Here is a 108,628-nt window from a genome sequence, read left to right as displayed (position 1 = left end):
AAACATTAAACCAACTTTTCAGTTGGTTTTTTTGTGTCTGAAGCTCAGTAAATCGCCACGCAAGCGTGTCGGCCGAGTGTCGGTCCAATCAAAGCCCGCCCACTGGTATCATCTCTTCTTTGTAGAAGTAGATACTGAAACCGACTTTTGAGTCGGTTTTTTTTGTGTCTGAAATCAGCGTCGTTCTGGGCTCTACCCCATTAACGGGGGATCAGTATTTATCCTGTTCTATTAATTTGGGGTAAATCAGACGAGTAAATTAACTTCAAACAAAAGCTTTTTCAGATCTTGTCTAGAATCAAAAACTAGAAGAAGAATGACCGTCTTTGTAGAGTCTTCAACTCGGTAAAGCACCACATTATGACTATCGACAAGAAGCTGCCTGTATTCGGTTAACCCTAATTCCAGGAGCCTGTCGCTATGAGGCGCAGAATACGGATTTACAGAGAGTTGAGACTTAACTTTTGATTTAATAGCTCGCTTGGCCTCGTTTGCAACATTGTGATTAAATTTTCTGGTTAAAAATGCATCCAGTTTTTTCAAACAAAGTTTAAAAACCGGTGTCACTTTTATGCTGTATTCAATCGTCGTCAAATGCTTCATCCAGATCAAATAGCCCGTTCTGTCGCGCACTGCGTTCTGACAAATTCATGAGTTTTAATAATGCTATAGTTTGTTGCTGTTCTTCGTAGTCATTCGCATCCTGAATAACATACTTTGGCTTGCCATTTTGCGTGACCAAAATGGGATTATCTAATTCCAGATGATTCGCATGTTCCTTCATGTAAGATACAGTTTGAGTTTTCATGACAATCTCTTTGGTCTAAATATAGACTTATTATAGTCCGATAGACGAAAAATGAAACGGATAGATTTCCGAGTGGAACCGCAATATTTTCATGATATACCTATACCGGAACATTTATTTAATCAATTCGGCTTCAAAATTGAAAACTCTGCATGTTATGCTTTTACATTAATTCAGCGATTCAAGACTACTTACTTGACAAAGTTTGATAAAGATTTCCCGAAACTAGAGATGCGGCTTGACGCATTTTTTGATGCCATTGATGACGAAGATTACAAACTTGCCCGACTCATTGTAAAAAAGGCGGTCAGGAAATTCCCCCGACATCCTGTTTGCTTCGCGCTTCACGCGTCATTATTACAATTTAACTTACTGATTTAAAATAATTATTTCAAACACTAACTTTCCAAAATCCGTTGCTAGCGATAGCGTGGCGGCCGAGTATCGGTCTTATCGACTTTTCTCTCCTGATGTGCCTTGCTAAAAAACAACCTTGTGGCCCCTTCTTCTCACTCTTTGTCCATACTTTCGAATTGATCTAACAGGTGCGTTAACCTGCGGCCGGATATTTCCTGATAAAGCCAAGCAATTAATTTATTTGTTCTATTTTCTGGCTTGAGTTTATAGACAAGCAGCACCGCCAGAGCTCCAAATATCACGCCAACAACTGAAAATCTAATTGCTGTGTTTGCCGACATTAATGAGAATAAATCAACGCCAAAAAACAGGTCGTAGCCCAGGAATACATAAGCCATGTAAAAAGGTGCAGATAGAATTAGTAGTTTAAAAACATTCAGACTGTGCGTTCTTACAGCAATTAGATCATTCAAGATTTCCTTCATTGGTTTCGAAAAGTCTATCTTACTTAACAGCGCGATTTGGCCGATACTCCCGGCTAGCCCTACTACTGCAAATACATTGAGCACAAATGCAGAAACCACCGGTGCGGTTAGACTCCAGGACGAAGCCATATAGGTTCCCAAAGAAAGAACGATGCAAAAAAATACAATGCCTTCGATGGCTCTCGTCAAAATGAGCTTATTCAACTCGCTTTTGTTACCTTCAGCCTGTATTTTTTGAAGTAGTTTTTTATTCAGGCTCATACTCTCATCTAACTTTTCGCTATGTGCCTGCCACATAGACTGCATCTGTTCTAAATTCATATTTTATCCCTTTTTTCTTAAGCCGATTTTGTCTTTAACTTCTGTTTAATTCGACTGATCTTGGTGGAGACATTTGAAATTGTGATTTTTAAATTAGCCGCAATTTCAGACTGGCTTACACCTTCTAGATACATCAACAATACCGCTTTATCTACGCCGCTCAGTTCGTTTATAAATGTGTATAACTCATTCAAACTCTGTTCATTTTCTCGTTCAGCTTCCATGTCATAACTCAGTAACTTGTCTTCTATTTCTGTATGCTTATAAGCAGTTGTCTTATCTTTCCTGTAAAACGATATCGCAACGTTAAGCGCCACTCGATACATCCAAGTTGTTATTTTGAAGCTATCATTGTAGGTATCTAAAGAACGCCAGATTTGAGCGAGAATTTCTTGGACTAAATCCTCTCGGTCAAACTCATTGCTGCAGTAGGAGCGAGCGACTTTAAACACTATTCCCTTGTGCCTTTCTATGATGTCTAAGTACATTCCATGCCTATCGACGCTCATTTCACTATTCTCAATGGATTGAATCTTTGCATAGCCTAAGTCTTTTTATCTTAATCACTTTATAGTTGGTCTAAAAGCATGCCTACCACTAGTGTCTGCTCCTACCCAAATAGAATGTAGTTGACTAATGATTCGCGGCCGAGAAATAAATCTCACAATATTTTTTAAATTAGAGAGAATAAGTTGTTTAACGTGTTGTGACTCTTTCAAGCTGCAAAGCTAACAGCAGTGAGAATAAATTGAAGTACCCCCGCAAACCGATTAAAGTCGCCCAACATTTCCTCTCCCAACTTCTTGAAAGGCCTTTTTGATGAACATCGAAAGAATGGAAACTAAGCAGCGCATGAGTCGTATTGTGAAACACAATGGCGTTATCTATTTATGCGGGCAGGTGTGTGCTGATGCCACACAAGACATTACTCACCAAACTCAGACTATGCTTGATAAAGTCGACAGCCTGCTTATTCAAGCGGGTAGCGATAGAAAACATATGCTTTCTGCCACTATTTATCTGAAAACTATGGATGATTTTGCCAAGATGAATGAGGTGTGGGACAACTGGGTACCAGAAGGTTACGCGCCAGCAAGAGCCTGCGTTACTGCCGATATGGCGCGCGAGGCGTTGCTTGTTGAAATCTCTGTTGTCGCTGCTGAAATAACTGACTAAAACAACCTGTTTAGAGAGTAAACCGTTGGCTCTGCTCTCTCTGTTCTCTCTTTTCTCTCTGCTCTCTCTTTTCAGGGCCCTATATCACTCAAGCAAAATAACCCTTTCCCGTCATAACTCTGAAATAAACCACCTGTAACGTAGGAGGCTCTCGGATAGAGTCTGCGAAGACTCAACCTCAAACACGCAAATTGCTTCGATACGAGTTTTCATGAAGAAACTGAAACGCTATCAATACGAACGATATGCCATTCTTTGCCAACTCGCCTACCCTGATGCTGACGCACAATATCAAAAAATATTAGACCCCTTTCACGAACGCCACCTTGTGGACAAGTACGGCAGAATGAGCGTAAGGATCCTGTGGGTAAAAAACAAAAAAGAAGTCATTATCGTTTTTCGTGGTTCGCTAGGATTCAAAGACTGGTTCGCCAATTTGTTTTTCATACCGTATAGATTACGACAGCTAAACAGAAGTTTTTTTGTACATTGGGGTTTTGCCAGATTGCTTGCTCAGCCAATGTATTCAAGTACGAAAACCTCAGAAGACGCACTACCGCTTAGAGAGCTACTGGTTAAAGTGTTAGACCCCCTTCGCGAGCAAGGCAAGCGATTTTCTTTTATAGGCCATTCATCTGGCGGCGCCGTCGCCGTGCTAATGGCCGACTATTTTGAGAGAAGGTTTGCGAAATCGGTAAAAAGAGTAGTCACTTTCGGGCAGCCGGCCGTCGGAACGCGGTCATGGTATAAACATTACCTATTACATCATAGAACGTATCGCATTTGCTGCGATCTTGACGTGATAACTTTCATGCCTCCCTTCCCTTTTTATTTTTGGCATGTGGGGAAAATGCTTTGGCTGCATGATGATAAAATTTATGAAAACACGCCTACTCACAGGCGATTTTTAATGTCTCTTAAAAGCTGGTTGTTGCGCCCTATCACGTATCACTATATGCGAAAATACATTCGGAATAAGTCGCTTTTTGATGAACATTAGAGCACCCATAACGCGTTTGAAAAAAGCGAGTATAAAGTTATCGCCAGCGCGTTTCCTCCTGTAAAAACCATATTACCTTTACCATCAGCGCTCTCCCCCATACGTCTTCAATACAGCTGCAATTGAGGGGTAAAAGAACGATCACTTTGGGTTACTCACGCGTAAACGTTTAACGGTCAGTAAATGAATATCCATTACTGCGCATCAACACATAGGCGAGAGAAATATGTCTTCACTGAAACTAGAGCGCGCAAAGGCCGCACTTAAGAACGCGTTTATCGGCGATGCCCTTGCCATGCCTGTGCACTGGTACTATAACCCTGCCGATATCTATAAAGCCTTTCCGTTAGGTATCGAACAATTTGAAGATGCCCCTTCGTTCCACCCTTCATCCATAATGTCGCTGCACTCTACACAACAAGGCGGACGTGCAAACAGGGCGTCTGGCAGTCAGCGGGAAATAGTGGGCGAGGTCATTCTCAAAGGGAAAAGACAGTTTTGGGGTAAAGACAACGTTCATTATCATCAGGGAATGAAAGCTGGAGAGAATACACTCAATGCACATTGTGCTCGCATTGTTTTAGCCTGTGCGCTCAAGGGTTATGAACCCGATGAATTTCTCTCGCGCTATATAGCCTTTATGCGCGCTGATGAGCCACAACATCCTGACACCTATGCGGAGTCTTACCACCGCGGCTTTTTTGCCAATCTTGAACGTGGTATTCCTGCAAACCAATGCGGTGCAGTAACCCACGATACCGCGTCAATTGGCGGGCTGGTGTCGGTAACGCCCCTTGCTATTGTTCAGATAGCTCAACAACAGCCACTTAAAGATATTCAAGCAATTTGTCGCCATCATCTTTCTCTGACCCATCCAGATGAATCACTTGCTATAGTTTGCGATCTCTACGTTGAACTGCTGAATAGGTTGATGCTCAGAGAGGATGAAGAACCTGCCGCTATTGTTGAAGATATTGCTCAGCGTTCTGGTAGGCTGAACTTGCCTAGTTTAATTTTAAAGAAAAAAAGCGATATTGAAGTAGTGGGCCGTACGTTTTCACCTGCATGCTATATCAGTGATGCGTGGCCAAGTATTTTATACTTTGCCTATCGCTATGTAGATAACTCTAAGCGCGCACTTATGGCCAATACGAACGTAGGTGGAGACAACGTGCACCGTGGCTTTGTATTAGGAGCTGTCATGGGTTTGATAGAGGGGCGAGAAATTAATGCGTGGTTTGAGCAGCTCGCCGATGCCGAATCGCTTAACTCTGCCATTGAAGGCCTTAGCTACATTAGTAATAAACATGCCCGCTTTCTTAACGGGCTTGCTATTTAGATAGGTGACTTATACAAAACACCTAAGTAAGTTCATTTGTATGAGCGTTCATGAGTGAGCAATAAAGGTCTATTCATGGTCCGTAAACAACTACAGGCTCACCCGCCTGCTCGTTTTTGCCGCCTCGAATATGGCGTTCATAATATGAATATCGGCCAGTCCTTCGCTGCCGGTCACTAGAGGCTCTCGGCCAGTTAATATGGCTAACGCATCGTTATCCATTTGAAGGGTTTGCTGCATGCCGCTAATAGGAAGTAGCGTCATTCTTGTGTTCAACCATCATCCCCATCATGTCAAAAAACAAATGAACCTAGAAGATCATGGGCTATAAAGACGAATCGGCACAAACCCATTACTGAAAACTTAAGGCGTTAATGCTTTGAGGATATTTTCACCTGCCATGCTTGCGCAATTATTGGTTCAAGATCGTTTAAATCTAAAGGTTTTACGAGGTGATGGTTAAATCCAACTTCTTTCGAGCGCTGAATGTGCGATGGCTGTCCCCATCCTGTTTGAGCCACAAATATTGCGTTGGCTAACGCGCTATTTTCACGAAGTAATTTACATAAATCGTAGCCATTCATTCCAGGCATGCCTATATCTAGCATGACTAAATCAGGTATAAATGTCTGCACAGCTTCTAATGCTGATGGTCCGTCCTCCACAACCTGTACAAGACAGCCTTTTGCCTCCAAGATCCAGCCCATAGTAATAGCCGCATCTTGGTTGTCATCAGCAATTAAAATCTTAAGCTTTTCAGAAGTAATACCCACAACATTGTTGCTCTTTTCCGGTTTACTTTCCGTTTTCTGTGCAGCTTCTAGTACAGGTAATGTGACCGAGAACGATGTGCCTTTTCCCACACCATCACTGTGCACGCGCACACTTCCGCTGTGCATTTCGGTAAGCTTTTTAACCAAGGTAAGACCTATGCCTAGGCCGCCCTGAGAGCGTTCAAGAGCACCATCAATTTGAGTAAACATATCAAAAACTGAGTCTAATTTATCGGTGGGAATACCTTCACCATTATCATTAACAACGATATTTACCCTGTTGTTCGACGTATTGATTTGAACATCAATTTTTCCACCGGCTGGCGTGTACTTAGCAGCATTATTGATTATATTTGAAAAAATCTGCGACAACCGGATGAGATCACCGTTAACCCAAATAGGAACGGAGACTTTTTCCACTGATAACGTATGCCGCTTTTCATCAATTAAAGGTTGAATCGTTTCTATCGCCGTGCCCAATATTTCACATAAATTCACGGGCTCCCGATGAATTCTAATTTTGCCTCGGGTGATGCGCGACACGTCCATAAGATCATCAACTAACCTTGTCATCTGGGTTACTTGGCGCTCAACCCGCCCGAAAGCCTCACTTTTTTGCGTCTGGCTATAATCTTGAGACTGTAAAATCTCTAACGCATTTCGAATGGGCGCCAATGGATTACGCAGCTCGTGGGCTAACGTAGCAAGGAATTCATCTTTTCTGCGGTCAGCTTCTTGAAGCGCTTCTACCGCATTGCGTTCGCGTGTCGTGTCAACCCCCACACCTGGAAAGCGCTCGGGTTCCCCTGCACTGTCATAAATTACCTGACCTCTAAAAGAAGCCCAGCGAATAGTGCCGTCTTTTTGTAAAATACGGTATTCCTGGTTATAGGGCGTGCCATTGTCGATGCTTTCTTGGATGGCTACTTTATTCGCATCTAAATCATCCGGATGGATATACTGACTGGGTACTTCAATCGCCACACCGTGCTCTGCTTCATCGCTGGTAAGATTAAATAGCTCCCCTAAACGTTCATCTGCTGTAAAGATATTTTGCTTAATATCCCAATCCCAAATACCAAAGCTATGCGAAGCCTCTAGCGCCAAGCGCCTTCGCGATTCTGCACGCTTTACCATTTCTTCGGCTTGCTTACGTTCTGTTATATCTCTTGTTGAACCTGCGATAGCTTCAACGTTTCCGTCTTCACCAATAACAGGAACGAAGATGTAATCGTATATGCGTCGACCGTTGGTACCGTCAAATGGAACGTCGCTACGAATAGATTGTTTAGTTTCAATGACCTGTCGAATCTCTCGCATGTGCATATCGGCATGCCAAGGTTCATAGCCTAATTCCAAGCAGTTTTTTCCAATAGCTTCATCCCACGTCATGCCCCACATTTGCAACAAGGCGTTGTTTGCGTACGTAAAGCGCCCCTCAAGATCGAAGATGTAAAGCAAATCTGGTGTGTTAGACAAGGCCGTTTCATACAATCTTCGCTGTTTATTGAATGATTCGACGTTTTTCAATAACGCCGATTCAGCCTCACGTCGAGCACGATTTTCGTTATTACGCTCGATAATAATTGCGGCAGTTTTCGAGAGCGCGTTAATCATATCGACATCATCAGGCAAGGGCGTAAAACGCTCATGATGGAATAAACAAAAAGTCCCTAAAACAGTGCGACTTTCAGCAGATAAAATGGGCCGGCACCAAAACCATTGCAGCCCTAACTCTTGAGTAGAGCGACAAAAATCATGAAATTCAGATTGCTCGCTGACATCGACACAGACCACATCACGAGTTTGACAGCATTTTCCCAAGGGCGATAAATCATCAATGGCTAAATTATCAAAATATTGACGTGTTTTGCTTGGCATTGAAGGCGCTGCAGCACAAACAAGCGACAGCTCATCCTCTGAAACTAATGAGATACCACAAACGCCCTGAAAGTCGATGGTCTTTTCCACGGCGCTGACCAAACATGCCAATATATCCTCTAAGTCTGCGCCGGATAACGCTAGCCTCATAGCATCTCGCTGTGAATTGGAAATAATCTGTAGTCTTCGTTTCATCGAAAAATCATGAAAAGAAAAACCTACAAAATCCTTCATAACAGGAAATATTGTGAGTTTGAACCAAGAATGATCTGCTCCCAAACGAATTTCTAATGGCGTGCTTTGTTCATGTTTAAGAACGTTTTCAAACTGCTGAATAATAAGGTCCGATTTTTCATCGGGAAACAAACTGAATACTGAATCATCGACATTATTTGACTCATGAAGACCACAGATAACACGTGCTTTATCGTTCACATAAGTGATAAGCCCTTTAATATCAGTTAGGATAACCGCATCGGTGATGTTTTCTACGAGAGCTTGGAATGGAGTGTCATTGGTGAAAGAAGATACAGCCTCAGACTTTGGCTCTGGCATAGCGCTCTCAAATTATAAGGAAAAAAATATACTAAAGTATAAAGTTCTCTATGGCTAACATTTTGACCACAATCACTTTACTACTGTGATAAAGGCCAACAGACTCACGAACTCAAATAAAGATAGTGTTTTTAACGCTAATGTATGCGTTGCTATTTACAGGTAAAAACGGGAGAAGTCGGCGAGGGAAACGTAAGTGCGTTAAGGGATGGTTGATCTAAATTAAGAACTGTATTGTTTGTGAACTTTAATGATGAAATTTTCGTAATATTAACACTCTAATTTCAAAGAAATATACGCAAAAATATTTCTCTGCAGAGGCTAAGACATGGATAACGCTGGCTCTACGCAAACTAAACGGAACAAGAAGTACTCTGGCTCTTTTCCCAAAATAGCCCAACAAACAAGGTTGCTCAATACGCTTGTTATTTTTGCTATTATCTACACACTTTATCTTGCCAAAACCTTACTTATTCCTCTTTGTTTCTCTGCATTTGTTGCATTATTACTTAGTCCTCTCGTGGCTTTTGCCAAGAAATTCTTTGTGCCACCAACCATTTCCGCAGCTATTCTCATTGCAATACTCGTCGCCCCTTTTACCTTTTTAGCTTTGGAACTAGCCGAGCCTGCCGAACGTTGGATGCAATCTCTCCCCAAGATAGCAACGGAAATAACTGAAGAAATTGAAGAAATTAGTAGCCATATAGATGGCTACACCACTGAGCCCCCAGTCGACACTAAACCTGCAGATAAAGAAGGGTCATTCTTTAGCTGGTTTAGCGAGGATGATCAGCCGCCTGAGCCCCCGCCAAAAGCTGATAATGCAAACTCGGTAACCGATAAAATTAAGCAGAATGGCATAGATATGGGCCTAACGCTTTTTAGCAATGCACCATTGATGGTCGCACAAATTCTCGCGTGCTTTGTGCTCATATTTTTCTTATTAGTGTTTGGGCCCAGTCTATTTCACGTTTTTATTAGAGACTTTCCTATTGTCACCGATAAAAGGCGCGCGTTAGTTCTGGTTGGTCAAATTCAACACGAGCTTTCCTCTTATATTGTTACCATCAGTATTATTAACACCTGCTTGGGTTTAGCTACAGCAGCAGTATTTTTCTACATTGGTATCGAAGATGCATTACTGTGGGGAGCATTAGTCGCTCTCATGAACTTTGTACCTTATTTAGGCGGCATCGCTAGCTGCCTTGTATTGTTAGTAGTAGGCCTTGTCCAGTTCGGACTTACGAGTAGTGCTTTCTTGCCGGCCGGCATTTTTCTAGCGTTGAACATTGTTGAGTCGCAATTAATCACACCCGCCGTTTTGGGTAGAAGTATGCAGCTAAATCCACTGATCATTATAATTTGGATAGCCATAACAGGCTGGCTATGGGGCGTGATCGGTGTATTGCTTGCTGTACCTATTCTAATGTGTGTGAAAATTATTTTGGAAAACCTAGGTGTCTTTAACCATTGGATAAGACTTATTGAATCTAAATAGACGCCAAACTCTGGAAAAAATCACAACTAACCATTTGTTTTATCGTTGATCATATCTGCAACTCTTATACTATCCTATACTACCTGGTCAGTGCTTTTACGACTACTATTGGCTATGACACTTTGACGTCCTTTGCCTCCTCAATAATTGGTTATGATAATAAAAACTATAATATTTGCTGTAGTGTTACTGCTGGTATTCACACGCTCAATGCTTGCTTTTGCCGAGCCAATCGTTGAGTCGCCACGATTTGAGCGTCTCTCTACAGAAAACGGACTCACACAAGATTTTATTAATGACATGCTCGTCGACAGTGATGGGCTCTTATGGATTGCCACTGCAACTGGCCTAAATCGTTATGATGGGCACGACAACAAGCACTTTACCGGGTTAGAGAATGAATTTGCCGATGACGGTATTTACTCACTTTATCAAGACAAAAATAATGATTTGTGGGTAAGTACGTATAGCCGCGGCGTATTTAGGGTCGACTATGACACAGGAAAAAGTAAACGCGAATTAAGCATTAAATACAAGAATCAACCCACTTGGCAGCAGTATGCGTCGCATTTCATAGAAGGCCCGGCGAACTCTATATTTATTGCATTCGATCACGTTATCGTTCAGTTTGACCTAGGTACCAATGAATGGACAACTATCTTCGAGTTATTAGCGCCTGAATTTGCACTCAACGACGACGCTATTATTCGAAGAATAAACTATCACGATGGCGTGTTAATTATAGCCACTTCGGTTGGTTTATATACTTACAATGAATCTACGCAGAAAATAAAGAAAGCTAGTTATTTAGCAGACAAAGAAACCAACAAGGATAAACTCAACGGTAAGCTTCTTCTCCCTGCCTCTAACGACGAGTTGTGGCTTGGCACAGTAGAAGGTCTATTTAAAATTTCCTTATCGTCATTGATAGCATTCGCAAAAGAAGACTTAAAGATTGCGCCCCTCGCGGAAGAAATCATTCCATCTCTTAATATTTGGAGCATGGCTCACCTAAGCGGAGCTGATTACTATATTGCCACTGACAAGGGGCTGTATACCTTTAACTTAGTGACGAAAAAATTAAAACACTTATTTCTTCCGTCTGATTCAAACTTACTCATAACTGATGACGACATCACGAACATCGCTTTTACCCCAGATAAACGCCTTTGGTTAGCTACTGATACATCTGGCGTTTTATTGTGGGACCCAAAAACATTAGCATTCCAGAATGTCTTTTCAGACGGTAAATATCATAATCAACTCAGCAATAACATAGTCTATGATTTTCATGTTCAAGACGAGGAAAATTTATGGGTGGGAACTCACAACGGACTTAATTGGTATAGCTTGAGTTCAGGCGATATGGAACAATTTCTCGTGACCAGCGATGCCAAAGCCGTTGAGTCTTCAGGGACCATTTATATTATCAGAGAAGGGAAAGGTAGCTGGGTATGGTTGGTGACGTCAGAAGGGTTGACCAAGTTTGACTTGAATACGAAACAGGTAATCCCTCTCGGTTTCGATGAGGAAACCAACACACTACTGAGCTCAGGAAAGGCTAACGATATACTTCATTTTACAGAAGATAAGTTCGTCGTTGTTACAGAGGATAAATTTTATCGACTTGATATTAAAAACAATAAGTCTACTCAGGATGAAGTATTAACTGCATCGCTTAACCCAAGCCAATTTTATACATTTTTACCTGAATTCAATAACGAAAAGTCTAGTGTGCTTATTTCCATGACAGGTGCGCTTTGGCGGTACAACTTCATTACCAGTAGCCTGACAAAGGTACATGAAGCAAGGAACGTCCAAGCGGAGTATGTAATCTCACCTACAGAAGCAATAATTGATGATTTTGGTACTTTATGGATAAGTTACCCTGGACACGGTTTATACGGCATTGATGCTACTACGTATGAACATAAACATTTTTTCGACTCGAGTAACTTGCTCCCTACAAATATCGTATTTAGTTTGATAAAAGATGACCACGGAATGATTTGGATGGGTAGTCATCAAGGACTACTTCAGTTGAATCCTAGTACGCTCAGGTTAAAACAGTTCACTATTAAAGAGGGGCTCACCACAAATGAGTTTACATGGGGAGGGCGCAAAGCACTCTTAAACCACAACTTAGTGTTCGGCTCGCAAAAAGGATTTACGCTTTTTGACCCCAGCGATTTCAATACCCAAACCGAAACTTTAAATGATGTATTTATTACAGACATTCGTTTGATATCGAAAGATCTTGAACTCGGTCTAGGCATACAAAATGACAAGAGCATCGTGCTTAGCCATGACGATATAGGTTTATCAATAAACTACTCTGACATGCAATACACCACCACCAAGTTCGGAAAGTATAAATATGAGCTTTCTGGCGCTGTAAATATTTCTTACCCCCCGACTAACTTGACAGAGGTGTCATTCCCCCAGCTAGACCCCGGAGAATATACTTTTTCTGTGGCGAGTTATGATCCAGCTAGCGACGTATCTGGACCAAAGACGCGTTTAAAAATAAAGGTTCAGTACCCCTTATTCGCCTCTCCTTTTGCGTATTTTTTATATGCATTTATCGCCCTGACGCTATCAATGCATATTATGTGGCGAAGGAAACTGAATCGAGAAAACTTACAAGCGGCTCATTTAGATGCGCTGGAAAATAAAAATAGGCTTACCATGGCGCTAAAGGCGAGTAACGCCAACATATGGGAATGGCAAGAAGACTCGAACCTAATTACTCAAGAGAGAATTGAAAGCGAGTTAGGGTATGAAAGAGGAACTGTAGAGCCTACCTTGAAGGCTCACTTATCTCTAATTCACCCACATGACATCACAGCTTTTACGTCTAAGTGGCAAGCCGTAACAAGGGGAGAAAGAAAAAACATAGATATCACCTATCGATTAAAGGCACGTGACGGACGATACATATGGTTTAGAGATGTAGGAGCTCTGGTACTAAGCGAAGTTCTATCCCAGCCTAAAAGGCTCGCAGGCACCTACTCAAATATTGACGAGTCGATAAATACACAGACCAAAGCCCAGCTGTTTGGTGAGGCGTTCGAACATACAAGGGATTGGGTCGTAATCTTTGACACTAATTTTAAGCCTGTAATTGCCAATAATGCATTTAAAGAAGCGCTGGATATTGCTAGTAGCGAAAACATTACAGACCAACTGGAAAGCATCTTCTCCGAGCAAAGGCGTGCACTGCACTGCACCATGAAAAGTATGCGTAAGCTTTTACCCGGCGAGCACTGGAGCGGAGAAGCTGAAATTTCAAGCATTTCTGGACGACGGTATGAGGTCAACATTGGCATTACCGCCGTTTGCAACTCGCAGGCGACAACAGAAATAAGCCGTTACCTTGTCATTCTCTCTGACATTACCAAGCAAAAGCACGCTCAAGATGCGCTAGTTCAATTGGCAAATTATGATAGTTTAACGGGCCTTCCCAACCGTACGCTTTTGTTAGACCGTGTTCAGCATGCTTTTGAGCAAGCGTCCCGCGATCAATCCTCGCTCTGCCTATTTTTTATTGACCTAGACAGATTTAAGCAAATTAACGACAGCCTCGGACATGAAGCAGGAGATACCTTATTACAGATAATTGGCAAGAGAATCGAAAAAATACTTCGAAAATCAGACACTGTTGCTCGCTTAGGGGGTGATGAATTTGTTGTGATGATAGAAAAAATTGAAGCTGAGAAAGATATTGCCCACTTAGCCAATCAAATGATTATTGAACTGGCGCGAAGCGTCACACTAAAAAACCAAATAGTCAGTGTATCGGCAAGTATTGGCATAGCGCTTTACCCCGATGACGCCAGCACGCCCACAGAACTTTTGAAAAATGCAGACATTGCAATGTATCACGCAAAAGAGTTGGGCAGTAATAATTTCCAATACTTCACTGAGCACATGAATGAGCGTGCGCAAACCAAATTAAAACTCGAAAATGCGGTAAAACAAGCTTGTTCGAATAATGAATTCGTAGGTTTTTATCAACCTATTGTTCATACGGCGTCTGGTGCCATTGCTGGGTTTGAGCTACTTATGCGTTGGCCTTCAAAAGATGGCATGACACCGCCAGATGTGTTTATTCCTGTTGCTGAAAGCATTGGAATAATAGAAGCCATGACGCTGCAAGTGCTGGAAAAAGCGTTACCTTTATTAAAGACCTCCGAGTGGATGTCACAGTCACTTTATCTATCGATTAACCTAAGTGCACTGCACATATCAAAACCGGCCAAAATCCAGGAAGTAGTAGAGCTACTAAACGAATACAATATAGCGTCACAAGTCGTAAGGTTTGAAATAACAGAGAGCGCACTTATGTCGGACTATGAAGGCGCGATGAACATTATTTCTTCTCTGAAAAATAAAGGCTTTGTAATAGCGTTGGACGATTTTGGTACAGGGTACTCCTCACTCAAATATCTGAAAGACTTTCCAATCGACATACTCAAAATTGATAAAAGCTTTGTTGATGATGTCGGAAAAGGAGAAGGAAACGAGGGGATCGTGCTCGCTATCCTGCGAATGGCTGAAAGCTTAAATATTTCATGTATCGCCGAAGGTATTGAAACCCAGCAACAAGTAGACTTCTTCAAAGCTCATGACTGCGAATTTTTGCAAGGCTACCATTTTTCGAAACCCATAGACGGTGATAGCCTTCGCGCCATGCTCATCAATACATCACCCCCTTAGACGAACTAAGTGTAATTCAAAATTGCTTGTACCGCTTTCAAGCGTTTTGACCGTGGCTTTGAACTCGGGCGATGTAAGTAAGGTTTCTATGTAAATAGCTTCATTCCATTCGATGATCACAATTTGTTGTGGCGCCACGGCATAAGGGTTGTGGTCGCTTAATACTATATCCTGGGTTGTAGATATCACTTTCCCACCCATGCTTTCAGCTTGTTTCACAAGGCTGTCGATAAAATTATAGTAGTCGTCGGGCGCTTTTGGGTTCACCCAAGCTAGTGAGATTGAGTACACTTTGTTCGTAGAAAATCTCAGCGTTGTTGGCTTATTCACTTCATAATCATAAAGTTTCAGCGCTTTCCACGCATCTCTTCTCAATGCCTTTATTTCGCTAAAAAGCGGTAATGCTTGAAATGATTTTTGCGCTTTTAGTGAAGACCACTGGCTCACTACAAAAACATTCGGGTGAAACGTTCCTATCAAGGTTTTATCAACAACAAGCACGCCATTTTGTGTGTACCCATACTCCTTCGCGGTTTGCGCACCTTTTTTAAAATACTCATCGCGCAGCGGCCGCTTTTCAGCTTCAGTTACCGGTGCAATAAGCTGCATCACAGCACCTGGATTAAAATGCACCGACAACATTTCATCTTTCGCATTTGCGAGAGCGGGCAATGTAAAAAGGGAAGTAACTAAAACGCCCAACATAAAGAACCTTAACACTCTGAATAAAATGGATTTATGCAACATACAGACTCTCTCGTTAATAATTGACTTTGTAGCTATACCGTTACGTTAGCAATTGATGCCCCTCAAAACACGGTTTGTTTTTTGCTCACAATGGTGCATTATCGTTCCATGAAAGATTGGAACGACTACGCATTAATTCTTGCACTACATAGGTCAAGTACCCTAAGAGCCACTGCTGTTGCGATGGGTACTACCCATACTACAGTGGCAAGACGCCTGGCTTTACTGGAAAAACAATATAGCGCCAGTATTTTCGAACGCATTCCTGGCGGGTATCGCGCAACACCTTTTGGAGAGCAACTTGTAGTCACAGCTATGCAAGTTGAAAAAGTTATTCGCGATTCAGAACGGCTTTATTGCGCTAGCAACGAGAAGCTTGCTGGCTCAATAACGCTTTCACTAGGCGAGCCCATGTCACAGTTTTTATTAGCCAAAGAGCTTGGTGAGTTCACTCGGCTTTACCCGTCTATTAATTTAAAAGTAAAAAGCTCAACACAATTCGCCGACTTAGACAAAGGCGAAGCGGATGTCGTAATACGCGGAGCACCTAAGTTACCCGAACACTTAATTGGAAGGCAGCTGTACCAGTTGGGCTTGTGCTTTTATGCACACAAAGATTACTGTAAAAGCACACCTCGTAATGACTGGCGTTGGATTGCGCCATTAGAGAATGAAGTTTGGCCACAATGGCTAGCGCAATCGCCCTATCCAGAAGTGCCTATTGGAATAGCAATAGACGACATTATTTCTCGTTACCACGCTATTTTAAACGGCGTTGGCATGGGAAGAACGGCCTGTTTCATGGGCGATCCACACCCCGACTTGGTGCGATTACCGGGAAGTACTCCCGTATTGCAATACGATATTTGGTTGCTCACTCACCCTGACTTGTATGAGCAACCCAAAGTGAAGTTACTGATGCAGTTTTTAACCGAGGCTTTAATGGCTAAAAAAGCGCTCGTTGAGGGCAGTAGTTAAAGGAAGTTTCAATGTGAAGTTTATTGTGGCAAGAAATTTGAAACAGCTATGGTCAACATTCAGTGAAACAACAAAATTTTGACACTATGCGCCTACCTACTAAGCAACTTATTAATAAAATCGAGAACTTATCACACGGTCTTACGCCAGATCAATTAGCAAGCTTCCTGGATATCATTGACGCAATGACAGCGCTTGTTGAAGAAGCCGGTGAATTTAAAGAAGAGAAAAAAGTTAAATCACCACCCGCTCCTGCTATATCTAGCGCGGTTCACTAATGATTTTCTGTGAGCGTTAAAACAACCTTTAGTTGATTAACAATGCCCATTGCAATACCTTAGCGCGCGTCTTAGTTAGAAAAAGAGAAACGCGTGCTATACCTTGTCGCAGTTACAGTCTTATGGGCATTTTCATTCTCACTTATTGGTGAGTTTTTAGCAGGTGCAGTTGATAGCTACTTCGCGGTATTAACGCGCGTCGCGCTCGCCTTTGCCGTTTTTCTTCCTTTTCTAAAGCCGTCACTTTTAAGTATTAAACAAAAAGCGATACTGGCAATGTTAGGAGCCGTTCAATTAGGGCTGATGTATATCTTTTTCTATCATTCCTTTTTGCATTTATCTGTTCCAGAAGTGTTGCTTTTTACTATTTTCACACCGCTTTATGTCGCTATTTTAAACGACGCCATGTTTAAGCGGTTCAACCCGTTTTATTTGCTATGTGCCCTTATTGCCACCGCTGGTGCAGCTATTATTCGGTTTAACGGTATTAGTGATAACTTTTGGTTAGGTTTTGCCATCGTACAGGGTGCTAACCTATGTTTCGCTTTCGGCCAGGTAGGCTATAAAAAGTTGACCTCAACGTTTCAAGCATCGGTATCTAACCACAATGTGTTTGCTTGGTTTTACTTAGGTGCACTAGCTGTCGCACTGCCCGCTTTCTTTTTCTTCGGTAATTATGACAAATTGCCGCAAGACGGCGAACAATGGGGTGTGTTGTTGTGGTTAGGCGTGGTGGCATCTGGGCTTGGCTATTATTTTTGGAATCAAGGCGCCCTGAAAGTGTCTGGGGGCACGTTAGCTATCATGAATAACGCCCTTATTCCGGCAGGGCTTGTGGTTAATTTGCTGCTTTGGCAAAAAGAGACTGATTTTTCCCGTCTGTTTCTTGGCGGTGCGATCATCGCCTTTGCTCTTTGGATGTCTCACCAGTACAGCAAGAAGCAGCAGTCATAAATCACGGCACAGCGCAAACTATAGAGGACTGTATTCGCTAACCATAGTGTAGTCTTTCCGGGGTCCTTTAACCTGCCACGTAGCGCACCATAATGGCCACGTTTCAAAACGATAGTGCACTACATAATGGTCGTCACCACAAAGGTGATGTGCGTTGGGGTTACTTGTGCTGAAGCTATGAAAATACCGCTTATCATCAAACAAAACATCAAAGACTCCACGCTGGGACTGTTGCCAAAAGTAGCGACGCTCGGCAGACATAACGTTTCCATTAGGCGAGGTTACTTCACCTTGCTCGTAATAATTCAGCGTAGGTTTCTCCCATCCTGAATCCCAACGCAAAGCAGCCTTTCCAATAAAAGAGAAAGTATCGCCGTTTTGCTGGATAATCTTTCGGTGCAAACGCCATTCTCCAGCTAAATCTTTAAGGTCCAAAAGGCCGCCTGAAGAGGTTAATTTAATTGGCTCTTCAGTTTCGGACGATTCTTGAAAGTCGGGCATCACACATACCTTGTATAAATAAAGCGTGAAGCGCTCAGCGATAGCTAATCGCTAACGCGAAGCACTTCACATCAAACTACCAAAAATAGGTCAAGGTCGCAGAATACTGTTCTCCACGACCTGGCGTACCGGGAATTTCTTCAAAGCGCTCATTCCATAAATTATCCACGGCCAATACTAGGTTTAACCCTTCAAACTGAGCCGGTGAATAGGTAAGGGTGGCATGCGAAAAGAACGCAGCGTCACTGCCGTTTCTAAGCGCATTGGTTTCCTGTTTTCTCCATTCGTTGTCAATGCGAACTTCAACCGTGTCAGTTGCAAACCACACCAATCCGAGGGTTACGCGATGTGGCGGATAGTTGAGCGCGTAAAAACTCGCATCCACACCATCAATTCCATAGTCTTCCGACTTATCTAAATAAGTATAGCTGGCAACCACATCAGCATTATCAAAGCGCTTAATCGCAATAAACTCAACACCTAGCGTCTCTATATCAACGGGGTTGGCGCTACGTGCTGAGGTTGAATCAAAACTATAAGTCCAATCGGTAAGTTCATTATCCCAGCGATAAAAAAGCGCAGTATCAAACTTCCACGATTGCTTATCAAACGAGGCGCCAATTTCTAGGTTTTTACTCACCTCTCGCTTAAGCTGGTTATTGCTTCTGAACAAGCCGCTTGTGGTGCTTCCGCCAATTGCCGTATAACCCGCCACTTGCGTCGCTTCCGCATATGAAACATAGAAGGTTCGAGATGCATGACGATCAAGTTGGGTTAGCCAACTAATATCGCCTACAACAGACAGTCGGTCGTCGTCGCGGTTCGTATCGTCAAACGCCCCACCTAAACGAATGGTGAGCGATTCATTGCTGTTCAACTTAGCTCGATACTCGGGCACCACACTCACTTTATAGTAATCTCGAGAGGTGAAATTGTTTTCTAACGTGGTTGATTTGATGTCGTCTGCAGTAAACTGTGCTGAGTAGTTGATACCAAAATCTTGCGATAGGTTGTGAGTGCCAGAAAGTGCGAGTGACTTCACTTCGGTTTCGTGAAACGCCTGAAACGCTTCTGGATTTTCTCGTGAAAATACATAATGGTCGTCGTTTTCTCTGTAGTAGGCAGAAACCTCGACGGTATTTTCCATGCCCTTTTCACCATATCCCTGTCTATGATTTAGCATGACCAAACGGGTTTCAATGTCTTCCATTTCATTTACGTTGAATGGCGTATACAAATTGGGCCAACCAAAGAACTTTTGTTGGAAACCATAAAATAAGTCGGTTTGCGAGCGCTCGCTTGCTAACTGAACACGACCAGACGCACGCTCAAACTGGTGATCACCATTGGCAATGGTGCCATCACTTTCAGAGCGTGAATACTCTCCTTCAATCCCCACAGACCAAGCAGGATAGCTTTCAAGGAGCATAGTTGAAGCACCATGAACACGCTGCAAATTAAAATTATTATTACCTGCACCTATTGATACGCTGCCGCCTTCTTGAATAGGTTTCCAAGCGAAGGACACCGTACCAACAGAACTATTAACACCGTAAAGCGCGTTATTAACACCAGTGAAAATACTCGGCTTCGTCAACATTTCTGGCGCAATAGGAATTTCAGCGAAATAGTGCCCCGTTTGTGGGTCGATAAGCGTCGCACTTCCCACTCGAAAGCCCGTATTTTCAAATATACCGCCACGAATGGTGACGTCAGCTTGAGCCTCTGCCATATTCCTTGACTGTAAATCGACCCGCGGATCGTACTCCAAATTTGAAATTGGCGAGTTGAACGTACCTACTGGCTTGTCGTTAGCAGTCGCCGCCCCTTCAATCGTAATTTTTTCAACGTTTGCTTCCGCGGTTTCTGTCGAAATAACGTCTGCGTTTTCCGCTGCTAAAACTGATAAAGGAAGCGCAGATAAAAATAAAGAAAGTGTTTTATGAAACATTAAGTGTCCTAGCTCCTATTCGGTAAAGCTGAACCTTTTCCAAACACCTGATATGTACAGATGTCTCACAGGTGCTATCACCGAAACTGACTTTTCTTAAGTCGATTTATATAGCGTATTGTAATTTATTGTTAAGTGTTGGCTTATCGCTTAAATAAGGACGCGAAGTGTATAGTATATGTGAGCCTAGGAAAATGTTACTTCACTGAGTTTAGACCAGTCTCCAACTGTAAATCACCTTGCCAAAAGAAACGAGATAACATAACATTCGCGACCTTTGCAAAACCTGTTGAAAACTCGTCAAACCTGCTTATGCTTAACATTAAAACACCGTTTGTATTTTCCTTAATTGCAATATCGGTAAGTGCCGCTGCGCAAAGTAATAAAAGTTCCCTTAAAGATGCTCATGATGAACTTGAACACATTGAGGTAAAAAGACACTTTCAGCCATACCGTGGTAATGTACCGCTAATCGACACCCCACAAGCAATCGACAGAATTACCGCGGATACGTTAGCGAATGAAGGGATCACGCGCTTCATCGATGCGCTAGATTTTGCGCCCACCATTGTTAGACAAAACAACTCTGGCGGCATGTTCGATAGCTTTGCTATTCGTGGCTTTTCTGGCGATGAAAATAACCCGTCGGGATATTTAATAAACGGCTTTAACGTGCGTGGTTACAGCGGTAATAGAAGCACAGTTAACGTTCAAACTATTGAAGTAATGAAGGGGCCCGGCTCAGCCTTATATGGTCAAGGGGAGCCTGGCGGCACCATTAACGTTATTACCAAAAAACCTCAGTTTGAAGAGCAAGGCTACATCCAGGGTACCGTAGGTAATTTTGATAAAAAACAAGTAGAGTTTGATTACACGAACGGCATTAATTCAGATATGGCGTATCGTGTTAACGGTTCATACGAGGACTCCGATACTTATCGCGATAACGTATTTTTCAAGAATTTGAACCTTAACCCTTCATTTATCTGGAATATTTCTGATCACACCAGCTTAAGCTATCAAATGGAAATCTTAGACCAAGAGAAACCACTTGATCGCGGTGTGTTCATATTGAATAACGACTTTGACGCCATAGACGCGGAAGACTTCTACGGTGATATCAGAGACGGTGGCCATGAAGTTAAAGCCTTTGGGCATCAGCTAGTGTTAAATCACGAATTGAATCACAACTGGCATTTACTCAGTGGCTTCGCCTATAGAGACTCCTCGTTTGAAGGGCAGTCTTCAGATACCGAACTGTCGGAAGGCCGTCAGCTTTTGTATACCGACCCATCTATACTTTCAAGGCAACGCAGAACCCGTGACTATCAAGCGCAAGACTTATCACTACGCTTTGAATTAAGTGGCGTGGTAGACGTGGCTGGCTTTGTAAACAACGTCTTATTTGGTTTGGACTATTACAACTACCACATCGATACAGACTATCGTCGTTGGCGCACTGCGTGGGGTGCTGGTGATACCACTTATAGCATCAACCCTGAAAATCCAGACTACACTATCTTCAGACCTGACGTTACGCCCACTACACTCACAGCTGAAAAGCAAAAAGGGTTAGGTTTCTACGCACAAGATGTAATAGAACTAAGCAAAGCAACCAAGCTTTTAATTGGCTTTCGTGTGGACAAATTCGAGCAAGACATTTTCAATAAGTTAAGCAATGAAGGGCAAAAACAAGACCAAACGGAAGTGACGCCACGTTTCGGTTTTGTGTATGAAATCAATGACGCTGTGAGTCTATACACTAGCTATGCAGAAGGTTTCAGACCCAACCCCGGACTTGATTCAGACCGCAACGCGTTTGACCCAGAAGAGACCACCTCTTTTGAGGTAGGTGCTAAGTGGGAAAACATTGCTGATATGTTTTCTGGTAGCGTCGCTATTTTTGATGCTGAAAAGACCAACATGCTTACCGCTGAACCTAACACTGGCTTTTCAGCTACGCTCGGTGAAGTTGAAAGCCAAGGGGTAGAATTTCAGTTAACGACTGACCTTACTTCAGACATTCGCCTTGATATGGCCTACGCGTACATAGATGCTAAAACCGCGAACGAAGTCAATAACTTGGATTGGGGCGTGCCTATTCCTAAAGGATCGCGCTTAATCAATATTGCCAAGCATTCGGGGTATATCTCACTTAATCATTTCACCAGCGTATTTGAAAAAGAAGCGTTCTTTGGTGTGACTATGCGTTACGTGGGCGACCGCTTAGGGCAAACCACAGGTCCAACATTCATCTTGCCGTCTTACACGCTTGTGAACTTAGCAGGGTCTGTGAATATTAGCGAGAAGCTCGCTATGAGATTTGACGTGAACAACCTGTTCGACAGAGATTACTTTGAGAACTCATACCATCAGCTTTGGGCCATGCCCGGCTCACCGACTAACTATACGGTGAGCGTTAATTACCAGTTCTAGGGCGTGTTGATCTTTACTGTGCACTCTTGCAGCGGTTTGTGCGCCATTTAGGCAAGGCGACTGTTTTCAGGTCTAGTGGGCCTAAATCAAAAACAGTCAACGCAGTATAAATGGCGCACAAGCGCTGCCCTAAGGGGGCGTCATGAAAGCCGGACGCGTTTTATCACTTCTGACTTTTCGGTGCACCAACTTGTGCAGGTGTGTCCTTTTCCAAATTTGTTCCAGTTTCTATCTCTTAAGCCTAATGCCCTCTTCGGCAATTATTTTGTGCCGTCAAAATTAAATTTTGTTCACAAGTCTGTTTTTAGGCCTTGTTTATATGAAATTTGTTAGCAGCCTAAATCTTCTGCATACGCCTTGCTGACGGCATTTCGAGCTCTCAAAATTCACGGAAGTCATTTCGGCCTATCCACGGTTCACCACAAAAAAGTTTACTAAAGCTATTTGAATCCCGAAAACTTCGTGTTAATTTTATGCGAATAATAATAGTTCTCATTAACATCCTCATTGATTGTAGGGTTAAACACATATGAAATTTTCTAAAATCGCACTCGCTTTACTGTTTTCTGGTATTAGTTCCGCCTCAATTTCAGACACATTCGAAGGCGCTAACTTCGAACAAATTACCGTTAGTTCCTCTCGCTTCGACACCGACATAGATGAAATCGCCTCTAGTGTAAGCGTTATCGACTCTGAACAAATGGATAAAATGGTAGCAACCGACATCCGTGACTTGGTGCGATTTGAACCCGGTGTGGTTGTTGAAGGTGGCGGGCGCTTTGGATTGTCTGGCTTCAATATCCGAGGCATTAATGCAGACCGCGTGTTAATGCTGCTTGATGGCGCGCCTATTGCCGATGAGTTCAGCTTTGGCCCTGGGTTGTCAGCTCGCCGCGACTTCATTGATGTGGATATGGTAGATCGCGTTGAAATCATTAGAGGCCCCGCATCTACATTATATGGAAGCGACGCAATTGGTGGGGTGGTATCGTTCATCAGTAAAGATCCTAATCAGCTTTTAGCTGACCACGAACAAGTGGGGGGGCGAATAAAAGTTGGCTATGCGTCCGTTGCCAATGAGTGGATGACAAACGCACAGCTATATGGCAGAAACAGTGATTGGCAATGGCTTTTAAACGCTACCGTGCGAAACGGTTCTGAAACAGAGAACTATTTTGATGACGAAGGCACAGGCCTTGAACGCAACGCCACAAACCCGCAAGACAATTCAACGGAAAGCGCACAACTTAAACTTATCTATCAACCAAACGAAGCTCACCGACTCGAGTTTCTTGCTGACTACCTGCGAGGCGAAACCGAGACTAACGTATTGTCGCAAGTCGATACTTTCGTGCGAGGTGTACGTATTACAGAAAGCCGTGGTATTGACGAGCGTGACAGAACACGTCTTCAACTAAATCACACTTATAGCAACGAAACGACCTTGTTCGATAAAGTGCTGACACGCGTTTATTGGCAAGAAACAGATAGCGTTCAAGGAACGCGTGAAGGGCGTTTTGGTGCTGCATCAAGGCAAGAGCCAACACCCGTACAGTTAGGCAGAACCCGTGATAGTAAATTTAACCAAACAGTTGAAGGGGTAATTATGCAGCTGGACAAGCAATTCACTACAGGTGATGTAAAACACCACCTTATTTACGGCAGTGAACTTCAATATACCAACAGTGAAGCGCTGCGAGAAGGCACTACATTTGTGGCCGGAACTGGCGCCATAGTGCCAGAGTTCTCGGTGTTCCCTGCGAGAGACTTTCCTATTTCAAAAGCAAGAGAACTGTCGTTTTTCGTTCAAGACGAAATATCGCTACTAGACGGTAAACTTACGCTAAGCCCAGGTGCTCGCTACGATGAATTTAAGCTAGTCCCTTATCCAGACGAAATTTTCATTAATGCGAACCCAGGTGTTGATGTAGTGCCGTTTGAAGATTCACAGCTGTCCATGAAGTTAGGTGCGATTTACGATTTGAACGACTCAACCAGTGTATGGTTGCAATATGCAGAAGGGTTTCGCATTCCACCATTCGATGACTTAAACGTGGGCTTTACCAACTTCGCAGGTGGCTACACGTCACTACCCAACCCAAACCTAAAACCAGAAAGTGTTGAAAGCTGGGAAGTAGGAGTAAGGCAACGCCTTGATGCAGTTAAATGGAGCGTAAGTGCTTATCACAACAACTACGATAACTTCATAGAATCTAGAGCGACGGTTGGCTTCAACCCTACTACTCAGCTGCTCGAGTTCCAAGCCACTAACCGAGATTCTGTGGTTATTGAAGGTATTGACGCGCAATTTACCTGGTTCTTGGGCGAGTCTGTTTCCGGCCTAAACGGCTGGGAGCTACAAGGCGCTTTAACGTGGTTAGAAAGCGAAGATGAAACCACGGGTCAAGAAATTGAGTCAATTCTTCCACCGCAAGCGGTAGTGGGCATAGGTTATACCGACAGCAACGACATTTGGTCGGTTGAATTTATTGGTACTTTTGTACAGCGCTTCGACTCACAAAATCAGCCTGAAGACCCTGCTGAACCTCGACTATTTGAAGCACCTGGATACGCACAATTCGACTTGTTAGCCAACTATAACGTAAGCGAAGATCTTACGGTAAATCTGGGCATCTTCAATATTTTCGACCGCAAAAGCTGGAGCGGAACCGAGGTGCGCGGCCTAGAAGTAAGCGATGCAACAAACGTCAACTTCCTTACTCAACCGGGCATTAACGCGGCGATAAATGCAACTTATTCATTCTAACTACGTGCAGTGAACACCTACGCTGCCTATTAGGGCGGCACAGGTGTAACTCAGCACCTATTTAGCCTTTATCAGGAACTAGATTTATGAGAAAACAGCAGCTACTTTTCTACACTTTTATTGGTTTAGTATTTACGTTTAGTACCCATGCCAGCGCTAACGCCATCAAATCAGAAACGCCCAATACGCAGGAGCTCAGTTCAGAAGAAACTGCACACTATCAAAAACTAATCACCGCAGGCGGCACCATTACTGAAATTGTGTTTGCCTTGGGAGCTGGAGAGCGTGTTATTGCCGTAGACCAGTCAAGTCAGTACCCCGAAGCAGTGAAGCAGTTGCCAATGGTGGGCTACTACCGAGAGCTAGCTGCAGAAGGCGTTCTGTCGTTTGCGCCTGATAAAATATTGGCCATTGAAGGTGTTGGTAGAGAAGAGGTAATTAAACAAATAGAAAGTACCGGTGTGCAGGTAGTTGTTTACAACAAACCCAACAGTACCGATGGGCTTGTAGAGTTAATAAAACAGCTTGCTGATGACCTTGGAAAAGCTGAACAGGCAAAACAGATTATTGCCAAGTTTAATGCATCGCTGCCTAGCGAAACTGCGAATAATACCCCCTCCGTCAAAGCTGTATTTCTATTGTCGGCGTCAGACCGCGGCCTTATAGCGGCAGGTTCTGAAACGGTTCCTCAATTAATTTTCAACTACGCCGGAATTGAAAATATAGCGTCTGAGCACACTGGATTTAAGGGCATCAATAATGAAGCGTTGGCATTACACCAGCCTGACTTCTTAGTAGCACCGCGTCATGTAGTTATGGGTGCAGGCGGTAAGGAAAAGTTTTGCCAAAGCCCAAACCTATCACTGCTTAAAGCTGCGCAGCAGTGCAAGCTACTGGTAATGGACTCGCTTCAGTCTTTAGGTATGACACCAAGGCTAGCAGATGCCATCGCTACTGTTAAAAACTATCAGCTTGAAAACCTATGAACACGTTAACTTTTTCAGCACGGTCGCAACGGCCAGCTATTCAGCGCAGCTGGTTTGAAAGTCATCAAAGAAAAGTTGGGTTTTGGCTAGCAGGCTTAGTGGTTCTATTGCTTTTAGCCAGCGTGGCGTCGTTAAGCTTTGGGCCTGCAGGCTGGGATATTCGCTTTGCTATAGCTTGGGCGTTGCCCGACAGTTGGCACACTATTAGTCAGCTGCAGCTAAACATCATAAGTGAAATACGTTTACCCAGACTCTGCCTAGGCATGTTAATAGGTGCAGTACTTGCTCAAACAGGCGCTGCTACGCAGGCTTTGTGCAGAAACCCGTTGGCCGATCCGTCTGTTATCGGCGTGAGTTCAGGCGCAGCAGTTATGGCTGTCGGAATGATTGCGCTTGGGCCTCTACTGCAATCAAAGTTTGGCCTTAAAGCCGAGCTGCTACTTCCCTATGCAGCTTTCACAGGTGCGCTTACAGCAACGCTTTTGGTGTATCAGTTCGCTAAAAGCGACCAAGGGGTGCAGGTAACGTCACTTATTCTTGTTGGAGTTGCCATGAATGCGCTTGGTTTCGCGCTTATTGGCCTATTAAGTTTCTACTCAGACGACAGTTCGCTGCGCTTAATTAACTACTGGACTATGGGGTCTCTGGCAGGCGCTAATTGGTCATCACTGGTTCAAGCTATGCCATTACTGCTTATAAGCCTATTAGGGCTATGGAGCAAAAGGCATCAGATGAGCCTACTCCTACTTGGCGAATCAGAAGCCAAATACATGGGCGTAAATATAAAGCACCTAAAAAACCAAATTGTTGTTTTTGTTGCCATGGGTGTTGGGGCAGCGGTGGCATTAACAGGGTTGGTTGGCTTTCTTGGCCTTGTTATTCCGCATCTTTCCCGCCTATTGGTGGGAGCAAACCTTAAATACATGATGCCTGTAAGCATGCTGCTGGGAGCACTCGTGCTTTTGGCATCAGACTGGATTGCCAGAATTATTGTTACGCCTGCCGAGCTACCCATAGGCATAGTAACGGCCATCATCGGCGCGCCGGTGTTTATTTGGATGCTAAGGCGCCAACTAATGCCAAGCCGCGACGGTTATTAATAAGGAGGGTAACCATGGCAAATATACTTTCACTTAATAAAATAACGGTAAAGCGCGGCCATAAAAGCGTGCTAAACAACATAAGTTGCCAAATTCCGGCTGGCAAGTTGGTGGTGTTAGTTGGCGAAAATGGCGCTGGTAAATCAACGCTCATTCACACAATGGCAGGTAATCTAAAATACCAGGGCCAACTTACTTTTAAAGGAAAGCCGGTAAGCGAGTGGGGAGAAACTGAGCTAGCAAGAGTCCGCTCTGTAATGACACAGCAAAGCGCGCTTAACTTTCAACTGGGCGTGCCTGAACTTATTGCTATGGGACGCTTTGCTATTAACGAGCCGGAGCAGCAAAAGCATCGGCGAGTGGCTCAATTCATAAACCACCTCAACTTACAGAAATTGGCCAACAGACACACAGGCCAACTGTCAGGAGGAGAGCTTCAACGGGTAAACATTGCCCGCTGTTTTGCTCAGCTAGATGCCTTCAAAAGTGAGAATGAAAGTAAGTTGCTGCTGCTTGACGAGCCAACATCTGCTTTAGATCTCAACTTTCAGCATCACTTAATGCAGTTGGTGCGCAAATTTACCAGCATGGGCAATACCGCCATTGTCGCCATTCACGACTTAAACCTTGCTTCGCTGTATGCCGATGAAGTTCTGCTACTAAGCGGTGGTGAGCTTATGAATTACGGCCCTAAAAGCGCGGTACTTACACCCGAATTCTTAGAGCCTGTGTATCGGACTAGCATGCATGTACAGCCTCACCCAGAACTAAAAATACCAATGATATTTTCTCAACCCAAGGAGATCCTTAATGAGAACGCAAGCATTAACTGACGCAAAAGCATTACTTCGCGCTTGTGAAACGGGCGTTATTTCAACCATTTCATACAACTTACGTGGGTATCCGTTTGGTTCGGTTTCCCCCTTTATTAGTTGCAGTGAAGGTAAGTTATATTTCTACATAAGCGATATTGCGCAGCATGCTAAAAATTTAGAAAAAGACAGCCGCATGAGCCTAACGGTGTTTCACCAAGCACAAGAGGGCGATCAAAATGCGCACGGCCGAGTAACCCTTGTAGGCGACGCGACGCCACTTAAAGGTGATAAAGCCGCAGAAGTGCTTGAGCAATACGTACTGCGTTTTCCTGAAGCTGAGTCTTACAAAAAAGCTCACGACTTCAAAGTATGGCAGATGGACGTTATTCGCGTTCGCTTTATCGGAGGCTTCGGTAAGATATTTTGGTTAGAACAAGAAGAGTGGAATGCCACGGCAAGCCCATGGGACTTTTCTTCTGAAAAGAACATGATTGAGCATATGAACGACGACCATCAAGACGCGATGAGCTTAATTCTTACGCACCACCACGGTATAGAAGACGAAGCACCCACGATGATAGGCGTCGTTACCGACGGCTTTTATATTCGCTCGAAAGACAAAAACTATTACGTGCCTTTTGAAAATGTGTGCAGCAAACAAGAAGATGTGCGCATGGAGCTAGTTAGGTTAACTAATCGCGCAAGAAAAGCGCAGGCCGCTTAGCTTCAAGGTAATTAGAAATAAAAAAACGTTTTAAATGAAAGTGACGTTGCCAGAAAATTTTTTTGAAAATTATAAAAAGCCGCTTTCTATTTCGAAAATTTTTTATTTAGACAGTGTTTACTGTCGCACGAGAGGCAAGTTCAAAAACGAAAATAAAAGCCAGAAGCGTTTTCATCGCTTCCGGCTTTTCAATTTTATAACTCTAGCAAATGTAAGGGTTGTTTGCCTCGTTATAAACTCTCTAAATCAAACGCGCCTTGCTTTGAGAGCTTTTCGTTTAATGGCTTCACTTCTTCACCAAATAAGGTTTCTAGCTGTACTTTATACTGCTGCCACTTTGACTCTAAGTCTTCCAACCGTTTTAGTGCACCAGCTTGTGCAGGCGCGCCCGTTCTGTCGAAGTTATCCATCAAAAAACGTACTTGTCTGTCGAGCATATTCGGCCAGTTAATGTCGTCTTCGAAAGTTTGATGTTTTGGCTGAATAACCAAAGCTTCCCAATCGTCAATTGCACTAACAATGCGCTCGATTGAAGCCGATACATCGCTTGCCAGCATTACGTTATCTTCAGACACACCGTTTAATTGCGCTCTAACATCACGGGCTTTTTGCAGGTGAGCGAACAAATCATTCAGTAAGGTTTCTGTAGCCTGAATGCTCTTTTCAACCACTTGAAGCTGCGCTTTATCTGCCTCTTCTCTTGGGTCAGGAAGCACTTTAAACGCGCGTGTCTGCGACTGTTCACCTACTGTGATTTTCGCTTTGTAGTCTCCAGGCATAACACGGGCGCCGTTCCAACCGCCAAACAGTTTTACATTCTCAATACAGTTCAACGGCTCACGTCGAAGATCCCATACAAATTCGTTATAACCCGCCTTTGTTGCGGGATGTTTAAATTTGATAGGGCTGCGAACATCCTCATTACCTTTAGCGCACTTCTCAAATGCACTCGGAGCTGAGGATAAGGTACGAACCAACTCATTGTCTGCATTAAATATATCAATACGAAGCGTTTGCTCTTCTTCTAATTCATCCTTCAAATAGTACCGGAAAGTTGCGCCACGCGGTGGATTCTTCGCTTGTGGCTGGTCAGTCATGCCACCGCCAGATAGCAAGCGAATGCCATCAATGGGTTCAAACTGGAACAGCGCTTCGTTATCTAGCGACTCATGCACTTCACGTAGCGGGCTAATGTCATCCAAGATCCAAAAACCTCGGCCTTGGGTTGCAACAACTAAGTCATCGCCTTTTACCTGCATATCGGTAATCGCCACAGGCGGAAGGTTTAAGTCCAGCTCTTGCCAGTGTTTACCGTCGTCGAAGCTAATAAACATACCGCTCTCTGTACCCGCGAACAACATACCTTCGCGCTCTGTATCTTCGCGTACTACGCGAACAAAGGCGTCCTCTGGTAGGCCTTCGTCAATACGCTTCCAGCGCTTGCCGAAGTTGTCGGTTTTGTAGATGTAAGGTGTGTAGTCATTTAACTTATAGCCTGCTACCGCAACGTAAGCTCTGCCTTCTGCATGAGGGCTAAGTTCAATGGCATTTACCTGTGCTTCTTTTTTGTGAGGGGTAATATCTTTCCAGTTTTTACCCTCATCGCGGGTAATATGTAGCTTGCCGTCATCGGCCCCCACCCAGAGTTCACCTTTGTTAACCGCTGATTCTGCAATATAGAAAACCGTATTGTAGTATTCAGCTCCAGCTTGCTCATTTGTTATTGGACCGCCGTTGAGCCCTTGTTTTTCAGGCTCGTCACGGGTTAAGTCTGGGCTTATTTCCTGCCAATTCACACCCCGGTCGGTGGTTTTTAAGATCATCTGCGTGCCATAGTACACGGTGTCAGGATCATGCTTTGACACTATCACTGGGGCATTCCAGTTGGTACGGTATTTTTGATCCCGTGCGTTTCTACCAAACACATATTCAGGGTATGGCATGATGGGGCGCGTAAGCCCGGTATCGCGGTTGTATTCAGTGAGTGTACCATTGATGGTAGTTGCGTAAATAAGAGTTGGATCGTCTGGGTTAAACGCAATGTGTGCACTTTCACCGCCGCCCACAGAAAACTGATCTTCTATTCCCATACCGTCTCCCCAGGTTTCAGATGGGGTTGCCATGGTTGAGTTATCTTGCTGCCCACCATAAACATAGTAAGGGTTTAAATTGTCGGTAATAACGCGGTAAAACTGCGCTGTTGGCTGATTGTAAATGCTTGACCACGATTCACCGCCGTCGAAGGTAACGGTTGCGCCACCGTCATTAGCGTTGATCATGTTTAAGCTATTTTCAGGGTTTATCCACATATCGTGTGTATCGCCATGGGGTAACGAAACCGTCTCGAAGGTTTTGCCGCCATCAATAGATTTGTGCAGCTGCACATTCATCACATAAAGGGTGTTTTCGTCGTTTGGGTCAACTTCGATGTGGTTGTAGTACCACGCGCGGGCTTTGAGGATATTATCGCCGTTCATAAGCGACCAAGACTTACCAGCATCGTCACTGCGATATACGCCGCCTTCATCAGCCTCGATAATGGCGTACAGGCGCTTCGGGTTAGACGCGGCAATATCTACACCTACCTTACCAATAAGCGTAGGCAGCCCTTTTTCTAATTTGTCCCAGCTTTCACCGCCATCTGTTGACTTATAAAGGCCACCGCCCTCACCGCCTGATTTGATAAACCAAGGCGTTCTGCCGTGATGCCACATGCTGGCATAGAGAATTCTAGGGTTAGTGGGATCGATTGCTAAGTCAGCGGCGCCGGTATCGGCATTCACTTTTAACACATGCTGCCATGTTTTACCGCCGTCTATCGTTTTGAATATACCGCGCTCTTCATTAGGCCCCCAAATATTGCCTTGTACCGCCGCCCAGGCTATGTTGGGATTTGTTGGGTGTACGCGAATTTTGGGGATTTGACCGCGTTTATCTAAACCTACCAGTTTCCATGTTTCACCGCCGTCAGTAGATTTATAAATACCTTTACCGTGGCTAGTGGTTACGCCTCGAATAGGGCCTTCACCCGTACCTACGTAAATAACGTTAGGGTCTGACGGGGCAACCGCTATAGAGCCAATACTGCCCACTGTGAAAGTTTTATCAGATAGGGCTTTCCACGATAACCCCGCATTTTCGGTTTTCCAAACACCGCCACCTGCAGTGCCCATAAAATAAAGGTTGGTATTGTCTTCAACCCCCGTAACCGCTACCGAACGCCCACCGCGATAGGGCCCAATAAAGCGATACTCCATTTTATCGAAAAGTTCAGGGTTAACGGTATCTTCAAGTGCGAATGCAGAATGCGAGAAACTAGAAAGTGCGCTTGCGCAAATAGCAAAAGCTGCCACCATTTTCCGAGAAACCAGTCTCTGTGAAACCATAGATAGTGCCTTGTCGTGTTTTTTATTTTTAATAATAAGAGGCTCTTATACTGCTTTGTTAGAAGCGTTATGGCAAAAGTTTTTGTTGGACGTGTTCTTCACTCGTTTGAAGCGCTGACGATATCGACGAAATATTCAATGCAGTTTCCTTTATGATGGCGCAGTTAGAAAATAACCACCGTTGATGGAACGGGGCAACGGGCTGTCTCAAAACGAGAGCGCCGATTCCCCCTGAACATAACGATCTCAACAACCCCATGAAATTTAACACGTCAGTGATTACGCATTAGCGATTAAATACCGCACAAGAAATTTCTACAATCACAATTTGAAGATAAGCGACAGTCTTTAATGACACACAAACTGCTGAAAAAGTGCACAACAAAGATCAACACGCCCTAGAGTGTGTGACTCGCGAAGATCCAAATACCAACCGAAACAAGCACAATGCCACCAAATGTCTCTGCTCGTTTACCTATCAATGTTCCCATAACACTGCCCAACATAATGCCAATAGTTACCATCGAAAAAGTGGCTATTCCAATTAACGTCGCAGCAATAGCAATATTTACCTCAATTAGCGCGAGACTTGCACCCACTGCCATTGCGTCGATGCTTGTGCCTAACGCAGTAATACACAACAAAATAAAGGATTGCTTTTGAGACGTTGACTCTTCTTCGGCAGGTTTCAGGCTCTCGAGTACCATATGAATACCTAAACCAGAAAGAATGATTAGTGCAATCCAATGATCCCATGCTTCAACGTATGAAGACGCTGCGCGACCAATGAACCAGCCTATAAACGGGGTTGTTGCCTCTATTAGTCCGAACAAAAGGCCAATTTTAAGGGCAAAACTTAAATGAGGGCGGTTGATTTTGACACCTTTGCCAATCGCGGCGGCAAACGCATCTGTTGACATAGCAAAGGCTAGCAAGATAAGAGCGAAAATACTCATAGTTTTAGAACTCCGGCCAGGCTAATTGAGTCCACGACAAATCCACACGCCTGACTTTTAAGCGTGGACTTATCGATGGTCTCGCCAACCAAGAGGTGTTTGTACCATGGTAATGTGACCAATTATGTTGATACAAACTTTTCCATTTGAAACGGAAACAGGCTACTCCCCAACCGAGGTCGCCACGGTAATACAGTCGCTAAAAACTAATCAAGTTGATTGCGACAAACTGCCCAACTTAAGATATAAATGACGGCATGCTCACCCTCTCTCGATTACACATATTCCACCAGTGGTCATACACTCAATTTTATTAAGTGTTGGCAACCCAGTATTTTTTAAGCGTTAAGTTTTGTTCCTCTCTCCTACTCATGGATTCCCCGAATAAGCCGCTATCTTAGCGGTTTAACAATTTCATTGTTTATTCCTTACCTGAGCCCGTACAATACAAGCACTTCGTTGTTGCAGCATGAGTATCCAAGGCTCTAGCTGTGTAATTCAACAACTTATCGCTAAAAGAGACCTTTTATGAGACTTCTACTTTCTGTTGCCTTCGCCACCCTTCTTGCGGGCTGCGCGACGCTATCTCAACTGGCGGTTTATACCGTTTCTAATGCCGAGTTAGAACAAGTACTTGATAGCCAAGTAAGTAAGCTGCAAAAGCGAACTTCACTTGCAGGTATTCCTCTGTACTTAGACGTGCAGGACATGACAGCAACTATAGGCCCTGATGGCAGAGACGTGGTGCAGCTAGGCGCTATCGCCACGGCCCGTGTTAGCGCATTTGGGTTGAACTATCCCGCCAAGGTGAACCTTTCGCTGGAAGGCACGCCTTACTATGACAGCGAAGAGAAGGCCATTTTTGTGCGTTCACTGTCATTGCTCGACAGCACCATTGATGCAGGCGGCTTTAAGGGTAACTTGGCACCGGTAAGCGGCGAATTTATGCAGCTAATCAACGGCTATCTAGCCACTAACCCCGTTTATCGCTTAGACCCTGCAAACAAAGCAGTAAGCATGCTTTCAACGGTACCTTTACAGCTAACTGTAGAGCAAGGGCAGCTTGCACTTCGACCGAAGCAATAACGCAGTGGCTGTAACTCCCAAGCTGGTTAAAAGCTTATTGTGTCGTTTAATTGTGGAATAGTAACATTCCATCCTTTTTCTCTTATGGCGCTTTGCAACTCCTGTTTAGCGCCATCTTCTCCGTGAACGAGGTAAACCTTAGGTGGCTTTGTAAAATGCGATAGCCAGCCGATGAGCTGCTCTTGACTTGCGTGTGCCGAGAATCCGCCTAGCGTATGAATTTGGGCGCGAACTACAATGTCCTCGCCAGCCATTTTAATATGTGTAGCCCCGTCGATAATTTTTCGTCCGGGCGTACCCATTGCTTGAAAGCCTACGAATACCACGTGAGATTGTTTGCGCCATAGGTTCTGTTTTAAATGATGCCGAATTCTTCCTCCGTTACACATGCCACTACCAGCAATAATAATGGCGCCGCTAACAACTTTATTTAGGGCAATAGACTCTTCAGTTGACGTTGTGTAGCTTAAAATGGGCAGTAAGGAATGTAAGCTTAGGTTGTGGCTATGCGCACGCTCAGCACTATCTTCAATAGCGTCTAAATCTTCCTCATTATAAACATCTTGGTAACGGTGATATATCTCGGTAACCGCGATGGCCATCGGGCTATCTAAAAATACTTTTTGATGACGCAATTTACCCTGTTGATAAAGCTCACCTAACCGAAAAATGATTTCTTGGGTTCGCCCTACCGCAAATGATGGGATGAGGATGTTTCCGCCGTTCTCGCTGGCCTGTAAAATTACGCTTTCAAACTCATCAAGTGTTTCCTTCATTGAACGGTGGTTGCGATCGCCATAGGTCGACTCTAAAAGCACGATATCAGCATCGGTGACTATGTCTGGGTCGCGGAGTAACGCAGCCTGCGAATTGCCCAGATCGCCAGAAAAAACCAGCTTTTTAGTCTGACCATTTTCAGTAATAAATATTTCCACTATTGCTGAACCAAGAATGTGCCCAGCATCAGCGAAGTTAATTTCCACGTCTTGCGTGATTTTACGCTTGGTGTGGTAGCGAGTTGGTATGCATAGTTTCATCACACCGTCCACTTCCTCTTGGCGATACAGGGGTTCGATGAGCGGTTTGCCCGAACGCTGCCGCCGCTTGTTCTCCCACTCAGCATCCCGCTCCTGCAAAGAAGCGGCATCTTTTAGCAACACTTCAATTAGGTCAACCGTTGGCCGTGTCATATAAATAGGCCCGCTATAGCCCTCTCTCAACAATATAGGTAATCGCCCGGAATGGTCTAAGTGGGCGTGTGACAGAATAACCGCATCAAGTTGACTGACATCCACTGGCAAGGGTTTATGGTTCTTCGCCTCTTCATCACGCCTGCCTTGATATAGGCCGCAATCTAACAACAAAGTACTATGTTCAGTTTTGAGTAGATGCATAGACCCTGTTACACCTTCCACTGCGCCTAAAAAAGTAAGTGATGCCATATCAGGCTCCTTCAATTGATTTCGAGTTATTCTGACTGTCGCCGTGTATTAAATTTGCTGTTGTTATACTGTCTTCAACTTGTTGAATACGCATAAAGACTTTGATCCACATTTGTACTATCTGCAGTAGGTACTCCATGCACTCTGCAGCATCGGCCATTTGGGCAACAGCAATGTCACCTCGTGTTGCCCCCATCACAAGTGCTGATTTAACTTTGTGGTGCTCTTTGTCGAGTAAGTCAAACTGAAGGCTTAATGCATCACTGCTATCAAATTGCCTCCAGCGCACCATACGCATGAACTCATTGATTACCGATAAATAGTTAAGCAGTTGACCTTCTAGCTCAGCCTTGGTGAGGACATCCCGACGCCTGCTCACTGCAGAAATAGCGAGTGCCTTTTGCGCGCTAGATAGCATGTAGTGCTCTACTCGCATGAGCGAGGCCAATGCTTTTGTGGTTTCTTCACTTAAAGCTGCACGCTCTACGTCTACTATAAATTGCGATATGTGTTGGCATAGCGCCTCAACGCCATGAATGCCTTTTTCGACAGCAGTTATTTCACTGCTTTGTTGAGAAAACAGTTTGGGATAAACGTGTAGAAAGCGGTCAGATACTGACAACAATTCTAAGATAAGCGCGTTTACTGCCAAGTCAGGGGTTTGAGCAATATTTTTGTCCAAATGTTTAGGTTTTGAGGCCTCTTCTTCAAGCGACACAAAGCGCTGCTCAAGAAAGCTTGCAAGTCTGTCATTCAATGGAAAGATAAGTGCCACGCCTAATAAATTAAACAGCGTATGGAAAATGGCTAAGGTGATTCCCGGGTTAGCGTCTATTCCTGCAACCTCCGTTGTCCAATGGATTAGCCCAAACAACAGCGGTAAAATAAGTGCAGCCACAATGGCGGTCGCCACGTTAAACACAACTTGTGCAGCGGCAACGCGTTTCGCGCTAGAGGTAGCGCCAATTGACGCAAACATAGCCGTAGAAGTCGTGCCTATATTTGCACCAATAACCATTGCGCCGGCGGCATAAATACCCACCATGCCTGAGGTTGCCGCAGTAATTGTAAGCGCGATAGATGCACTAGATGACTGAGTTAGTACTGTCATTACAAAGCCAATAACAAGGTACATAAGAAAACCTTCAACGCCTTCAGCTTTAAACTGACTGAGATCAAAGGTACTTACTATTCCTTCAAAGGCTGCTTTTAAACTGTCTATCCCCACAAAGAAAAGACCAAAGCCGGCGATGGCGATACCAAATGACGCTAAACGGCTATTGGGTTTTAATAACTTCAGGATCATGCCGACGCCTATCATAGGTAAAGCAACGGCCTGAATATTCAATTTAAAGCCTACCATTGCGATAAGCCAGCCTGTCATGGTGGTGCCGATGTTGGCGCCGTACACTATACCTAAAGCATGACGCATACTCAGCAAACCGGCGTTAACAAAGCCTAAAGATGCAACGGTGACTGCACTTGAAGACTGCACTAATGCGGTCATTGCCGCTCCTGACACAACGCCTCTAAATGGCGTACTGCTCCATTTGGCGAGCACGGTGCGCAGTGAATTACCTGCTGCCAGCTTAAGCCCGTCGGTCATCATACCAATGGCAAGTAAGAACAAACCTAACCCACCAATTATGCTACCCACTAGTAACACACTTTCCATCTGCCTCCCCTCTTTCCTTTATTCATCGCCGACCATTCGTTATTTCTGATCATTTCTTTTGAGCATTTCACCAATGAATAAAAGCTGCGGTTGGCGCTACATGCCTTCATAAAAGTACAGATAAGAGTACAATGTGCGTAAATCTCATTGTTTGTTCTTGGTCAAACAATAACCAGAAATATAAACACAATGCATCGCGGTTCAGGTACTCAACGTAATAATTGAGGACTTGGCAAATGCGTTACAGAGCAAAGCTAGGCAAAAAAAGGTGATGGAAGTGACAGAACGAATCAAAACGCTAGATGAATTCGCAAAGCATGTAGATTACTCTTTGCTCAATACGCTCTCAGCAGACCCTCAGTCAACGAGCGACGGCGATGATCACGATCCACGCCAAGTGTTCTCTGGCCACTATGTGCCGGTTACTCCGACCCCATTAACTGCACCCAAATATATTGCGCACAGCAAAACTCTGTTTGCCGAATTAGGCTTAGACGACAGCTTGGCAACATCAAAAGATTTCACCCAGCTGTTTGCAGGGGACATGTCGGGTGTACCCGCCCCAATGAAACCTTACGGCTGGGCAACTGGCTACGCACTTTCCATTTATGGGACGGAATACACACAGCAGTGCCCGTTTAGAACGGGGAACGGCTACGGTGACGGCCGAGCAATCTCTATTGTTGAAGCAGTATTAAACGGCAAGCGTTGGGAAATGCAGTTAAAAGGCGCGGGTCGCACGCCTTATTGTCGCGGCGCAGACGGGCGCGCCGTATTGCGCTCAAGCGTGCGCGAATTTTTAGTGCAAGAACACATGCATGCGCTTGGCATTCCGACCTCACGTTCGCTGAGCTTGTTTATGTCTGAATCAGACACGGTAGACAGGCCGTGGTATCGCGAAGGGTCTCATTCCTATGAACCTGAAGTGATGGTAGAAAATATAACGGCCATATCCACCCGCGTGGCGCCCTCCTTTTTGCGCGTAGGCCAAATAGAGCTTTTTGCTAGGCGAGCTCGCTGCAACGAACACAGCGAAGCGTTAAAAGAACTAGAAGCCATTGTTAAGCACCTTATTGAGCGAGAGTACTCAAGTGAAATTGACACAACCACGCCGTTTGAAGAGCAAGTGGTAACGCTGGCTGCACTATTTCGAGACCGGCTAACGAGTCTTGTTTCTGGTTGGGTTCGCGTCGGTTATTGCCAGGGCAATTTTAATAGCGATAACTGTGCAGCAGGAGGCTTTACGCTGGATTATGGGCCATTCGGCTTTTGTGAATTTTTTGAAGCAGACTACCAACCTTGGACAGGCGGAGGTCGTCATTTCTCGTTTTTAAACCAGCCCATTGCCGCCCAAAAGAATTTCGATATGTTCTGCCGCTCACTGATGCCGCTACTTGAAGGTAACAGTGAACAGCTCGCTAAGCTTAACGAGATCAACGACGGCTTTTCTGGCGTTATGGAGCGGGCTATGGAAAGCATGTGGGCAACTAAGCTTGGCTTTGCCAACTACGACCACGACTTGCTTATTAAGCTTCTGCAATTAATGCTGCGCACTGGCGTCGACTACAATCTGTTTTTCCGAGAGCTATCGTCGATACCTGAAGATATGACGGGTTTGACGAAAAGCTTTTACTACCCGCCTAAAGCAGAGGTCATGACAGAATGGGAAACGTGGTTACAAAGCTGGCGTGAGCGGATTGAAAAGGACGCAGGGGCACAAGGTGATGTAGCAAATACAATTGCTACAACCGCAGAAAACATGCGCAAAGCAAACCCTAAATTCACATGGCGCGAATGGCTTATTGTGCCTGCCTATAAAGCCGCAGAGAAAGGTGACTTTACTCAAATACACGAACTTCAGAACATCCTCACCGCGCCTTATGATGAGCAATCAGAAGAGATAGAGAATAAGTATTACCAACTGCGCCCACTTGAATTTTTCAGTGCAGGCGGTGTTGCGCATTACAGCTGCTCTTCGTAAAAAAGAGCAGCTGGATCTCAGTCTACTTACAGCGAATCGATGGCCGAACTGGGTTCAGTAAACCACACTGGGCCATCTTCGGTCATATAAAAATGATCTTCTAAGCGTATGCCAAACTCGTTTGGTACCACTATCATAGGCTCGTTACTGAAACACATGCCAGATGCCAGCGGATGGGGATTGTCTTTGACCAAATACGGCCATTCGTGAATGTCCATACCAATACCATGCCCTGTTCGATGAGGTAAGCCTGGCAAATTATAGTCAGGCCCTAAGCCATCTTTCGCTAAGCTATCTCGGGCAGCTTTATCCACATCACCACAAGGTACACCGACCTTTGCAGCGTTAAATGCCGCAAGCTGAGCGCGCTTTTCGCTTTCCCATAATGCCCGTTGCTTATCGGTTGGCTCACCAAAACAATAAGTTCTCGTGATATCAGAGAGGTAGCCATGTACTTTACAGCCAGTGTCAATCAATACTAAGTCGTTTTTCTTTAATACTTGCGGGTCTTTAACGCCGTGGGGAAACGAGGTTGCTTTACCAAACAGCACAATGCAAAAATAGTTACCGCTGGCCCCCACTTTCTTATGAGCATCGTTAATAAATGCTTCAACTTCTGTGGTGGTAATACCTTCATAAAGCATACTGGCAGTGGCTTTGTGCACAGCAAGGGTCATGTCCATGGCCCGCCGAATTAGCGCAAGCTCATTTTCTGACTTGTGCATGCGGCAATGCGCGGTAACCTCTGAACCATTCACAATTTGCCAGGGCTTATTAAGCACCTTAGTAAACCCATCAACAATAAAAAACTGGGTTGATTCATCAACGCCTAATTTTATGCCACCCGCCGTATTGACGGTATTCAGAATAGACATGGCAAGTGCGTAAGGGCTTTCGTGCTCTTGCCAACCGATAATATCCCCTTCCACTACTTTGCGTTCGTTCAAAGAGTCAATTTCAAACGCAGGAGCTAGGTAAACAACGTTCCCCTCTGCGGGTAGAAGCGCCCCCACTAAACGCTCACTGGCGTACCACTGCATTCCTGTAAAATACGCTAAGTTAGTGCCCGCGTTTAAGTAAAGCGCGCCTATGTCATGCTGTTGCATGTAATGCTGTGCTTTGGCAATTCGGGCCTGATACTCAGCAAGAGTGATGGGTGTTAGGTCGCCTGTCATGTCGACAAGACTATCTAGTGCTTGTTGTCCTGTCTTTGTGCCGATAACTGTGTTCATCAAAGCCCGCCTTAGGTCTGAAATTTAAAAACGGGCTCACTTTACAACACTCAAGAATAATGTCGAGATAGCAGTCGCTCCCCCGATAATTCGTTTAGCTCTTGTGTATTAATTAGATTACACGCCTCACAGCTTGAACTTTAAAGCGCGCCTTTCCATGCCTTTTCAGGCAGCAAATAAAGGCCCTTTTCACTCTTCGCACCTTCATTGACGATAAAGCCTATACCAGCAGCCATAACCGCTAACGTAACGTCAAACGCATTAATGCTGTCTCCGTAGCCCGCGGTTAAATTAAACATAGAACCATCAGCCAAAAGATACAGTGTTTTATCGCCGAGTTTATAAGCATTTACATAAGGCATTGGCTCACTGTGGGTAGCGTTGTTTTTGAGGTATGGCACATCAATTTCTTGCGCTACGTGACCTACGTTTAAAATAAATGCGCCGTCTTTCATGCTGTCTAGATGTTTTGAGCTCACTACGCCATAGGCGCCAGTTGCCGTGGCAATAACATCGGCTTGGCTAGCGGCTTCGTTTAAATCGACCACTGGCCAACCGTCGTATTTCGCTTGAAGGGCTCTTGCTGGGTCAAGTTCAGCCACTTGAACCTGTGCGCCAAACGCTTTTGCCGACGCGGCCACGCCCTGCCCGACTAAACCATAACCAATAACAACCACAACTTTTTCGTGCAGGGTTAAATGGGTGGTTTGGAAGAAGGTTTGCCATGCACTTAGGCCCACCATGTGCCTGTTGTGAAGCCCTTCTTTAACTGGCAAGTCATCCCAGTTAAATATCGGATAGTTTGGCGCCATACCGTTTAAACGGTTGATGCCAGAACCCGTTGCTTCTAAGCCCGATACAATGCTTGGAACTGGCTTGTTTGCTTTGATATTTTCATGCAGCCGAGTGGTGAGGTCCGCGCCCATTTCACACAAATGTGTAGGCTGCCATGTTAGCGCTTTATCGAATGACTCAGACCAGTCAGCGTCGCTCATATCTCGCCACGCATGCGCTGTTGCGCCTTTATCAACTAGGTAAGACACCACGTCATCTTGTACCGTAGTAGGGTTGCATGTAGTTAAAAAGATATTGCAGCCACGTGAAAGCAGCCCCTCTACCAAAGGTGCCATTTTTAAATCTAAATGCATGTTGCAAGCTAGCTTAACATTAGACAGGTCAGGAAGTGATGCAATGGCTTTGCGAGTGCGTGGCATATGCAGGCTGGCCCACGCCAACTCTGCTTGAAAATCTTGGTACATGAAAAGAATACTCTGAAGAAACGAAAACAGAATAATACGTGAGAAACGTGGATTTACAAATTAGGGGGCGATTTCAGCCTCATTCCACAACACCACCCTATTTCTTCCCCTAGACTTGGCTAAATAGAGTGCTTGGTCGGCCTCTTTAATGAGCACCGTAACGTCTGCATCACCTGGAGAGGAGCCCGCTACGCCAATACTCACCGTGATCCTAACCAGCTTATTGATATCATGCATTGATAAATGAACACGTAAGTTTTCGGCAATTTGTTTGGCGTATTCGGTACGAGTGTAGGGCAAAAATACCAAAAACTCTTCGCCTCCCCAGCGAAAGGTAATATCTGAGCCACGCACTTGCCCCTTTATCTCTTCTGCCACCTTTTGGAGCACCTTGTCTCCCACGTCGTGCCCGAAGGTATCGTTAACTGTCTTGAACCAGTCTAAGTCGATAAGCATTGCCGACATAAATTTATTGCTACGCTTTCCCAGTTCCCAAATTGGATAAACGAGGTCTTCAAATGCACGGCGATTATAGAGTAACGTCAAAGGATCTAGTCGCGCATCCCGCTCTGCATTTTTTCGAGCTTCTTGTACTTGCTTGTAATTGAATGCTAACGAAATAGATAACAGTGACATTTCCAGTACCATGCCTATCTCAATGCCTCTAAACGCCCATTTCGAGTAGGGAATGAGACCCCATGTCGCTAGGCTTGAAACAGTCGCCCCCCCCGTTCCACACAAAATAGCGGGCAAGAAAAACTTAGCTAACGCATCACCATTTCTATAGGCAAAAATGCCGATACACAGCATCCAAAACGCTATCGTTGTCAATACAACAAGCTGCGACATCACGGCAAATGAGCGACTGCCAACGGCGATAATCATCACGGCTAACATGAGCAGAACCCCGTAGATATACTTTCTAACACGATAGAGCTTCGGTAAGTAAAGCTGGGTATCTAAAAATTCGATGGTGAACCTTACCGCACTAAATAGATAGAAAAACATCAGTGTGGGCATTAGCCATTGCTGAAGGAACACAGATTCTGACCATAACAACCAAAAGCCATGACCTGTGTATGTGAAATTAAATACCAAAAACGACAGTAGATATAATGAATAAAGCAGGTATCTGCGCTCTTTTAGGTAGGAATATAGAACCAGGTTATAAACGAGTAAAATAATAAGTGAACCGTATAACGCGCCATAAAAATAGGCATTTTCGGTAGATTGGCTTTGTGCATCCCTTAGTGTCCCCATGTAAATAGGAATTGTCATGGGGTCTTCAGACGCAAACCGGAACACAACTAAAGTTTCTGGCGTTGTGATACGGAAAAACGCAGAGGGCATTCTAGTGTTTTCAGCGCGGCTGCTATGGACGTTGTCATCACCAAGACTTATGTGACGCTTTCTTTGACCACCTTCAAAAAAGTACACGTCAATCTGGTCAAGCCATGCATTATCAATTTTGATTTTTAGGGGTATAAATGCACTATCTGGTGCATTTTCTACTTCATTATTTGAAATGTTAAGTTCATAGGCATAGGGCTCGACAGGGAGTACACCCCATATTGTTTTATCAGTAAAACCCCAGCTTACTTTGCCGCTACCGTTAGCGCTCAGTGTGTTTTGTTGATATTTATCGACGATATCCTCTGCAGTAAGGATATTCCCGTCTTCCTCAAAAATTTGTAAATACTTGTTAACCAGCAACATTGTTGGTGCAGGCGCTGTATTTTTAGAGACTCCGAAAGCGGGCCCGATCGACAAGCTAACGAGGAGAATTAAACTGAAGAAGAAAAGAAAACCATTCATATTTCTATTCTTTATTCTCTTTTATTTGTTCTAAAAATTTAAATGCGGGCCGTCCCTCAATCTCAAAACAACAAACGCCAGCCAGCAAAATATTAAGTTACGCTTATTTAAATGGTTTGTGAATAGATTTAAGTCACTAATGGCCGCATCTAATCCTTTTTCTTATAGCAGCTTAGAATTTGTCTTATGCGCACATAAAAAACCTTGGCATACTATGCCATAAGCACTTACAGTCAGCTCAGCTTCGCTCGCTCTTCTTGATAGATATAAAGGTCTCTTTCTTTTTATGCTTAGCTTTATCACCAGCACGCTCATTCCCGTTCTTATTCTTTTATTAATGGGGTGGCTATTTTTCCGAATTAAGTGGCTTAATGAGGGCTTTATTGAAGCAGGCTCAAAACTGGTGTTTAACGTGGCACTCCCTGCCTTGTTATTTTTATCGATAGCGCGAGCAGACTTTTCAAAAGCCGCTAACCCCACCCTTGTCATGGTAGGAATTACAGGAACCCTTGCGGTATTCCTCGCCTTAATGATTTGCGCTCACTTTACCGTTCAGCCATATAAAGCTAGAGGAGTGGTAGTTCAAGGCGGCTTTAGAGCCAACATGGGCATTATCGGCTTAGCTTACTGTGCCAATACCTACGGGCAAGAAGGGCTTGCTGTAGCCTCGGTCTATATGGGCTGTATCACCATATTATTTAACGTGCTGTCTGTATTTGTTCTTAACTTTTACCAAGGAACGTCACGCTCATTAATGGGCCAAGTTACCGGCATGGCAAAAAACCCGTTGATCTTATCGATTGCCGCAGCACTGCCCTTTTCATACTTCGAATGGCAACTTCCAGATACCGTGGTGAAAACAGGGGAGTATTTCGCTCAACTTACCTTGCCACTTGCACTTATATGCACCGGAGCGTCCTTACAGTTCCGCTCTTTCTCCAGTGACTGGTTTAATATCGTGCTTAGCACAACCAGCAAATGTGTGGTTTACCCCTTTGTATTGGTTGCCCTTGCCTATGCTTTTGGTTTTAAAGGGATGGAGCTTGGCATTGTTCTTTTATTAGCCATCTCACCAACCGCTGCAGCAAGCTATGTCATGGTGAGGAATTTAGGTGGTGATTACCGCTTAGCGGCAAGTATTATCGCAGTCAGCACATTGGCGTCTTTACCGATTACCGCCCTCGCCTTTGGGGTACTGAGAAAATTACAGTTGGTTTAAAGAAGACACATCTTCGCTAGAGGTACTGCTGAGTAATGTAAAGTTAAAAGGTTAACAGACAGAAGCGGTGGACCCGTTTCCTCATAGCTTAGAAACGAAAAGCGCCGGGCAACTCGACGTTAACCCGGCGAACAAGGTGTAGCAGTCACCTTAATCAGCTTCTATCTCACCCTCTTCAATGGCTACAACGCGACGTGCTCCGCGTAATTCGTTAAAAACGACTTCTGGCTGTTTGTAACCAAGGCACTTTCTTGGTCTTAAGTTCAGAACACATTGCCTTGTGTACCTAGCCCAATCACCACATTAACCGGTTTGCCTGAAAAGCCTATGAAGTCGACAAAGTCACTCGACTCAAAAACATATCCGAGTAGTTGCTGAAGCTGATAGACCGGGGTTACCTTGATGTCAGTGTGCATTTCCACCACGCGTGTAGCGTTGGGAAATATTTTGTAAATGTCTTCTGGAATGTCTGTCGCGTCAGATTGCGCCAACACCTTGGTGCTGAGCAACAGCAAGAAAATGATTGAGGAAAATGCGATGCGCATAAAAGTAACGGGCGGCGGTAAGCGCCGCCCTCAGGTTTACTTAGAAGAAACCAAGTGGGTTAATGTCGTAGCTTACCAATAGATTTTTTGTCTGCTGGTAGTGATCTAGCATCATCTTGTGAGTCTCGCGGCCAATGCCCGATTTCTTGTATCCGCCAAACGCAGCGTGCGCTGGATATAAGTGATAACAGTTCGTCCATACGCGACCTGCTTCAATCGCTCGACCCACGCGGAATGCTACATTCGCGTCTCGGCTCCATACACCAGCGCCTAGCCCGAAGCTTGTATTATTGGCAATCTCAATCGCCTCTTCTTCGGTTTTGAAGGTTTGAACCGTAATAACAGGGCCAAAAATCTCTTCTTGGAACACACGCATGTGGTTTTCACCCTTCAAGATAGTCGGCTGAATGTAATAGCCTCCATCGAAGTCAGGTAGCTGCTCTTTTTCACCACCAGTGACGACCTGAGCACCTTCTGACTTACCGATATCGATGTACTTGAGGAGCTTTTCGAACTGCTCGTTAGATGCCTGTGCGCCTACCATGGTGTCTGTATCTAGTGGGTTGCCGCGTTTGATCTTCTGAATTTTTTCCAACACTTTTTCCATGAAGGCATCGTAAATGTCTTCTTGGATGATCGCACGTGAGGGACATGTACATACTTCACCTTGATTGAAGTAACCAAGCACTAAACCTTCGGCACACTTATCAATAAACTCTGGCTCGTGATCCATAATGTCTGCGAAGAATAAGTTTGGCGACTTACCGCCAAGTTCTACCGTTGATGGGATCAGGTTTTCAGCCGCACAGCGAAGGATATGTCCGCCAACTGGGGTAGAACCGGTGAACGCGATTTTTGCAGTTCGAGTGCTTGTTGCATGAGCCTGTCCGGCTTCTGCCCCGAACCCGTTAACGATGTTTAGTACACCCGGTGGTAGTAGGTCTTGGATTAGCTCAGCGAACAATAAGATTGATACTGGCGTTTGTTCTGCAGGCTTCAGCACCACTACGTTACCGGTAACAAGTGCTGGCGCCAGTTTCCATGCCGCCATAAGTAGCGGGAAGTTCCAAGGGATGATTTGCCCAACTACGCCATAAGGTTCGTGGAAGTGATACGCCACCGTGTTTTTATCAATTTCACCAATTGTACCTTCTTGGCTGCGAATACAACCAGCGTAGTAGCGAAAGTGGTCAGCACAAAGCGGGATGTCTGCATTAAGCGTTTCACGAACGGCTTTTCCGTTATCCCATGTTTCTGCAACAGCAAGTAGCTCTAGGTTTTCTTCAATGCGGTCAGCAATTTTAAGAAGAATATTAGAGCGTTCCGCAACTGACGTATCTGCTCAGCCTTTTATTACAGGTTTATGCTATACAGCATGCGCTCAAAAGCACATCCTGCAATAGGGGCGAATTCATCCTACCAAGGTAGGATAAAGTCAACGCCGTTTCACGACTGGACGGGTACTGGCTAAGTGTTAGTAAATGTCGTCGATTTAAAGGTGCGTGATGCTATCTGGCGGACTTCATAGGCTACAACAGCGCCCCTCTTTCGCTCGGGCTGCTTCGTAAACTAACTTAAACATGTTCTAGGGGCGAGAACATAGTTTTCTTAAGAGAACAGGTAAGGTAAAGGCCCCACGTAATGTTATAGCTACGATGGGTTAATCGATAAATCGAGACTGATACCGCTCGACATTTTCTTGGAGCCATTGCGTGAACACTTGGAAGCGAGCTTGAGAGTGGGTTTCTTTATGCGTCGCCAACCAAAACGTGCGTTTAATGTGGATCTCATTTTCAATAAGGCGAACTAAGCCAGGTTGTTTTTCAGCCATAAATTTAGGCAAGATACCTACCCCTGCGCCATTGACAAGCATTTGATACTGCGCATTTATACTGGTGCTGCGAAGGGCGCTTAACTGTGACAGTGCGGTTTCTTCAATGAACTTTAACTGCGGAGCGTATACCAAATCCGGCACATAGCTCACTAAATTGAATGCAGTGAGATCGTGCAGTGTTTCTGGTTTATTCTCGTTAATAAGAGACCGATGGGTGTAAAGATAAAGGTTATAGTCCGTCAGTTTCTGTGTAACCAGTAGGCCTCTACTGGGCTTTTCTAGCAAGATAGCCATATCGGCTTCTCGTTTATTCAGATTTAAAAAGCCACTAGTTGCAACTAACTCAATACTTATTCCCGGATACTGCTTTTTAAAATTGGGAAGCAATGGCGCCAAAAACCAGCTGCCGAAACCTTCCGAAACACTCACCCTTATCGTACCTGCCAAATGAGAACGTTCATCACCTAGTTCATTTTGGGCCTCTAGAAAGTAATGCTCTGCCTTTTCAATATACGTAACTAGCTCACTGCCATGAGTGGTAAGCACGTATCCCTTTTTTGTTAGCTCGAACAATTTACAATTTAATGAGTCTTCCAGTTTTTTTACACGACGAATTAACGTCGTAGGGTCTACCTTTAAACCTTTAGCTGCAATAACTACACGACCATTTCTTGCTAAACCAAGAAATAAACGCATGTCGTCCCAATTCACTTAAATACCTGTATTTTTACAGCACCATACTGCAAGTATATGTATTGCCTTTGCAAACGCAAGGTTTCAATATTGTTAAAAATTACAGGAGCTATGTCATGAGAAAGATTGTTCACTTTATTGCAGGTAAAGATTTTGAGGATAGCAGCGAAAATACCGCGTCGGTATTTGCGCCTAACACCGGCGAAGTGCAGGCTGAAGTAAGCTTAGCTAACACTTCAACTTTAGCCTATGCGATTGAAACAGCCCAAGCTGCACAGGTTGAGTGGGCAGCGACAAACCCTCAACGACGCGCTCGTGTTATGTTCAAGTTTAAAGAGCTAGTTGAAGCAAACCGCGACCGCCTAGCCGCGCTGCTATCTAGCGAGCACGGAAAAGTGTTGGTTGATGCACAGGGCGACATTCAGCGTGGTCTTGAAGTTATCGAGTTTGCCTGCGGCATTCCTCATGCGCAAAAAGGTGAGTATACCGAAGGCGCAGGCCCAGGTATCGATGTATATTCTATGCGCCAAGCACTCGGTGTAGTGGCAGGTATTACGCCATTTAACTTCCCGGCCATGATCCCTATGTGGATGTTCGGTGTGGCAATTGCCTGTGGTAACGCGTTTATTCTGAAACCATCGGAGCGCGATCCGTCGGTACCGGTTGAATTGGCAAAGCTTATGATTGAAGCGGGCCTTCCTGCTGGCGTACTTAACGTTGTACACGGCAACAAAGAAGTGGTTGATGGTATTTTGGATCACCAAACTATCAAGGCGGTGAGCTTTGTAGGTTCTTCTGATATAGCCAACTATGTATATGAGCGCGGCGCGCGTGCTGGTAAGCGCGTTCAAGCCATGGGTGGCGCGAAAAACCACGGCATCGTGATGCCTGATGCAGATTTAGACCAGGTGGTAACCGACCTAGTAGGTGCTGCGTATGGCAGTGCCGGTGAACGCTGTATGGCTCTACCGGTTGTCGTTCCGGTGGGCGATGAAACCGCTGAAAAATTGAAAACCAAACTTATACCGGCTATCAAAGACATTATGGTAAGCCATAGTGAAGACCCTAATGCCCATTACGGCCCTGTGGTTACCTCGGCTCACAAAGAGCGCGTTGAAGGCTATATCGACCTTTGCATAGAAGAAGGTGCTGAGCTTGTTTACGACGGTAGAACCAACCAAATTCCGAGCGACAGCCAGGGTTTCTTTATCGGCCCAACGTTCTTCGACCACGTGACCAAAGATATGCGCTCATACCAAGAGGAGATTTTTGGTCCAGTGCTTCAAATGGTGCGCGCGAAAGATTTCAACGAAGCGGTTAACTTAGCAAGCGACCACCAATACGGTAATGGCGTTGCTATGTACACCCGTAACGGCCATGCGGCGCGCGAATTTGCGCAACGTGTAAACGTGGGCATGGTAGGGATTAATGTGCCTATTCCTGTGCCAGTTGCTTACCACACCTTTGGGGGCTGGAAGCGCTCTGCATTTGGTGATACCAACCAGCACGGTATGGAAGGGGTGAAATTCTGGACCAAGGTTAAAACAATTACTCAGCGCTGGCCTGATGGTTCAGATACCAACGACAATGCTTTTGTTATTCCAACCATGGGCTAAGCGAGGAGATTATTATGACCACTGTTGCATTTATCGGCCTGGGTAATATGGGCTCAGGAATGGCAGATAACCTGGTTAAGAACGATTACAACGTATTGGCTTTTGACTTAAGCGCAACGGCGCTAGCAAAAGCCGAAGAAGCTGGCTGCACTGTGGCGCAAAGTACTGAGCAAGCTGCCGCTGAAGCTGACATCGTTATTACTATGCTGCCAGCGGGCAAGCACGTGCAGGATATCTATTCAAATCAGATCCTGACTTCTGTACGCGAAGGCACCTTGCTTATTGACTGCTCTACTATTGACGTTGAAACAGCGAAAAATGTATCAGAACTGGCTGAGAAAAAAGGCCTTAAAATGCTCGATGCACCAGTCTCTGGTGGTGTTGCAGCTGCTGCGGGCGGCACACTTACCTTTATGGTGGGTGGCGACGCTGACGCGTTTGAAAAGGCCCAAGGCGTACTTGGCGCTATGGGCAAAAAAATTGTTCATGCGGGCGGTCATGGTGCTGGGCAAGCCGCAAAAATCTGCAATAACATGCTGCTCGGGGCAACCATGATAGCCACCTGCGAAAGCTTCCAGCTGGCCCAAAAACTTGGCTTGGATGCGCAAGTGTTCTTTGATATAGCGTCGAATGCGTCAGGCCAGACATGGTCAATGACCACTTACTGTCCTGTGAAAGGTGTAGGGCCTCAAAGCCCAGCTGATAACGATTTTGCAGGCGGTTTCGCCTCTGCGCTTATGCTCAAAGACTTAGGTCTTGCGATGCAGGGCGCGAAAGGCGTGAATGCGAAAGTACCTATGGGTGAACTTGCTGCAAAATGGTTTGAAATGCATTGTGAAGATGGTCATGCCGGGATGGACTTTTCTTCGATTATTAATCGACTGGCATAAGATAAACACCCACCATTTCTCCAAAGGCCACTTTCCCTCAGAAGAGGTGGCCCGTTTACTGAGCGAGTAAAATTTTTTACTCGCTCTTTTTTTATCTTTTCCCTACCTATCTCGCTTGTTTTTGCGCTGTTATTACCTCGCTAGCTCCCTTACCAAGCGGAATTGTTCCTTTGTTATTTGGTGTTCCCTTTTCATCATCCAGAAGCCATTTTTCGGTGGCTTATTCGTTCTCACTCACATGGTTAAAACAAGCCAATTCGGCGTTCGGTCTACATCTTGCAGTCTCGTATTTAGCCTAAGAAATTTACACTGCATTAAAGGGCTAAATTTTATACACCCTTATGCAAAGCGATACTTTTATAACCGTGAAAATATTATACGTTTTAATGACTTACTTAATTCACTTAGCAATTTCACTAAACACATTGGTTCTCTATATCGCTCACTTAGAGCGCGCTTTGAGAAGCAGAGTGTCGCTAATTTCTAACGTTCAATTTCCTAAATTCAGTAAGTAAAAATAAAAGGAACACACTATGAAAAAGCGTATTGTTGCCGCTTCGACGGCAATTGTAGCTATTGGTTGTATTTTCGCCTTTATCGATACAACCCCCTCGGGCAAAAAAGAGGTAGCAGCGGCGAATGCTGAGGCAAAATCTGTTGGTAAAGAAGGCACTGTTGAAAGGCAACGAAACGGCAAAGTGTTATCGACGGGTGTCGATAACTTCAAACCAAAAAATGAAGCCGAGCTAAAAGCTCAGGCTACAACTACTAAAAGCGGTAAATCAGAGAAAGACACCATCGTCTGGACAACATCAGAAGATGGCAAAAAGGTACTTGAAGCAGAAGGCTATATTCCCGCTGACGTAACCGATGAAGCTTACATCGAGCTTGATCGTGAAGAATTAATGACGGTAGAAGTTGGCGAGTATCTCGATTTATACATCCCACAGTTCGGTGGCAGTTACACCGGTGAAGTTGACCACGTTGTCACTCATCCAAACGGCGATCGTACCGTAGAGGCCCATATCCCAGGTGCGGGCTCTCTCTACGCCGCCGTTATAACGCTTGGCGAAAATGCCACCTACGGAAACTTAGCCACGCCTCGCGACGTGTTTGTGCTTGAAGGCAATGATAAATACGCGTGGATCGCACCGAAGTCTTCAATGATGCAAAACCACATCGAACGTGAACCTGACAGCGAACGCCCGCTTAGCGACGACAACGCTGAAGAAGTCTTCGATCTCGGCCAAAACTAATCCCCTAGTGCCTGTTGAGCTTCACAGGAAATTCAACAAGCTCAAATAAAACAACAAGAAGGAAATAAAAATGAAACACACATTTAAGTGTTTAACGGCAATGGCAGTTTCACTGCTTTGTGCAACATCAGTAACAGCAGCCACCATCGATGTAATGGTGCTTTACACCCAACCTGCTGCAAACAATGTGTCTAATATCGACACTAAAATTAACCAATACATCTCACACGCCAACCGTGTTTATCAAAACAATGCGGTAGATCTACAGTTGCGTTTAGTGGGCGCTCAGTCTTCTGCTGCTACATCTAGCGACCTTCAACCTACCGAAAGTGCGCTAGACTTGTTAACTGATAGCAGTGGTGTTCAAAACGCACGATCTTCAAACGGCGCAGACATGGTTGTGCTTTTAGGTAATCGTGAAAACATTTATGAAGGCGGTCAGCTAGTGGGTTACGTGTGCGGCATTGGCTGGGTAGGTCAAGGCAACAACGGTACACTGTACTCTAGCTCGCAAAGCCGCATGTACAGCATCAGCGCCGTTGATTGCGGTCTGTCTACATTTGTTCATGAACTCGGTCACAACATGGGCTTAGGCCACTCTGTTCGCCAAGGTTCAGTAGGCGGTGTATATAATGATGGTATCGGTCACGGCGTTGATAATAACTTCTCAACTATCATGGCCTATCCCCAAGCGTTCGGTAGTGCTACCCAGCTAGACTATTTCTCTGACCCTTATTGGTCAGGCTGTAATGGCCAAGCCTGTGGCGTTGAAAACGAATCTAATGCTTACCGCGCAGTAAATGCGGTTATTAACCAAATTGCTAACTACTTCTAAGTAAGTAATTAATTAGGGGATAAATAAGGGAAAGCAGCCTTGCTTTCCCTTCAACCCTCGCCTCTTAAACTCTTCGGATTGTTTACTCTTTAGGCTGCGTCAACATGTCATCATACGCATCCATTTCCCAAGGCAGTTCGCCTGGGCTGGTATCGAGGAAGTGCAGATAACTTTCGAATTGATCTAAGATGTCCTTAGTAATACTCTCTTTGTCATATCCGTAAATATCGTAAGCTTGCCCTCCGCGGCGAAGGAACACTTCAGCGCGAAAGTATTTCTCCGACTCGTCTTCTTCTGAACGTAATTCTGCGTAACTAAAGCCAGGTACAAGGTACTCGGTCATGCGAATATCGTAGATAAAGTCCATATGATCATGACGCTCTACGGTAAAGGTGGCCCTTCCCGTTTCCTCATCTAGCTTAACGAACGCTTCCCACTCTCGTGCTTTCAGTGCAGCCTGCACGTCCTTCATCGCTGTGATCACTACTTTATCGATAAACTCGTGCACCTCGCTGCGACTCGGATAATCGACCATTGCAGCAAGTCGTCCTTTTAGGCTAGTCGAGCGACTATGGTTTCTATTTAGCGTGTTCGCTGTCAAACTATTATTTCGATATCCCTCAATAACAAGTGCGCGCCACAGACCCACTGCAGACGCTAGCATAATGAAGGCGAAAGGTAAGGCACTGGCGATGGTCATGGTTTGAAGGGCATTGAGTCCGCCCGCGATTAGAAGTACCGCGGCAACCGTGCCTTCTAAACACGCCCAAAATATGCGCTGCCAAACCGGGCTTTCTTCTTTACCACCAGAAGCAAGAGAATCGATAACCAGCGATCCTGAGTCTGATGAGGTCACAAAGAACGTAATGATCAGTAACACAGTCAAGCCTGACATGATTGATGCGCCCGGTAGAAGGTCGTAAAGCTTAAATAAAGCAACGGCTTCGTTTTCCTGAACATCACTAATAAGCGTTGTCACCCCTTGGTTCATGATAGCGTTAAGCGCTGTGTCGCCGAAGACTGAAAACCAAAGGAAAGTAAACATAGTTGGTACAAGCATCACGCCAAATACGAATTGCCTGATGGTTCTACCCCGACTTATTTTGGCGATAAACATACCTACAAACGGCGCCCACGCAATGGTCCACCCAAAGATAAACAGGGTCCAGTTTCCAATCCAATCACTACGACTGTACGCCTGAAGATTAAAAGTACGTTCAATAATGCCGTTGAGATAACTCCCCGTGTTTTGCAGAAAAGTTTCCAAGATATGAACCGTTTCTCCGAAGATAAAGACTGTGCTCATAAGCGATACAGCCAGCACCATATTGAGAATTGACAGCCTCTTAATGCCTTTATCCATGCCCGCAATAACCGATATAGTTGCAGCGATAGTCACAATAGCAATAGTGCCTACTTGCACCATAATGTCGATAGGAATGTCGCCGGAAAGGTAGTTAAGCCCCGCGTTAATTTGCGTTACAGAAAGACCAAGCGTAGTAGCAATACCAAACAAAGTGCCCAGAATAGCGAATACATCTACAGCATGACCGATGGGGCCATATATTTTGTCGCCTATAAGCGGATACAATGCAGAGCGAATTGATAACGGTAAGCCGTGACGAAAGGCAAAGTAAGCGAGCACCAAGCCCACCAACCCGTAGATAGCCCATATATGAAAACCCCAATGGAAAAATGCGATTTGCATGGCTTGCTTCGCTGCATCTACGGTTTCAGCGGCCCCTGCAGGCGGCGATGAATAGTGGAGCACGGGTTCAGCCACACCGAAATAGAGCAGTGCCACACCGTATCCTGCCGAAAATAACATGGAAAACCATTCGGGAAAGCTATATTGAGGCTCTGCATGATCGGGCCCCAACTTTATGTTTCCCCAGCTAGATGATGCTACCGATACAATGAATACCAAAAAGATAGCGACCGACAACATGTAAAACCAACCAAAGGTTTCTGTAATCCATGCCAATGTACTATCGAAGGCCTCGCCGGCAAGTTCGGGGTTGCTGATGGTTCCGATCACCAGAAGCAAAATAATGACGACGGCGGGGAGAAATACAGGAAGAAGAATGGTGGAGTTGTTTACTTGGCCTTTCATAGCAAATCCCTTTTCACTGACAGGTAAGTTGAAACCCTGTGTAATGCGAACAAACTTTATATTTTCTACTTGTGAAGGTTTGAATCGGTTCAAGCTTGGTGTAAGCGTATGAAGTCGGAATGTTCAAATTCCGACTGCGCTAACTAAACAATTTCTCCATATAGCGAGCGTTCGTAGTGTTTTATTTATCTATCTATCTTCCAGCGACATTTGAACGTTCTCAAATAACATACTGTTTGCTTGTCTAGGCGTATACACTAATTCTGTAATAATTAGTAATTAACATAGTCTCCTTTCCAAAATACACCGCTTTTCGAAAGATATTTGTTTGGGATTAATGTGAATACGTTATCTAAAGTACACGCTGTTGGTTTTGTTGGTGAACAAGAAAATGAAATAGCCTCCCCTCGCAAAGGATTGCCAAAGGCGAAAGTGCCCGCTAAAAAGTCAGATTTTTCTTCGTTTTATCATATGCATTGGGAGGGATTATGCGCTTTCTTGAGAAAAACTTTTGGTTCAGGTCCTCCAGACCCTGAGGATGTAGCGCAAGACGCGTTTTACCAGCTGGCAAAGATGAAATCTCGCGAGCATATTGAAAACCCTAAGGCGTTTCTATACAAGGTTTCAATTAACCTGACACTGCGTTCTTTGAAATCAGATAGATGGATTGCGAACGTTGTACCCGGTAACGAAGAGTCGTTTGAATCAGAGTTACTGTCACTATCTGAGCCCGATAAAATTTTGCATTCACAGCAAGCTTTGCAGCAACTAGGGGCTTTGTTTTGCACTTTGTCGGAAAAGCAAAAATACATCGTAAGTGCAAGCCGACTTGAAGGCAAAACCTATCAACAGATTTCTGACGATACTGGATGGAGTATAGCCGATGTATGTCGGCAACTTAACAGTGCACTGGTTATCCTCGCAAGCTCAGTAGATACAAATGATTGATTGTACCTTAGCGAAAAACTAACAAAGAGATAGAACGTGAAACAGAATTCAAACGTCACCCATCTTAATGCTGAAAAGTCTATCAATGAACAAGCCATTCATTGGTTTACTTTAATGAACGATGAAGACTTAGCACATCAGTATCAGGAAGCATTTACCAAGTGGTACACCCATTCCCTACGTCATCGCAACGCGTTTAAAGCTATTGCTAAAATGTGGGATAAAACAGGTTTTACTGATGACATTATTGCATATGAGACCGAAAGAAATTCGACACTAGAAACAGGCAAATCAACCCAACTCAAATATAAAGAGCTGTACAAGAAAGTTGGTGCGCTCGTAGCGTTCGCTGCGACCTTAGTTATTACAGTTATTACTCTGCTAAATAAACAGGACCAATCATTTTCTCAACCCAGTCAAGTCTTTGCTTACTCTACGACAACAGCACAGATAAAGAGTATTACGTTGCCTGATGGCAGCAAACTCACCCTTGGTCCTACAAGTAGTGTTTCGTATACGGAGCTAGATACGACCCGTTCTATTGAATTGAGTCAAGGAAGAGCATTTTTTGATGTTGTCTCGATGACCAATAAACCTTTCATAGTAAATAGTGGTGTTAATACTGTAGAAGTGACAGGCACTGAATTTGAAGTAGATGTAAATAACTTCAAAAAAACCACTCGGGTAAGTGTTGTGGAGGGCAGTGTTAAAGTCTCAGGTAAAGGCGAAGCACCTGTGTTCCTATCTCAAGGAGAACGAGTTTCTGCACCGCTAGCTGGGGGACCGATGACGGGCATAACGACTTTCTCAGGTAAAGAAACACTCGCTTGGATGGACAATAAACTTATTTTTAATAATACCCCTATTACAGAGTTCTTGTATCGAATACAACCTTATGTAGAGCAAACCCTTTCTCTTGAAGGTTTTAGTTCTGATGCTGTTACGATAAACACGATAGTTACCCCTTCCAATGTTCACACATTGCTCGATTCTTTGCCTGCGGCTTATCCACTGGAAATGGTAAGAACAAGTAGCACAATTACATTCATCTATTCTGAAAATTAGCAGTTAGCGGTACTTTTTTAATGCAAAAGTGCCGCAAACAATTTAGTTACATTCATGAAGGTTTTATGAAACCTGACATAGTTTTGAAAAAGATTTCCTCTCTTTGCCTCTTTGTTTACGACAGTCGACTGCAACACACTTAATTTTAACTCAATCGGCAGTAGACCACTGACCGTACCGGAGAATGTAAAATGACATCGTCGCGTTGTGTAAAGAAACACTTGTTAGCTTTTTCCATTTGTACAGCTTTGTCACTAAATACCGCTGCAATTGCGGCTGCCCAAGAAAGCATAAGCGTTGAACTTGAGCCAGCTCCTTTGGCATCAGCATTAAACCAACTTTCATTCAAGTCGGGCAGTGTGATCATCGCACCTGGGCGACTGGTCAATAATATTAAAGCTCCTGCGCTAAATGGGAACTATGAAATAGATGAAGCGCTTGAAAAATTGCTTTTCAATTCTGGGTTAGAGGCCGTCAAGCAAACGAATGGGGCGTTTGTAATAAAGAAACGTGGGCCCCAGATGCCTCTTACCCCAAAGGACACTGCTGTCAATGGAGCACCTATCGACGAAATAGTAGTTTCAGCTACAAAACGTGACACCAAACTAATGGATGTATCGGCGGCTGTTTCTGTCTTGAATACACAGCAGATTCAAGATGCGGGGGTCACTGATTTCAAAGGATTGGTAGACGCACTGCCGGGCATATCAATTAACTCTGCATTTGGCGGAGCCAACAATAGTTTCATTACAATTCGTGGTATTGGTGGGGCTGATGACTACAAACCAAATGGCAACCCCTCTGTCGCATTACATGTTGATGGTATTTACCAAACGTCTAATGCTTATCTTGGCATGCCTTTGTTCGACTTAGAGCGAATTGAAGTCCTCAAGGGCCCTCAAGGAACACTTTACGGACGTAATACAACAGCAGGAGTCATTAACGCCATCACAAAGCGTCCCACAGACGAATTCGAAGGCTATGCCAGCGTAGAGTACGGAAGTTACGAGTATACGCAGGGTGAAGCTGCATTTGGCGGAAGCGTTTCTGATAATTTAAAGGTACGTATCGCTACGAAATTTGAACAAGGTGGTGGTTACATGAACGGCAAGGGCGCGGGCCTGTTCGCTGGTTATGTGCCAGAGGGGCTTGAGGGGGTAATTCCGGCCGTAACCGATCCGGGAGAGCGAGACGGGTTTGGTGATAAAGACCTATTTGCCTTTCGTGCAACCGGGGTTTATACCTTCGAGGCCAACACTGACTTAACTTTGCGCTACTTTATGAGCTCTGATAATGGCGACACACTTCAATACGATCGTATCGCTTTGGAAAATGAGACAGGCTCTGGTATAAGCAGAAATGCAGGCGAAAACGACGACCCATATGCGTTTTACGCGGATGAGTACTATAGACACACTATAGATATCGAAGGTGTAAACGGAGAATTAGCTCATCAAATAGACACTGATTTGAACGTAGACGTGCTATTTGGCTACCAAGAAAGTGAGCGTAATATGGGGGGAAATGGTGACGGAACCTCATTTCCTCGCTTCAAATATGCATTTGATGAAACACTTGACCAGTCCTCTTTAGAAATTCGCTTCAGTGATAGTCAAGGAGGAGACATTGATTGGATCGCAGGTGTCTTCTATGTCAGCGACTCGGTGGACTTCGTAAGCGATTGGACAAGCTTCGCAGTTCGCTCCCAGTACACCTCTCCGTATAGTCAGACTCGAAACAGCTTTGCTACGTTTGCCAACGTTGATTGGTTTGTAAACAACGACCTGAAATTATCTGCGGGCGTTCGTTATACTCAAGATACTGCTAAGTTTTCAGGCTACAACCAAGACTTAGACCCTTGGGGAACTTCTGTATATGAGGAAGTATTCAACTCCCCTGGCCTGTTTTCTTGGGACAGAGATTTTGACGACAATAATGTCTCAGGTAAGCTAACCGCCCAATACTACCTTTCTGATAACCTGAATATTTTTGCCTCTATCGGCAACGGATACAGAGCAGGGGGTTTTGATGGTACATCAATATTCTCTTTAGAAGAGACTGAGCCATTTGACTCTGAAACCGTAGATTCATTTGAACTGGGGTTGCGTTATACCGACGAGAGCTTGAGTGCTAGCGTCGACTTATTTGCTTACGATTTTGAAGAAATGCAAGCAACTACTCGACTTTCAAATGACACCAATGGACGAACAAATGTTGGAGCGGCTGAAGTTCGTGGTGCAGAAGCTTCCTTCAACGCCCAGCTGTTTAACAATAGCAACCAACAATTAACGTTCAATTCATCTGTCACCTTCCTCGATACAGAAATTACGGAGTTTTCATCTAACCGTGTCGATGATGTGCAAAATACAGTTGGAGACCCGTTGCCTGGCTCACCCGAACTTTCATATTCAATCTCGCTCAATCATAGCATTTTCGTTGCAACTAACCGGTTACTCTCTACTCGTCTGACTTATACCTACCACGACGAAGAAACTAACCGATTGAATGCAGGTGCTGGCAATACGGTGCCTGATTACCGCTTGCTTAATATCAATATGGACCTTGAGTTGGGTAACGGGTTTACCGCATTTGCATATGGTCGAAACATTACTGATGAAGAATATTTTCTAGAACTCAATGCAGGTGCTCGTCTCGTTGGTGCTCCAGCAACATACGGCGTAGGCGTTCGCACTACCTTCTAGTCTAATGCAGGCATCTGCAGGTTGCAGATGTCTGCCCACAAGAGGCATTGATATGAAGCATCTCGTGCTTATACTATTACTTAGTTGCATACCTACTATAGCACTTGCTAGCACACCAATTTGGCAGCAAGCAAGCGAATACCCTGACAGGGTTATACTTAATCCTACCCAACTTCCTAGTGAAAGCTTTTCTGTTAATTGGCGCACGTCGGAAGAAGTTGAAATTACGGTTGCCCAAATTGCACCTGTTACATCAGCCGCCAGATTCGATTTGGGTGCAAAAACCTACAAAGCAAAAACACAGCGCGCTGAATTGCGCAGAGGTAACTCAATACCTTCTAACGTTCATGAGCAATCGAGAGACAATGTTAATCAAGAGAGAGCTCAATATCACTACAACACGCACCTCGCCGACGTTGCATATCACGAAGTTACATTTAAAAACTTAAAACCAAATACGCGTTACGCGTATAGAGTACGAGGAGACTTAGGTAAATGGTCTGAATGGTATATGACGAAAACGACCGGTCTCCCCTCCTCTTCAACTACACGATTTCTGTACTTTTCAGACGCACAAAATGGCATGCGCGAACAATTTCCAGCACTCTTGAGAAAGGGCTTTAAGGTGATGCCCGATGCAGACTTTGCTCTTTATACTGGCGACCTTGTAGACCATGGAGCTAGGGACTTAGAATGGGCGCAGTGGTTTTCTGCAGGGCAGTTCATACACGCAGAAATTCCAGTAGTCCCCGTGGTTGGAAACCATGAATATGCCCATCAGCATTTAACCGATGGCGGAAAACAGTGGGTTTTAAGCCGCTTTTGGCAAGATCAGTTTAAGCTTCCAACCTCTCCGGAGTTATCAAATCAATTACAAGAGACAGCTTATACTTTGCATTACCCTAATACCGACGTATTCATTGTCAATACGGAAATCAGGCACAATGAGACGGCATTCGCAATGCAAACAAAATGGCTAAGACAGACACTTAGTGAAAGTAAAGCAAAATGGAAAATTATCGCCTTTCATCACCCAATATTTTCAAACTGTGGAATGCCACTAAATAGTCCGGGGCAAGACGAGCCCGCAGTTCGCAGTGCTTTATTGCCATTGATAACAGAATTCAATGTTGATCTGGTTTTACAAGGACACGATCATGCTTACTCTAGAGGGAGTGTAAAAAGCGAGCAGGGCACACATGTAAATAGTGTTTTTGTTACGGCAAGTAGCAGTCCTAAAGCTTATCCACTAAAGAAAACGCGATGGGATGAATACGAAGAATTCAATGTTACGTTAGAAAGAGTCGGAGAAAATACGCCGACTTACCAAGCTATAAAAGTACACGAGAACACTCTTTCGTATCGTTCATATACCTTGACTGGAGAACTCTACGACGCTTTCGACATTACAAAAACACAACCTGGTAATGTGATGACATATCCCTATAACCTTATGAAAGAAAGGCTTTTCAGTAATACCGAGCCCTATAAACACCACAATTCACTCTACTAGTTGGTTATTTAATTTAAAGACTAATTTTACTTTAACGCCAACACTCAATAGCGTTGGCTTATCAAAAATAATCAGACATAGATAAATAGCGCTGCCTGATATGTTCAATTAACAGCTTAATTTTTCGAGATGGCTGGCGGCTGTAAGGATAAACGGCATAAACGCCTAACACCTTACCTACCCGCTCTGGAAACAAATCGACCAGTGTTCCATTACATAAATCTTCGAATACCAAACATTTAGGTACGTAGGCAATACCTCTACCAGCAAGAGCTGCTTTGCGAAGCGCCCCTGCATTGTCACTTGAAAATGCGCCATCTACGGTGATGGTGAAACTGCCTTGAGACGACGTAAACTCCCACTCCCTTGCGCCGGATGTGTGGTAGGAATACAACAAACAGTTGTGAAAGCTCAAATCCTCAGGTGCTTTGGGCCTGCCTTTTCGTCTAATGTAATCCGGCGATGTGCAAACCACCCAATGGGAATCTAAAAAGTGCCGCGCGATCAGACTTGAGTCTTCCAAATATCCCGTTCGAATAACAAGATCAAACCCTTCCTCGACTAAATTTACATATCGATTATCCAGAGACATATCAACGCTTAGCCCTGGATGAAGGGTACAAAACTCAGCTACCGCATCGGCTAACAGTAAATCGCCCGAAATAGTTGGAACCGACATCTTAATGTGTCCGGATATTTGTTCACTGTATCCAGAAATTGTGTCGATAGCTTCCTGCGTGGACGCCTTTACATTCATGGCGCCTTGCTTCAAAGCTTGACCCGCTTCGGTAAGCGTGAGTTTGCGAGTAGTGCGATACAAAAGCTGCGTTCCCAGCTCTTTTTCAAGCTTTGCTATTCGCTTACTGACTACCGAGTTGGTAATGTTGTTCGCCTCTGCCACTTTGCTAAAACTGCCCATCTCCGCAATTTGTGCAAAGAGAATTAAATCGCCTGCTCTCACGTTATCACTTCACTTTTGGAAAAGATAAATTTCATTGTTGCCGTATATCCCTAAGGCGAGAAACGCTATATTTTTACCCACTTTGTTTCTTTAATTTATTAGCATGATTATTTCATCACCAACTGACTATCGACGCGCTGCGCAGAAACGGCTTCCCCCGTTCTTATTCCACTATATAGATGGCGGCGCTTATCGCGAGCAAACGCTCAAACGTAACGAAGCAGACTTAGCCGATATAGCATTAAAGCAATACGTGCTCAGAAACATGTCGTCTCTTGACCTTTCAACAACTGTTTTTGGTGAAAAGCTAGCGTTACCTATCGCCCTTGCTCCCGTAGGTTTAACGGGTATGTACGCACGACGAGGGGAAGTGCAAGCCGCTAAAGCAGCAGAAAATAAGGGCATCCCGTTTACAATGTCGACGGTGTCGGTATGCCCAATTGAAGAGGTTGCGCCAGAAATTAAGCGCCCCATGTGGTTTCAGCTATATGTACTTCGCGATCGAGGCTTTATGAAAAATGTTCTGGAGCGTGCCAAAGCATCGGGTGTAAAAACCTTGGTGTTTACCGTTGATATGCCTGTACCAGGTGCACGCTACCGCGATAAACACTCTGGTATGAGCGGCCCCTTTGCGGCGAGTCGACGGGTATTGCAAGCCATGACTCATCCTCGCTGGGCATTTGATGTGGGCGTTTTTGGTAAGCCACATGACCTTGGTAATATTTCAGCCTATCGCGGCGAACCGACTATGTTAGAGGACTACATTGGCTGGTTAGGAGCAAACTTCGACCCATCTATCAGCTGGAAAGACTTAGAATGGATTAGAGAGTTTTGGGACGGCCCAATGATTATCAAGGGTATATTAAATGAACAAGATGCTAAAGACGCATTAAGCTTCGGCGCTGAAGGCATTGTGGTATCAAACCACGGCGGTAGGCAGCTAGACGGAGTATTATCAACGGCGAGAGCACTTCCCGCTATAGCCAACGCGGTAAAAGATAAATTAAGCATTTTTGTTGATTCAGGGATACGTAATGGCTTAGACGTGGTGAGAATGATTGCACTTGGCGCAGATTGTACGCTGCTGGGGCGTTCGTTTATTTATGCTCTTGCAGCAGACGGTCAGCGTGGGGTGGAAAATTTGCTAGACCTTTATAAACAGGAGATGCATGTTGCAATGACCTTGTGTGGAGCAAAGTCAATCCGTGATCTTGGTCTCGCCTCGCTTGACTTTCAGCCTTGAAAACTGATAACAAGCAAAGAGCCATAAAACCTTGCTCTAATTTTATGGCCTTCAATTTCGACACGTAAATGAGGTAGTTTTTGAAAAGCTTACCTAGTGACCGTTGCAGCAACCTCCGCCATGCTCTGCCCAATTTTTGAGCTTAGTAGTTTTACCTATGCCCGGATTGAAACTGTTAGTTGGGTCTAATTCACGATAGAAATTTTTAAGTGCGTCTTTGGCAAAATATTCATGTCCAACATTATGTTCTGCAGGATACTCAGCGCTTCTTGCATCAAAGGTTTCTAATATTTTACCTTTCAGTTGCTTGGCATCAGCGCATTTTTTCAGCACGTAGTTCTGGTGCATGACGTGGCAAAAAAGGTGACCGTAGTATAGTTTAGTATCGATTTGATCGTCAATTTCTTTGGGAAGCACCTCAAACCAATCTGGATCGTTGCGGCGCAGCGCAACGTCAATCGTCATCATGGCTCCCACTTCTTTACTGTGCATTACGTGGTAGCGACCTATTGCACCACCAGCAACAAATCGGTGTAATATGGCTTTGTCTGCCTCTTCCTCTGTACACTCAAAATATCCACCTTCGTTAGTTTTGAAGAACTCATCGAGGTAGGCTTTGGCTTCGTCCACCCCATCGTTACTCATTTCCAAAATCCAGTGGTGCTGGTACTTATCTCTGTACTCTTCCATGCGCTTTGGCAAGTGGTTAGGGAATACATAGCTCATGTACTGCATAACGCGGTCCGACATTTTGTTGGGTAAAAAGCCTAACTTATCGGTAAATGCATCGAACTTGCGCTTAAACGCAAAAAGCCTAGGAATGAACTTTGCGCCAAGTTTGCTAATGACGATAAACATATCTTTACCGTACTTCTTTGATACGTCGTAGCAATCGCGGTGAAGATATTCACCAGAGTCTGGCAAGTTCTTAAATGTTGAAAGAATGTCGCGACGTACTTTTGTGAATACGGCGGCATCGTTAGAGCCAACATAGAATACTTGTTTCTTTTCAGGAATAGGGAACGTGTCTAGCCTTACTGCAAACACAGCAAGTTTACCGGCACACCCAGAGGCATCGTGTAGTCTTCTTCCGTCATTGTTAAAACGGGACGGAGTATCAGAATCTACGTCCCGTACTCGCTCGTCATACTCATTATCAGACGCCCGGGCATCAGGGTGCATTACATCGGTATCTTTATAATGTTTATTTTCAAGGTTACTTAGGATTTCTTCAGGTTCGCTGCCTAAATTTATGCCTAAGTTATTTACCAGCGACAAATTGCCGTTCGCATCGATTTGCGCAAAGAGCGCCAGCTCGGTATAAGCAGGGCCTCGCTTAACCAAAGCGCCACCTGAGTTATTACAAATTCCGCCAACAATCGAGGCGCCAATACACGATGAACCAATTACTGAATGAGGCTCCCTTCCGTACGGCGCCAAGGTTTCTTCCAACCCGAAAAGGGTGCTACCCGCTAGACCAACTATCTGCTTACCACTGTCTACGAGTTGGATATCATCAATCCGCATAGTGCTGATAATAACTAATGGTCTATCGTAATCTTTACCATCTGGTGTAGAACCACCTGTAAGACCAGTGTTTGCAGCTTGCATAATTACCGCAACATCAGCCTCAACACATAATTTGAGCACTCGCCAAATTTCAACCAATGTTCCGGGACGCACTACTGCAAGTGCTTCACCAGCGCCAAATCGAAACCCTTTGGTATAAGGCTGCTTTTTAGCTTTATCAGTTAACAAATAGGCTTGCCCCACTACATCTCGCATAGATGTAATCAAAGACTGTGTGTCAACGTTTACGGTCATGGCTCTCTCTGTGTTAAAGGGTGGAAGAATTGACTTGGTGATGAACTATACACTAACGCCATTTTTAACAAAGGGGGCAAACGTTTTTTCTAGATAAAATTTACTTATATTTAATTCGGTAATTATTGTTTTGAATTGCCTTTATATCGTTTTTTATTTGTCTCTTTAGCCTTGTCTCCAAAGCACTACTTTAGCTCTTATTTAGGTTAACGTTTTCATTTAGCGACTGTTTTTACCAACTTAGATAACGTCGCTTTTGCTCATGAAAACAAGGTAGGTCCCTTTCAAAAAAACAAACTAAACCATTGTTTTCAGATTAATTTCACCAAAAACACCTTGTCGTTACATTTTGTTACGCTTTGTTACTTCACATAAGACCAGAGCAGTATTGTAAAGCCTCCACATAGTTCGTAAGGTTGAATAACGCGAAAAGGAGTTTTCATGTCACATCAAGCATTCGTACTTACAAGAAATAATTTTGGTGAAAGTAAAATAAAGGATGAGGCTTACGAACGATTTCTCAGTATTTTACCCTCATGCGGATTTCAGGTAACCAGCGGAGTAGTCGCACCGCCCAAAAGTATATTAAATGACACTTGCACGTTTTTTGTTGACGCAAGATATTGCGACCAAAAGGCTATGCTAAGCCTCCCCGTTATCAATAATTATCCAGATCTAAATAAGGTAATTTTCAACGTATCTGAATCTGACCTCGATTTTCACTATGCCGCTATTCAGCATGGTATAAACGGTATTTTCCACATTGAAGATAATCTTGAATTGTTGGTTCGCGGAGTACAGCAAGTACAGGCAGGTAATAAGTGGTTTAGCCGTGAGGTTATGAGTCGTTACATCGATGCTAATCTCGTATCTAAGACAAAAACCATTGCCGCGCTACAGTCATCGACGACTGTATTAACAAAAAGAGAACTGGCAATCACACGCAAAATTGCTGACGGCGCACAGAATCAAGAAATTGCAGACTGCTTTCATATAAGCGTTAATACCGTGAAAACACACGTATATAGTATATTTAGAAAAACAGAATGTCGAAATCGTGTCGAGTTAATCAAGTGGTTTGATTATCAGTGTAGCCAGCCCCAGCAAGTAAATCACTAGAGTGATCGGCAAGATTATGGCGCCTATGCTTTAGCGCGCCATACTCCTTTTTCCATTCCTTGTAGCACTAATTCAGTGACCGCTTTTTCTATACTTTGCTTTACACACTCAAACATAGGTTCATTTGTCGTGTACCCTGTTTCTGCTTCAAGCAGACGCTTTAGTGACACATATCTAAATAGCCCAGCTCTAACTTCTTGGCTTAACACCTTTTTAGAGGTTGAAACCGACACTAGTACTTGCCCTGTTCTAACATCAACAGCACGCATATAAATAGAAATTTGATCTTCTCTAAACAGTTCACTAGCACCGATACCAAAATACTCTACACCAGCTCCCCCGGTACGAATGTTTGTATCGTAGCTAATAATGCCGCCTTCAATAATAATTCTAGCGGTGGTCAATGGTGGCAAATCCCCACCGCTACTTTCGTCAGCTCGAATTATTTTGCGTTCGGTAAGAATGTTCTGAAGACCTTCACGTTCTACAGGCAAAAACCACGATGTTTCGCTTAGGGTTTGAACAAGAATAGATGTGGCACCTTGGGTGACCGCAGTAGAAAACGAACTGGCACCTGAACTCGGCTTGTATTGTCCAGTTTGATCTCTGAACGCGTACACCGATACCGGAATTTGCCCCATAGGCGCCGGTAAACTTTTCACTTCTGACAGCGTGGCGCTGTCTCTAATAACATCGGCAGCTGTAGTGTCAGGCGGCAGAGTATTAGTAATGGACTGACAACCCGTAAGGGCTAATGCGAGGAAAATAAAAACGGTACTTCTCATGTGTTTCCCTACCCAAACCGTGGAATTTCTACGACAGTGACTTCCCCTGTCAAAAGGTTTGTAATGTTAACGATGATGCTGTCAGGGTTGCTCGTGATAAGCTCTACCTGAAAGTCTCCACTTACAAATATACTGTCTTGGTTAAAAATACTGTCTATTGGATTCCCGTCTTCGTCATACTCCTGTTCACCAAAAGCAATATCTGTAATTTCACGAACAATTCGGTTGATATAGGCCCTTTCTAATGACTCTTGCAGTCGCTCATCGTAAGAACGCTCACTAAGTGGTGCACTATGCGCATTCTGTGAGTTTGCCTTACTTAATAAAAACGAGCCATTGAGCGGGTTGCCACCAAAAGACGGGTTTATTGGTTCATAAACTAATTCAGTGGCTAGTGTTGTGACCGACGTTAACAGCGCGGTCGCTGCTAACAAAGTAATTGTTGTCCTTTTTGACATTACCATTCGTCCCCTGCTAAATCTGGGCTTCTACTGTCTATACTCGCATTTGCCACCGCATCTAAAACCAACATGATAGCTTGCTGTACTTTCTCATCAATCGGAACTTGCCTACGTCCCATGTATGTTTGGTAAACCACTTTATTGTCATAAATTACAGAAAGTAGCGTACCTGCTTGAGGCACTATGATTTCTTTAACTACCAGGTTTTTACCCGAACTGTCGGGAACCTCCCGCCAGTACTGACTAATTCGCGAGGCAAATTCATGGCCTTGGCGGCTTATACTGTTATCTAGCAATAGCCCCCCTAACCGAATTTCTTCTGCGTGAATCGGAGAAATAAACACACTGAAAAGCAGTGCGGTAAGAAAGAAACAATATGAATACTTCATTGTGCGGAATACAGCCGGGCAAACGCCCGGCTATTCACTTTTACATCTATATGTTTACATCTGAACAACAGTAGCTACGTTGTAGTCACCAACTTGCGTAACACTCACTGTGCCGCCATTGCCGGTTATACTGCCTGTAACTAAGTTGTCGTTACCCATTTGCGTGACTTCAAAAGTGTTCATGTCACCTGAAATTACAAACTGGCCACCGGTTTCGTCTGTTACCCAGTTTCCAACGCCTTCTTGCATAACGCTGATGACGTTATCGTTGCCATTAACAAGCAAATCTAGCAAGTTAAGGTCGCCTGTTTGAGCAACCATGATTTCATTACCACTTGATGCAATGTCACGTGCTAATTCTACTGAGGCTATATTTTCATTACCTTCTTGAGACATTTCGATCACGTTTGCATCTGCAAAATAAGTTGCCTCTCCAATACCGGCTTGGGCTAATGCTAAGTTCGCGTCACCGTCTTGCTCAATTTCAATTGTGTTGAACAGGCCATCAAAGTTTACAGCACTGATTTCGTTGGCATCCCCCACCTGAGTTAAATCGAACTCGTTGAATATGCCAATAACGCCAGCATAAGCGGTGTTTCCTTCGCCAACTTGGTTGATTTCAAACGTGTTCGCCTGTCCGCCAATTGTTTCAACCGTAGCTAAGTTAACGTCTCCAATTTGGTCTATATTCACTTCGTTACCCGAGCCTTCGAACACACCTGTGGCGACTTCATTGCCGTCACCGTCTTGTTCAAATTCAAGCACGTTGCCATCGCCAGTCATCGTCCAACCGATCGCGTTATTATCGCCATCTTGGTCAATTTCAACTTCATTGTCAGACCCGATAACCGTTAAATCAGAAACGTTGTAGTAGCCGTCCTGTATAATATCTAAAACATTAGCATCGCCACTTAGTTCGCGAACATACGACTCATGCCATTCGCCGCTTTGATCAACAAAAATCGAGTTATCGTTTCCAGAAATAGCATTGTTAGCCCAGTTTCCACCGTCGCCTTGATACACTGACAGCGTATTGCCGCTGCCCGAAACACTGTTTATCGAACGATTGAAGATAAACCCGATCGGACCGCCGTCACCTAGCTGAACAAGCGAAACCATATTATCGTCACCCTCAACAACAACGTCTGCAACGCTGTTTATGCTGTCTTGTTCAGACTCTAAAAAGTTGCCGTCGCCCGTAACACTTGCGAAGAACGTATTGCCCGACTGCATTTGTGATGCTAGTACTTCGTTAGCATCACCCGTTACCTCTACGACTATTGCGTTCAAATCACCTTCTTGACTTAAAACAGATTCATTGCCTACTTCATTTCCCTCTGGTGCCGTTTGGGTTAGCGTAATTTCATTCCCCTCTGCTGCAGCAACAAAATCTGCAGAAGCGTTGAAATCTACTGATTTACTCGCTGGAATTTCTTGAGCGGATGCCCATCCTGTCGCTGCGACTAAAAGTAATGCACTCGCTATTTTTGTTCTTTTCATTTTCACATTTGTCTCCCTATGGCAATCACATCATTCTTGATATTGTGTGATGTTAATCACCATTTCGTTCCCTATCTGATAAACAGTAAAAGACTGTTCACCTAATTGATTGACATTAGCAACATTGTCGAACCCATCTTGGATAATTTCGAAATAATTGTTGTTGTTTTGCTGCAGCAAATTTATAACGTTGCCTTCACCTAATTGCGTGATGATTGCTTCGTTATTGCTGCCGTTTTGAACAACATTAGATAGATTGGCGCCGTTGCCGCTTTGGATAATGTTAGTTATGTTGTTAAGCCCAAACTGACTGACAGCAATGAAGACCGTTTCATCGTCTATCGTAATCGCTTGGGCATTCAGACTCATTGAAAGAGAAGATTCCACCATGTCGGAGCTTGTTGATAAGTCGGACTGTTGCGCAAAGACAGGAGTATTTACGGTTAGAAGAGTGCATACCGTTTTAGCTAACAACCTAGCCGTTTTTATAGCTTTTAGGTTTCTAACAAGTTGGTGCTTTTTAACCTTTAACTTCTTGTCCATGAGAACGACGGCTTCCTTGAATAACAACAAAGGTGACCTCTCTATAAAACGCCTTTAAGCTTCGAGAATCCATCACCTTTAAGTTGTATTTATTACAGATTAAATATCGGCATCACCGCTTTAGCTCGCAATCCAACGTTTTAGGGTAATACCTTAGTACTAGTTTTCTCAGAAAATAAACATCAAAGTGGGAGATGGTAAGACCACGTCTCAACAGAATAAATATCTTAAGTATTCAAATTACACGAACGTCGACATAAGAAGCCGTTGACAAGTAAGCAGGGCCTAATAATTAAGTACTAGTTTGACAAGCATTAACCGTTTTTCTCTAGTGGTTAAGTAGTATTTTTAGAGCTATTTGCATTTTTGGAGTGGCAGGTTTTGAAATTTACGTTATAAGTTTTAACCGTTAGTTATATCAGACCGAATGAGAAGATTTCGTGATTGAAGCACAATTGCTAATTATGGAATCTAATTATGAAAACAAAGCCTTTTAAAACAGGCCTTTCAGCATTGTCATTAGCCCTATTACCGCTAATGGCATCTAGCCACGCACACGCAGCAAAAGCCGAAATTTTCGACGACAGCGTTATCGTTGTGTACAAAGAAAACGTAAGTAAAACAGAAAAAATGCGTGCACGTTCGTCAGTGGGCGCACGCATAAGCGATGCAAACCGCGATGAAGTGGATGACCGTTTTGCCAATCTTTTAGATGGTCGCATAGCCAAACTTCAACTTCGCGGTAAGTCTGTCAAAGATGCCATTGAGATTTTGAAAAAGAATCCGTCAATCAAGATTGCAGAGCCAAACTTTTTATATCGTAAAGCATTGGTAGTAAACGACCCATCTTACGGTGACCTATGGGGCTTGAACAATACTGGCCAAGCTGGCGGTGTTGCTGACGTCGACATTGATGCGCCAGAAGCTTGGGATATCACAACCGGTGATAGTGATGTAGTGATCGGTGTCATCGATACCGGTGTTGATTACAATCATGAAGACCTTGCAGATAACGCATGGGTTAACCCAGGCGAAATTGCCGGTAACGGTGTTGATGATGATGGCAACGGTTATATCGATGACGTTTACGGTATTGATACCGCGAATGGCGATACCGATCCAATGGACGACGACTCTCACGGTACCCACGTAGCGGGCACGATTGGCGCTGTAGGTGGCAACGGTATTGGTGTAGTTGGTGTAAATCACGATGTATCTATCGCTGCGTGTAAATTCTTGGGTGCGGACGGTACAGGTTCAACTGCAGGCGCTATCGAATGTATTGACTACTTTACCGATCTTAAAGAAAACCGCGGCATTAATATTAAAGCAACCAATAATAGTTGGGGTGGCGGCGGCTACAGTGAAGCCTTAGAAACGGCTATCGAAGTTGCAGGCCAAGCAGGTATCTTGTTTGTTGCAGCAGCGGGGAACTCTGGCTCTAATAACGACAATGTAGACAACTATCCATCTAACTACGTTACCACCACTAATAGCGTTATGGCCGTAGCCAGTCATACACGAACTGACGGAGACAGCGGCTACTCTTACGGTATAGAAACGGTGGATATTGCCGCGCCAGGCACCGCAATTTTATCTACAATACCGGGCAACAGCTATGCGGCGTATTCTGGTACATCAATGGCAACACCGCATGTTGCAGGAGCTGCAGCACTAGTATGGTCGCTAAACCCTGAGCTTACGCCATCTGAAATGAAAGAGCTGTTGATGTCTACTGGTGAAACCAGTCTTTGGGCTGACGGCCGCACAGTATCTGGCAATCGATTAAATGTGTTAAATGCACTTGAAGAGGCCGACCCAACACCTGGCTTCAAGCTAGGTATTTCACCAGGTTCAGCTGAAATTGAAGCTGGTGAGACCTATACCTTCACTATTGAAGTTGGCTCAATTGCTGGCTATGAAGAGGAAGTTCAGTTGTCACTTGCTGAGCCAAGTGATTTAGCTTCTTTAAGTGCAAGCTCGGCAATGCCCGGAGATACGGTTGCATTGACGGTAGAGACATCTGAAGAAACGCCATGGGGTGCTTATAGCTTTACCGTTAATGGGGTAAGTGGTGAGATTGAAAAATCCAAGTCGGCAAACCTTTATGTCTACCCGCAGGGCTTGAACGATTTCCCATACGCATATATCGGCGATGCAGTTCCAACACTGCCTAACGAAGAAGATCCAGATGACGTAGGTGTAGATCTTGTAATCAACGTGCCAGATGATTTGACGGTCTTTGGCATGCAAGCGTCGGTAGACATCACGCATACCTACAGCGGTGACCTTGTGTTATCACTCACCTCTCCTCAGGGTACCACTACCGTTCTGCGCCAGAATCAAGGCGGCAGCACAGATGATATTGTTGAAAGCTATAATACAGATGCCTTTAACGGTGAAGTAGCAACTGGCGATTGGACTTTGAACGTACTTGACACCTTTAACGGTGATAACGGTACTGTGAACACTTGGAGTATCGTAGTCACAGGTATTGGCGAAGTAGGCCCAACACCGCCTAACTCTGCGTTTACCTATGACGCTTCTGGTTTATCAGTTAGCTTCACCAACAATAGTAACGATGTGAATGACGACATTGTCAGCTATAGCTGGGACTTTGGCGATGGTTCGACATCAACGGAAGTAAACCCAACCCATGTTTACGCAAGCACTGGAGCTTATGATGTGACCCTTACCGTAACGGACTCGGAAGGCCAGACTGGCGTTTCAACAGAAACAGTATCCGTTTCAGATAGCAATATTGTTGCAGAAATTGACCGCGCCATGCTTTCTCGCTTCGGTTCGCTTCGCGTTGATCTTTCGTACAGCGGCTCAATGGCCGATACTGTTATGATTTATCGCAACGGTGAACTGCTTGAAGAAGTGAGCAACACTGGACGTTACCGCGACAGAAGCCGTGGTGTTCAACCTGGTGAATATACCTATATGGTATGTGATGAGACATCAGCTTGCTCAGCGCCTGTATCAGTTAACCTGTAGCAGATCCTATAAAATTAACGTTTTATCAGAGTTTAACTCTGTACAGAGTTAATCTTAAAAGTTAAGCAATTGCCGGCCAAGGATAGGCCGGCTTTTTTATGGCCGTTATCCAAAGCCCCCTCTAATCCATTAGCTTATTCCCAGTAAGCCAAATTCGACGTACACTCAAGGTATTCAGTACAACACCATATTGTTATGCACCTGCTTATCATTGACGACCATGAAATTGTTAGAGACGGAATTAAAACACTCATTGAGCAAGAGTACGGGTGGCATGTATCTTATGCAGTTAGCTCTTTAGAAGAGCTACCTTCTTACGCTACGTTTGAAGAAATTGACGTTGCCATCTTGGATATATCCTTAGTAAATGGAAGCGGCTTTGATACTCTGGTAAAAATTAAACAGCAGGCTCCCTATGTAAAATGCCTGATGTTGAGTATGTATGAACACGTAGGCTATATCAGTAAAGCACTTGAACTTGGCGCTGACGGGTACGTTACAAAGAATGCGGCAACCAAAGAGTTAATCGATGCATTGGAATCACTAGAGAAAGACGAAAACTACCTAAGTTCTGATTTAAGTAAAAAGTTAGCATTCGGCGACAAGTGTTTAACCTCAATTCTTACGGAACGAGAAAAAGAAGTTTTCTTACTTCTCGCGAAGGGCTTTCAACCTAAACAAATTGCCTATCATATTGATACTGCGACTAAAACTGTGATGGTTCATAGAACCAATATCTATAAAAAACTCAACGTAACTTCTCAGTTTGGCCTGCTAAGAATTGCACTTGAAACAGGCTATCTTGACGTCTCTGATGTGATTAATGATGATGTGCTTATCAAAGAAAACTAATGAAATTAAAGGACTTTATCAGCGTTAAATTTTTAGCTATCGGATTGGCGTATACCACTCTATTTCATAGTGTCTGGCTTTTCAGTACGCAGTTTGAAATTATTTCCGGTACGGTTAGCTGGTATTTGCCAGCTGGCGTTCGGTTAGCTGCTTTTTTAATGTTTCCTTTACAAAGCTGGCCTATGCTGGTTTTGGCAGAAAAACTCACCCACTTAGCTTTGTTTCACCCTGGCGGAATTCTCGACAATACCGCATTTTTAAGCGGCAGCTTTGGATGGTATTTAGTTCATTTAGTCATTTCACCCGCGTTACTATGTATAAGCGTTTACCTATTTAGACGGAAGATAAGAGCGCCATATATCGATAGTGTGAATAGCACTCTTGCCACACTGGCTTTTGGCATACTAGTTAGTGCACTACTCGGTGCCACCTTTCTCGGTAGAAGGGCACTCGAACTCCAAACCGACATTTCAGTTTTTTTACCCATTCTGTTTGATTTTTTGTTGGGCGATTTTGTCGGTATCATTGTGCTCTGCCCTATATTATTTGCATTGCTATCAAAAGAGACCAAATACAGGGAGAGAAACATGCTGTTCGCCATTGTCGGTACATGGCTTCTCTTTCTGCTGTTAAGTGTTTATGCGTATAGCAGTGGTACCAATATTAGCTATCAGGTTAAATACCTCGCGGTGTTCCCCGCACTATTTTTATCCTATCGCTATGCTGTACTTGGCAGCGCACTGTCTTGTCTATTGATAGGCCTAACGGCTTTTGTAGTAGCGAGCCAAAGCAATCTTCCTCCACTGGAGCATCAGTTTTATATTATTGCTCTATGCGTTAGCTGCTTGATTCTAGGCGCATCAATTAGTCAATCTTTAGAAATGAACAGGGTACTGAGTCATAAAAATGAGGCACTGGAAAGGGCTGTGAATAGCGCCCAAACCCTTTCGTCGAAATTAGTAAGCCTACAAGAAGATGAGAGAAAACGACTATCTCGAGATCTCCATGACGATTTTGGTCATCGCATTGTCGACCTTAAATTACAGCTAACACTCAATAAAGCGCTTGCCGACAAAGAGACACTGTTCAACAAGATAGATGCATTGTACCAAGCTATGAAAAAAAGTTTGGGAAGCCTGCGTCCCTCGGGCATCGACACACTTCCTATTGAGGCGGTCATTCAAGGCTCTGCTATTGTGTCCACGCTAAAAAGATCAAATATTGACTATACATTTGAAGTGAAAGGCTCACCTTTTACTTTTACCGCAGAACAAAAAATTCATATTTACAGAATTATACAAGAAGCGGTATCGAACAGTGTTAAATACGCTAATGCATCACGTCTTGGTATTAATATTAGCTATACAGAAGCGAACACAACGTTTTGCGTGAGCGATAACGGGAAAGGTATTCCCGCTCACATAACAGCCGCATCTTCTTCACACTTTGCCTTCCCAACCGACCGCCCGGACAATGCTCCTTCCCTCGGCTTATTATCAATAAAGGAGCGAGCCAAGCTAATTAACGGTAGCATTAATATCGAAAGCAGTTCATCTTCAGGGACCAATATCTGCCTATCCATCCCAAGACAATGAGTTGGATTGAATTGAGCAGTACCACCACATGAAGCTAATTCCCATCGCTCTTTGAACGGGTCTTGGATAGAGCGGTAATTTGTCACGCTTAATAACCGATTTTTTCTTGGTTACTTGTGCTACATTGTCATTGATTTCACAGACTTTTTGACAACCGTATGTATATTTTTCAGATTAACGCTTCGTCTTACACCCGCCTTGTTCGCTTTGTTAAGCCTCGATTATTAATGATGTGGACTATCGCCTTAATTGCGTTACTTGGGGGTTGTGTGAGTACCCAAGAACCTAGCCCTTACGCTTACACTCCCTCCCCTAACCCTTTTCAAGACGTTGTGCGTGCTCAGGAAAGGGCCGTAGTACAAGGAAAACTGTTGCTCGTTGTGCTCGGTGCACAATGGTGTCATGACAGCACTGGCCTCGCAGAGCGTTTTTCAACTCCGGAAATGGATCTTATTTTACGGGCTCACTATGAAACCGTATTTGTTGACGTTGGAACCCTTGAAGACAGAAGAAAAATTACAGAGCGATTTGCCTATCCCAACTATTACGCTACGCCAACGGTCATGGTTGTTGAACCTAGTTCAGGCGCGTTATTGAACAGAACATCTATGGATATATGGGGGAATGCTGATAGCATTCATTTAGACGATTACCTTGCTTACTTCTCTCGCTATCCAGCAATGACAGAAATGCAAAAGGCGCAGTTAATTAGTTGGAAACCAACAAATGAGGAAGTCTCTTACAACAAAGAGCAAGCGGCAAGGCTTCAACGTGCCTACGATAAGTTAGGTCCATTGCTTGTTGAGGATCTCAATGGAAATACACCAGAAGGTTTAAATGCACTTTGGAAAGAGGCTAAAACCTATCGAACAGAGCTTCAAAGAACCTTGGTTAAACGCGCAGAGCTAACGTTGGGTGAAAAGGGTGATAATGGCGTCAACACGAAACCGGCGCTTAGACACTATAACCCTTTTTCTTGGGAGCAGAACTGATTTTTACTGCTCTTCAAATAGATAAACGAGCTGTTGGCTAGTTAGTGCTTGAAGCACTGCTCTGGCTTGAAGAATAATTATTTCGACGATTTGCCGAGCGATGCGCGCCACTACCTTCAGCTCCAGCGCTTCTGCGTCTCGCAGGTTTACCACCCGCACTCGACCTACCGCTCGAATTACCCGAGCGATTACCACTGTTTCCTGCCTTGTTGTTTTGGTTTTGCCCACTTCTTCTGCTTCGAGCTTTTTTTTCACCTTGGCTATTCTCATCGTCCATCAACGTCTTAGCAGCCTTTGGTTTCTTAGGCTTCTTTGGTTTAGACAACGTGGTTGGTGGAACGGCTTGCTGAGGCTCAAAACCTTCTAAGGTTTCTCTAGGAAGCAGCTTTTGAATCAGCGTTTCAATATCTTTAAGGTTCTGCAGTTCATCGACACTCACAAACGACCACGCCTGACCGCTTGCTCCTGCACGTCCTGTACGTCCAATTCTATGCACATAGTCAGCGGCTGTATTCGGTAAGTCTAAGTTTACCACTATCGGTAACTCACTGATGTCTATACCACGGGCGGCAATATCAGTAGCAACCAAAACCTTAATTTCACCACTTTTGAAGTCAGCGAGCGCTTTCGTTCTGGCGCCTTGGCTCTTGTTTCCGTGAATTGCAGCGCTTGGAATTTTTGAACGAGTGAGCTTTTCGGCGATTCGGTTTGCGCCATGCTTAGTGCGACTAAACACCAATACTTGCTCCCACTTCTGCTGTTTTATTAAGCAAATAAGTGCGGTGGTTTTTTTAGACTTATCGATAGTAACCAAATGCTGTTCTACTGCATCCACTGTCGTATTTGCAGGTGCAGTAGAAATGCTTACCGGATCACGAGTAATTGTTCTCGCTAGTGCCGTTATCTCTTCTGAGAAGGTTGCAGAGAAAAGTAAACTTTGACGATCTTTAGGTAATAGTTTAAGCACTCTTTTAATATCGTGAATAAAGCCCATGTCTAGCATTCTGTCGGCTTCGTCAAGAACCAAAACCTCTAGCTCAGAAAATTTCACTGCGTTTTGCTGGTAAAGATCGAGTAGCCTGCCAGGTGTTGCAATTAATACGTCGACCCCTTTACGAAGCTTCATCATTTGAGGATTGATACCGACGCCGCCGAAAACGACGGCCGTTTTAAGCGGTAAAAATTCGCTAAATGCCTGAATACTTTCTTCGACCTGGGCGGCCAACTCGCGGGTAGGCGTCAAAATAAGCGCTCTAATATTGTTGCCCGATACCGGCTGTCCCGACATTAGCCTTTGTAAGATAGGAAGACCAAAGCCCGCCGTTTTTCCGGTTCCCGTTTGTGCAGCGGCCAACACATCTCTGCCTTGTAATATTTCAGGAATGGCTTTCTCTTGAATAGGTGATGGTGTGCTAAACCCACGTTTTTCGATAGCTTTCAATAAAGGTTCAGCGAGCCCTAAATGGGTAAATGACATTAATAAACTCCTGTCATAGGTATTTTAAAAAAGGTGCATACCGCAAAGGTATAAGCGCTAGTGCTTAATTGCTAACCATGGGGGTTATAGATTACTGGGAAAACCTAAAGAGATACGCCATTGCCGACTTGGCTTATTGGTGTTTGAAATCAAGAAAAGAACGGATGTATTTACTCTTACAAAGTGCGGGCGGAGTTTACCATTAATCGAACGCGGTCACCAGCGCATTTTTTGTCCAACAAGGCTCGCACTCATATCTTGACTGAATGCTGCCTTACGAATTTTGTTTAGTGATTGTCAATCCAGCTATTCATAATGTTCTTTAGGGCGTTATTTAAATTCGATATATAAAACCTTACGTATTTAGGTTTGCCTACTACTAATTGCTGATGTAATTCAATTCAAAAAAAGATAAAACGTCTATACTCAAATAGCGTTGAAGCTATCGCAATTTTACTAGGTGTTTCCACTCTCTATGTTCACTCATTTCACTGTTAAAAATAATTAGAGTGTTGCCTTGAAAAGTCTACGTTCACAAATCTCGTTTAATACCGTTACCTCAATCGCAGTGATAAGTTCGCTTATCATTGGTTTATCCATTTATGTTTATGAAAAACTCTATGTTGAGTTTGTTTCAGCAGAAGTGAACGCGATAGGTGAGAATATCGCGGTTGATTTGATAGATTTTATTGACGACCCAGCCGGTAGCTTTTACCAAACCGAAGTATTACTCAGACTCGGTGAATATGACTATGCAGAAACCGCCTACATATTGGATAACGATGGAAACGTGTTAAATATGTATATTGGCCCTGCTGGAATAAATGAAGAGAAAACCCCACTAGGCCCTTCTAAAGAAGAACGGGATGGCAAAGTCTTTAACGGCGTTTTGTCTGAAAACCTTTCTTCTTTTTCACATGTCGACAAATCAATTGCTTCACTTGCACTTGGCCTTCATCAAATCAAAAATAAAGTTGTGGTGGTAAAAACCATCGGTGAGTCAACATTTCCACTTGGTAAGTTCATTTTAGTCTTTAACCTTCAAGACGCATTAAGAGATAGTCGCAAGCGATATATTACGCTTGTAACACCATCAGTCGCCTTTCTTATAGTACTTGCACTTCTAATTTCAGTAAGAGCACAACGAAAGGTATTTCAGCCTCTTAATACGCTAATAAAAACGATGGATAGCGTAGTTGACGACAAAAACTACGACGTAAAAGTAGAGGAAATCGATAGAGAGGAGACCCTTTCTCTGTCTCGCGCCTTTAATAACATGATGTCCAATATTAAAGCGCAATCTGAAGCAAATGCGGAAAAAAATTCGTTATTACAAAAACAGCAATCGCAAATGGAAAAGCTTGCTAATTTTGATGCATTAACTGGTTTGCCCAACAGACAGTTTTTAATGCACCTTCTCACAAGAGAGCTTGCCAAATCTCGCATGAATCATAGCGAACTTGGTTTGCTTTTTGTTGATATTGACGGTTTTAAATCAATTAACGACTCTTTTGGGCACGATATCGGCGATAAATTTTTGATCCATATTAGTGCGGCTATGACGAACATTCTAAGTAAAGACCATACTTTAGGGCGTCTAGGTGGAGATGAATTTATTGTGATAGTACCCAATTTGCCAAGTAAACAGGCACTAGAGGATATTGCCAATAAGCTTGTAAACGCAGTGGATCGCACACATATTTTTAGCTCATTTCGTTTTGATTCTAGCGCGAGTGTGGGGCTTGCTCTTGCAAGTGAATGTGGATACGAGTTGTCCAACCTTGTCACTAATGCCGATGTAGCCATGTATAAAGCAAAAGACGATGGTAAGGCTAGGTATACATGGTTTAGCGAAGCGATGCTTGCTAATACTCAGCGTAAGGTTCTTATATCAACGAGGCTCTCGCAAGCGCTAGAAGGCGACGCCTTTTACCTTAGTTATCAAGCAAAAGTTGATATGGACGAAAACGTAATCGGCTTTGAAGCCTTGCTTCGCTGGCATGATGATGAATTAGGAGAAGTATCGCCAGCGGAATTTATTCCCGTAGCAGAACAAACGGAAAAGGTGTCGCTGATCAGCATGTGGGTTATAAAACGTGTTGGTATCGAAGCCCCTCAGTTAATTGAGTCATTCGGTCAACATATTGTCATTTCAATAAACCTTAGCCCGATGGATTTAAATAGCAACAAGCTCACTCAATTTATAATAAGCGAAATGGATACTGACAGGCTACCATCAAAAAACCTTGAATTTGAAATCACTGAAACCGCATACATGAACAATTTCAACGTCGCTAATAGCTTTTTTACCGCTATCAAAAAGCACGGCTGTCGGTTGGCGTTAGATGATTTCGGAACGGGTTATTCTTCGTTAGGCTACTTAACAAAATTTGATATTGATACGTTGAAAATCGACCGCAGCTTTGTAAATGATATTGGAAGTTCACAACAATCAGAATTAATCACTAAGACAATAATTGAAATGGCAAAAAGCTTAAACTTTTCAGTCTGTGCTGAAGGTGTGGAAACCCATGAACAAGCACGTTTTTTAAAGCAGAACGGCTGTCATGCTCTTCAAGGCTTTTTGTACAGTAGGCCCGCTCCACTTAAAAACATCATAGCTAGCAGTTTGACGCGATAAACTGTGTTTAGAGAGTACGAGGCCTAACGAAGGCCTCATATCTGCATTAATTATAGGCTCGCGTAGACCACGGTTAAATGAGAAGGTAGTTCCGTTCCTGCTGGCACATAGCCTACAGCGCCTTCATTTTCATCTAAATATTGCAACATGGCCTGCAGTGAATCCATTTCTTTTGGCGCTGTCATTCGACCACTGAAACGCATTTGCGCCCAATAGGACTGAATTCTTGACTCAGGCAGCGCAATGACTTTTGCGTTGAAAATAGACCGCGCCCTGTGACCGGGCATCATAGATACTGGCGTAAGCACCGACGAACTCGAGGTACTGTTGTTCATAAACAACGTCCTAACCTCGGCTTTTGAAAGCGCTATGTTACTATCAGAAACATTGGCCACTACCCAAATATTATCTTGCCCATACGCAGGAGAAAAACTTAGCAAAGACAACAATATTAGCGTGTACTTCAGCATCAAAATACCCACTCTAACGCTAATTGGTAAAGCATCGCGTTTCTATCAAAAGTCTCGTCTTGGATATCAAAGAAAGACGTTTTGCCTTGCTTTCCATCTAAAAGTGAAACCTCAGCTTTCAGCGCAACGTTTGTCTTCACGTCCCACCTAGCACCAAGTGTCCACGTGTCTAGGTCATCTGTTGGGAAGAAGCTGTTAAGTATATCAACACCAAAACGAAGTTCATCAAGTTCTGGAGAAATGCCTGGGGGAATTGTGTTTTCAATAGTATTCAGCGACTGATTTGAAGAAGCATAAGTTAGATGAAAAAGCACACTGTCGTAGTAATAACCGTAAGAGATATAAAAGCTCTCCAGGTTTGCCAGCACGTCGATATCGGACGATACCTTCATCCATTCGCCGCTCATATACCAATTTAACGTGTCGTAACTTGCCCCAAGCAAAAACGCTCTGGCGCTGTCGTTAATTTCGAACTTTTCCGCAAGTTCCTCAAACCCGGCAGCCCTTAAACCTTGCAAAAAAGGCGCAATTTCGTCGATTGTCGTCTCAACTTTGGGGCCATTAATAGTAGCGGTTCTTAGCTGAAGGCCGCCGTAATTCACTTCAATTACTCCGCCGAAAAGCTGGTCTAGCTCAACCTCAATGTCAATACCACTTGAAACAAGGCTGTCTTCATACCGGCCATAATAAGCCTCAAAATCGACAATAAAATCACCAAGGTTTGCTCTGTAGCGTGCATTTGCACCTTCGTACTGAGAAAACATATAGCTGCTGTAAAGCTGTTGCGGGGCATTTACCCAAGGATAGGCAAAGCCGACATCGATAACGTCAGAATATTTAAGAAATGGCGTACGCAAACGGCCCACGTTAAATTGAATTTCTTCAGTAGGGGTATAAGTAAGATATAACCATTCTACGCCCGACTCACGGTCTTCATCGGTGTGAAGCAAAAGCTGGGCGGAAGCAGATAGCGTCGAAGAAAAGTTATAATCCGCTTGAACAGCAATCAGAGATTTTTCAGAAAAGCTAACGTTATCATCGTAGCCTTCATACGTTGCTTTATCTGTATCGACAAAGCCACCAACTACTCTTGCGAAGCCCGAAAGCTCAAGCTTGTCTGTCTCCCCAGCGGCTTGGGAGGAAAAAACCATAGCCGCTGCGGCCATTAAGGCTATCAGTAATTTAAAATTGGTCATTGCATCAACTTTTAGGTTGCGAATTGGTGAAAGCTCAACCTCAACGGGATAACAGTTCACATCTTCTATATGATAGTTTGCGTCCGCAAAATCACCAATACCTACTTTAGTCAGAAAAACCGTCATATTTGCCGGCTTCTTTAAGCGTTTCTTATTGCGCCGTCATTGAACACGATATTTTCGAGCGCGCTTCTGCAATCAGATTTCATTGTTTACCTGCAACCCACTGCGGCTTCAGAACTCAGAGGCTCCACCAGCAAACGTGTTATTTATTGCAAGTTAACTTAAAAGGCCCAGATAAATGATCACAAACCAGATGTGCCGTGTCACAAGTTTTGCATCATCTATTTGCTAAGTCATAGACATGCAGAGGTAGTAGATATAAAGACTAATAGCCTTTTTTGGGGCATAGTTGAGATATCAGAAGCGATGATTTACTGAAACAACGATAAAAAAAGCTTTACCAGATTTGATATAACAGTTAAAAAACGCGCAATTAATCCACGCACTAACCACATCTAAATTGAATGATGAGGTGAACAAGTGAAAAAAAGTATGAATGTTGAAAGCTTAACCCAGCAATTTGAAGAAAAAATGGCGCTAATAAAAACATCAGTTACGTCTGATAGCTTTTTGATACAGCTAGTTACCATCGCCGTCATTTATTGTGTTGCCTTCTTAATCGCCAGACAAGTGAAAAAGCCCTTTAGGTTCACGCGGGAGAAGCCAGAGAAAGGTGCACATACAATGCACGGTTTTTTATACAATCTCGGTGAAGCGCTTTTTCCGCTTATTACGATAAGCATGTTAAAGCTGACCACTGTGCTCGGCGCACAATTTCAGTTCGATGCTTGGTTGTTGGAAATCGCCGTTGTTGTTGCGCTAATGCTGTTTGTTAATTCGCTAATAACAGGTTTTGTCGAAAACAAAATGATCGCAGCTTGCATGCGTTGGGTCGGTTTACCCATTTTGTTCTTACACCTAGTAGGTGTACTTCCGCTTATTACGTCAGCTTTAGAGTCTATGGCTATCTCTGTTGGCAATGTCCAAATTTCAGCTTATGGCGTGACTCGAGTGTTGCTGTTTGGCGGCCTATTGTTTTGGTTGGGTCGCAGCTCAAATGCAATTGGCCAAGATATTATTAGAAACCACAAGTCTCTCGATGTATCAACGAAGGAAGTTTTTGCAAAGCTCTTCGAGGTAGCGCTTTTCTGTGTAGTTTTTTTACTGTTGCTTAATGTTATGGGCATCAATTTAACTGCACTTGCTGTTTTCGGCGGCGCTTTGGGCGTAGGTCTTGGTTTAGGACTTCAGTCTATCGCTTCAAACTTTATCTCAGGTATTATTATCTTACTCGATAAGTCCCTCACCGTAGGTGACTATGTTGAGCTTGAAGATGGCCAAAAAGGCATCGTTAGAGAGTTTAAAATGCGCTATGCCGTGCTAGAAACTTATGATGGCAAAGATGTACTCGTACCTAACGAAAAATTCATCAGCTCTCTACTCATTAATTGGACTCATAAGAATCAAAAGCAGCGCTATCGCATCGATTTTTCTGTTGCCTATAAGACCGACATCCGCGCTATGGTAGAAATTATCAAGGAAGCGGTCTCAGAGCATCCACAAGTAATAAGCGGTGACGATATTCCTTTTGAAGAATTGCCTGACTGCGAGATTGATAGCTTTGGCGATTCAGGGGTAAACATGTTTGTAGAGTTTTGGATGGAAGGAATAGACGACGGAAAAAATCGTGTCGGCGGAGATCTTTTACTCACTGTTTTTGAAACGTTACGCGAACATGATATTGAAATTCCATTCCCTCAGCGCGAAGTTCGCGTGATCAACGAACAAGGCATTGGAATTAGAAACACAACCCCCTAAGCAGCCTTACTTCACCTTCGCGCTTGGGCTAAAACCGTGCGCGAAGGGTATCCCATTGCCACTCTTGCGTTTCAAGCCCAAGTGTACGGGTAAACTTTTCGTAATCGCTTTGCCCCATCGCAGTTGCGACTGTTTTAAGCTGAGATTTAGCCTTTATTGCTTTCACCTGAAGCAGCTCAAGTCGCTTATCTGCACTAGCGTCGAAGTTATCCAAAAGAATTGCATTGGCTTTACTGGTCGCCTCCCAAGCGGTCAATACGTACCCTATGAGCTTAATATAAACTGCCACCATCCGTTTTCGCTCGAAAATATTCTCAAAAATTGAGCCTGTCATTGCGTTATGAAAACTTGATTCTGTCTCATTAGGCACTAACGCATTCAGATCTTTCAGTTCTTTCAATACTTCGTTTAAAAGACGAATGTGAGCCGCTGTATTGAGTGCCTCAAAAGAGAGCGAAGTAATATCGTCACTTAGCATTTCTAAATTAACTAAAGAACGTTGGATGCTTGCCATTTCGGTGGTGTTCGTAGAAGCTAAAATAACATTTAGTGTATCGAAATCGAGCCAAGTTTGCGAAGCAAACTATCGGATTCAAAGCGAGATAACACATACTTAATCTACAAATCATTAGTTTATCCTGCTACTAGTCGATTTCATTCCACCCTTTGGATAACTCCAGCCCGCATAGATAAGCACTTATAAAATATCAACTTTTAACAAAAAAGGGCGCCGAAGCGCCCTTATTATTTGTGGTTCTTTAACGAATCGCGAGTTCTCGCTTATTTTTCCAACTTTGCATTTAAGTCGTGACGTAAGTCAAAACGGTCCAGCGTCATAACCTTTGTCCACGCATCGACAAAGTCTTCAACAAAACGAGTTTTTGCATTGTCGTAAGCGTACACTTCAGCGACAGCGCGTAACTCACTGTTTGAACCAAATACCAAGTCTACTGGCGTTCCTGTATACATTACTTCGCCAGTTTTTCTGTTAAACCCTTCGTAAACAGATGGATCGTCAGTTTTTCTCCATTTAACGCCCATATCAAGCAGCGTCACGAAGAAATCATTGTTGAGCGTGCCCACATTGTCGGTAAATACACCGTGTGTAGAGCCGCCTACATTTGCGCCCAATGAACGTAGACCACCTAATAGCACGGTCATTTCAGGCACTGTCAGATTTAGCTGATCAGCTTTATCTACCAGCATATCTGTTGGCGAGCGGTAGCTTGCTTCGGCGTTATAATAATTTCTAAATGCATCAGCCGTCGGCTCAAGAAGCGCAAAAGAGTTAACGTCTGTTTGCTCTTGTGTCGCATCTGTACGCCCTGGAACGACCGGAACCGTGATATCAACACCAGCATCTTTAGCCGCTTTTTCGATAGCCGCAGCGCCACCAATGACTATCAAGTCAGCTAGCGATACCTTTTTCTTAGAGAACATACGAGAGTTGTACTCTTCCTGTAGTTCCTTAAGTTTCGCTACTACTGCTTTAACTGTTTCAGGCTCGTTTGCTTCCCAACTCATTTGAGGCTCTAACGCTATTCGTGCGCCATTTGCACCACCACGCAAGTCAGAAGCGCGGAAACTAGAAGCCGCAGCCCATGCAGTTTTTACTAACTGCTGAACGGTTAGACCGCTCTCCACAATATCCGCTTTTAACTTCTTAACGTCTTTATCAGAAATGGTTTTATAGTCGGCCTTTGGTACCGGATCTTGCCAGATGAAGTTTTCTTCTGGGATATCGTTACCTAGATAGCGAGACTTAGGTCCCATGTCACGGTGTGTAAGCTTAAACCACGCTTTTGCGAACGCTGTTTGATACTCTTTTGGATCAGCCAAAAAGCGTTCAGCAATTTTGCGATATTCAGGATCGTATTTAAGCGCAAGGTCAGCCGTCGTCATGACCGGTGGGTTTTTCTTACCTTCAACGTGTGCATCTGGTACTGACGTATGAAGTGACTCATCGGTAGGGATCCACTGAATAGCACCAGCTGGACTGCGGGTTTGCTTCCACTCAAAACCTAGCAAGTTCTGCAGGTACAAGCTTGTCCATTTAGTAGGTAGTTGTGTCCAAGCCCCTTCAAGACCACTGGTTACTGTGTCTTCTGCATTACCTTTACCGCAATTATTTTTCCATCCTAAACCCTGCTCTTCAAGACCAGCACCACCTGGCTCTGCTTCTAAGCAATCCGCAGGTTTGTGTGCGCCATGCATTTTACCAAAAGTGTGACCACCAGCAATTAGCGCTACCGTCTCTTCATCGTTCATTGCCATACGGCCAAAGGCTGTACGAATATTTTTTGCTGAGCCCATCGGATCAGGCACACCTTTTGGTCCCTCTGGGTTTACATAAATAAGGCCCATATGCGTAGCGCCAAGTGGGCGTTGAAGCTTGCCATCGCGCTCTTCACGGTCGCTCGCTAGCATTTCAACCTCTGGACCCCAATACACCATATCAGGCTCCCAGTCGTCGGTACGACCGCCCGCGAAGCCATAGGTATCAAAGCCCATGTTTTCCATACCTACGGTACCTGCAAGAATCATTAAGTCGCCCCATGAAAGGCTCTCACCGTACTTTTGCTTAATCGGCCACAACAGACGTCGCGCTTTATCTAGGTTTCCGTTATCTGGCCAACTATTAAGTGGATCAAAACGCATTTGACCACCATCACCGCCTCCACGGCCGTCCAGCGTGCGGTACGTCCCTGCACTGTGCCAAGAGAGACGAATAAAGAAAGGACCATAGTTACCGAAATCTGCTGGCCACCAATCTTGCGATGTCGTTAGCAATTCATTGATATCACTTTTAACTTGGTCAAGGTCAAGCTTGGAAAATGCCTTAGCATAACTAAAGTCGTTACCCAAAGGATTAGAACGGTTGTCATGATCTCTAAGTGGCGCTAAATCTAGTTGATCTGGCCACCAAAATTGATTGGTTTTAGCTTGGAAAGCTTTTGCCATGCCTGTGCCTTTTGCACCGGCAGGCTTGCTGATTTGATCATTAGCAACTGCACATGTCGCGCTAAGTGAAAGTGCAACTAATGCTGACAGTGTGGTTCTTTTAAACCTATTGATAGTCATGGTTTTTCCCGTCTCGATTAAATTTTGCTATTGGTATCGATGCGTAGAACGCCGATTACCATTAACATCTTATTTACTTGTTAGCCTGATAGAAGATAGACAGTGTTGCCAACTTTTTACAGTCGATAAAATGGATTTACACGATTAGAAAAACCAATCAAATGAATTATCTATAAAATTCAATACCTTAAAGCGCCCTCACTTTTAACTACTGCACCTCTTGCAAATAACTAAATGGAATATTTAAAAGATTACTCATGGTTTGAGAATCTATTTCACGAGAGTAGGAAAATTTTGCTCGCTCTATTTTGTGTGACGCCTCTTAAAATAGGTAAGTGTTTAATAAACGTACTAAAAAAGAGTCATCTTTGAAAAAATTTCTTTGCTTTGAACAACAGTTTGAAATTTCTACCATGGCACAACTGTTGAAGGGATGTTGTAGGAATCAATCACACATTAACTTCAATAAGAAGTCGATGGAATGTTATAGAAGTAATGAGGACGAACTTATGAAAAACACACTTAAAACACTTACTGGCCTAGCTGCGGTTGCATCAATTAGTGCAATGGCTTCGTTTGGCGCAAACGCTCAATCTAATCAAATTGAAGCGAAAGACAGCGGTTTTTACGTAGGTGGTAATTACGGCTACCTTCGCGTTGAAGGTGAAGATGACTTTGATGATGACAAAGACGTATGGCAAGGCCTAGTGGGTTACAAATTCAATGAGTGGGTAGCGATTGAAGGTGGCTACATTGACTTTGGCGATTATGGTAATGATATTGCTGGCGCTGAAACTGATGGCTATACCGCGGCAATTAAAGGTATTTTACCGTTAACCGAACGCTTCTCACTTTATGCTAAGGCGGGTCAGCTTTGGTCTGAAACTGAATATAATTTTGCAGGTATATCGCGAGATAACGACGATGAGAGCCTTTTCGTTGGCGCAGGTCTAAGCTATGCGATTACAAGTAACTTCCTAATTAATGCTGAATATACTGTATATGATACAGAATTGGACGCAGACGAAGCATTTGACGATATCGACGATACCGATTTTGAAACCGATCTAAAACAAGCCAGCATTGGTGTTGAGTATCGCTTCTAATTGCTAGCTGAAGCTACATTAAAACATAGTCAGATTTGAATAGAAGGCCTTCGCCTGGTGGCGAAGGCCTTTTCTAAGCTAGTACATCTAAGCAACTAACCGTCAATGCGCTGAATAAGTTGTGCCAACTCCTCAATTTTTGAAACCGTTGCCTTAACAAGGTTGTCAATTTCATTTGAAGATGACTGAGAATTACCTGCTAGCGTCCTTACTTCATCAGCTACGACTGCGAAGCCCCTTCCCATTTCACCGGCTCTTGCGGCCTCAATTGCCGCGTTTAACGCTAACAGATTCGTTTGTTCTGAAATGGAGTTAATTGTGCCGACAATATTGCTAATTGTTTGACTGGTAACAAGAAGATCCTTCATCGAATCCTGAGTATCGTTAACTGCTTGTTTTCGAGTCGTGATATTGATCGCAAATAAGACAAACCGGGTGATTTGCCCATTAAAGTTTTTAAGCGCACTAATTCGTGCGTCAAATGCCAAATAGTTTCCGTCTTTCTCAAGTTCTATAATCTTAGAAACAAAGCCGGAGGCCTCTAACGCCGATTTGTCCTCAGGCGATAGCTTGCCCATCACTTCACTAGCAAACTCTTTAGTACCAATTACGCCGTTTAAATTGTCGCGAAGTAGCTTGTTCGCTTCTATAACTTCACCATTTGGTTCCATTTCAAGGAGAACCAGTGCACTCCCAATTGCCTTGAGTTTATTGGTAAAGTCTAGCGCCATTTGTTTTACGCGAGTAATATCTGCTTGGACTGCGATAAAATTGACCAGTGTGCCATCTTTAAAAACAGGGTTAATGGAAAGTGACGTCCAATAAGGCGTCCCCTCTTTTCTATAGTTGAGTATCTCATCGTAAAAAGCTTCTCTATTTTTTAATTTCTGGCGAATAACGCTTACTGTTCGCTGGTCTGTTTCTTCACCTTGTAGGAAAGACCCTGGTTTTTTACCTTTTACTTCTTCGAGTTGCCAACCAGTCAGTCGATAAAATCCATTGTTCACATATTCAATAAGCCCATCTGCATCAGAAATAATAACCGCATTGTCGGTCTCGTTAGCGACAAGAGACAGCATGCGCTGTAGCTCTCGTTGCTCCACTTCTTGAGTAACATCCCTTATAAACGCCGTATAAAGTGTTCTGTCTGCCAGCCGTACTTTCGATAGCGAAAGCCTTCCCCACAAGCTTTTACCGTCTTTTCGCTCGACTTTTACTTCGCGACTTGTCCCTACAATTTTATCCTGACCTGTTTCTCGGTTGGCATTAACATAATTGTCGTGATTTGATTGTATTTCTTGAGGTACCAACATCTTAACGTTGCACCCGATCACTTCCTCTCTCCGGTACCCCCAAAGCTTTTCCGCAGAAGCATTAAACAGGGTCACATTGTTGTTTTCATCAATGCAAACTACCGCATCTAACGCCTGTTCAAGCGTTTGCTCAACAATCTCCCGAGCCTCTCTTTCCTCAGTAACGTCGCGAACAAACGCGGTGTAATGTTTTTTACCACTGACAATAACCTGAGACAGCGCAAGCTGAACCCAAATTCGCTCTCCGCTCTTGGTTTCTAGCTCTACTTCTCGGGCGCTTCCAACTATTTTGTTTACGTTGGTCGCTCTATGAGTATTTACATAGCTGTCGTGGTTAGCTTGATGCTCTTGAGGGACGAGCATTCTGATATTTTTACCAAGCACCTCACTTGGCGCATACCCCCATAAGCGCTGGGCAGCATTGTTATAAAACGTGATATTGTTTTTTTCATCTATCGTCACAACCGCGAGGATAGACTGGGAAAGTGCCTGTTCTGCCGCATTTTCGCGCGAAAAAAAATTCATTGCTTTGCCTTTAGTTCACACAACTGCAAAGTATATAGATGAGTTCTTATGTTTTTTCCACTTATAGAGACTAAAACGAATAAAACGTGAAAATATTACACAAACCCCACCCTCATTTTTTGCGTAAGCAGATAGCAGAAAATTCTTAATATTAAATATCAGTAACTTACGAAGTTCAGTGAGAAGTTTATATCAGGTACGAATTCTGCAATTTCATTCACTAATTAAAAAGTGAAAAACAGGTATAGAAACATGCAATCAGGTAAGAGTGTATTTCAACCAGGCCAAAACTGTTGGGTAAAAAGTAAAGCCCGCTTCTCGACGCCACTCATTGATTGCGGTAATTACTACAAAGCGTTACATAGCTCCATTGTAAAAGCCAAGCACAGTATATTTATTGTGGGATGGGACATTGACAGTCGAATTCGGTTGCTCAGAGGCGATGATGAAGCCAACAGTGAAGCCCCAAGCGTAATAAGCGACCTTTTGAAATGGAAAGCTGAGCAAAACCCTGAAATTAATATTTACCTACTGCGATGGGATTCCTCACTTGCCTTCTTCGCCCAGCGCGAGATGTGGGCAAAAGAGGTGTGGGAAGAAAAAACACCGGAAAACGTACAAACAGAGTTAGACGACACGATCCCGATGGGAGGTAGTCAGCACCAAAAGATTGTTGTTGTCGACGATGAGCTAGTATTTTCCGGTGGAATGGACGTTTCCACCAATCGCTGGGACACTCGTGACCACCCGGTAGTGTCAGAGGAACGTAACGGGCCTGACGGAGAGTACGGTCCACTACACGATGTTCAAATGGTATCAAGCGGCCCAGTCGTAGCTGACTTCGCAAAACTGGTAAGATGGAGATGGCAGCGCGTTGCAGAAAATACGCCTATCAACATTAGGGAAGATGCACTTATTGATGAAGACGCGCCTATGCCTGAAACGTGGCCCGACGATTATCCGCCGCTCTTTGAAAACGTTGAGTGTGCGCTAGCGAGAACTATTCCCTTCATGGATGAGGTGGAGCCTGCCCAAGAAGTTCGGCATATGCTGCTTGACCTGATAGGTGAAGCTGAATCTGTCATTTACATAGAAAATCAATTCACAACCAGGCAAGAAATTGCTGAAGCGTTAAATCGACAGCTGAAATTAAAGCCTAACCTTTCGGTGATTATAGTAAGTTCTTATGAGCCTAAAGGTAAGTTTGAATGTGAAGCTTTCTGGGCGAGCCGAATTGAATTTAAAGCAATTTTAGAAAAGGGAATCGATCCTAAGCGCGTGAAGCTTACCTACTCATCTATCGAAGATATGCAGGGGCGTCGCGCTTACAAACGCATTCATTCAAAGGTTATGACGATCGATAATAAATACCTTGTTATCGGCTCTTCAAACATCAGTAACCGCTCAATGACGTTAGATACTGAAATTGACACAGTACTGTTTGGCAACGACAAGGAAAATCAAGCCTGTATAGAGCAAGTAAGAAACGACTTACTCGCTGAGCACACGGGCAGAAACATTGAAGCAATGCCGGCAATATTTAATGAGGACTTGCCTGTTGAAGCATTGATTCATGGCCAAATAGCCCATGGATATGTTCTTACAGAAGTACGCGATGAGATTTTTACCGAGCTTTCTGGAACAAATATGTTCCGTGCGCTATCTGACCCTGAAGAGCCTCTAATTTCAGTCCCTACTTTCGACGGCGCGGCTTTGCCTGCTCGCAACCCAAAACGTCGGAGCATTATGATCTTAATGGGTTTGGTGATCATTGCTGTTTTAGGCGGTTTAATGTTTTGGGCAAGCCAATCAATTCCATGGTTAAGTTCAGACAGTATTAATGCTTTCTTGGAGAAAAGTAGAGGCACCTACTTTGCGCTACCAACCGTTCTTTTGGTGTATGTTGTGGGCGGTATTCTATTTTTTCCCGTCACGGTTTTATCCCTTGCCGTAGCCGCAATTTTTGGCCCTATATGGGGGCCTATTTACGGTATGATGGGCGCGCTCATGAGTTCAGCCATTATGTTTGGTATAGGCAAACTTTCGGGAAATGCTGGGCTTAAAAAGCTAGGCGGCCCCAAAGTAGCGGCGGTCGATGAAAAGCTTAAACGCAGTGGCATCGTAGGTGTGGCCGCTATCCGTATGCTGCCTATCGCACCTTTCAGTTTAGTCAACCTTGTGGCCGGAATTTCATCGATAGGTATTTTTCAATTCTTGGTCGGTACGTTTTTGGGCATGTTTCCTCCTATGATTGCGAAAGGTCTCGTGGGAGATTCTATTGCTCAGATATGGCAAAACCCCTCTCCTAAGACCATCAGCTATTTAGTGGGCGGCATAGTACTGTGGGGGCTTATGATTTGGGGTTCACAAAAATTCGCCCGTTATTATCAAGCTCGTAGAGAATCTGGTACTGACGAAGTAAATGATGATAGCCGTAGTAAAAGTGAGGCAGATAAATGTGCCGCATAGTGACTTACAATATTCATAGCGGCGTTGGCAGAGATAAAAAGCATGATTACAAGCGCATAGGGCAATTTCTAGCAAATAGTGGGGCGGATGTTGTGCTGCTACAAGAAATGGATACCCGCCCGCCACATCGAAACACAGCGCAAGATGTGAAGGATATATGTGCTGAAAACACGTTCAAACTCATTCCCTCACCGGCAATAAGAGAAGCTGACGGTTGGTATGGCAATGCCATACTTACCCGTTTTGATGTTATTTCTCACGATACTGTCGATGTGAGTCAAAGGGGAAGACAACCTAGAAATGTTCAGATTATTGAGCTACAAACTGAGAAAACGCCGCTGACTGTCGTCAATACCCATAAGGGGCTCAAAAAACTGGAGCGTCGCTCACAGTTTTCACAGCTTCATGAGCATTTATCGTCGAGGCTAAAGCAACATAAAACGCCTCTCTTTTTGGCAGGAGACTTTAATGAGTGGCAGTTCTTTTCAAGAGCATTTCATGCTTTAAACGGTCTTCTCAATCAACAAAAAATAGGGGCTACTTTTCCCAGTCACTTCCCCGTATTTTCTCTCGACCGTGTATGGGTTTCTGATGATATTAGGGTAAAAGCCTGTCGAAAATTAAAAAACGCAAAGACCCGTGTATTTTCCGATCACTTGCCAGTACTTGTTGATATAGAGCTTCCTGAATGCGCGGATTAATGCAGCGTTCGAGGAGAACCTAGCAACTAAAGGTTCTCCTCAAGCTGACTGTGAAATAAACGATGACGTTGCAAATTCCAAGGTTCCACTCCAATGGTTTAACGCATTTTCTATTGCAACGACTTTCCTGATGATGTCTACAACCCGTAAAAGATCTTTCCCTGATTTTGCTCTCTTATTTGTAGCCGCGAGCACAGTACGGTGCATTTCTGGTTGGACAATTTTGAGTGTGGACACAAGCCCTGACTCTTTTAAGTGAAAGATAGCTGAAGTAGGCAAAATCATTACACCTTCCCCTTGCATGACTTGCCTAAGTCCCGTCATTAATTGCCCTGAGTAGGCTAAATCGTGTTTAAGGCTAACGCCGGTCGCCTTTTCATAATCAGTTATAAGTTGCCCTAGTGCATCTTTGTTGCCGGGAGATAAGAGCGGTAGTTCACTGATTTCCCAGAATTTAATCATCGATTTTTCCCTCAAGTGAGCGTATTCAGAATGTGCATCTGATGCTGTAAACACAAGATGTAGCTCTTCTTGGATTAAGGGGGTAACGCTCATGAACTTCAGGTCGATGGCCTGCTGATAAGTAAGCGCAACGTCGATTTGTTTTGACGATAGCCAATCGTTAATTGTGTAAGACGGGCCTGTACTAATTTCAACCTTAAGATCTTTATGATGTTTCGTTATTTCGGTCAACAGCGGTAGTGAAAGCACATTACCAATAGACGGAAGCATGCCTATTTTAATTTTTTTACCTTGCCCCACGGTAAAACCTTCCATTACTGCTTTCACATTTTCAATTTCGCTTAATATCTTCTCTGCATGTGAATAAAAAACCTCACCGGCAGGCGTTAAATTAACCCCAGCAAAGCTCCTTTCAAGTAACGTTGTTTTTACCTCCCGTTCTAAGCTCGCGAGTTGTTGACTTATCGCCGGTTGAGCGATATCGAGAGCTCTTGCGGCACCAGCAATACTTCCCTTTTGCACTGTAGTTATAAAATAACGCAGCTGTTTAGAATGCACTGACTTCCCCTAAAAAACTAACCTACGGATGACCGATGAAATATCGATGTAAATCAACAGATACAACGTATAAAAGGCAAGCTATATGCCATTCCATTAGGTTATATGCAGCAAAATTGTAAATTTATGAGGGAAAATAGAACCCAACAAAAAATCATATAACGTAATACTTAAGTATTAAGCCACGCATAATGGGGGTTGCGTCCATGCTCAATACTTTTCTTATACCCTTGAATATTCTTCTTTCTTCCACCAGTGCTGAAGAGTTCTTAGCCTAGTACCTGTACACGAGTTACAGAATAAAAATAACAAGATGCAACCTGCATCAATGTAGTGCTCGTGCGTGCCTAAAAAGAGTGCAGATTAAGACAATCCACATTCATAAATTAAGTAGCAATAAGCACGATTGGGAACGCTGATGAAACAGAAGAAACTCCACACCGCAGTTCGTTACGCACTTACTGGAATAACTTTTTTTACTACGTCTATGCTTGTTCAAGCACAAGACGCGGCAGAAGAAACAACTGAAGCAAAAGATTTAGAGCGCATTGCCGTTGTAGGGGCGCGAGGAGCGCCTCGCTCAGTAACAAGTTCGCCAGTGCCTGTTGATGTTTTAACCGCTGAAGATGTAGAGGCGGTTGCGTTTACTGACATGAACAATGTTTTAATGACATTGGTCCCCTCTTACTCAGTGGGCCGCCAACCAATTTCCGATGGCGGTACATTTATTCGGCCTGCGACACTTCGCGGCATGCCTACTGATAAAACGTTGGTATTAGTAAATTCTAAGCGCCGCCACAGAGCAGCACTTGTTTCAATTGGAGGCTCAGGCACTCAAGGGCCAGATATCGCTACCATTCCAACCGCAGCGATTAAAACAGTAGAAGTTCTTCGTGACGGCGCAGCTGCACAATACGGCTCAGACGCCATCGCAGGCGTTATCAATTTTCAGTTAAAAGACAACACGGAAGGCGGGTCTTTTACCATTGACTACGGAACCTATTATGAAGGTGACGGGGATCAGGTTACCGTTACAGGTAACAAGGGCTTCGCTTTAGGCGACGACGGCTTTTTCAGTATCTCAGCCGAATACTCAGACAGTGAAGCAACATTTAGGGGCGAACAATATTGTGAACCTTGGTTCTGTGTTGATGAGCAATCTGACCAATATATTGCTGATGCCACTGCCATGGCAAATAGCGTCCATGATTCAGACGTAGTGCAGCCTTGGGGGCAACCCAATACCAGCGGTAAACGCATATTTTTCAATTCTGGCTATACCTTATCGGCAGAAGCAGAGCTATACGCTTTTGGTAACTACTCTGAAAGTGAAGGGGATGGTTCTTTCTATTATCGTTATCCGGGTAACGGCACTATTGAAGACATTCGCTTGGAAGACGGCTCTATTTGGAATCCGACCGAATTTTTCCCTGGCGGCTTCACCCCTCGATTTTTTGGTGACGTTACCGACTACTCTTTCGTAGGCGGGATAAAAGGTATGTCTGGCGACCTTACCTACGATATCAGCGGCCGCTACGGCAATAACGAAATCTCTTACACGTTAGCAAATACTATTAACCCTTCTCTGGGTAACGAATCACCCACGTCATTTCAACCAGGCGATCTCACTAACGAAGAAGCCCAAATTCAAGCAGACTTCACTTACGACATGAGTGAGTACATACTAGCTTTTGGAGCAAGTTATCTAGATGAGTCTTATGAAATTTCTGAAGGAGAAGTAAGCTCATATTTTGCCGGACCTTACGCCACGTCCGACCCCTATGGTTTTTGCGACGGGACATCAGCCACCAGCGAAGGTTTAGCCGTTATCGCAAACGGTTCATCATTAAACTGTGCAGACCCTGATGACGCGGTTTATACCGTGGTTGGCGTTGGCTCTAACGGTTTCCCAGGTTATTCACCTGACTATTCAGGCTCATACGAACGTGATTCGTATGCGCTTTATACCGACATTTCAGGCGACATTACTGATGAGTTGTTCGCACAAGCCGCATTGCGCTATGAAGACTATTCAGATTTTGGCTCTGAACTCGTATACAAAGTTGCGGCATTTTACCAGCTAAATGATGACGTAGGCTTTAGGTCTTCATTTGGTACAGGCTTTAGAGCGCCAACACCAGGTCAGCAAGGTACGACGAACGTATCCACTCGCTTGCCTAATGGTTTCCCAGTTGCGACTGGTTTGTTCCCAGCTGGTGGTGAGGTAGCACAGGCTTTAGGTGCAGAAGAGCTCTCGCCGGAGAAGTCTACTAACTTCACTCTTGGTATGACGGCTAACTACGGCGATTTAACGCTCACTGTAGATTATTACAATATCAAGTTAGAGGACCGCCTCTACTCCGTATCTACACGTGATGTATCCACAACGGTCGTTACCGACCCAGATGCAGGCGGTTACGATGCTTACCAAAACTACTTGGCGCTTGCTGGAGCAAATGTATCTGGCGCAGAGTCTATCGGTGGCGTTTTCTTCTTCCAAAACGCATTCGATACAGTAACCGAAGGTTTAGACGTTGTTGCTACATACAAGATGGAATCTAAATACGGCGCAACCATTTTAACTGGCTCAATAAACTACAACAAAACCGAGTTTGATTCGGACCCTAGTGAGTATCTCGACCCTGAAGATCAATTCGACTTTGAGAATGGTACGCCTGAAATGCGCGGGGTGTTCTCTGTCACTCACAGTTATGACGTATGGTCTGCAGTTGCTCGCCTAAGCTACTTCGGCGAGTACGAAAACGCAGGAAGTGATAACGGTGTTAGTGTCAATGCTGAAAGCATTCAAACTTTTGGTGACGAATTTATGTTTGATATTGAAGGCTCTTATCTTGTCAATGAGAACTTCACGTTATCGGTAGGTATCAGAAACCTGTTCGACAACTATCCAGATTTGAGTACAAATGGCGACGCTTGTTGTGGCGAACTATACGACTCAGGCTCAATAGTTGACTGGCAAGGAGGGTACTACTACACCCGCCTAGCTGCCCGCTTTTAATGGGGTACAAAAAACACCGGCTCACGCCGGTGTTTGCGTTTTATATAACCGTATATAAGTAAATCCTAAAGAAAGGTTCTTCAATGTTTATAGCAGTATTGTGTGGAGTAGAATGCAAATGGAACTAGAACTACTGTGGTTTGTAGTTACCTTGTGTATAACCGGTGCCATAGCTGGTATCACCGCAGGCCTTTTTGGCAATGGTGGAGGGTTTGTTGTTGTTCCAGCCCTGCTCGCCGTCTTTCCTTTTTTTACTCCTCCGTCAGAAGCGCTCGTAAAAGTTGCTATAGGAACATCATTAGCCTCCATTGTGGTTTCCAGCGCTCGCTCTGTCATGGCTCATCGAGCCAAAGGCGCCGTAGATTTCGATATTCTGCGGTCTTGGAGTATCTGGCTCGTTCTAGGAGTTGGCGGTGGCCTGCTTATCGCTAACAACACAAGCGCCAACGGGCTTACCGTGGTTTTCGCGGCAGGTGTTTTACTCTATTCGGTGTATTTTTTATTTCCCGAATTTGTCGTAAGACCTGGCCTGGTTTTCGACATGCCAAAAGGTATTGGTAAAGCAGTGTTGGCATTTGTTCTCGGTGGATTCTCAGCACTTCTTGGTATAGGCGGCGGCACGCCAACGGTTATCACAATGGTAATGTGTCAGCGCACTATCCAACAGGCTGTGGCAACCGCAGCTGGCGTAGGCTTTTTAATAGGACTTCCTGGTGCTATCGGATTTTTGTTTATGAAACACCCTGATACTGCCTCTCTACCCGTTGGCACTATTGGCTACATCAATATACCTGCGCTTATCGCAATTAGTATAGGCGCCATATTCACTGCACCTATTGGAGCAAAAATGGCACATAACTTCAGTGAAAAGAAACTAAAACGCCTTTTCGGTATTTATCTCGTCATTGTATCAAGCGCCATGTTCTACAAAGCCATATAACACGTCTAAAAGGAGAGAATCATGAGCCATAGCCGTTCAAGACGCTTATTTATCGGAGGTTCGGTAGCTGCGTCAGCACTCGGAGTAAGCGGATTTAGTACATTTACTGCTGCACAAACAGCAGGAGCCATTACCAGCCCCATTCCCGCTGTGACATATGGCCCCTCACCGGGTGTAGCAAAACTCAATGCTAATGAAAACCCATTTGGCCCAAGCGCTAAAGCATTGGAAGCAATTACTAAGGCCTCCGCTGAAGGTGGCGCATATTATGCTTACCCAGCCGCAATGACACTTTTAGATATGATTGCAGAACGCCACGGTATTTCACGTAAGAACCTTTCTTTAAGCGCAGGCTCTAGCCCTATTCTCTCTTATACTGCGCTCGCAGCCAGTAAAAAAGGAAAAATTCTTGGGCCAGATCTCTTTTGGGATACCACATCAAAAGCCCCGGAAAAACAAGGCGCGCCCGAAATAGTAAGAATTCCTAATACAGCAGAACTCGACATTGACCTTGACGCCATGTACGCAGCAATTGATGATTCCACTGGCATGGTTCATATCTGTAACCCAAATAACCCAACAGGTAAAATACTCGACCCAGACAAGTTACGAGACTTTTGCATTAAGGCCTCTAAAAAAACACTTGTATTGGTTGATGAAGCTTACAATGAACTGATTGATGAACCACCAAAACACACGATGATCCCCCTTGTTAAAGCAGGACACAACGTGGTTGTTGCTCGTACTTTTTCTAAAATTTATGGCTTAGCTGGCATGCGAGTTGGCTACCTTATAGCATCAGAGGAAAATACGGATTGGATTAACCGCTATGGTATGGGTGGCTATACCTTGAATCAAGCTGGCCTTGCTGCCGCCATTGCAAGCTACAATGATGAGGCTTTTCTGACGTTCTCGAAAGAGAAAATATACGAGGGTAAAGCAATGGTTATAGATGCTGTCAAAGCAAACGGTTTGACAGCTCTGCCGTCGAGTACTAACTTTGTCTTTGTTAATTTGGGTGACGGCAACGCTGAATATTTCCGTCAAGCCATGGCCGAAGAGGACGTGCTGATACGAGGAATTTATCGTACCTACACTAATTGGTCTCGCGTAAGCATGGGAAGAATTGCAGATGTAAAACGTTACGTTGATTCGATGCCTAAGGCGCTAGAAAAGATGTACGCTTTACAAAATAGCTAGCTCAGAACGGTGTGTACTGAACACTCGTACACGCCTACTCATCATCAGCTAACATCCTCTCATTTCAACTAAAAGTCTAATACGCATAAAAGTCACTTCTGCCATATACTTTATAAAAATCGTTATTGCGATAACACTCGAGCAATTTTTTTAACGAGTTTATTGCGGTAATGCTAAAACTGCTCATACTTTATTAAAAGATATTCCTCTAAATGCCGCTCTAGGAGGCTGTAAATGTCACTTTCTGTATTAGTTGCTGATGATTCAAAGTTATCGAGGCGCAGTGTTATTCGAGCACTCCCCCAGGACCTTGAATACGATATTACCGAAGCAACGAACGGCCAAGAAGCTATTAATGAGCTATCAGAGAGGAGTTTTGCACTTGTTCTATTAGACCTTACCATGCCGGAAGTGGATGGGGTGGGCGTGTTGGAATTCTTGCATGAGAGGCCCGATGCACCAAACGTTATTGTAATAAGTGCTGATTTTCAGCCGGAAAAGCAGAAAATTGTAATGTCTCTAGGAGCTAAGCGTTTTCTTCGCAAGCCGCTAGATAAAGAAGAGTTAGCAATGGCATTATTTGAGCTGGGGTATCTATGAGTATCGTACTACCGCTAGATGAAGAGCAAAGAGATGCGCTTCAGGAATTGTTAAATATTTCTATGGGGCAAGCCGCCAATTCTCTCGCACAGTTGATAGAAACCAAAATTGATATTTCTATTCCAAAGATTTCAGCAGTTACCCCTACTCAGCTCTATAGCCTTTTATTTGAAACAGAAGATTCCTTCTATACTCGACAGTCTTTTTTAGGAGATGTACATGGCGAAGTAATGTCTGTGCTCTCTAGGGCTGGCTTGACGGAAGTGGCTACGTTGATGGACTACGACGACCCGTTGAGTAAAGAAGACATTCAAGAGATTATTCTAGAACTTTGTAATATTTTGGCAGGCGCCTGTCTGGCAGGCCTCTCCGATCAGCTGGAACTGACGACTAACCTAAACATGCCAACCTTGTTTCAGCCAGATAAAAGCAATTTCGATGACCTTAAATGGCAGCACAGCCTAGTTATGGAAGTGCAATTTGTCATTGCAATTTCATCGTTCAGCATGCGCGTAGTTTTCTGTTTAGACGACGAGTCTCTTGCGCGAATGAAAGCTACATTGGATGAGTTGCTCGCATAATGTTTGAACAGCTGGTAGGTAAATTACCGGTCGGGATAGGTATTGTTGACGAGAGCTTCAATGTTGTTTATTTGAATGATTTTTTTTTAGACAGACTGCCCCATGAATTGCGTAAAAATTATAAAGAGACGCCGGTTACTGACTTATTCCACGGCCAAGGCAAGTTTTTAAAACGCAGACTTAAGTCGGTCTTTGTATTGCAGCATCCCAGTTTTAGCTATTGGGAACAGCGTCCTCACATATTTCCATTTAAAAGTTCTCGCCCAATAACGGGTGAAGAAACTCAAATGTATCAAAATATGGAAATTCTGCCCGTCAAAGATAAAGCGACGGGCCAGAGATACGCATGTATTTTTCTTCAAGATGTGACAGCACAAGCAAGTTATTTCAGAGCACAACAAAAACTATCAGAAGCTCTAAAAAAAGAACATGAAGCGCAAAGAAAGCTGATCAGAAAACTCGACACCGCACAAAGTCAGCTTATTCAAGCAGAGAAAATGGCGTCTACTGGCCAGCTTGCTGCGGGTATCGCTCACGAAATCAATAACCCTATCGGATTTGTGAATGCCAATCTCAACACGCTTGGGCAATACGCCTCTCATCTCATTTCTATATGCGATGGTGTCTACTCACATATTGAAAACTTCAACGACGAACTAAACGAGCAAATAGAAGCGCTCTATCAATCGAACCACTACGAGCTATTGAAAGAGGATATAACCGAATTAATCGAAGAATCTACGGACGGGCTAACGCGAGTTAAAGACATAGTAGAGAACCTAAAGAACTTTTCATTAGAAAATTCAGAAGGTGTTCAAACCGTTGATATATGTACCGTATGTAATCAGCTTATTACTCTAATTTCGGCTCAATACAGCACACCTCAATATAAATTCGACTGTGAGTTAGAAAAAGTTGAAGTTATGGGTAACCCCGGCCCGTTAAAGCAAGCGTTAATGAATGTGATGATCAATGCCGCGCAGGCCATAGACACCAAAGGCGTTATAAAACTCAGCGTTCAAGAGTCAGGCGATCGCGTTATCATTAAAATACTTGATTCAGGGTGTGGTATTCCAGCCCAACATTTGAAGCGTGTTTTCGAACCTTTTTTCACCACAAAGCCCGAGGGACAAGGGCAAGGCTTGGGCTTATCTGTCGCTTATACAGCGATAGAACAACATCAAGGTAAAATATCAATAAGCAGCAAGGAAGCAAAAGGGACGGTGGTCGAAATCTCTATTCCTAAACAACCTTCTCACTCGAAGGTCAATAGCTCAGAAAGCGTCACTGAGCCATCTGACATTGTGCAGGAAGAAGTATGAACAGCCTGATTAATTTGTTTCTATAGCGGTAAACTCGTAGTGACCTTTATCGTTAACATCGCGAGAAAGCATTCCCTTACTATATAAATAATTTAAATGAGACAGGCATTCTGCTACTGCAAAGACCATATTTCGGCTTGATAACTTTCGTTTAAACATAACGGGCAGCAGTGCTACCACCGTTTGAGGGCGTTCACAAGCTTCAAGCAATGCCTTTAAATGTTCGTGGTGATGCTCTATAAGCGTATCGACCCTTTCATGTAGACCGACAAATGGTAACTTGTGAGCTGGTAGTACAGTGACGTCTTTTGGCAGCAATTTAAATTGAGGCAAGGTACTCAAATAATCATCTAAGGTATTTGCATCGGGCTCTGTGGAATAGGCACCAATGTTAGGGGTAATAATAGGTAGGATGTGATCGCCTGAAATTAAAATATTCTTCCTTTCGTTAAAAAGACATGCGTGCTCTGGAGAGTGACCACGGCCGATAATTACTTTCCATTCATCCTTTCCTAGAGACAACGTCATACCATCTTTAAGTCGTGTGTAGCTGATTGGCAAGGGAGACACAACGCTACTGTAGCCATTCCCATCTCCTGCAGTCAGTTTTTCAATTAAGGCATCATCAAGACCGGCACGTTGATAATAAAGTATATCTCTTTCATTTGTTGCCCCATTTCTACCGGCAGAAAAAGCTCTGGCCGTAAAATACTCGGTTTGCGTCATATAAAACGGGACGTTGTACGTGTCAGCAATCCACCCCGCTAACCCAACATGGTCAGGATGTAGATGCGTCACAATCACACCGACAATGGGTGCGTTTAACTGTTCAAAAATACGCAGCCATAGTGATTTCGTTGTGGAGGTTCCTATGCCAGTGTCAAGCACCACCCAGCCGCCCTCGCCTTTTAACAAATAAAGGTTAATATGGTCTAGGTCGAAAGGTAAAGGCATAGTTAGCCATAATACTCCTTCCGCAATTTCTATAAACTCGCCAGGTTCTACCTGCTTGTCATATAGATATTCCATACCGCCCTCGCTGAAGTTTTTAGCCAATGTTTCGGTTATTCATCTAAGTAACCTTAAATGTCATCACCAAAGAAAACCGCTCAAAGTACTACGTTTCTACCTCGCTCCCTACGTAAAGACAAACATATCTGTCGAATAGAGAACTATAGGAGTTGGTGATAACAAACGGTATACTCAAGAGTGGTGGCTTGTTGACGAATACAAGAGTCATCAGTATCTCATCTTATAAAATGTCGCTTTCTCTAAACGGAATCATGCCAAGCACTTCAATACATCAAGGTTTCATACTCAATAAAAGCACGTTCACAGTGCGGGGCAAAGTGTATGTAGAACTGTGGGTAAAAACTGCAAAGCAAATTGTGAAGCTCATCTCGTCCCCCCAAAATCCCACTTGTTTTGTAGCAGAAGAGCAGGAGCCGTTACTAAGAGAGCTAGCAGATCATATCTCGCTTAAACTCTTCGTTTCCGACGATGGTTTTTACACCCTAGAACAAACCAAAGTAGCGACCGTCAAGACCAAAACGGAAACTCAAATGCATCAGTTGCGTCAATTGGCGCGGGAAAAAGACATTATTTTATATGAGGCTGATATTAGGGTGGCCGACCGTTATCTGATGGAGCGGTTTGTTTATGGCGCCGTTGAATTCGTTGCTCCTGCGCTTAATTCTGAGAGTAAAAATAATGAACCGCTTATTGATACCATCGAAAATGTACAAATAAGATCTTGCGAGTATAGAACGACATTTTCATCCCTCAGCATAGATATTGAATGTAGCGAAAACGAAGAACTGTTCAGCATTGCTTTGTCCGGTGACGGATTGAATATTGTAATACTGGTTTGTCCTCCTGGTTTTTCTAAACACCAGTTCACCGCGGCGAAGGAAAATCCCTATCAACTTATCGTTGTCGAATCTGAACGAGAGCTTCTTAATGCATTTTTCACGCATATAACAACATTCGACCCTGACATTATCTTAGGGTGGAATGTTAAGCAGTTTGATATGGCTGTGCTTGCTCGTAGAACGAAAGCGAATAACTTAAATTTCAATATTGGACGCCGCTCGCGGGAGGCTTCAGTGCGGCAATGGGAGGACCAGACTCTGGTCGATGTACCCGGTCGCTGCGTTATCGATGGTATTGAAGCATTGAAAACCATGACTTACCAGTTTGAGTCTTATTCACTTGATCACGTTTCAGAAGCATTACTGGGTGAAAACAAGCTTATTCAAGAAAGCGACAAACTTGCTGCTATAAAGCGCCTATATTATGAAGATCCTATTGCATTAGCGAACTATAACTTCAAAGACACAGAACTGGTAAACCGTATTCAGGAAAAAACGCAGTTTATCGACTTCCTCGCTTTACGAAGCACGTTAACCGGCCTCGATATGAGCAGGCCGGGCGGATCAGTGGCGGCGTTTCTCAATGTTTACCTACCCAAGCTCCATCGCCGTGCCTATGTCGCTGGTGTTAGACCAGAAAATGGAGGGCTGGCAAGCCCAGGGGGATACGTTATGCGTTCCCAGCCAGGCCTTTATAAAGATGTCTTAGTTCTCGATTTTAAGAGCTTGTACCCGTCTATCATACGAACATTTAAAATAGATCCTGTGGGATTGGCAGAAGGATTGAAGTCACCGGAGAACGCGATTGAGGGCTTCAAAGGTGCAGTATTTAGTCGAACCATCCACTTTCTTCCAGCAATTATCGAAAATCTCTGGCTTCAACGTGACGAAGCAAAAAAACAAAAGGATTCCCCGCGCTCACAAGCCATTAAGATATTAATGAACTCATTTTATGGTGTATTAGGCAGCGGCGGCTGCCCTTTTTACGACCCACGACTCGCCAGTTCAATTACCCTTCGTGGTCATGAGATCATGCAGACTACTGCCGGATGGATTGAAGAGTTAGGTTATCAAGTTATTTACGGCGATACCGACTCAACCTTTGTCCACGTGGAAGGAAATGACACTTTAGGTTCACCAGGAAAGACAGGAATAAAGCTTGCTGAAATTATCAATAAGAAATGGACGGCATTGCTAAGGGAGCGTTTCGAGATAGATTGTCATTTGGAAATTGAGTTTGAATCGCATTTTTCTACGTTTTTTATGCCTACAATCAGAGGCTCAACGGAAGGGAGTAAAAAACGCTACGCGGGAATGAGGGGTGACGAACTCATTTTTAAAGGCTTAGAAAATGTGCGCTCTGACTGGACTACCTTAGCAAAGTCTTTTCAATATCAGTTGTATAAGAAAGTATTTTCAGGCCAGCCAATAGAAAAGTACATTAGCGACACGCTAAATGCGGTCAAATCAGGGCAAATGGACGATGAATTGGTTTACAAAAAGCGTTTGCGAAAGCCCCTATCATCCTACACCAAGTCCCTTCCACCTCATGTGAAAGCAGCGAGACGTGCCGATGAACTTTTCAGGGAGCAGGGCTTGCCCTTACGCTATCAATCGAATACCACAATAGCATATGTTGTTACGGTTCAAGGCCCGCAAACGATAGAGACGGTGTCTGCACCATTACACTATGATCACTACATCGAAAAACAAATTCAACCTATAGCAGATAGTATCTTACCGCTCATCGGTGCAAGCTTTGAACACATCGCTAACGACCAGCTAACCTTGTTTTAGGCGTAAATATTTTGTATGAACATCTTTCAGATGATGTGACAAATTAACAAAAACACGTTGCTCTCTGAAGTTAATAAAATCTTCTTATCCTTACTTTTCATAAACTTAATCCTTTGGCACAACAAGTGAATAAAACACTATGAGTAACTAAATCGGTTTGAGTGAAGTCACAACTTCATCAACATGCGTTCCATTTAGTGGTTAGGGCAATTGAGAGCCCGCGTTCGCAATGAAAAAACAGAAGGAATTTGATTATGAAGATCACAAAATTTAGTTTGATTACCAGTGCAGTTATTACTGCCACACTTTCTGCCTCAGCTTTCGCAGGACATCACGAAGAAAAAATTTCAATGGGCTTTGATGCCCTAGACAAGGATAGTAATGGTTACATCGTCGGCTCGGAGTCGTCTGGTGTTATGAATAGTCAATTAGTGTCTAAAATGGATACCGATGGCGACAGTATGGTGAGTCGCGCTGAGTTTAATGCATTTGTTGACGAAAAGCCTTCAATGTTTAGTGACGAAATAATTACACAGGTCCAGACCGAAGGCACTAATGATGCAATGTTAAGAGAAAAAGGGAACCCTGAACTATTCTCGAAAGATGACGGCGAAATGATCTCCGAGAAGAATAAGGAATTGCGCACTGAAATGTCAGCAAGCGCAGACGACAAATTCACAAAAATAGACATGGACAGTGACGGTAAAATTAGTAAAACCGAACTAGAAGCCGCCAAGCTAGAGGGTGACTTCGAGTCTATGGACGAAAACGATGATAAATACATTACACGTATCGAGTATAGAACTTATTATAAAAACCTTGATGCGGAATAGGTCAATATAAGTCCAATACTCTGGTTTTATTCAAGGCTTCGTTACATTGCGAAGCCTTTTCGTATAAGTGTCAAAATCCTGTCAAATATGCTTTCCATTTCCTCAGTATCTTTTACTGACTGAGACGAATCATCGAAATTCATCGGTACATAACACCATATACGACTAACATCTTGTCGACAAAACCATTTTGCAAACCTATTGTTAATAAAGTTCGAAGTAGTTGTTTACGCCACTATTTTTCACGCAAGGTAAACATCTATTTGTGGCCAACGCCTTGAACATAAATCGCGTGAACTAACGATAGTTATGCAACTAAAAAGTAGATGCGAAAGCATATGGAGACAAGTTATGACGGATTCAACAACCCTGCTAGAAACTTCATTTCCTCTAATAAAAAGTGAGTACAATGGCCCTACCAACACAGAACTAACATCGTTGACCATTGGGCAATACTTAAAACGTATTGTCGACAATTATTCAAATAATTTAGCTATCGTTGTGAGACACCAAAATGTTAGATGGTCATATCGAGAATATTGGGAACAAGTAGAAAGCGTCGCTTGTGGGTTACTCAGTGATGGCGTAAAACCCGGTGATCGCGTCGGTATTTGGTCGCCTAACAATATAGAGTGGTCACTCGTTCAAATGGCCACCGCTCGCATTGGCGCAATTATGGTGTGCTTAAACCCTGCCTATCGGCCTGACGAATTAGCTTTTGCAGTGAACAATGTCGAAGTTAAGTTCCTCATCATGGCGCAATCATTTAAACAATCCGATTATGTCTCGATGTTACAAGAGCTTGCTCCAGAACTAAGAAATATGGAAGAAGGCAACGCTTTCGTATGTTCAAAGCTACCTTCACTTAAACAAGTTTATACAATAGGCAACGAGCCAGTAGTCGGATTAAAACCTTTTTCCACGTTGCAAATCACGCCTACAGATACATTAAAAAGGCAGTTAACTGAAATCGAAAACACGTTAAGCGCCAACGATGATATTAATATTCAATTTACCTCAGGTACTACAGGCAATCCTAAAGGCGCGACCTTAACGCACCGAAATATTCTTAACAACGGCTTACTTGTAGCACAAGCTATGCGCTTCACCCACAAAGACAAACTTTGTATTCCTGTCCCTCTTTATCATTGTTTTGGAATGGTTTTAGGTAGCTTGGTTTGTGTCGCATCTGGTGCCTGTGCTGTATTTCCAGGCGAGTCTTTCGACCCCGAGACAACTCTCCGCACTGTGGAAGAAGAAAAGTGCACGGCATTGCACGGTGTTCCAACCATGTTTATCGCGGAGCTTGAACTTCCGACGTTCAAGAGCTTTGACTTATCTTCTTTAAGAACTGGTGTGATGGCGGGAAGCACTTGCCCAGAAGAACTTATGCGTAAAGTGCACAGCGAATTTCATATGACAGAAGTAGTGATAGGTTATGGTCAAACAGAGTGTAGCCCTATTAATCATATTACCGACATAGACTCGCCTTTTGAAAAACAAGTTAAAACCGTAGGCCGCGCTATGCCTCATACAGAAGTGAAGATTATTGATACGCAAGGTAATACCGTGGCAATTGGAGAGCCAGGTGAAATATGTGCCAGAGGTTACTGTGTGATGAAGGGTTATTGGGGGGACGAGACTAAAACAAAAGCAACGATAGACCATGAAGGCTGGCTTCACTCTGGCGACTTAGGAGAAATGGACGATGAAGGCTATGTGACTATTGTCGGTAGAATAAAAGATATGATTATTCGCGGTGGTGAAAACATTTATCCACGAGAGATAGAAGAAGTCTTATACCAACACGCGGATGTGTCTGACGCCGCTGTATTCGGCATTCCTGATGATAAGTATGGAGAGCAGGTTTGCCTATGGATTAAAGCAAAGGAAAACCAACACATAGATGAAGAGCAAATACGCCACTACCTTAAGTCTAAGCTTGCTTACTTTAAAGTGCCCAAATACATCAGTGTTGTAAAAGAATATCCCATGACAGTAACAGGTAAGCTTCAAAAATTTAAAATGCGCCAATACATGATAGAAGCACTGAAGAAGCAAGCCCTACAATCCGAAGCGTAATCCACAACAAATATTGGGGTCAGAGTACA

79 protein-coding genes, 2 pseudogenes and 1 riboswitch are annotated in these 108,628 nt (G+C 43.9%); of the genes and pseudogenes, 46 read left to right on the top strand and 35 right to left on the bottom strand.

The features are described from left to right. Positions 1 to 246: 246 nt before the first annotated feature. Together GVO62_RS15945 and GVO62_RS15940 are read right to left on the bottom strand one after the other, a co-directional pair. Positions 247 to 603 (bottom strand): type II toxin-antitoxin system RelE/ParE family toxin, encoded by a 357-nt coding sequence (locus GVO62_RS15945; RefSeq protein WP_236547202.1) that lies wholly within the window; start codon positions 601 to 603, stop codon positions 247 to 249. Further along, the gene (locus GVO62_RS15940) at positions 581 to 808 is read right to left on the bottom strand and encodes a type II toxin-antitoxin system prevent-host-death family antitoxin (RefSeq protein ID WP_159120075.1); all 228 of its coding nucleotides are present in this window, start codon (positions 806 to 808) and stop codon (positions 581 to 583) included. The genes GVO62_RS15945 and GVO62_RS15940 overlap by 23 nt, the downstream gene beginning before the upstream one ends. A 195-nt stretch (positions 809 to 1,003) precedes the next feature. Between GVO62_RS15940 and GVO62_RS19520 the strand changes: the two genes are divergently transcribed. Continuing rightward, a complete protein-coding gene (locus tag GVO62_RS19520) occupies positions 1,004 to 1,189 on the top strand; it encodes a hypothetical protein (RefSeq protein ID WP_159120074.1) in 186 nt (61 codons plus the stop codon). Positions 1,190 to 1,317: 128 nt separating this feature from the next. Here the strand turns inward: GVO62_RS19520 and GVO62_RS15930 are convergent, their stop codons facing one another. Beyond that, the gene (locus GVO62_RS15930; protein WP_159120073.1) at positions 1,318 to 1,971 is read right to left on the bottom strand and encodes a hypothetical protein; all 654 of its coding nucleotides are present in this window, start codon (positions 1,969 to 1,971) and stop codon (positions 1,318 to 1,320) included. Between the two features lie 17 nt (positions 1,972 to 1,988). Beyond that, the gene (locus tag GVO62_RS15925; protein ID WP_159120072.1) at positions 1,989 to 2,480 is read right to left on the bottom strand and encodes an RNA polymerase sigma factor; all 492 of its coding nucleotides are present in this window, start codon (positions 2,478 to 2,480) and stop codon (positions 1,989 to 1,991) included. Positions 2,481 to 2,790: 310 nt separating this feature from the next. Between GVO62_RS15925 and GVO62_RS15920 the strand changes: the two genes are divergently transcribed. The 3 genes from GVO62_RS15920 (at position 2,791) to GVO62_RS15910 (ending at position 5,486) form a co-directional block, all read left to right on the top strand. Further along, positions 2,791 to 3,147 carry a RidA family protein gene (locus GVO62_RS15920; RefSeq protein WP_159120071.1) on the top strand — a complete coding sequence of 119 codons (357 nt, stop codon included), beginning with the start codon at positions 2,791 to 2,793 and terminating at the stop codon, positions 3,145 to 3,147. Positions 3,148 to 3,358: 211 nt separating this feature from the next. Then, on the top strand, positions 3,359 to 4,147 hold the full coding sequence (locus GVO62_RS15915) for a lipase family protein (RefSeq protein WP_159120070.1): 789 nt from the start codon (positions 3,359 to 3,361) through the stop codon (positions 4,145 to 4,147). A 226-nt stretch (positions 4,148 to 4,373) separates the two neighbouring features. Further along, positions 4,374 to 5,486 carry an ADP-ribosylglycohydrolase family protein gene (locus tag GVO62_RS15910; protein ID WP_159120069.1) on the top strand — a complete coding sequence of 371 codons (1,113 nt, stop codon included), beginning with the start codon at positions 4,374 to 4,376 and terminating at the stop codon, positions 5,484 to 5,486. A 90-nt stretch (positions 5,487 to 5,576) separates the two neighbouring features. Here GVO62_RS15910 and GVO62_RS15905 read toward each other — a convergent pair. Together GVO62_RS15905 and GVO62_RS15900 are read right to left on the bottom strand one after the other, a co-directional pair. Beyond that, positions 5,577 to 5,747, bottom strand: a pseudogene (locus GVO62_RS15905) (gfo/Idh/MocA family oxidoreductase); the annotation flags it as partial. Positions 5,748 to 5,857: 110 nt separating this feature from the next. Further along, complete coding sequence (locus GVO62_RS15900) at positions 5,858 to 8,695, bottom strand: PAS domain S-box protein (protein WP_159120068.1); 2,838 nt, start codon at positions 8,693 to 8,695, stop codon at positions 5,858 to 5,860. Positions 8,696 to 9,023: 328 nt separating this feature from the next. On the opposite strand from GVO62_RS15900, the gene GVO62_RS15895 reads away from it, so the two are divergent. Both GVO62_RS15895 and GVO62_RS15890 read left to right on the top strand, forming a co-directional pair. Continuing rightward, positions 9,024 to 10,193 (top strand): AI-2E family transporter, encoded by a 1,170-nt coding sequence (locus tag GVO62_RS15895; protein WP_159120067.1) that lies wholly within the window; start codon positions 9,024 to 9,026, stop codon positions 10,191 to 10,193. A 153-nt stretch (positions 10,194 to 10,346) separates the two neighbouring features. After that, on the top strand, positions 10,347 to 14,912 hold the full coding sequence (locus GVO62_RS15890; RefSeq protein WP_159120066.1) for an EAL domain-containing protein: 4,566 nt from the start codon (positions 10,347 to 10,349) through the stop codon (positions 14,910 to 14,912). Here the strand turns inward: GVO62_RS15890 and GVO62_RS15885 are convergent. Further along, positions 14,901 to 15,659 (bottom strand): hypothetical protein, encoded by a 759-nt coding sequence (locus GVO62_RS15885; RefSeq protein ID WP_159120065.1) that lies wholly within the window; start codon positions 15,657 to 15,659, stop codon positions 14,901 to 14,903. The genes GVO62_RS15890 and GVO62_RS15885 overlap by 12 nt on opposite strands. 108 nt (positions 15,660 to 15,767) lie before the next feature. On the opposite strand from GVO62_RS15885, the gene GVO62_RS15880 reads away from it, so the two are divergent. The 3 genes from GVO62_RS15880 (at position 15,768) to GVO62_RS15870 (ending at position 17,869) form a co-directional block, all read left to right on the top strand. Then, positions 15,768 to 16,637: a LysR family transcriptional regulator gene (locus GVO62_RS15880; RefSeq protein ID WP_159120064.1), complete on the top strand. Its 870-nt coding sequence runs from the start codon at positions 15,768 to 15,770 to the stop codon at positions 16,635 to 16,637. 62 nt (positions 16,638 to 16,699) lie between these two features. After that, positions 16,700 to 16,915, top strand: a complete 216-nt coding sequence (locus GVO62_RS15875) for a hypothetical protein (RefSeq protein WP_236547201.1) — start codon at positions 16,700 to 16,702, stop codon at positions 16,913 to 16,915. A 93-nt stretch (positions 16,916 to 17,008) separates the two neighbouring features. Beyond that, positions 17,009 to 17,869 carry a DMT family transporter gene (locus tag GVO62_RS15870; RefSeq protein ID WP_159120063.1) on the top strand — a complete coding sequence of 287 codons (861 nt, stop codon included), beginning with the start codon at positions 17,009 to 17,011 and terminating at the stop codon, positions 17,867 to 17,869. 18 nt (positions 17,870 to 17,887) lie between these two features. On the opposite strand, the gene GVO62_RS15865 is transcribed toward GVO62_RS15870, so the two are convergent. Next, complete coding sequence (locus tag GVO62_RS15865; protein ID WP_236547200.1) at positions 17,888 to 18,370, bottom strand: DUF6314 family protein; 483 nt, start codon at positions 18,368 to 18,370, stop codon at positions 17,888 to 17,890. A gap of 76 nt (positions 18,371 to 18,446) precedes the next feature. Continuing rightward, complete coding sequence (locus tag GVO62_RS15860; protein ID WP_159120062.1) at positions 18,447 to 20,321, bottom strand: TonB-dependent receptor plug domain-containing protein; 1,875 nt, start codon at positions 20,319 to 20,321, stop codon at positions 18,447 to 18,449. A gap of 312 nt (positions 20,322 to 20,633) precedes the next feature. Between GVO62_RS15860 and GVO62_RS15855 the strand changes: the two genes are divergently transcribed. The 6 genes from GVO62_RS15855 to GVO62_RS15830 all read left to right on the top strand — a co-directional run bounded on the left by GVO62_RS15855 (position 20,634) and on the right by GVO62_RS15830 (position 29,149). Further along, positions 20,634 to 22,757: a TonB-dependent siderophore receptor gene (locus GVO62_RS15855; RefSeq protein ID WP_159120061.1), complete on the top strand. Its 2,124-nt coding sequence runs from the start codon at positions 20,634 to 20,636 to the stop codon at positions 22,755 to 22,757. 529 nt (positions 22,758 to 23,286) lie between these two features. Next, positions 23,287 to 25,524, top strand: coding sequence for a TonB-dependent hemoglobin/transferrin/lactoferrin family receptor (locus GVO62_RS15850; protein ID WP_159120060.1), 2,238 nt, complete (start codon positions 23,287 to 23,289; stop codon positions 25,522 to 25,524). 86 nt (positions 25,525 to 25,610) lie between these two features. Next, positions 25,611 to 26,510, top strand: coding sequence for a heme/hemin ABC transporter substrate-binding protein (locus GVO62_RS15845; protein WP_159120059.1), 900 nt, complete (start codon positions 25,611 to 25,613; stop codon positions 26,508 to 26,510). Continuing rightward, the gene (locus tag GVO62_RS15840; protein ID WP_159120058.1) at positions 26,507 to 27,610 is read left to right on the top strand and encodes a FecCD family ABC transporter permease; all 1,104 of its coding nucleotides are present in this window, start codon (positions 26,507 to 26,509) and stop codon (positions 27,608 to 27,610) included. The genes GVO62_RS15845 and GVO62_RS15840 overlap by 4 nt, the downstream gene beginning before the upstream one ends. Before the next feature lie 14 nt (positions 27,611 to 27,624). Beyond that, on the top strand, positions 27,625 to 28,443 hold the full coding sequence (locus GVO62_RS15835) for a heme ABC transporter ATP-binding protein (RefSeq protein WP_159120057.1): 819 nt from the start codon (positions 27,625 to 27,627) through the stop codon (positions 28,441 to 28,443). Further along, positions 28,421 to 29,149 (top strand): HugZ family pyridoxamine 5'-phosphate oxidase, encoded by a 729-nt coding sequence (locus GVO62_RS15830; RefSeq protein ID WP_159120056.1) that lies wholly within the window; start codon positions 28,421 to 28,423, stop codon positions 29,147 to 29,149. The genes GVO62_RS15835 and GVO62_RS15830 overlap by 23 nt, the downstream gene beginning before the upstream one ends. A 230-nt stretch (positions 29,150 to 29,379) precedes the next feature. Here GVO62_RS15830 and GVO62_RS15825 read toward each other — a convergent pair whose 3' ends face one another. Both GVO62_RS15825 and GVO62_RS15820 read right to left on the bottom strand, forming a co-directional pair. Continuing rightward, complete coding sequence (locus GVO62_RS15825) at positions 29,380 to 32,535, bottom strand: WD40/YVTN/BNR-like repeat-containing protein (protein ID WP_159120055.1); 3,156 nt, start codon at positions 32,533 to 32,535, stop codon at positions 29,380 to 29,382. A gap of 398 nt (positions 32,536 to 32,933) precedes the next feature. Next, complete coding sequence (locus tag GVO62_RS15820; RefSeq protein ID WP_159120054.1) at positions 32,934 to 33,491, bottom strand: manganese efflux pump MntP; 558 nt, start codon at positions 33,489 to 33,491, stop codon at positions 32,934 to 32,936. Positions 33,492 to 33,500: 9 nt separating this feature from the next. Then, positions 33,501 to 33,671, bottom strand: a riboswitch (yybP-ykoY riboswitch). 348 nt (positions 33,672 to 34,019) lie between these two features. On the opposite strand from GVO62_RS15820, the gene GVO62_RS15815 reads away from it, so the two are divergent. After that, entirely contained in the window at positions 34,020 to 34,577 is a 558-nt protein-coding gene (locus GVO62_RS15815; protein ID WP_159120053.1) for a DUF1439 domain-containing protein, read from the top strand. A gap of 26 nt (positions 34,578 to 34,603) precedes the next feature. Here GVO62_RS15815 and GVO62_RS15810 read toward each other — a convergent pair whose 3' ends face one another. Together GVO62_RS15810 and GVO62_RS15805 are read right to left on the bottom strand one after the other, a co-directional pair. After that, entirely contained in the window at positions 34,604 to 36,019 is a 1,416-nt protein-coding gene (locus GVO62_RS15810) for an MBL fold metallo-hydrolase RNA specificity domain-containing protein (protein WP_159120052.1), read from the bottom strand. A 1-nt stretch (position 36,020) separates the two neighbouring features. After that, positions 36,021 to 37,694: a Na/Pi cotransporter family protein gene (locus tag GVO62_RS15805; RefSeq protein WP_159120051.1), complete on the bottom strand. Its 1,674-nt coding sequence runs from the start codon at positions 37,692 to 37,694 to the stop codon at positions 36,021 to 36,023. A 271-nt stretch (positions 37,695 to 37,965) separates the two neighbouring features. Here GVO62_RS15805 and GVO62_RS15800 point away from each other — a divergent pair, with 271 nt between their 5' ends. Continuing rightward, positions 37,966 to 39,675, top strand: coding sequence for a protein adenylyltransferase SelO (locus tag GVO62_RS15800; protein ID WP_441296386.1), 1,710 nt, complete (start codon positions 37,966 to 37,968; stop codon positions 39,673 to 39,675). A 26-nt stretch (positions 39,676 to 39,701) separates the two neighbouring features. Here the strand turns inward: GVO62_RS15800 and GVO62_RS15795 are convergent, their stop codons facing one another. The 3 genes from GVO62_RS15795 to GVO62_RS15785 form a co-directional block, all read right to left on the bottom strand. Then, complete coding sequence (locus GVO62_RS15795) at positions 39,702 to 40,907, bottom strand: M24 family metallopeptidase (RefSeq protein WP_159120049.1); 1,206 nt, start codon at positions 40,905 to 40,907, stop codon at positions 39,702 to 39,704. Between the two features lie 140 nt (positions 40,908 to 41,047). Next, positions 41,048 to 42,166 carry an adenosylhomocysteinase gene (locus GVO62_RS15790; protein ID WP_159120048.1) on the bottom strand — a complete coding sequence of 373 codons (1,119 nt, stop codon included), beginning with the start codon at positions 42,164 to 42,166 and terminating at the stop codon, positions 41,048 to 41,050. 60 nt (positions 42,167 to 42,226) lie between these two features. Then, positions 42,227 to 43,981, bottom strand: coding sequence for a sensor domain-containing diguanylate cyclase (locus GVO62_RS15785; RefSeq protein WP_159120047.1), 1,755 nt, complete (start codon positions 43,979 to 43,981; stop codon positions 42,227 to 42,229). 286 nt (positions 43,982 to 44,267) lie between these two features. Here GVO62_RS15785 and GVO62_RS15780 point away from each other — a divergent pair, with 286 nt between their 5' ends. Next, on the top strand, positions 44,268 to 45,200 hold the full coding sequence (locus GVO62_RS15780) for an AEC family transporter (RefSeq protein WP_159120046.1): 933 nt from the start codon (positions 44,268 to 44,270) through the stop codon (positions 45,198 to 45,200). A 263-nt stretch (positions 45,201 to 45,463) separates the two neighbouring features. On the opposite strand, the gene GVO62_RS15775 is transcribed toward GVO62_RS15780, so the two are convergent. From GVO62_RS15775 to GVO62_RS15765, 3 genes and pseudogenes are all read right to left on the bottom strand, one after another. Continuing rightward, positions 45,464 to 45,745, bottom strand: coding sequence for a hypothetical protein (locus GVO62_RS15775; RefSeq protein ID WP_236547199.1), 282 nt, complete (start codon positions 45,743 to 45,745; stop codon positions 45,464 to 45,466). Between the two features lie 40 nt (positions 45,746 to 45,785). Continuing rightward, a pseudogene (locus GVO62_RS15770) lies at positions 45,786 to 47,081 on the bottom strand (aldehyde dehydrogenase family protein); the annotation flags it as partial. Positions 47,082 to 47,405: 324 nt separating this feature from the next. Next, on the bottom strand, positions 47,406 to 48,290 hold the full coding sequence (locus tag GVO62_RS15765) for a LysR family transcriptional regulator (protein WP_159120045.1): 885 nt from the start codon (positions 48,288 to 48,290) through the stop codon (positions 47,406 to 47,408). Positions 48,291 to 48,388: 98 nt separating this feature from the next. On the opposite strand from GVO62_RS15765, the gene GVO62_RS15760 reads away from it, so the two are divergent. The 4 genes from GVO62_RS15760 (at position 48,389) to GVO62_RS15745 (ending at position 52,869) form a co-directional block, all read left to right on the top strand. Next, the gene (locus GVO62_RS15760) at positions 48,389 to 49,888 is read left to right on the top strand and encodes a CoA-acylating methylmalonate-semialdehyde dehydrogenase (RefSeq protein WP_159120044.1); all 1,500 of its coding nucleotides are present in this window, start codon (positions 48,389 to 48,391) and stop codon (positions 49,886 to 49,888) included. 14 nt (positions 49,889 to 49,902) lie between these two features. After that, positions 49,903 to 50,778, top strand: coding sequence for a 3-hydroxyisobutyrate dehydrogenase (gene mmsB / locus GVO62_RS15755; protein WP_236547198.1), 876 nt, complete (start codon positions 49,903 to 49,905; stop codon positions 50,776 to 50,778). A 533-nt stretch (positions 50,779 to 51,311) separates the two neighbouring features. Beyond that, positions 51,312 to 52,034: a hypothetical protein gene (locus GVO62_RS15750; protein ID WP_159120043.1), complete on the top strand. Its 723-nt coding sequence runs from the start codon at positions 51,312 to 51,314 to the stop codon at positions 52,032 to 52,034. Positions 52,035 to 52,104: 70 nt separating this feature from the next. Beyond that, positions 52,105 to 52,869, top strand: coding sequence for a zinc-dependent metalloprotease family protein (locus GVO62_RS15745; protein ID WP_014950692.1), 765 nt, complete (start codon positions 52,105 to 52,107; stop codon positions 52,867 to 52,869). Positions 52,870 to 52,951: 82 nt separating this feature from the next. Here GVO62_RS15745 and GVO62_RS15740 read toward each other — a convergent pair whose 3' ends face one another. Then, positions 52,952 to 54,982, bottom strand: coding sequence for a BCCT family transporter (locus GVO62_RS15740; RefSeq protein ID WP_159120042.1), 2,031 nt, complete (start codon positions 54,980 to 54,982; stop codon positions 52,952 to 52,954). A gap of 339 nt (positions 54,983 to 55,321) precedes the next feature. Here GVO62_RS15740 and GVO62_RS15735 point away from each other — a divergent pair, with 339 nt between their 5' ends. The 4 genes from GVO62_RS15735 to GVO62_RS15720 all read left to right on the top strand — a co-directional run bounded on the left by GVO62_RS15735 (position 55,322) and on the right by GVO62_RS15720 (position 61,210). Next, the gene (locus GVO62_RS15735; protein WP_159120041.1) at positions 55,322 to 55,930 is read left to right on the top strand and encodes an RNA polymerase sigma factor; all 609 of its coding nucleotides are present in this window, start codon (positions 55,322 to 55,324) and stop codon (positions 55,928 to 55,930) included. A 36-nt stretch (positions 55,931 to 55,966) separates the two neighbouring features. Next, positions 55,967 to 56,995: a FecR family protein gene (locus GVO62_RS15730; RefSeq protein ID WP_159120040.1), complete on the top strand. Its 1,029-nt coding sequence runs from the start codon at positions 55,967 to 55,969 to the stop codon at positions 56,993 to 56,995. A 191-nt stretch (positions 56,996 to 57,186) separates the two neighbouring features. After that, complete coding sequence (locus tag GVO62_RS15725) at positions 57,187 to 59,697, top strand: TonB-dependent receptor domain-containing protein (protein WP_159120039.1); 2,511 nt, start codon at positions 57,187 to 57,189, stop codon at positions 59,695 to 59,697. Positions 59,698 to 59,749: 52 nt separating this feature from the next. Further along, a complete protein-coding gene (locus GVO62_RS15720; protein WP_159120038.1) occupies positions 59,750 to 61,210 on the top strand; it encodes an FN3 domain-containing metallophosphoesterase family protein in 1,461 nt (486 codons plus the stop codon). Between the two features lie 61 nt (positions 61,211 to 61,271). Here the strand turns inward: GVO62_RS15720 and GVO62_RS15715 are convergent, their stop codons facing one another. Beyond that, entirely contained in the window at positions 61,272 to 62,171 is a 900-nt protein-coding gene (locus GVO62_RS15715; RefSeq protein ID WP_159120037.1) for a LysR family transcriptional regulator, read from the bottom strand. Between the two features lie 103 nt (positions 62,172 to 62,274). Between GVO62_RS15715 and lldD the strand changes: the two genes are divergently transcribed. Then, complete coding sequence (lldD, locus tag GVO62_RS15710) at positions 62,275 to 63,414, top strand: FMN-dependent L-lactate dehydrogenase LldD (protein ID WP_159120036.1); 1,140 nt, start codon at positions 62,275 to 62,277, stop codon at positions 63,412 to 63,414. Between the two features lie 93 nt (positions 63,415 to 63,507). Here the strand turns inward: lldD and dld are convergent, their stop codons facing one another. Continuing rightward, positions 63,508 to 65,238 (bottom strand): D-lactate dehydrogenase, encoded by a 1,731-nt coding sequence (dld, locus tag GVO62_RS15705; RefSeq protein ID WP_159120035.1) that lies wholly within the window; start codon positions 65,236 to 65,238, stop codon positions 63,508 to 63,510. A gap of 441 nt (positions 65,239 to 65,679) precedes the next feature. Between dld and GVO62_RS15700 the strand changes: the two genes are divergently transcribed. Beyond that, the gene (locus tag GVO62_RS15700; RefSeq protein WP_159120034.1) at positions 65,680 to 66,357 is read left to right on the top strand and encodes a helix-turn-helix transcriptional regulator; all 678 of its coding nucleotides are present in this window, start codon (positions 65,680 to 65,682) and stop codon (positions 66,355 to 66,357) included. Positions 66,358 to 66,380: 23 nt separating this feature from the next. Here GVO62_RS15700 and GVO62_RS15695 read toward each other — a convergent pair whose 3' ends face one another. From GVO62_RS15695 to GVO62_RS15675, 5 genes are read right to left on the bottom strand one after another with little or no spacing between them, the layout of a single operon-like run. Then, complete coding sequence (locus GVO62_RS15695; protein WP_159120033.1) at positions 66,381 to 67,142, bottom strand: CsgG/HfaB family protein; 762 nt, start codon at positions 67,140 to 67,142, stop codon at positions 66,381 to 66,383. 8 nt (positions 67,143 to 67,150) lie between these two features. Then, the gene (locus GVO62_RS15690) at positions 67,151 to 67,606 is read right to left on the bottom strand and encodes a curli assembly protein CsgF (RefSeq protein WP_173359191.1); all 456 of its coding nucleotides are present in this window, start codon (positions 67,604 to 67,606) and stop codon (positions 67,151 to 67,153) included. Beyond that, the gene (locus GVO62_RS15685) at positions 67,600 to 67,992 is read right to left on the bottom strand and encodes a CsgE family curli-type amyloid fiber assembly protein (RefSeq protein WP_159120032.1); all 393 of its coding nucleotides are present in this window, start codon (positions 67,990 to 67,992) and stop codon (positions 67,600 to 67,602) included. Before GVO62_RS15685 ends, GVO62_RS15690 begins: the two co-directional genes overlap by 7 nt. 54 nt (positions 67,993 to 68,046) lie before the next feature. After that, a complete protein-coding gene (locus GVO62_RS15680; RefSeq protein WP_159120031.1) occupies positions 68,047 to 69,492 on the bottom strand; it encodes a curlin in 1,446 nt (481 codons plus the stop codon). Positions 69,493 to 69,522: 30 nt separating this feature from the next. Then, on the bottom strand, positions 69,523 to 70,035 hold the full coding sequence (locus tag GVO62_RS15675) for a curlin subunit CsgB (protein ID WP_159120030.1): 513 nt from the start codon (positions 70,033 to 70,035) through the stop codon (positions 69,523 to 69,525). Positions 70,036 to 70,512: 477 nt separating this feature from the next. Here GVO62_RS15675 and GVO62_RS15670 point away from each other — a divergent pair, with 477 nt between their 5' ends. The 4 genes from GVO62_RS15670 (at position 70,513) to GVO62_RS15655 (ending at position 76,474) form a co-directional block, all read left to right on the top strand. Beyond that, positions 70,513 to 73,035 (top strand): S8 family serine peptidase, encoded by a 2,523-nt coding sequence (locus tag GVO62_RS15670; RefSeq protein ID WP_159120029.1) that lies wholly within the window; start codon positions 70,513 to 70,515, stop codon positions 73,033 to 73,035. A 195-nt stretch (positions 73,036 to 73,230) separates the two neighbouring features. Continuing rightward, the gene (locus GVO62_RS15665; RefSeq protein WP_159120028.1) at positions 73,231 to 73,887 is read left to right on the top strand and encodes a response regulator; all 657 of its coding nucleotides are present in this window, start codon (positions 73,231 to 73,233) and stop codon (positions 73,885 to 73,887) included. Continuing rightward, complete coding sequence (locus GVO62_RS15660; RefSeq protein ID WP_159120027.1) at positions 73,887 to 75,482, top strand: ATP-binding protein; 1,596 nt, start codon at positions 73,887 to 73,889, stop codon at positions 75,480 to 75,482. The genes GVO62_RS15665 and GVO62_RS15660 overlap by 1 nt, the downstream gene beginning before the upstream one ends. A 269-nt stretch (positions 75,483 to 75,751) precedes the next feature. Beyond that, entirely contained in the window at positions 75,752 to 76,474 is a 723-nt protein-coding gene (locus GVO62_RS15655) for a thioredoxin family protein (protein WP_236547197.1), read from the top strand. Between the two features lie 37 nt (positions 76,475 to 76,511). Here GVO62_RS15655 and GVO62_RS15650 read toward each other — a convergent pair whose 3' ends face one another. Continuing rightward, positions 76,512 to 77,951 carry a DEAD/DEAH box helicase gene (locus GVO62_RS15650; RefSeq protein WP_159120026.1) on the bottom strand — a complete coding sequence of 480 codons (1,440 nt, stop codon included), beginning with the start codon at positions 77,949 to 77,951 and terminating at the stop codon, positions 76,512 to 76,514. Between the two features lie 517 nt (positions 77,952 to 78,468). Between GVO62_RS15650 and GVO62_RS15645 the strand changes: the two genes are divergently transcribed. Next, positions 78,469 to 80,592 (top strand): EAL domain-containing protein, encoded by a 2,124-nt coding sequence (locus GVO62_RS15645; protein WP_159120025.1) that lies wholly within the window; start codon positions 78,469 to 78,471, stop codon positions 80,590 to 80,592. A gap of 50 nt (positions 80,593 to 80,642) precedes the next feature. Here the strand turns inward: GVO62_RS15645 and GVO62_RS15640 are convergent, their stop codons facing one another. Continuing rightward, positions 80,643 to 80,927, bottom strand: a complete 285-nt coding sequence (locus GVO62_RS15640; protein WP_236547196.1) for a hypothetical protein — start codon at positions 80,925 to 80,927, stop codon at positions 80,643 to 80,645. A 134-nt stretch (positions 80,928 to 81,061) separates the two neighbouring features. Beyond that, positions 81,062 to 82,384: a hypothetical protein gene (locus GVO62_RS15635; RefSeq protein WP_236547195.1), complete on the bottom strand. Its 1,323-nt coding sequence runs from the start codon at positions 82,382 to 82,384 to the stop codon at positions 81,062 to 81,064. A gap of 429 nt (positions 82,385 to 82,813) precedes the next feature. On the opposite strand from GVO62_RS15635, the gene GVO62_RS15630 reads away from it, so the two are divergent. Next, a complete protein-coding gene (locus GVO62_RS15630; protein WP_159120078.1) occupies positions 82,814 to 84,139 on the top strand; it encodes a mechanosensitive ion channel family protein in 1,326 nt (441 codons plus the stop codon). A 28-nt stretch (positions 84,140 to 84,167) separates the two neighbouring features. On the opposite strand, the gene GVO62_RS15625 is transcribed toward GVO62_RS15630, so the two are convergent. After that, positions 84,168 to 84,653 (bottom strand): hypothetical protein, encoded by a 486-nt coding sequence (locus GVO62_RS15625; RefSeq protein ID WP_120962135.1) that lies wholly within the window; start codon positions 84,651 to 84,653, stop codon positions 84,168 to 84,170. A gap of 266 nt (positions 84,654 to 84,919) precedes the next feature. Beyond that, complete coding sequence (katG, locus tag GVO62_RS15620) at positions 84,920 to 87,220, bottom strand: catalase/peroxidase HPI (protein WP_159120023.1); 2,301 nt, start codon at positions 87,218 to 87,220, stop codon at positions 84,920 to 84,922. Between the two features lie 509 nt (positions 87,221 to 87,729). On the opposite strand from katG, the gene GVO62_RS15615 reads away from it, so the two are divergent. After that, positions 87,730 to 88,326, top strand: a complete 597-nt coding sequence (locus tag GVO62_RS15615) for a porin family protein (RefSeq protein WP_105932148.1) — start codon at positions 87,730 to 87,732, stop codon at positions 88,324 to 88,326. A 95-nt stretch (positions 88,327 to 88,421) separates the two neighbouring features. Here GVO62_RS15615 and GVO62_RS15610 read toward each other — a convergent pair whose 3' ends face one another. Beyond that, positions 88,422 to 90,164: a PAS domain S-box protein gene (locus GVO62_RS15610; protein ID WP_159120022.1), complete on the bottom strand. Its 1,743-nt coding sequence runs from the start codon at positions 90,162 to 90,164 to the stop codon at positions 88,422 to 88,424. Positions 90,165 to 90,416: 252 nt separating this feature from the next. Between GVO62_RS15610 and GVO62_RS15605 the strand changes: the two genes are divergently transcribed. Together GVO62_RS15605 and GVO62_RS15600 are read left to right on the top strand one after the other, a co-directional pair. Further along, on the top strand, positions 90,417 to 92,633 hold the full coding sequence (locus GVO62_RS15605) for a VTT domain-containing protein (RefSeq protein ID WP_159120021.1): 2,217 nt from the start codon (positions 90,417 to 90,419) through the stop codon (positions 92,631 to 92,633). Further along, complete coding sequence (locus GVO62_RS15600; RefSeq protein ID WP_173359194.1) at positions 92,621 to 93,334, top strand: endonuclease/exonuclease/phosphatase family protein; 714 nt, start codon at positions 92,621 to 92,623, stop codon at positions 93,332 to 93,334. The genes GVO62_RS15605 and GVO62_RS15600 overlap by 13 nt, the downstream gene beginning before the upstream one ends. A 39-nt stretch (positions 93,335 to 93,373) precedes the next feature. Here the strand turns inward: GVO62_RS15600 and GVO62_RS15595 are convergent, their stop codons facing one another. After that, a complete protein-coding gene (locus GVO62_RS15595; RefSeq protein ID WP_105932068.1) occupies positions 93,374 to 94,354 on the bottom strand; it encodes a LysR family transcriptional regulator in 981 nt (326 codons plus the stop codon). A 418-nt stretch (positions 94,355 to 94,772) separates the two neighbouring features. Between GVO62_RS15595 and GVO62_RS15590 the strand changes: the two genes are divergently transcribed. The 6 genes from GVO62_RS15590 to GVO62_RS15565 all read left to right on the top strand — a co-directional run bounded on the left by GVO62_RS15590 (position 94,773) and on the right by GVO62_RS15565 (position 102,016). After that, complete coding sequence (locus GVO62_RS15590) at positions 94,773 to 97,373, top strand: TonB-dependent receptor plug domain-containing protein (RefSeq protein WP_159120019.1); 2,601 nt, start codon at positions 94,773 to 94,775, stop codon at positions 97,371 to 97,373. Positions 97,374 to 97,491: 118 nt separating this feature from the next. Beyond that, entirely contained in the window at positions 97,492 to 98,313 is an 822-nt protein-coding gene (locus GVO62_RS15585; protein ID WP_105932146.1) for a sulfite exporter TauE/SafE family protein, read from the top strand. 21 nt (positions 98,314 to 98,334) lie between these two features. Then, entirely contained in the window at positions 98,335 to 99,513 is a 1,179-nt protein-coding gene (locus GVO62_RS15580; RefSeq protein WP_159120018.1) for a pyridoxal phosphate-dependent aminotransferase, read from the top strand. Between the two features lie 234 nt (positions 99,514 to 99,747). Next, positions 99,748 to 100,113, top strand: coding sequence for a response regulator (locus GVO62_RS15575; protein WP_105932065.1), 366 nt, complete (start codon positions 99,748 to 99,750; stop codon positions 100,111 to 100,113). After that, positions 100,110 to 100,694, top strand: coding sequence for a chemotaxis protein CheX (locus tag GVO62_RS15570; protein ID WP_120962149.1), 585 nt, complete (start codon positions 100,110 to 100,112; stop codon positions 100,692 to 100,694). The genes GVO62_RS15575 and GVO62_RS15570 overlap by 4 nt, the downstream gene beginning before the upstream one ends. Continuing rightward, entirely contained in the window at positions 100,694 to 102,016 is a 1,323-nt protein-coding gene (locus GVO62_RS15565) for a sensor histidine kinase (protein ID WP_159120017.1), read from the top strand. Before GVO62_RS15570 ends, GVO62_RS15565 begins: the two co-directional genes overlap by 1 nt. A gap of 9 nt (positions 102,017 to 102,025) precedes the next feature. Here the strand turns inward: GVO62_RS15565 and GVO62_RS15560 are convergent, their stop codons facing one another. Continuing rightward, complete coding sequence (locus GVO62_RS15560; RefSeq protein WP_159120016.1) at positions 102,026 to 103,045, bottom strand: MBL fold metallo-hydrolase; 1,020 nt, start codon at positions 103,043 to 103,045, stop codon at positions 102,026 to 102,028. 254 nt (positions 103,046 to 103,299) lie between these two features. Between GVO62_RS15560 and GVO62_RS15555 the strand changes: the two genes are divergently transcribed. The 3 genes from GVO62_RS15555 to GVO62_RS15545 all read left to right on the top strand — a co-directional run bounded on the left by GVO62_RS15555 (position 103,300) and on the right by GVO62_RS15545 (position 108,599). Beyond that, entirely contained in the window at positions 103,300 to 105,684 is a 2,385-nt protein-coding gene (locus GVO62_RS15555) for a DNA polymerase II (protein ID WP_159120077.1), read from the top strand. A 254-nt stretch (positions 105,685 to 105,938) separates the two neighbouring features. After that, positions 105,939 to 106,517: an EF-hand domain-containing protein gene (locus GVO62_RS15550; protein WP_159120015.1), complete on the top strand. Its 579-nt coding sequence runs from the start codon at positions 105,939 to 105,941 to the stop codon at positions 106,515 to 106,517. Positions 106,518 to 106,868: 351 nt separating this feature from the next. Beyond that, complete coding sequence (locus tag GVO62_RS15545; protein ID WP_159120014.1) at positions 106,869 to 108,599, top strand: AMP-binding protein; 1,731 nt, start codon at positions 106,869 to 106,871, stop codon at positions 108,597 to 108,599. The last annotated feature ends 29 nt before the right edge of the window (positions 108,600 to 108,628 follow it).

Source organism: Alteromonas sp. KUL150 (assembly GCF_009811475.1).
Taxonomy (GTDB): Bacteria; Pseudomonadota; Gammaproteobacteria; order Enterobacterales; family Alteromonadaceae; genus Alteromonas; species Alteromonas gracilis.
Note: the sequence above shows the minus strand (reverse complement) of the source record. Positions and strands in the feature narration are given on the sequence as shown.

Bases quoted from the DNA above. Each gene is read 5' to 3' on its own strand.
- GVO62_RS15945 (WP_236547202.1), bottom strand. From the start codon at position 603: ATGAAGCATTTGACGACGATTGAATACAGCATAAAAGTGACACCGGTT.
- GVO62_RS15940 (WP_159120075.1), bottom strand. From the start codon at position 808: ATGAAAACTCAAACTGTATCTTACATGAAGGAACATGCGAATCATCTG.
- GVO62_RS15930 (WP_159120073.1), bottom strand. From the start codon at position 1,971: ATGAATTTAGAACAGATGCAGTCTATGTGGCAGGCACATAGCGAAAAG.
- GVO62_RS15925 (WP_159120072.1), bottom strand. From the start codon at position 2,480: ATGAGCGTCGATAGGCATGGAATGTACTTAGACATCATAGAAAGGCAC.
- GVO62_RS15920 (WP_159120071.1), top strand. From the start codon at position 2,791: ATGAACATCGAAAGAATGGAAACTAAGCAGCGCATGAGTCGTATTGTG.
- GVO62_RS15915 (WP_159120070.1), top strand. From the start codon at position 3,359: ATGAAGAAACTGAAACGCTATCAATACGAACGATATGCCATTCTTTGC.
- GVO62_RS15910 (WP_159120069.1), top strand. From the start codon at position 4,374: ATGTCTTCACTGAAACTAGAGCGCGCAAAGGCCGCACTTAAGAACGCG.
- GVO62_RS15900 (WP_159120068.1), bottom strand. From the start codon at position 8,695: ATGCCAGAGCCAAAGTCTGAGGCTGTATCTTCTTTCACCAATGACACT.
- GVO62_RS15895 (WP_159120067.1), top strand. From the start codon at position 9,024: ATGGATAACGCTGGCTCTACGCAAACTAAACGGAACAAGAAGTACTCT.
- GVO62_RS15890 (WP_159120066.1), top strand. From the start codon at position 10,347: ATGATAATAAAAACTATAATATTTGCTGTAGTGTTACTGCTGGTATTC.
- GVO62_RS15885 (WP_159120065.1), bottom strand. From the start codon at position 15,659: ATGTTGCATAAATCCATTTTATTCAGAGTGTTAAGGTTCTTTATGTTG.
- GVO62_RS15880 (WP_159120064.1), top strand. From the start codon at position 15,768: ATGAAAGATTGGAACGACTACGCATTAATTCTTGCACTACATAGGTCA.
- GVO62_RS15865 (WP_236547200.1), bottom strand. From the start codon at position 18,370: ATGCCCGACTTTCAAGAATCGTCCGAAACTGAAGAGCCAATTAAATTA.
- GVO62_RS15860 (WP_159120062.1), bottom strand. From the start codon at position 20,321: ATGTTTCATAAAACACTTTCTTTATTTTTATCTGCGCTTCCTTTATCA.
- GVO62_RS15855 (WP_159120061.1), top strand. From the start codon at position 20,634: ATGCTTAACATTAAAACACCGTTTGTATTTTCCTTAATTGCAATATCG.
- GVO62_RS15850 (WP_159120060.1), top strand. From the start codon at position 23,287: ATGAAATTTTCTAAAATCGCACTCGCTTTACTGTTTTCTGGTATTAGT.
- GVO62_RS15845 (WP_159120059.1), top strand. From the start codon at position 25,611: ATGAGAAAACAGCAGCTACTTTTCTACACTTTTATTGGTTTAGTATTT.
- GVO62_RS15840 (WP_159120058.1), top strand. From the start codon at position 26,507: ATGAACACGTTAACTTTTTCAGCACGGTCGCAACGGCCAGCTATTCAG.
- GVO62_RS15835 (WP_159120057.1), top strand. From the start codon at position 27,625: ATGGCAAATATACTTTCACTTAATAAAATAACGGTAAAGCGCGGCCAT.
- GVO62_RS15830 (WP_159120056.1), top strand. From the start codon at position 28,421: ATGAGAACGCAAGCATTAACTGACGCAAAAGCATTACTTCGCGCTTGT.
- GVO62_RS15825 (WP_159120055.1), bottom strand. From the start codon at position 32,535: ATGGTTTCACAGAGACTGGTTTCTCGGAAAATGGTGGCAGCTTTTGCT.
- GVO62_RS15820 (WP_159120054.1), bottom strand. From the start codon at position 33,491: ATGAGTATTTTCGCTCTTATCTTGCTAGCCTTTGCTATGTCAACAGAT.
- GVO62_RS15815 (WP_159120053.1), top strand. From the start codon at position 34,020: ATGAGACTTCTACTTTCTGTTGCCTTCGCCACCCTTCTTGCGGGCTGC.
- GVO62_RS15810 (WP_159120052.1), bottom strand. From the start codon at position 36,019: ATGGCATCACTTACTTTTTTAGGCGCAGTGGAAGGTGTAACAGGGTCT.
- GVO62_RS15805 (WP_159120051.1), bottom strand. From the start codon at position 37,694: ATGGAAAGTGTGTTACTAGTGGGTAGCATAATTGGTGGGTTAGGTTTG.
- GVO62_RS15800 (WP_441296386.1), top strand. From the start codon at position 37,966: ATGGAAGTGACAGAACGAATCAAAACGCTAGATGAATTCGCAAAGCAT.
- GVO62_RS15795 (WP_159120049.1), bottom strand. From the start codon at position 40,907: ATGAACACAGTTATCGGCACAAAGACAGGACAACAAGCACTAGATAGT.
- GVO62_RS15790 (WP_159120048.1), bottom strand. From the start codon at position 42,166: ATGTACCAAGATTTTCAAGCAGAGTTGGCGTGGGCCAGCCTGCATATG.
- GVO62_RS15785 (WP_159120047.1), bottom strand. From the start codon at position 43,981: ATGAATGGTTTTCTTTTCTTCTTCAGTTTAATTCTCCTCGTTAGCTTG.
- GVO62_RS15780 (WP_159120046.1), top strand. From the start codon at position 44,268: ATGCTTAGCTTTATCACCAGCACGCTCATTCCCGTTCTTATTCTTTTA.
- GVO62_RS15775 (WP_236547199.1), bottom strand. From the start codon at position 45,745: ATGCGCATCGCATTTTCCTCAATCATTTTCTTGCTGTTGCTCAGCACC.
- GVO62_RS15760 (WP_159120044.1), top strand. From the start codon at position 48,389: ATGAGAAAGATTGTTCACTTTATTGCAGGTAAAGATTTTGAGGATAGC.
- mmsB (WP_236547198.1), top strand. From the start codon at position 49,903: ATGACCACTGTTGCATTTATCGGCCTGGGTAATATGGGCTCAGGAATG.
- GVO62_RS15750 (WP_159120043.1), top strand. From the start codon at position 51,312: ATGAAAAAGCGTATTGTTGCCGCTTCGACGGCAATTGTAGCTATTGGT.
- GVO62_RS15745 (WP_014950692.1), top strand. From the start codon at position 52,105: ATGAAACACACATTTAAGTGTTTAACGGCAATGGCAGTTTCACTGCTT.
- GVO62_RS15740 (WP_159120042.1), bottom strand. From the start codon at position 54,982: ATGAAAGGCCAAGTAAACAACTCCACCATTCTTCTTCCTGTATTTCTC.
- GVO62_RS15725 (WP_159120039.1), top strand. From the start codon at position 57,187: ATGACATCGTCGCGTTGTGTAAAGAAACACTTGTTAGCTTTTTCCATT.
- GVO62_RS15720 (WP_159120038.1), top strand. From the start codon at position 59,750: ATGAAGCATCTCGTGCTTATACTATTACTTAGTTGCATACCTACTATA.
- lldD (WP_159120036.1), top strand. From the start codon at position 62,275: ATGATTATTTCATCACCAACTGACTATCGACGCGCTGCGCAGAAACGG.
- dld (WP_159120035.1), bottom strand. From the start codon at position 65,238: ATGACCGTAAACGTTGACACACAGTCTTTGATTACATCTATGCGAGAT.
- GVO62_RS15700 (WP_159120034.1), top strand. From the start codon at position 65,680: ATGTCACATCAAGCATTCGTACTTACAAGAAATAATTTTGGTGAAAGT.
- GVO62_RS15695 (WP_159120033.1), bottom strand. From the start codon at position 67,142: ATGAGAAGTACCGTTTTTATTTTCCTCGCATTAGCCCTTACGGGTTGT.
- GVO62_RS15690 (WP_173359191.1), bottom strand. From the start codon at position 67,606: ATGGTAATGTCAAAAAGGACAACAATTACTTTGTTAGCAGCGACCGCG.
- GVO62_RS15685 (WP_159120032.1), bottom strand. From the start codon at position 67,992: ATGAAGTATTCATATTGTTTCTTTCTTACCGCACTGCTTTTCAGTGTG.
- GVO62_RS15680 (WP_159120031.1), bottom strand. From the start codon at position 69,492: ATGAAAAGAACAAAAATAGCGAGTGCATTACTTTTAGTCGCAGCGACA.
- GVO62_RS15675 (WP_159120030.1), bottom strand. From the start codon at position 70,035: ATGGACAAGAAGTTAAAGGTTAAAAAGCACCAACTTGTTAGAAACCTA.
- GVO62_RS15670 (WP_159120029.1), top strand. From the start codon at position 70,513: ATGAAAACAAAGCCTTTTAAAACAGGCCTTTCAGCATTGTCATTAGCC.
- GVO62_RS15665 (WP_159120028.1), top strand. From the start codon at position 73,231: ATGCACCTGCTTATCATTGACGACCATGAAATTGTTAGAGACGGAATT.
- GVO62_RS15660 (WP_159120027.1), top strand. From the start codon at position 73,887: ATGAAATTAAAGGACTTTATCAGCGTTAAATTTTTAGCTATCGGATTG.
- GVO62_RS15650 (WP_159120026.1), bottom strand. From the start codon at position 77,951: ATGTCATTTACCCATTTAGGGCTCGCTGAACCTTTATTGAAAGCTATC.
- GVO62_RS15640 (WP_236547196.1), bottom strand. From the start codon at position 80,927: ATGAACAACAGTACCTCGAGTTCGTCGGTGCTTACGCCAGTATCTATG.
- GVO62_RS15635 (WP_236547195.1), bottom strand. From the start codon at position 82,384: ATGACGGTTTTTCTGACTAAAGTAGGTATTGGTGATTTTGCGGACGCA.
- GVO62_RS15630 (WP_159120078.1), top strand. From the start codon at position 82,814: ATGAATGTTGAAAGCTTAACCCAGCAATTTGAAGAAAAAATGGCGCTA.
- GVO62_RS15625 (WP_120962135.1), bottom strand. From the start codon at position 84,653: ATGGCAAGCATCCAACGTTCTTTAGTTAATTTAGAAATGCTAAGTGAC.
- katG (WP_159120023.1), bottom strand. From the start codon at position 87,220: ATGACTATCAATAGGTTTAAAAGAACCACACTGTCAGCATTAGTTGCA.
- GVO62_RS15615 (WP_105932148.1), top strand. From the start codon at position 87,730: ATGAAAAACACACTTAAAACACTTACTGGCCTAGCTGCGGTTGCATCA.
- GVO62_RS15610 (WP_159120022.1), bottom strand. From the start codon at position 90,164: ATGAATTTTTTTTCGCGCGAAAATGCGGCAGAACAGGCACTTTCCCAG.
- GVO62_RS15605 (WP_159120021.1), top strand. From the start codon at position 90,417: ATGCAATCAGGTAAGAGTGTATTTCAACCAGGCCAAAACTGTTGGGTA.
- GVO62_RS15600 (WP_173359194.1), top strand. From the start codon at position 92,621: ATGTGCCGCATAGTGACTTACAATATTCATAGCGGCGTTGGCAGAGAT.
- GVO62_RS15590 (WP_159120019.1), top strand. From the start codon at position 94,773: ATGAAACAGAAGAAACTCCACACCGCAGTTCGTTACGCACTTACTGGA.
- GVO62_RS15585 (WP_105932146.1), top strand. From the start codon at position 97,492: ATGGAACTAGAACTACTGTGGTTTGTAGTTACCTTGTGTATAACCGGT.
- GVO62_RS15580 (WP_159120018.1), top strand. From the start codon at position 98,335: ATGAGCCATAGCCGTTCAAGACGCTTATTTATCGGAGGTTCGGTAGCT.
- GVO62_RS15575 (WP_105932065.1), top strand. From the start codon at position 99,748: ATGTCACTTTCTGTATTAGTTGCTGATGATTCAAAGTTATCGAGGCGC.
- GVO62_RS15570 (WP_120962149.1), top strand. From the start codon at position 100,110: ATGAGTATCGTACTACCGCTAGATGAAGAGCAAAGAGATGCGCTTCAG.
- GVO62_RS15565 (WP_159120017.1), top strand. From the start codon at position 100,694: ATGTTTGAACAGCTGGTAGGTAAATTACCGGTCGGGATAGGTATTGTT.
- GVO62_RS15560 (WP_159120016.1), bottom strand. From the start codon at position 103,045: ATGGAATATCTATATGACAAGCAGGTAGAACCTGGCGAGTTTATAGAA.
- GVO62_RS15555 (WP_159120077.1), top strand. From the start codon at position 103,300: ATGCCAAGCACTTCAATACATCAAGGTTTCATACTCAATAAAAGCACG.
- GVO62_RS15550 (WP_159120015.1), top strand. From the start codon at position 105,939: ATGAAGATCACAAAATTTAGTTTGATTACCAGTGCAGTTATTACTGCC.
- GVO62_RS15545 (WP_159120014.1), top strand. From the start codon at position 106,869: ATGACGGATTCAACAACCCTGCTAGAAACTTCATTTCCTCTAATAAAA.